Below are 82848 nucleotides of genomic sequence, written 5' to 3'. Positions count from 1 at the left end.
CGGTCAGCGTGCCGGCGGACCCGAGAACCGCTCCGCCGTTGATGTCGACAGTTCCGCTATCGACAAGCGCGCCACCGGTATTCACCGTCACAGCGCCGCCGTCGCTCAGCGTGCCGGTAGCACTGACGGTGAGGGTGCCGCCGTCGTTGACGTTGAGCGCACCGGTCGATCCGACGTCGATGGTGCCGCCGACGGTGGCGCCGCTGTCGACGTTCAGGGTGCCGTTGTCGGCAAGCGTGACGCCCGAATCGATGGTGAATGCACCGCTGTCGGACAACGTCCCACCCGAATTGACCGTCAGCGCACCACTATCAGTAAACACCCCGCTCGAATTGACGGTGACGACGCCACTGTCGGTCAACGTCCCGCCTCCGGCGACGGTGAGGGTTCCGCTATCGGTCACTGCGCCAGAAGAATTGACGGTGACTGCGCCGCCGTCTGTCAACACTCCGCCCGCATTGATCGTGACAGCCCCGCTGTCGGTCAACGCGCCGGTCGGGCCGACGGTGAGTGTGCCGTCGACGGTCACGGCGCCACCGGAGTTGACGGTGACGGCGCCGGTGTCGGTGAACGTCACGCCGGGGCCGACGACCAGCGTTCCGCTATCGGTGCCGCCGGTGCTGACCAGGAGCGTGCCGCCCGTATTGGTCAACGCGCCACCGTCGGACAATGTGCCACCGCCGGTGAGTGTTACGGTGCCGCCGTCGGTCAGGGTGCCACCCGAGTTGATGGTGACCGCGCCGCCATCGCTCAGTGTGCCGCCGAGGTTGATGGCGAGCGTGCCGCCGCTGTTGATGTCCAGCGCGCCGGTGGGGCCCACGTCGATGGCGCTGCCGGTGAGGCTGACAGCGTTGTTGAGGTCCAGGGTGCCGTTGTCGACGACCGTGACACCGAGGCCGGCGGTGAACGTTCCGTTGTCGGTGAACACGCCGCCCGAATCGATGGTGAGCGCACCGAGATCCGTCACGGTTCCACCGTTGGCGACCGTCAGCGTGCCGCCGTCGGTCAGCGTGCCGCCGCTGGCGACCACCATCGTCCCGCCGTCGGTCAGGCTGCCGCCCGGTCCGATGGACACGGTGCCGCTGTCGGTGAAGGTCACGCCGGAGCCGACTGTGAACGTGCCGCTGTCGGCGCCGCCCGTGCTGACGATGACGGTCCCGCCGGTGTTCGTCAGGGAGCCCCCGTCGGTGAGGACGCCGCCGCCTGTGACGGTGACGGTGCCGCCGTCGGTGAGCGTGCCACCCGAGCTGATGGTGAGCGCGCCGCTGTCGGTGACCGCGCCGCCCGAGTTGACGGTCAAGGTGCTGCCAGAGCTGATCGTCAGCGTGCCGCCGTCGGTCAAGGTGCCGCCCGAGCCGACGGTCACGGTGCCGCCGTCGGCGAGCACGCCGCCGGCGCCGACGGTCAGCGTGCCGCTGTCGGTCAGGGATCCGCCCGAGCCGAGCACCCCACCGCTGCCGAGAGTGATAGTGCCACTGTCGGTGAGCACGCCGCCGGAGCTGACGGTCACGCTGCCGCCCGCCCCGACGACGGTGCCGCCGTTGACGGTGACGGAGCCCCCGCTCGCGACGGTCAGGGAGTTGGTGACGGTCAGCGTGCCCCCGTCGGCGAGAAGCGTTCCGCCGTTGACCGTGACGGCTCCACCGTTCGCGACGGTGATGGCACCGCCGTCGATCAGGCTGCCGCCGGAGCCAAGCGTCCCGCCGTCGATGGTCATGGTGCCGTCGATGGTGAGGGTGCTGCCGGAGTCGGCGATCAGGGTTGCGCCTGGGTCGATCGTGACGGTGTTGCCCGCGAGGATGACGTAGCTGTTGCCGGCGGTGAGGTGCGTGGTGCCGGTGACGTCGCCGGACAGCGAAATCGGGTCGACGCCGTCGATGATGACGTGCGTTTCCGTGAGCCCCTGCGAGACCGCCGTCGAGCTCAGCTGTTGGGTCGCGGCCGTCGAGCTCAGCTGCTGCGTCGCGGCCGTCGAGCTCAGCTGTTGGGTCGCGGCCGTCGAGCTGAGCTGTTGGGTCGCGGCCGTCGAGCTCAGCTGCTGCGTGGCGGCGGGCGACGCCGCCTGATAGGCGGACACCGAGGTCGGCTGCGGGGTCACCGCCGTCGACGCGGACTGCGGGGTCACCGCCGTCGACGCGGACTGCTGGGTGACGGCCGTGGCGGTCGACTGCTGCGTCACGGCCGTGGCGGTCGGCTGGTTCGAGGCGGCCGGTGAAGCCGCTTGGTAGGCGGTGGTCGAGGTCGGCTGCGCGGAAACGGCGCTGGGCGTGGACTGTTGAGAGACGCTGGTCGAGCCCAGCTGCTGGGACACCGTCGTCGACACCGCCTGCTGCGACGCGGTGGTCGCGGCCGGTTGCGAGGAGACCGCATTCGACACCGACGGCTGCGATACCGACGTCAACTGCTGCGACGCGGCGGCAGAACTCAACTGCTGCGACACCGCGCTCGAGTCAAGTTGCTGCGACACCGTCGAAGAGCTCACCTGTTCCGACATGGCGGTCGAGCTCAACTGCTGCGAGGCAGCTCCCGACACCGACTGCTCCGACGTCGCCGTCGAACCGGCCTGTTGTGACGACACCGGCGAGGTCAACTGCGCCAGGCTCTGGATGCGGGAGCTGGTCGAATCGCCGGCGGCCCGGGCCAGCGCCTGCGCGTCGGTCACCTGACCGACGGAGTTGGTGGTGCGCGGCGGCTCCCCGAACGGCGTGAGGGCGCTCGCGGCGGTTGACGCGGCCTCATAGCCGTACATGGCGGCGGCGTCTTGAGCCCACATCTCCGCATACAAGGCTTCGGTGGCCATGATCGCCGGAGTGTTCACGCCCAGGAAATTGGTCGCGACCAACGCCGCCAGCTGCGCCCGATTCTCGGCGACCGCGGGCGGAGGCACCGTCGCGATGAAGGCCGCCTCGTAGGCGGCGGCGGCGGCGTACGCCTGGGCGGCCGTCTGTGCGGCCAATGCGCCTGTGCTTGCCAACCACTGGGCGTAGGGAACCGCCGCGGCCAGCATGGCCAACGACGCCGGACCGAACCAGGCTTGACCGGCCAACTCCGCGACGACCGCGGCGTAACCGCTGGCGCTGGACGTCAATGCGGCGGCCAGCGTGTCCCAGGCGGCCGCCGCCGCTAAAAGCGGCCCCGATCCGGGGCCGCTGTACATGCGCGCAGAGTTGACTTCCGGAGGCAGGAAAGCAAAATCCATGGCCTTCTCATCGAGTTCCGTGGGTGGTGACACCCGAAGCCAGATGACCGTTACGCTCCCGTCGAGGGCTGACCTCGATCGCCCCTATTGTGCGTGTGTTGGATTGGCGATGGGTGGTTTTTGTGGAATTAATCTGCCGTTCGGCGCAAGTTTTCGTTTCGCGTACTGCCGCAGCTATCGATAGACGGCCCACACCGCAGCCCAATGGACTGCCGACCACTAACATTCGCCGGCGAAAAAGGCGGTGAGCTTGGCCGTTGTCAGCGTCGGGGCAACCCTCGCAGTGCTAATGGTCGGTCACCATTAATCGAGTTCTCGCGAGTCATTGTATTCAATTCATTTTCGCCGCGTTACGGATGTGAGGTCAATTGGTTCTCGGAAATCCCACCGAACCAATGAAGAGGCCGCCGAACGCGGGCGGCATCCCCACTCAAGAGCGCTCCCTATACACCGTGCGACCGGCTTACGTCAACGAACGCCATTGTTTCCCAAGTTGATTGGGCCTGCAGCGGCATCCGGGATCGGTGGAGGTGATAACGCACATCGACGCGCAAAGCCCGGGTATGGTCGTCGCCATGCAGTTGACCGCAATTCTGTGCAACCACGCAGAGGCGCAGAACAACGTGTTATACGTCGCGGCCGGCGGCATCGACCAGGTTGTCGTCCCGGCGCAGCACACCGGACCCGTCACGGTGTCGCTGGGCGTCGCGATAATCGTCGAAGTAGCGCGCACCGCGACCGACCAGGAACACACGGTCGACATCGAACTGCTGGACGCGGACGGGCAAATGGTCAAGAACCACAACACGGACGAGCGAGAGCCATTCCACACCCAATTTAAATTCAATGTCGGCCCATCTCGGCACGTCGACTCCGGCGAAACTCAATCGGTCGCCTTGGCGGTCAACATTCCGGCGCTGCGGCTACAGAAGCCGGGTTCCTACGTCTTCGCCGTCAGCGTCGACGAGGCAGTCGAGCGCCGCCTCCCGTATCGCGTGGTGCAGCGGGCGGCCTGAGAACGCCTTGCCGACCGCCCGCGGTACCGCGTTACGAAGCTCCGGCTGCAAACACCGCACCCCGGTGGGACGGGCGAGCCCGAAGCGGTCGTTGCGCCGCTGGCGTCACCGGTCGGCGCCCTGGACGTCTGGTTCGGGCGTGCGGACTTCGGGGTTGATGTCGTCGACACTTCGATGCGAGGTGCGCGGGCCCAGCCAGAGAACCGCGACGCCCACGAGTGCCAACGCGGCGGCCACGACGGCGAACATCGCGCCCGCACCGTAGCGGTGCAGGACCGGTAACAGCAGAAACGGCGAGGCGCCGCTGGACAGGCGGGACAACGAGTAGGTCCAGCCGACCGCTGTGGCGCGCACCTCGGTGGGGAAGATCTCCGCCTGGTAGACGTGGTAGACGTTGGAGAACACGTTGCAGGTGGCGGTGGTCAGGAAGCCGAACAGCACGATCAACGGCGTCGACGACTGCGTGGCGAACAGCAGGCCGAAGCCGGCGACCGCCGCGATCGACCCGACGACCAGGAACTTGCGCTCGAATTTCGCGATGAGCGGGATGGCCATCGCCGACCCGATCGGATATCCGAGGAACGACACCGCACTGAACAGCATCGACGAGGCGACAGGGAAGCCGCGGTTCACGAGGACCAGCGTGGCCAGTGTGCCGAAACCGTAGTAACCGAACGTCTGGAACAGATGGAAGATGACCAGCATCGCCAGTCGGCGGCTGTAGGGGGCGCGGCGCAGTATCGGGAAGGCGGGCCTGGCCGGCGTGTGGACCCCATGGTCGAACAGGTCCGCGTCGTGCGTGGCCGCCGACGGTGCGCCCGCGAATCGGGCCAGCACCCGGCGGGCCTCGTCAACGCGCCCGGCGCCGGCCAGCCAGCGCGGTGACTCCGGCAGCCACCGGTTGAGGGCCAGCACGCTCGCGGCACCCACTCCCCCGAAAGCCACGAGCCAGCGCCAGCCCGCGATACCGATGGGTGCGCGGCTGCTCAGCCAGAACGACAGGAACCCGGCCAGTGGCACCGCCAGGTGGGAGCATGTGTACGCGTAGGCGGCCAGCCGGCCACGCTGCTCCTTCGGCAGCACGTCGGCCAGGTAAGAGTCGGCCACCGGGTAGACGGCGCCGATGCCCACGCCCGCCAGGAACCGCGTGGCCAGCAGCAGCGCGGGGGACGGCACGAACGCGCCCAGCAGGGAGAACACCGAGAACCAGGCGAGGCCGATCAGGAAGCCGTTGCGCCGGCCCAACCGGTCGGCGAGCCCGCCGAAGAACGCCGCGCCGAGGAACATCCCCAAGAATGAGGACGCCAGCATCAGTTTGAGAACGATGTCGCCCACGCCGAATTCACGCCGCATGGCGGTGCCGATGGTGGCAGACAGGAAGATCTCGTAGATCTCGAAGAACAATCCGAGACCCACGGCGACGACGATCTTGCGGTGCACCGGTCCCACCGGCATGTCGTCGAGCGCCTCGCCGATCGAACTCCCCGTCACGCTGACGAGCGTAGTGGCGCAAGACCGGCGCCCCTCCCCGGCGACGGCCCGGCCGGTGGGCTACCCGGCCGCCCAGGGCCCCGGTCCACTGGCACGGTTTTGCCCTGGGCGGTGGCCGAGCGGTTGTCCGCCTGATCACGGCGCCGGCGCCGCAGCGGCGCCGGCGCGAACGATGCCCCAGCGCCCGCCGTCGCGCCGGACCAAGCCCGCGAGCTCCAGCATCGCCAGGGGCCCCAGCGCCTGCTCGGGCGCGAGGCCCGACCCGACGGCGATTTGCTCGACCGTCACCGCGCCGCGGCCGGGCAGCGCCTCGTACACCCTGCGTTCGGCGTCGCTGAGTTCGTCGAACACGGTGGCGGGGCCGCATTCCTCGGGCGCCAGCTCGCCGATGCGTCCCATCAGCTCGACCACGTGCTCGGCCCGGGTGACCAGTTGCGCGCCGTCGCGCAGCAACGCGTGACACCCCGCGGACGCCGACGACGTCACGGGGCCGGGCACCGCGGCCACCACCCGTCCCAACGCCCGCGTCCACGCGGCGGTGTTCGCCGCGCCGCTGCGCAACCCGGCTTCGACGACCACGGTGGCGCCGGCGGCTGCGGCCACCAGGCGGTTGCGGGTCAGGAACCGGTGCCGGGCCGGCCGGACGCCGGGCGGATATTCGGTCAACAGCAGGCCGTGCTGGCCGACGCGATGCAGCAGGGCGGTGTGGCCGCTGGGATAGGGGACGTCGATGCCGCCGGCCAGCACGGCCACAGTGACGCCGTCGCTTTCCAGGGCGGCGCGGTGCGCCGCGCCGTCGATGCCGTAGGCGCCACCGGAGACGACGGCGACGTCGCGTTCGACCAGCCCGGCCGTCAGGTCGGCGGCCATGTGTTCGCCGTACGCGGTGCACGCGCGCGTGCCCACGACGGCCGCCGCCCGATCCGTGATCTCGTCGAGGCGGGCGGGCCCCAGCGCCCACAACACGAGCGGCGGCCCGCCGCGCGGGCGGGCTTGAGCCCCGGTGAACGCGGCGAACGCCAGCACGGGCCACTCGTCGTCATCGGGCGTGATCAGCCGACCGCCGCGGCGTGCGAGCGTGTCGAGATCGGTGGCCGCACAGTCCATGTGACGCCGGGCCGCGGTATGGCGCGCCAGGTCGCCCTGGACCAGACCGCGGCGGATCGCCTCCGCCGCGTCGACCGGCCCGACGCGCCGCACCAGGGCGGCGAGTTCGGCGCAGGGTGGCTCGGCCACCCGGGACAGATAGGCCCAGGCGCGCCGGACGGGGTCGTCGATCCACGCGGTCATCGCCGGGCCTCCCGTCCCAAGAATCCGCCAAGAATCCGTTCAGGCCGCCGCGGGAGTGTCTGGGTGTCAGCAGCCCGCCGCCTTGAAGCGGCCGGCAACGAACGGAGCCCGCGATGATGACGATGACGATCGGTCGACCGATGATGTGCGCCGCACCCACCCGCCAGCGCAACCCCTGGGCCATCGCGGCGTTCGCCCTGAGCCTGGTCTGCTGGGTGGGCCTGCCGATCCCCCTGCTGAGCGCCGCGCTCGCGTGGATCGCGCTGCGCGACATGCAACGGCGCGGCGAGAGCGGCCGGGCGATGGCGCAATTCGCGCGCGCGTTCGCCGTCCTGGTGACCGTCGCGATCGTGATGCGCGGCGGGCACACCGACTGGCTGCGGATGCTGCACTGGTGATCGCGCCGCGCTCATCGCTGCGCTCCCCCTTGCCGGAAACTCAGCGCGGTGGCTACCTCGTCGGGACCCGGTGAGACCCGGCCGGCTAGATCGGCCAGGCTCCACGCGACGCGCAGCGTGCGGTCGAGGCCGCGGATGCTGAGCAGCCCGCGGTCCAGCGCCCGCTGCAGCGGCACCATCGTCGCGTGGGCCGGCCGGAACTCGCGCCGCAACAGCGGGCCGCTGACCTCGGCGTTGGTGCTGAAGCCGTGCGGTCGCCAGCGGTCGGCCGCGGCCGCCCGCGCTTGGGCCACCCGCCGGCGCACCTCGGCCGTGGGCTCACCCTCGCCGCCGGAGAAGGCGCCCGCGCGGACCGGGTCCATCTGCACCCGCAGGTCGACCCTGTCGAGCAGCGGCCCGGACAGCTTGCCCAGGTAGCGGCGCTTGGTCGCGGCCGCGCAGATGCAGTCCTGGGGGCGGGCCGGCGCGCACGGACATAGGTTGGCGGCCAGGACCAGCTGGAACCGCGCCGGGTAGCAGGCCACGCCGTCGCGGCGGGCCAGGCGAATCTCGCCGTCCTCCAAGGGAGTTCGCAACGCCTCCAGCGCGCTGACGCGGATCTCCGCGCACTCGTCGAGAAAGAGCACGCCGCGATGCGCGCAGCTGACCGCCCCGGGACGCGCCAGCCCCGAGCCGCCACCGACCAGCGCGGCCACGCTCGAGCTGTGATGCGGCGCCACGAAAGGCGGCCGGGTGATCAGCGGCGTCTCGGCCGACAGGAGCCCGGCCACCGAGTGGATGGCCGTCACCTGAAGCGCCTCACTGTCGGTGAGCGGGGGCAACAGCCCCGGAAGCCGTTGCGCCAGCATCGTTTTGCCGACCCCGGGCGGCCCGGTCAGCATGAGGTGGTGCGCGCCCGCGGCGGCGACCTCCACCGCGAACCGGGCCTGCGTCTGCCCCACCACGTCGGCCAGGTCTGCCAGCGGTTCGGGCGCCGCGGCCTGCGCGTGCACGCCGCTGTCCAGGGGCGCGGCGCCGTTGAGCCACTTCTGCAGCTGCCCCAGCGTGCGCACCCCGTACACGTCGATGCCGTCGACCAGGCTGGCCTCGGCGAGGTTGTCGACGGGGACCACGACCGCCGGCCAGCCGTCGCGTTTGGCGGCCAGCACCGCGGGCAGCACGCCGCGCACCGGCCGGACGCGGCCGTCCAGCGACAGCTCGCCCAGCAGCACCGTCTTTTCGAGGCGATCCCAGGGATTCCTGCGCTGCGCCGACAGCACGGACGCGGCCAGGGCGATGTCGTAGACGGAACCGGTTTTGGGCAGCGTCGCCGGCGACAGGGCCAGCGTGAGACGCGCCAAGGGCCAGCTGTTGCCGCAGTTGGCGACGGCCGCGCGGACCCGGTCGCGGGATTCCTGCAGCGCCGCGTCGGGCAGCCCGACCAGGTGCACACCCGGCAGCCCGGACGTGATGTCGGCCTCGATCTCCACGATGTGCCCGTCCACGCCGCGCACCGCGACCGAGAAGGCGCGTCCCAGCGCCATCAGCCGATCCCTTGCAGGTGGGTGAGCTCGGGGGTGCGCCGCCGCCCGATCCGCACGCCGATCACGTCGATGCGCAGCGCGGCCCACCGGCCGTCCTGGCCGGCAAGCCAGAGGCCGGCCAGCCGGCGCAGCCGCCGGACTTTGCGCGGGGTGACGGCGTGCGCCAGGCCGCCGTATCCGTCGCCGGTGCGGGTCTTCACCTCCACGAACACCACCGTGCGGGTGGTGTCGTCGCAGGCGATCACGTCGAGTTCGCCGTAGCGGCAGCGCCAGTTGCGGTGCAGGATGCGCAGCCCCAGCCGCGTCAGGTGATCCACGGCGAGCGCCTCCCCCAGCGCGCCCAGCTCGATGCGGGTCATCGTCGATTCGGTCGTCATGGGCGCCACCGTGCCCGGTGACCCCGACAGGTCGGCCGGGCGTCGCGGCGGGCGGGCGCCCACGGCGGGTGGTTATCCCCAGTCGGCCGCCCGTCCACAGCCGGCCGGGCGCACTCAGGCGATGCGGTCCGCGCGGGTGTAGACGTTCATCGAGTCCTCCCGCAGGAACGCCACCAGCGTCACGCCGGACTCCTCCGCCAGCGAGACGGCCAGCGAGGACGGCGCGGACACCGCCGCCAGCACCGGGATCCCGGCCATCACGGCCTTCTGCGTCAACTCGAACGACGCCCGGCCGCTGACCAGCAGCACCGTCGCGACCAGCGGCAGCTGCCGATGCTCCAGGGCCCAGCCGAGCACCTTGTCCACGGCGTTGTGCCGGCCGATGTCCTCGCGCACCACCAGCATCTCGCCGCCGGCTCCGACCAGCGCCGCGGCGTGCAGGCCTCCCGTGGTATCGAAAACCTTCTGCGCCGAGCGCAATTGGGCCGGCATCGCCTTCAGGGTGGCCGCGGCGACGGTCACGGGATCCTCGCCCGGCGCGAAGCGGCTGACCAGCCGCACCGCCTCCAGCGACGCCTTGCCGCACACCCCGCACGACGAGGTCGTGTAGAAGTTGCGCGTGACGTCGAGGTCGGGGGCGGCCACGCCGGCGGCCAGCGTCACGTCCAACACGTTGTAGGTGTTGACGCCATCGTCGCCGCGCCCGCCGCAATACCGGATGCTGACCACGTCGTCGCGGCCCGCGATGACGCCCTCGGTGAGCAGAAACCCTTGCGCCAGCTCGAAATCGGACCCGGGTGTGCGCATCGTCACGGTGATCGGTGCGCCGGCGACCCGGATCTCCAGCGGTTCCTCCACGACCAGGGTCTCCGGCCGCGTGACCGAACGGCCCGCGGTCAGATGTTGCGCGCGGCGGCGCGCGGTGACGTTACCCACCGGCGTTCCACCGGTCGCGGCCCACTAGTCGGATCCCCGCGGGCGCCGAATCTCCACCAGCCCAAACTACAGTGGTCGGCGCCGCGGGCGCCGGGCTCACGCCGTCGACGCGAGCGCGGTCAACGTGTCGGCCGAGGAGTGGATAGGCCGCCAGCCCAACTGCGTCCGGGCCTTCGAGGTGTCCATGACCATCGACGTGCGGGCGGTGTGCAGCCACTCCAGCATCGACGGGATGCGGGGCGCGCGGGACAGCGCCGCGGACGCCGCCGTCGCCGCGACGGCGGGCACCCGCACGGGGCGGCCACCCAGCGCCTTGGCCACGTCGCCCACCGTCACCACCCCGTCGCCGGCGATGTTGTACACCCCCGGCGGCGCCGGCGTCGTGGCCGCCAGCGCGATGGCCGTGGCGACGTCGTCGTGGTGGACCAGCTGCAGCGGGATACCGGGGTCGGGCACGACGGGCTTGAGGATGGGCACTGCCTTCACCACGGCGCGCACCGGGGCGGGCAGTTGATTCCACGGCATCGCGTCGGCCAGGGCGGTGGCGTTGGGGCCGGCGACGATGCACGGCCGAAGCACGAAGACCTCCAGCGACGAGTCCGCGGTGATCTCGGCCAGCAACTCCTCGCACGCCGCCTTCTGGGCGGAGTAATAGTGCTCGGCCGAGCCGCGGGTGGGCACATCCTCGGTCAACGGAACGGGATTGTCGGTGTGGTACCCGTAGGCCGCCACCGACGACGTGTAGACCAGGCGGCGGGTTCGCGGGCTGGCCGCCGTCGCCTCGAAGACGTTGCGGGTGCCCTGCAGGTTGATGCGGGCGCTTTCCTCCCGCGAGCCCATGATGATGAACGCCAGGTGGATCACCACGTCCGCCTGCGCGACCAGGGCGTCGACGGCCTCGCGGTCGAGGATGTCGCCCTGCTGGTAGGTGGTCTTGGTCCACCCGCGCGACGACGGGTCGAACGGCCGGCGGGCCATCCCGATGATGGCGTCCACCGCGGGTTCGCGCTCCAGGGCCGTCACCGCGGAGACCCCGATCTCGCCCGTCGGCCCGGTCACCGCCACGGTCACTCCCATCCCTCGATGGTTCCCGCCGCCACCGCGCCGAAACCACACCGTGGGAAACCTCACGCCGCGCGCGGCGCCATCCTTCGGGACGGCCCGGCGCCGGGCATCCGGTGTCGCGATTCGCCAGTGCAACGGGCGCGGTACCCGTATTGTCGTCGGGTGTTTTCTTTGGTCAGCGGCAGTGGCTCGACGACGCGCCCGCGCAGGGGCGACCGCACCGAACAGCACGTGAGGCGCGCGCCGGCGACCGATAATCTACGGCGATGACCGCAGGTCGCGATGCCGACACCGCAGGAAAAGAGGCCCGGCGTGGGAGATGATCCGAAGGCTGGCCCCGCAGCACCACTGCCGGGAGGGGAGAAAGCCGACCCGGGGACGGTTTTCGCGGCGCTGGCCGAGATCATCTACCAAGGCTCCGACGCCAACGAGATGTACGCGGCGATCTGCGTCGCCGCCACCCTGGTGGTCCGCGGGTGTGACCACGCCAGCCTCCTGGTCCGCGACGGCGACCGCTACGTCACCGTCGGCGCCAGCGACCGGATCGCGCAGCACATCGACGAGTTGGAGCGGCGCTCCGGAGACGGCCCGTGCATCGACGCGATCGAGGAGGAAACCCCGCAGATCGAGCCCGACCTCACCCGGCCGTCGCTGTGGCCGCAGCTGGCGAAAGTGCTGATCGCCGACACCCCCGTGCGCGGCGCCATGGGCTTTCGGCTGCTGGTGGACAAGCGCAAGGGTGCCGCGCTCAACCTGTTCAGCGACACCCCCAACACCTTCGACGCCGAGGCCGCCGGCCGGGCCGCCGAGCTGGCCGCGTTCGCCAGCGTGGCCATCAACGCCGTCGCCAAGGGCGAGGATTCGGCGAGCCTGCGGCGCGGGCTGCTCAGCAACCGGGAGATCGGCAAGGCCGTCGGCATGCTGATGCTGCTGCACGAGCTGGGCGAGGACGAGGCGTTCGACCTGCTGCGCCGGCACTCCCAGGCGCTCAACATCAAGCTGGCCGACGTGGCGCGCGAGGTGATCGACCGGCGCGGGCAGCTGCCGTCGGCCGAGCAGCAGGGCTAGGGCCCGCTATTCGGGCAGCCGCAGCTCGGGCTTCTCGACCTCTTCGATGTTGACGTCCTTGAAGGTGACGACCCGCACCTGCTTGACGAACCGTGCCGGCCGGTACATGTCCCACACCCACGCGTCGGACAGGCGCAACTCGAAGTAGACCTCGCCGTCAGCGTTGCGCGGCACCATCTCCACGCTGTTGGCCAGGTAGAAACGCCGCTCGGTTTCCACGACGTAGCTGAACTGACCGACGATGTCCTTGTATTCGCGGTACAGCGAGAGCTCCATCTCGGTTTCGTACTTCTCGAGATCTTCTGCGCTCATCTGCCACTCATCCGCTCGGACGTCCTTCTTAGTGATGCTTCCCGAACCATCTTTCCTCACCGATATCCGTTGCGCTCCAGCGGAGGGTCGGGATCGCACTCGGCGACCACCCGGCCGCCGGAGCCGGCCGGTGCCAGGGCGACCCGCCGGACGTTGATGAACGACCGGCGATGTTCGGGGCACGGGCCCAGCCGCGTCAACGCCGAGCCGTGCGCCGGGGTGCTGTAACCCTTGTGGTCGGCGAAGCCGTACCCGGGGTGGTCGGCGTCCATCGCGACCATCAGCCGGTCGCGGCTGACCTTCGCCAGCACGCTGGCGGCGGCGATGCACGCCGCGACCGCGTCCCCGCCGATCACCGGCAGCGACGGGACGGCCAGGCCGGGCACCCGGAAGCCGTCGCTGAGCACGTAGCCGGGCCGCATCGGTAGGCCGGCGACCGCGCGGCGCATGCCCTCGATGTTCGCCACGTGGACGCCGCGGCGGTCCACCTCGGCCGGCGGGATGAAGACCACGTGGTAGGCCAGCGCGTAGCGGCGGATCACCGGGAACAGCTTCTCCCGCGCCGCCTCTGTCAACTTCTTCGAATCGTCAAGCGCCGCAAGGCTTTCCAGGCGGGTGGGCCCGAGCACGCAGGCCGCCACCACCAGCGGGCCCGCGCAGGCGCCACGACCGACCTCGTCGACGCCGGCCACCGGACCCAGCCCGCTGCGGTACAGCGCCGACTCCAGGGTGCGCAACCCCGACGATTTGCGGATCACCGTCCGCGGCGGCCAAGTGCGGATCATGCGCGGCCCACGGCTAGGAATTCTGCTGCGGGTTCACCGTTTCCACACCACGCCATCGCGTCGGCGGCCACACGATGAACCTGGCCTTGCCGATGACGTTGGCCACCGGCACGGTCCCCGACATGGGGTCGCCGGTACACAACACGCCCTTGAGCGCCTCCGCCGGGACACTGGTGCAGTGCGCCCGCGAGTCCGCGGAGTGCGTGCGGTTGTCCCCCATCACCCACAGCCGCCCGGGCGGGACGGTGACGGGCCCGAACTCGCTGCCCAGGCAGGGGTATACGGCCGGGTCGGCCATCATGGTCGACGGGTCGAGGTAGGGCTCCTTCAGCGGCCGGCCGTTGACGGTCAGGCCGGTGTCCGCGCGGCACTGCACCGTCTGGCCGCCGACCGCGATCACCCGCTTGACCAGGTCGTTCTCGTCGGGCGGGACGAACCCGATGAACGACAGCGCGTCCTGCGCCCAGCGCAGCACGGTGTTGTTGGACCGGATCGACTTGTAGCCCAGGTTCCACGGCGGCGGCCCCTTGAACACGATGACGTCGCCCGGGCTCGGCGGGTGGAACCGGTAGGTGATCTTGTCGACCATGATCCGGTCGCCGACGCAGCCCGTGCAGCCGTGCAGCGTGGGCTCCATCGACTCCGAGGGAATCAGGTAGGGCCGCGCGACGAACGTCAGCATCACGTAGTAGAGCACCACCGCGATGACCGCCAGGATCGCGAACTCCCGCAGCGTCGAACGCTTGCCGCCGTCCTTGGCGTCCGCGTCGGGGTCCGGTTCGGCGGGTTCCGGGATCGCGGGGCCCGCCGCGGCAGCCTCGCCGGCAGGCGGGTCCGCGTCGCGGGTCGAGACCTTGGGCTCCGGCTGTCCGGCGTCGCGCTGGGGCTCGGGGGTATCGGTCACGAGATCAGCGTAGCCAGCCGGCGTCGCGGCTGCGGTGCACCGCCCCCGGACCGATCTGTCCAAACCGCGGCGGCGCCAACGCGTCTGGAGGTCAGCGCTTTTCCTTGATCTTGGCCTTCTTGCCGCGCAGCTCGCGCAGGTAGTACAGCTTGGCGCGGCGCACGTCACCCCGGGTCACGACCTCGAGGTGGTCGATGTTGGGCGAGTGCACGGGGAAGGTCCGCTCGACGCCGACGCCGTAGCTCTCCTTGCGCACCGTGAAGGTCTCGCGGATGCCACCGCCCTGCCGGCGGATCACCACGCCCTTGAACACCTGGATACGCTCCTTGGCGCCCTCGATGACCTTGACGTGCACGTTGATGGTGTCACCCGGGCCGAAAACCGGGATGTCGTCGCGCAGCGACGTCTGATCGACGAAGTCCAGCCGGTTCATCTGAGAAGACACTTCCTTGCGGTCGCGGTCAGCAGCGGCCACCCGGGACGGGCGGCCGCCGAGCCGATGGTTCTAGGCATCTTGCGCGTCTCGCAGCAGGCGGAATGCGGCCGGACCGGCCTGCAACCGCTGGAGACAACTGGTCAATTGTGCCAGATGCGCCCCATCCGGCGAAAATCACAGCGATTCGGCGGTTCGCGGCGAGCCAAACCCGCTGGTGAATGGTACATATGACTGGGGTCAGAACGCGCTCACCCGCACTTTGGCGTGATGGCCGGGTCCGGTGGCGCGCGGCGGCCCGCATCCGTGTCCGTCGGCACGGTGTGTCGGTACGTCGGAGGAATCTCATGCGGGTACGGCCGCTGACCCTGTTCACCGCCACGGCGGCGGTGGCGTTGGTGGTCGCCGCCGGCTCCGAGGCGCGGGTGCAGGCCCGGGCCTACAGCCTGCCCGTCTATGCCGCGCCCGCGCAGGCGTTGATGGCGCCGTCGCCCCGGCCGACGCAGTCGGCCGAACTGCTGCTCGAGGCGGCCCTGCCGCAACAGCAGCCGCCGCTGTCCGACGCCGGGCTCGGGCCACTGCAGGCCCGCGTCCAGCAGGCGATCGACGCGGCCGCGGCCAGCGGCGCCGCGGTGTCGGTCGCCATCCTCGACCGCGTCACCCACCGGCTGGTCAGCAGCGGCAACGGCCAGATCATCGGGACCGCCTCGGTCGCGAAGCTGTTCATCGCCGACGACCTGCTGCTGCACGAGTCCCAGGGCAAGGCCGCGCTGGCCCCGGAGGACCGCCAGGCGTTGGACGCGATGCTGCAATCCTCCGACGACGGCGCCGCCGAGCGGTTCTGGGGCCAGGGCGGCGGGTCGGCCATCATCACCGAGGTCGCGGCCCGGTACGGCCTGGGCTCGACCACCCCGCCGAGCGACGGCCGGTGGTGGAACACGATGAGCTCGGTCACCGACCTGATCCGCTACTACGACATGCTGCTCGACGGGTCGGGCGGGCTGCCGCCCGCGCAGGCCAAGATCATCGAGAACGACCTGGCCCAGTCCACGCCGAACGGGCTCGACGGCTACCCACAGCGGTTCGGCATCCCCGACGGCCTCTACGCGGAGCCGGTCGCCGTCAAGCAGGGCTGGATGTGCTGCATCGGCGCCGACTGGATGCACCTGTCGACGGGCCTGGTGGGCGCCGACCGCCGCTACATCATGGTGGTCCAGTCGCTGCAGCCCTCCGACGAGGCGACCGCGCGGGACACCATCACCCAGGCGGTCAAGACGATGTTCCCCGAGGGCCGTATCGACCCGCCGCGCCGCGGGCTCTAACCCGACGCGTCCGGGCCGTGCGGTTCCAGCAGCTCGGGCCGACGCTCCCGGGTGCGCTGCAGCGACACCTCGCGCCGCCACGCGGCGACCCGCCCGTGGTCGCCGGAGAGCAAGACGTCGGGAACGTCGAGCCCGCGCCAGCTGGGTGGCCGGGTGTAGCTGGGGCCCTCCAGGCGCCGGTCCAGCGCCGGCGCGTGCGAATCCTCGCGGTGCGACGCCGGGTTGCCGAGCACGCCGTCGAGCAGACGCAGCACCGACTCGATCATCACGAGCGCCGCCGACTCGCCGCCCGGCAGCACGTAGTCGCCGATGGAGACCTCTTCCACCCGCATCCGCCGCGCGGCGTCGTCGACGACCCGTTGGTCGATGCCCTCGTAGCGGCCGCAGGCGAACACCAGGTGCGCCTCGGCGCTCCAGCGCTGCGCCGTCGCCTGGGTGAACAGCGCGCCCGCGGGCGTCGGCACGGCCAATAACGTGTCGGCCGAACAGATCTCGTCGAGGGCCGCGCCCCACACCGGCGCCTTCATGACCATGCCCGGGCCGCCGCCGTAGGGGGCGTCGTCGACCGAGCGGTGCACGTCATGGGTCCACCGCCGCAGGTCGTGCACCCGCAGGTCGACGAGTCCGGACTGAATAGCCTTGCCGGGCAACGCCTCTCGCAGCGGGTCCAGGTAGGCCGGGAAGATGGTGACGACGTCGATTCGCATGAGCCGCTACCCCAGGTCCAGCAGGCCCTCGGGCGGATCGATCTCGACGACCCCGTCGCCCAGCGACACGTCGGTGACGATCGCGCCGACGAACGGCACCAACACCTCGGGGCTTTGGCCCGCGACCGCGCCGGCCCCGCGCCGCACCGCCAGCAGTTCACCGGCCGCGGTGTGCAGCACCTCGGCCACCACCCCGATCTCCTCGCCGGCGACCGTGCGGACGCGCAGCCCCTCGAGCTGGTGGTCGTAGTAGGTGTCCGGCTCGTCGATCGGCGGCAGGTCGTCGGAATCGACGACGAACAACGCGCCGCGCAGCGCGTCGGCGGCGTCGCGGTCGGTCACGCCGGCGAACCGCACCAGCAGCCGGCCGCCGTGCTCGCGCACGCCGTCGACCACGCAATCGCGTTCCCAACCGGCACGGGAGTGCTTGGCGCGCAACGTGTTACCCGAGGCGAAGCGGGCCGCGGGGTCGTCGGTGCGGACCTCCACCACCACCTCGCCGCCGATGCCGTGCGCCTTCACCACGCGCCCGACCGTCAACTCCAAGGGAGCTCCTTGAGCGGTTACTGGTCGGTGTCCACCACGTCGACGCGGATCCCGCGACCGCCGATGCCGGCGACCAGGGTGCGCAACGCGGTCGCGGTGCGACCCCCTCGCCCGATCACCTTGCCCAGGTCGTCGGGATGGACGTGGACCTCGACCGTGCGCCCGCGGCGACTGGTCACCATGTCCACGCGGACATCGTCGGGGTTGTCGACGATCCCGCGGACCAGATGCTCGACAGCGTCAACGACGACCGTACTCACCTGCGTCAGCTCTCGGTCGCCGACTCGGCCTGCTCGCCGGCCTCGGCCCGCGCCTCGCCCTCGGGGGCCGCGGACTCGGCGTCGGGGGCTTTCGCGGCCGCCTTCTTGGCCGGGGCCTTCTTCTTCGGCGTGGTGGCCTCGGTGGTGGGTCCGCCCTCGGCGGCGGCCAGCGCGGCGTTGAACAGCTCCAGCTTGCTGGGCTTGGGCGGCGCGACCTTCAGGGTGCCCTCGGCGCCGGGCAGACCCTTGAACTTCTGCCAGTCACCGGTGATCTTCAGCAGCTTGAGCACGGGCTCGGTGGGCTGGGCGCCGACCGACAGCCAGTACTGGGCGCGCTCGGAGTCGATCTCGATCAGGCTCGGCTCTTCCTTCGGGTGGTAACGGCCGATGACCTCGATCGAGCGGCCGTCGCGCCGGTTGCGCGCGTCGGCGACGGCGATGCGGTACTGGGGGTTGCGGATCTTGCCAAGCCGGGTGAGCTTGATCTTGACAGCCATGGTTGAGCGAAATCTCCTGTGGGGTGTCACGCTGCAATTCAGCGATCGGGGCGGGATGCCCGGACCCGGTTTTGCCTCGCGTTTCCGACCGGCGGGCGGGCACTTGCGAGTGGGTCGCGCGCCGGACAGCCGCCTATTGTGCCAGAACGGGGCGCCCGGACAGAAATGCGCGGTCCCCGTGCGGCGAGATTGCCGCCATGGTCGCGATCCGGGCGCCGGCGCAGCCCTGGCGGCAATCTCGGCGCACGAAGCGGGCCGGGCGTCACATCACCTTCTGGAAGACCTTCGTCTCGACGCGCCGGGTCATCCGCCAGCCCCGCGGCGTGCGCACGAATTCGTCGTCGTACCACAGCGCGCAGAACATCACCTGCTCCCCCGCTTTTCCCGCCTCATCGGGGAACACCATCGGGTTGAAGCAGATGACCCGCGACGAGGCGGTGTCCCCGTCGATGTCGACCGAGAAGTTGCCGAGCATGTGGGCGTAGACGGGGAAGTTGGGCAAGACCTCACTGAGCCACTTCTTGACCTCGGGGTAACGGCCCTCGATGCCGCCGAAGGCGGTGTAATCGATGTAGGCGTCTTCGGTGAAGACCTCGTCGAGGTCGTCGAAGCGGCGCTGGTCGATGGCGGTGGAGTAATCCACCATCAGCTGCTGGATCTCGAGGCGGTCGGAGATTTCGGCCAGGCTCAACATGCTTCGAGACAATACTGAACATCGCCGCGAAAATGGGTCGGAAGTTAGACTTTGCGCCCATGCGCAAGCTCATGGCCCTCGTGACCAAGGTGCCCGCCGCGCTGGTCGCGCTCGGCACGTGCACGGCCACCGTCGTGACCGCCACCGCGTGGGCGGACAGCATGCAGCCGGTCGGCTCGATGCCCATCCCCGACGGCCCGGCGCAGACCTGGATCGTCGCCGACCTGGACAGCGGCCAGGTGCTGGCCGGGCGCGACCAGAACGTCGCGCACCCACCGGCCAGCACCATCAAGACGCTGCTCGCGCAGGTCGTCCTGGATTCGGTGAGCCTGGACTCCACCGTCGTCGCCGACGTCGCCGACACCGAGGTCGAGTGCAACTGCGTCGGCATCAAGCCCGGCCGCACCTACACCGCGCGCCAACTCCTGGACGCCCTGCTACTGGTGTCGGGCAACGACGCCGCGAACACCCTGGCGCACATGCTGGGCGGCCCCGAGGTCACGGTCGCCAAGATGAACGCCAAGGCGGCCTCGCTGGGCGCCACCAGCACGCACGCGGCCACGCCGTCCGGCCTGGACGGCGCCGCCGGCTCGGGAGCGTCGACGGCCCACGACCTGGCGGTGATCTTCCGCGCCGCCATGGCCAATCCGGTGTTCGCGCAGATCACGGCCGAGCCCTCGGCGATGTTCCCCGGCGACAACGGCGACCACCCGATCGTCAACCAGGACGAGTTGCTGCAGCGCTACCCCGGCGCCATCGGCGGCAAGACCGGGTTCACCAACGCCGCCCGCAAGACCTTCGTAGGGGCCGCGGCCCGCGGCGGCCGCCGGCTGGTGATCGCCATGATGTACGGGCTGATCCATGAGGGTGGCCCCACCTACTGGGACCAGGCGGCCACGCTGTTCGACTGGGGCTTCGCGCAGAGCCCGCAGTCCAGCATCGGCTCGCTGTAGTCAGTCCGCACCCGGCCGGGCCGCCGCCGCCAGCAGCGCGGCGAGCACGGGAATCCGTTGGGCCGCAATGGTTGGCTGCGGCAACACGCCCTCCACCACGGCGGCCCCGTCGAAGACGTTGGTCATCAGAGCCACCAGCACGGGGAAGGTGTCCTCGGCGAAGCCGTCGGCGCCGGGCAGCGCCCGGGCCGCGTCGTGGATCTTGGCGGCGTACTGGCCCAGCTCGTGGCGCAGGGTGGCCCTGAGCTTGTCGTCGGTGCGGGCGGCGATCAGCAACTCGTAGAGCACCGCGTTGGCCGGGCCCGCGGTCAGGTCGCGCAGGATCACCAGCGCCGCCTCCAGCGCCGGCTGGTCGGCGGGAATCTCCGCGACGCCCTTGGTGAACGACTCCAGCTGCCGGCGCAACACCTCCGAGGCCGTCGCGGCCATAAAGTCGCCCATGGTGTCGAAATGCCGGAACAGGGCCCCCACCGACACCCCGGCACGCTTGGTGATCACCGCGGCCGACGCCCGGGCGTAGCCCACCTCGACGATGGTCGCGATGCAGGCGTCGAGCAGCCGGCCGACGGTCTCCTCGCGGCGCTGCTGCTGGGTGCGGGCCACCTCAGGCCCCGGCGCCCGCCGCGACGCCGCCGCGCTCCCGCGCGCCCGCACGCAGGTACCGGCCCGAACGGCAGGTCCGTCCGTAGCCCTCGCGGAACTTGCCGCGCCCGTAGACGACCACCCCGCCCACGCCGGTCGCCAGCACGGCGTCGTCGTTGCGGTTCACCATGCGGCGCAGGCCGCCGTAGAACGGCACCTCCTCCTCGTGGTAACCGTCCACCGCGTCGTCGAGGCCGGCGGGGTCGATGACGACGAAGTCGGCCCGGTCGCCGCGGCGCAGCGTGCCGGCGTCGATCCCGAACCACTCCCCCAGCTCTCCGGTGAGGCGGTGCACGGCCTGCTCGATCGACATGAAGGGCGCGCCGCCGCGGTGGGCGTCGCGGGTGCGCTTGAGCATCCGCAGGGCGAAGTTGTAGAACGCCATGTTGCGCAGGTGCGCCCCGGCGTCGGAGAAGCCCATGTGCACGCTGGTCTCCGTGGCCAGCGCGTCGAGCAGCTTCGGGCGGTGGTTGGCGACGGTGGTGGTCCACCGCACGTTGCGTTCGCCGTTGTCGACCAGCACGTCGAGGAACGCATCGAGCGGGTGCAGGCCCCGCTCGTCGGCGATCGCCCCGAAGCTCTTGCCGATCAGCGACGCGTCCGGGCATTCGACGATCACCGCGTCGTGAAAGTCGCGGTGCCACAGCGACGGCCCGAGTTTGACGCGGTCGAACTCGCGACGGAATTTCCGGCGATAGTCCCGGTCGGCCAGTAATGCGTTGCGCTGCAACTGGTCTCGCAGATGCAGGGCGGCGGTGCCGGCGCCGAACTCCTCGAAGACCGGCAGGTCGATGCCGTCGGAGTACAGCTCGAACGGCACCGGCAGGTGCTGGAACCGCACCTGCGCGCCCAGCAACCTGTTGAGGAAGCGGGTCGCCGGGCCGAACACGTAGACCGACAGCGGCATGGACTTGGCGTCGGCGGAGACCAGCATGCTCATCCGAACGCCCTTGCCACAGTTCAGGATTCGGCTGCTGGCGAAGAAGAACAGCATCCCGGTTGACGGCTTGGCCACGTTGGGCGCGCTCTGCAGGATCCGCCGCCGCCGGCGCAGCACCTTGAGCAGTCGGCGCCGTTCCCGCCAGGTCGCGAACGTGGACGGCAGGGCGCGCGAACGGAAGCGCTCGCCGTCCAGCTTGTCGATGGCGGCGTCCATGCCGGACATGCCGAGCATCCCGGCGTCGAGCGCCTCGTCGAGCAGGCGCGCCATGGTGGCCAGCTCGTCGTCGGTGGGTCGGACGGCGGCGTCGGTGGCGCGCTCGAGTCCGAGCACCGCCGTGCGCAGGTCCGAATGCCCAAGCAGCGAGCCGACATTGGGCCCCAGCGGCAGGGCGTCGAGCGCCTTGACGTATTCGGCCGCCGTCGACCAGGTGCGGTTGGAGTGCAACGCGCCGAACACGAATTCGCGCGGTACCGCCTCCACCCTGCTGAACAGGTCGGCGGCGTCCTCGGAATCGGCGTACACCGTCGACAGCGAGCAATTGCCCAGCAGCACGGTGGTGACGCCGTGGCGCACCGACTCCCGCAGCCCGGGGTCCAGCAACACCTCGGCGTCGTAATGGGTGTGCACGTCGATGAAGCCGGGCACGATCCACTTGCCGCCCGCGTCGATCACCTCGGGGCAGCCGGTCTCGTCCAGCGGCCCGGTGGAGACCGTGGCGACCACCCCGTCGCGGATGCCTAGGGTGCGCGTCCGCGGCGCGCTGCCGGTGCCGTCGAACCACAGTCCGTCGCGGATGATCACGTCGTAGGCCACGCTGCCCTCCCGGTCGTCGTGCGGCCACCCTAGCGTAGATAGTGAGCACTCGCAATCTTTTCGGCGCGGCGCGCCCGGCCGTGTGCCGATGTGAGTCTGCGTTACCGCTCGCCGTTGGGGCGGTACGGCGACAGCGTCGGCGCGGCGGCGCCCGGGCTCTCGGGCGGCTTCGCGGGATCCGGCACCGCGACGGCCGGCGGCACCTCGCCCCGGCGGCTGGCGACCGCGGGGATCCGGATGACGGCCGACTGCTGACCGCACTCGTTGGTCTGGACGGTCACGGTCTCCTCGCCGACGAAGTCACCCGGCGGCTGCGGTCGCAACGCCAGCACCAGCGTCGTGCTTTGCGTGGCCTGCGACCCGTCCGGGCCGAAGCACGGGAAGTCCAGGTCCACCGGCTGCGACAGCCACTGCCCGTCGGTGAACCGCAGGAAGAACACGCCCCCGCCGGGCGACATCGCCCGCGAATGGTCGTTGTCGTCGAGCTGGGCGGCGGCGGCCGTGCAGGCCTGCGGGCCGCACGACGACCGGAACGCCCACCAGGTCCGGATGTCCGGCGGCTGCGGGTCGGCCACGTCGTTGTAGGTCTGCTTGGTGCGTTCGGTCTCGAGGCGGAAACTGCCGTCGAGCTGGGCGGCGGGCGGCGGCGCGGCGGTCACGGGCCCGGGCACGGCGGTGACCGACGGCGCCGGCCCCGCCACCGGGGCGGGCCGCGACGCGGTGTGCCGCCCGAGCGCGACGCCCGCGGCCAGCGTCCCCGCCGCCAGCAGCGCCGCCGCGCCCGCCAGGGCGAGCTTGCGGGACCGGCGCGGCGGCGGTCCGGCGGCCGCCTGGTCCGCGGCGTCCAGGGTGGCGATGTCGTCGAGCCCGTGCACGGTCGGCCGCTCGGCGGCCGCGCGTCGTTTCCGGCGGGCCTCGTATCCGCGGCCCGCGCCGGCGCCGCCCACCTGCTCGGCGGCCGCCTCGGCGAAGTCCCGGCAGGTGGCGAACCGATCACCGGGGTCGCGGGCCAGCGCCTTGGCGAAGACCTCGTCGAGCCGGGCCAGCTCGGGACGCTGGTCGCTGAGCTTCGGTGGGGCGCCGTCCAGGTGCTGGCGCAGCGCGGCGACCGGATCGAAACGCTCGACGGGCGGCGCGCCGGTCAGCAGGTGGAAGGCGGTGGCCGCCAACGCGTACTGGTCGGCGCGGCCGTCGATGTCGGCGCCGGCCAGCTGCTCGGGCGCGGCGTAGGCGACCGTGCCGACGGGGGGATGCGCCGCCTCCGGCGCCCTGTCGCCCAGCCGGCGGGCGATGCCGAAGTCCGACAGCAGGATGCGCTGCGGGCGTTCGTCGCCGCCGGCCAACAAAATGTTGGCCGGTTTGACGTCGCGGTGGGCCAGGCCGCGGCCGTGCGCATAGTCCAGAGCCCCCGCGACGGCGGCCACGATGCTCAGCACGTGACCCGTCGGCGACACCGCGGGAAAGCGGGTCGCGATCAGCTGCTCGGCGTTGATGCCCTCGACGTACTCCATCGCGACGTACAGCTGCCCCTCGAACTGCCCGCGCTCGTACACCTCGACGATGTGCGGGTGGAACAGGTTGGCCGCGACCGGGGTCTGCACCTGAAAGAGCCGGCGGAACTCATCGTCGGCGGACATCGGCTCGGAGAGGATCTTGAGGGCCTGCCAGCGCGTGCCGCGGGGATCTTGGACGAGGTAGACCTCGCCGGTCACCCCGGCACCCAGCCGGCGCGCCACCGTGTAGCCGGCGAAGCTCGCGCCGCTGGGCAGCACCATGCCCCGATCCTATCCGCCCGCGCCGCGCGTCGCGCGGCTACGTCGTCGCACGAAACACCTTGCCGCGCAGCAGGACAAGCTCGGGGTTGTGCAGCGCGGCGGGACCCGACCGCGGGTCGTCGGCGTAGCACACCAGGTCGGCGGGGGCGCCGTGGTCCAGCCCGGGCCGGCCCAGCCAGCGACGCGCATCCCAGCACGCCGCCCCCAGCGCGGCGGTGGGGTTCATCCCGATGCCCTTGAGCGCCTCGATCTCGTCGGCGAGGCGGCCGTGCGCCACCATGGTGCCCGCGTCGGTCCCGGCGTAGATCGGCACGCCGGCCTCGCGCGCCGCGGCGATCTGGCCGACCCCGCGGGCGTGCAACTCGCGCATGTGCGCGGCGTAAATCGGGTACTTGGCGGCGGCCTCGGCGATGCCGGGAAAATTCTCGATGATGTTGACCAGCGTGGGCACCAGTACCGTGCCGTGCTCGACCATCAGGGCGATGGTGTCGTCACCCAGGCCGGTGCCGTGCTCGATGCAGTCGATGCCCGCGCGGATCAGCCCGGGCAGGGCGTCCTCGCTGAACACGTGCGCGGTGACCCGGGCGCCGTGGGCGTGGGCGGCGTCGATCGCGGCCTTGAGCACGTCGTCGGACCACAGCGGCGCCAGGTCGCCCACGCTGCGGTCGATCCAGTCCCCGACCAGCTTGATCCAGCCGTCGCCGCGGCGCGCCTCCTCGGCGACGGCGGCCGGCAGTTGCGACTCGTCCTCCAGCTCGCGCGCGAAGCCCGGCGAGTAGCGCTTGGGCCGCGCCAAATGTTTGCCGGCGCGGATGATCCGGGGCAGGTCGTCACGCTCGTCGAGGCTGCGGGTGTCGGTCGGCGAGCCGCAGTCGCGCAGCAGCAGCGCGCCGACGTCGCGTTCGGTCTCGGCCTGGGCGATCGCCTCGTCGAGCGGGATCTCGCCGCCGTGGCCCAGGCCGACGTGGCAGTGCGCGTCGACCAGGCCCGGCACGATCCAACCGCCGTCGAAGACGGTGTCCGCCCCGGCGACCGGTTCGGTGCTGATGCGGCCGTCGACGATCCACAGCTCGATTGCGGTCTCGTCCGGCAGCGCCAGACCCCGCACGCGCATCGGCACGGCGCGCTACTTTCCGGGGTTGCCCGGGAACTTGAGCTTGGACAGGTCGAAGTCGGCCAGGCCCGGCGGCAGCTCGTTGAGGCCCTGCGGCATCTGCGACAGGTCCGGGAAGCCCGCCGGCACGCCCGGCATCCCGGGCCCCAGCGGGTTGCGGACCTTGGGCGGGGTCGGGCCCCGGCCGCCCTTCTTGCCCTTCTTGCCCTTCGCGCCCTTGGCTTTTCGCGTCGCCGACTTGCGGCCCAGGCCGGGGATGCCCATGCCGCCGAGCATCGACGACATCATCTTGCGGGCCTCGAAGAAGCGGTCGACCAGTTGGTTGACCTCGGACACCGTGACGCCGGAGCCGTTGGCGATGCGCAGCCGCCGCGAGGCGTTGATGATCTTCGGGTCGGCCCGCTCCTCGGGCGTCATGCCGCGGATAATGGCCTGCAGCCGGTCGAGCTGGCGGTCGTCGACCTGGGCCAGCGCGTCCTTCATCTGGCCGGCGCCGGGCAGCATGCCCAGCAGGTTGCCGATAGGTCCCATCTTGCGGATGGTCAGCATCTGCTCCAGGAAGTCCTCCAGCGTCAGCTCGCCGCTGCCGATCTTGGCGGCGGCGGCCTCGGCCTGCTCGGCGTCGAAGACCTGCTCGGCCTGCTCGATCAGGCTCAGCACGTCGCCCATGCCCAGGATGCGGCTGGCCATCCGGTCGGGGTGGAAGACGTCGAAGTCCTCCTGTTTTTCGCCGGTGGAGGCGAACAGGATGGGCACGCCGGTCACCTCGCGGACCGACAGCGCGGCGCCACCGCGGGCGTCGCCGTCGAGCTTGGTCAGCACCACACCGGTGAACCCGACGCCCTCGCGGAACGCCTCGGCGGTGGTGACGGCGTCCTGGCCGATCATCGCGTCGAGGACGAAGAGGACCTCGTCGGGGTCGACGGCGTCGCGGATGGCCGCGGCCTGGGCCATCAGCTCGTCGTCGATGCCCAGGCGCCCGGCGGTGTCGACGATGACGACGTCGTGGTGCTTCGCGCGGGCCTCCGCCAGGCCGGCGGCCGCCACGGCCACGGGGTCACCCGGTCCCGAGCCCGGCGACTCCCCCGGGTGCGGCGCGAACACCGGCACCCCGGCGCGCTCGCCGACGACCTGCAGCTGGTTGACCGCGGCGGGCCGCTGCAGGTCGCAGGCCACCAGCAGCGGCGTGTGCCCCTGGCCGCGCAGCCAGGCCGCAAGCTTTCCGGCCAGCGAGGTCTTACCGGAACCCTGTAGACCGGCGAGCATGATGACGGTCGGCGGCGTCTTGGCGAACGCCAGCCGGCGGGTCTCGCCGCCCAGGATCCCGATCAGCTCTTCGTTGACGATCTTGACAACCTGTTGCGCCGGGTTGAGGGCGGCGGAGACCTCGGCGCCCTTGGCGCGCTCCTTGATCCGGGCGACGAAGGCCCGCACGACGGGCAGCGAGACGTCGGCTTCCAGCAGCGCCAGCCGGATCTCGCGGGTGGTGGCGTCGATGTCGGCGTCGGTCAGTCGACCCTTGCCGCGTAGGCCCGTCAGGGCACCGGTCAACCGGTCGGACAGCGATTCAAACACCACGCCAGCCTAGTGGTAGTGCGCGTGCGAGCGCCCCCGGCGATCCGTGGGTGGCTCGACGCCCGCGACCGGCTGGCCCCGGCGCGCTAATCGGTTCGAGTCGCTACTGCCCCGAAAAGCGTTGGCGTGCTAGATTTCACGTCCGCCACTTAACCGATCGCGTCGACAAGCAACTACGGGGGGAACTGCGCCGGTGCAATTGGTCAGCCACACGCAGCCACCGGCCGAGCACAGCAGCGCCCAGAGCGGCGGCGCGCTGCGCGGCTGGCAGCGTCGGGCGCTGGTGAAGTACCTGAGCGGCGGGCCGCGCGACTTCCTCGCCGTCGCCACCCCGGGCTCCGGCAAGACCACGTTCGCGTTGCGGGTGGCGGCCGAGTTGCTCAGCCAGAGGACCGTCGAGCAGATCACCGTCGTGGTGCCCACCGAGCACCTCAAGGTGCAGTGGGCCCAGGCCGCGGCCCGGCACGGCATCGCGCTGGACCCGAAGTTCTCCAACTCCCAGGCGCTGAAGTCGGGCGAGTACCACGGCGTGATGGTCACCTACGCGCAGGTCGCCTCGCACCCGACGCTGCACCGGGTGCGCACCGAGAACCGCAAGACGCTGGTGATCTTCGACGAGATCCACCACGGCGGCGACGCCAAGAGCTGGGGCGACGCCATCCGGGAGGCGTTCGGCGACGCCACCCGGCGGCTGGCGCTGACGGGTACGCCGTTCCGCAGCGACGACAGCCCCATCCCGTTCGTCACCTACGAGGCCGGCGCCGACGGGGTGCGGCGCTCCCGCGCCGACCACACCTACGGCTACGCCGAGGCCCTCGCCGACGGGGTGGTGCGCCCGGTGGTGTTCCTCGCCTACTCCGGCGAGGCGCGGTGGCGCGACAGCGCCGGCGAGGAGCACGCCGCCCGGCTGGGCGAGCCGCTGTCGGCCGAGCAGACAGCGCGGGCGTGGCGCACCGCGCTCGATCCCGCCGGCCAGTGGATGCCGGCCGTGATCGCGGCGGCCGACCGCCGGTTGCGCCAGCTGCGCGAGCACGTGCCCGACGCCGGGGGCATGATCATCGCCTCCGACCAGACCGCGGCCCGCGCGTACGCGACGCTGCTGACCACCCTCACCGGCGAGACCCCGACGCTCGTGCTGTCGGACGACCCCGGCTCGTCCGGCCGGATCAGCGAGTTCGCCGCCAGCACCGGCCGCTGGCTGGTCGCGGTGCGGATGGTCTCCGAGGGCGTCGACGTGCCCCGGCTCTCGGTGGGGATCTACGCGACCAGCGCGTCGACGCCGCTGTTCTTCGCCCAGGCCATCGGCCGGTTCGTGCGGTCGCGCCGCCCCGGCGAGACCGCGAGCATCTTCGTGCCCTCGGTGCCCAACCTGCTCCAGCTCGCCAGCGAGCTGGAGGCCCAGCGCAACCACGTGCTCGGCGAACCGCACCGGCCCGAGGGCGATCCCCTGGACGGCGACCCCGCGACGCGGACGCAGGACGAGCAGGGCGACGAGGACAAGAGCTTCACCGCGCTCGGCGCCGACGCGGAGCTGGACCAGGTGATCTTCGACGGATCGTCGTTCGGCACGGCCACCCCGGCGGGCAGTGAGGAGGAGGCGGACTACCTCGGCATCCCGGGGCTGCTGGACGCCGACCAGATGCGCGCCCTGCTGCACCGCCGCCAGGACGAGCAGCTGCAGCGCCGGGCCGCGGCGGGCACGGCGGCGCCGCCCGCGCCGGCCACCGTGCACGGCCAGCTGCGCGACCTGCGGCGCGAACTCAACTCCCTGGTCTCGGTCGCGCATCACCGCACCGGCAAACCGCACGGCTGGATCCACAACGAGCTGCGGCGCCGCTGCGGCGGCCCGCCGATCGCGGCGGCGACCCGCGACCAGCTACGCGCCCGCATCGACGCCGTGCGCCAGCTCAACGCCGAGCACGCGTAGCCGTCAGTCGCCGACGGGTTCCTCGAGCACCTCGACCGACGGCCCGCCCAGGACGCTGAGCAGGCTCTGCTCGACCGCGACCCGCGCCGCGGTGTCGGGGTCCCCGATCTGCCGAGCCGCCGCGGTGTCGACGTGCACCGTCACGCAGAACACGTCGGCGGCCGTCGACCCGAACGTGTTGACCTTGGCCCAGACGATGTCGGCGCCAGCGCGCTCCAGGGCCCGGGTGAGCAGCGCCAGCAACCCCAGCCGGTCCATGGCCCGCACCTCGAGGATCAGGCCGTCGGCGGAGGCCGTATCCACCCACAGGATGCGCGGCGGCGCCGTCGACCGGGTGACGGGCACCCCGACCTGCACCTCGCCGGCCCGCGCCGTCGCGGCGCTCACCGCGTCGGCGTCGCGCTTCTCCAGCGACCCCAGCACGTCGAGGTCGCCGCTGAGCGCTTGCATGAACTGCTGACGCAGCAGCCCGGTGTCCGGGGGCGCGCCGAACAACGGCGACGCGACGAATTCGACGATCGCGGCGCCCTCGTGGGTGGTTGCCGACGCCGAATGGATGCGCACCGAATTGAGCGCCAGCACCGCGGCGGCCTTGGACACCAGGGCCCGCTGGTCGGGCGCCACCATCACCACGTGCACCCGCTCGCTGGCGCCCGGCTCGATCGCGACGTGCACACCGCCGTCGGCGGCCAGCGAAACATATTGCGGCGCACTGGGTTCGGCTTCGGGCAGCGGATCACCGGCCATCACCAACCGGCACCGGCGCACCAGGTCCTCGATGAGCGACGCCTTCCATTCGCTCCACACCCCGGGGCCGGTCGCTTTCGAATCCGCCTCCGCCAGCGCGTGCAGCAGTTCCAGCAGTTGCGGGTCGCCGCCCAGCGCCTCGGCGACGCCCTCGATGGTCTTGGGGTCATTGAGGTCGCTGCGGGTGGCCGTCACGGGCAACAGCAGGTGATGACGGACCATGCCGGCCAGCGTGGCGACGTCCTGGGGCGCCAGCCCCAGCCGCTCCCCGATCGGCACCACCAGCTCCGCCCCGAGCACGCAGTGGTCCACGCCGCGGCCCTTGCCGATGTCATGCAGCAGCGCGCCCAGCGCGAGCAGGTCGGACCGGGCGACGCGGGTGGTCAACGGCGCTGCGTTGACGGCGGTTTCGACGATGTGGCGGTCCACGGTCCACTTGTGCGAGACGTCGCGCGGCGGCAGGTCGCGCACGGCGTCCCACTCCGGCAGCAGCCGGCCCCACAGCCCGGTGCGGTCGAGCGCTTCGACGGTGCCCACCATCGTCGGCCCGGCCAGCAACACGACCAGCAGGTCGTCGAGCGCCTCCCGCGGCCACGGCGTGGGCAGGTCCGGGACGCTGGCGGCCAGGCGGGACAGCGTCGCGGCCCCGATCGGCAGGCCGGTGTCGGCGGACGCGGCGGCCACCCGCAGCACCAGGCCGGGGTCGCTCTCCGGGTGGGCGTCGCGGGCCAGCACGATCTCTCCGGCGTATTCGACGACGCCCTCGTCGAGGGGCCGGCGCTTGGGGCGGCGCACCAGCGCCGAGACGCCGCGGCGGGGCAGCGCGTTCTCGGCGGTCCGCAGCCCCGTCGCGGCGTGGTAGGCGATGGTGCGGCCGGCGTCGGAGATCTTGCGCGCCAGGTCGAAGCGGTCGCCGATGTGCAGGGCGGCGCTGATCTCGTCGGCGTATTGAGCCAGCAGCTGGTCGCGACCGCGGCCCGACACCCGATGCAGCTCGGTGCGCACGTCGAGGATCGTCAGGTGCGCCTCGTCGAGGGAGCCGCCGGGCGTCTCCGGGCGGCCCATGCCGCGCCGGTCGATCAGCTGGGCCACGCCCAGCGCGTCGAGCAGCTGCACGTCGCGCAGGCCGCCGCAGCCGGTCTTCAAATCCGGCTCGGCCCGTTGCGCGATCCGCCCGCAACGCTGCCAGCGGGCCTGCGTCATGTCGACCAGCTCACCCATCCGCGAGCGAATTGCGCTGCGCCACTGGCGTCGTGCGCCGGCGATCAGTTCCTCGGAGAGCCGGGCGTCACCGACGATGTGGCGGGCGTCGAGCATGCCCAGGGCCGCGATCATGTCGGCGTTGGCGACGTCGAGCGCGCCCGAGACGGTGCGCACGCTGTGGTCGAGCCGAACGTTGGCGTCCCACAACGGATACCACATGCGGTCGGCGACCTGGCTCAGTTCCTCCCGAGGTTTGTTGTCGTGCAACAACATCAAGTCCAGATCGGAGTACGGGAGCAACTCGCGGCGGCCCAGGCCGCCCACCCCGACGATGGCCAGGCCACTGTCGTCGTCGATGCCGATCTCGGCGGCCTTGGCGGTGAGCCACGTTTCGTGCAGGTCCAGCCAGGCGTGCCGTAGCTCGGCGGCGTGCAGCGTGACGCAATCGGACAACAGTTGACGCCGGGCGGCAGCCAAATCGACTGCCGTGCCGGCGCTTTCTGTTCCCGTTGGAGTCCCGGACGGGTCGGGAGCGTTGGTGGTCATTCCCTCCCGGCCCGCCCGGGTCGACTCAGCAATGCGCGACGGCCGTCACAGCGCATCGGTTCCGCGCTCGCCGGTGCGCACCCGCACGATGGTCTCCACGGGGCTCACCCAGACCTTGCCGTCACCGATCTTGCCGGTGCGCGCCGCCCGAACGATGCTGTCCACGACCTTGTCGACAATGCTGTCGTCGACCACGACCTCGATGCGCACCTTCGGCACGAAGTCGACCGAATACTCGGCGCCGCGGTAAACCTCGGTGTGACCTTTCTGCCGCCCGTAGCCCTGGATTTCGCTGACCGTCATCCCCAGGACGCCTGCCTCCTCGAGGCTGGTTTTGACGTCATCGAGGGTGAATGGCTTCACGATGGCGGTGACTAGCTTCATGAGTGCTCTGCCTCCACTTTGTCGGCCGCCCGGTCGTCAAGACCGTTACGGTCATCCACGGGGATCCGCGCCGCCGGAAGAACCGACCCCTGCCCGCCGATCACGCCGAAATCGTAGCCGCTCTCCGCGTGCTCGGCCTCGTCGATGCCTGTCGATTCGTCCTCGACGCTCACACGCAGCCCGATCGTGTACTTGAGGATCAAGGCCAAGATTAGCGTGACGATGCCGGAGTAGAAGAGGACGGCGAACGCGCCGACCGCCTGCCGCTCGAGCTGCGACCAGCCGCCGCCGTAGAACAGGCCCTTGGACACGCCGGTCACGCCGTTGATCGCGGGGCTCTCGGGCGCGGCGAGCAGGCCCACCAGCAGGGTGCCCGTCAGACCGCCGATCATGTGCACGCCGACCACGTCGAGGGAGTCGTCGAAGCCGAGCTTGAACTTCAGCCCCACCGCCAGCGCGCAGACCACGCCGGCCACCAGGCCGACCACCAGCGCGCCCAGCACGTTGACCGACGAGCAGGACGGGGTGATGGCGACCAGCCCCGCGACGATGCCCGACGCGGCGCCCAGGGTGGTGGGCTTGCCGTCGCGGATCCGCTCGGTGAGCAGCCAGGCCAGCATGGCCGTGGCCGTGGCGATGGTGGTGGTCATGAAGGTGGTGCCGGCGGAGCCGTTGGAGCTGGTCGCCGACCCGGCGTTGAACCCGAACCAGCCGAACCACAGCAGACCGGCGCCGAGCATCACGAACGGCAGGTTGTGCGGCCGGAACAGTGTCGTGGGCCAGCCTTTGCGCTTGCCCAGGACGATCGCGAGCATCAGGCCCGCGACACCGGAGTTGATGTGGACCGCGGTCCCGCCGGCGAAGTCAATGGCGTGCAGCTTGTTGTTGATCCAGCCGCCGTGCTCGGAGGCGAAGCCGTCGGCCGCGAACACCCAGTGGGCCACCGGGAAGTAGACCAGCGTCGCCCACAGCCCGGCGAACACCAGCCAGGCGGTGAACTTCAGCCGGTCGGCCACGGCGCCGGAGATCAGGGCGACGGTGATGATCGCGAACATCAGCTGGAAGGCCACGAACACGGTGGCGGGCATGGTGCCGGCCAACGGGATGTCGACCTGCGCGACGCCCTTGCTCGCGTCGGCCTTGACGGCGTTGCCGCCGATGAGCTTCGCGAGGCCCCAGTAGTCGGTCGGGTTGCCTACGACGCCACCTTTGCTGTCGCCGAACGACATCGAGTAGCCGTAGAGCACCCACAGCACGGTCACCACACCCATGGCGCTGATGCTCATCATGATCATGTTGAGCACGCTGCGGGTGCGCACCATGCCGCCGTAGAAGAACGCCAGCCCCGGCGTCATCAACAGCACCAAGGCGGAACTAGCCAACATCCAGGCGGTATCGCCTGTATCGGGTTGGCCCAATTGCGGGAAACTCACTCGCTTTCACCTCCGGTCGGCCCTGAAATGGCCGTCAGACACATGCCTGATGGCCTGATCCAGAACCTTGCGCAATGGTTGTTTCTGCAATGAAGCAACCATGTTTCGTGAGGATTAACGTCGCGTGTGCCGTGTAAGGGCTTTCATTCCAGGAGCGCGTCGACGAAGGCGGCCGGCTCGAACGGCGCCAAATCGTCGGGCCCTTCGCCGAGCCCGACGAGTTTCACCGGCACCCCGAGTTCCTGTTGGACGCGAAAGACGATGCCCCCCTTGGCCGTTCCGTCCAACTTGGTGAGCACGACACCGGTGATCTCGACGACGTCGGCGAAAACCCTTGCCTGGGCCAACCCGTTCTGCCCAATGGTGGCGTCGAGCACCAGCAGGACCTCGTCGACGGCGGCGCGACGTGTTACCACGCGCTTAACTTTGTCGAGCTCGTCCATCAGCCCGACCTTGGTGTGCAGCCGCCCGGCGGTGTCGATGAGCACGACGTCGGCGCCGGCGTCGATGCCCTTGTCGACGGCGTCGAACGCGACGGCCGCCGGATCGGCACCCTCGGCGCCGCGCACCACCTCGGCGCCCACGCGGAACGCCCACGTCTGCAGCTGGTCGGCGGCCGCGGCGCGGAAGGTGTCGGCGGCGCCGAGCACCACGCGCCGACCGTCGGCGACCAGCACGCGGGCCAGCTTGCCGACGGTGGTGGTCTTGCCGGTGCCGTTCACACCGACGATCAGCAGCACCGACGGGTGATCGGCGTGCGGCAGCGCGCGAATGGACCTGTCCATGCCCGGCTGCAGCTCCTTGATCAGCACGTCGCGCAGCACGGCCTTGGCGTCGGCCTCGGTGCGCACGTCGCTGCTGGCCAGTCGCTCCCGCAGCGCGCCGATGATCGAGGCGGTGACCACCGGCCCGAGGTCGGCGACCAGCAGCGTGTCCTCGACGTCCTGCCAGGCGTCTTCGTCGAGGTCACCGCCGCCGATCAGCCCCAGCATGCTGCGCCCGAGCGCGTTCTGCGAGCGGGCCAGCCGGCCGCGCAACCGCTCCAACCGGCCCTCGGCCGGCGCGATCTCCTCGATCTCGGGCGCCGGCGGGGCCGCGACGGGCGGGGCCTCCGCGACGGGCGGGGCTTCCGGGACCGGCGGGGCCTCCGGGGCCTCGGGTGCCGGTACGACGGGCGGCTCGGGCAGTTCGACTTCGGAGATGGTGCGCCGTGGCGCGTCCCGCGGAACGGTGGCGTCGTCGCCTACCGCGGGCAGGCCACTGGTGTCGAGCCGGTCCGTCGGGGTCTGGGTGAACGTGATCCCCGACGACGCGGTGTAGCCGCCGGAGCGGTCGAGGGCGCCCGGCTGCGGCCGCTCGGAGAAGCTGATGCGCCGCCGGCGATACCGCAGCAGGCCCAGGACCAGCGCGATGATGACGACCAGGGCGACGACGACCGCGACGGCGATCCAAAGACCTTGGGACACGCTCACATTGTTTCAAGCGGCCCGGTGCCGACTGATCAGGGGGCGACCAGCTGCTCCACCTGCTGGCCGCGCATGCGCTGGGAGATCACCGCGGTGATGCCGTCGCCCTGCATGGTCACCCCGTACAGCGCGTCGGCGACCTCCATCGTCGGCTTCTGGTGGGTGATAATGAGCAGCTGAGAGCGCGCCCGCAGCAGCTCGAACAGGCTGATCAGCCGCCGCAGGTTGGTGTCGTCGAGCGCGGCCTCCACCTCGTCCATGATGTAGAACGGCGACGGCCGGGCGCGGAAGATCGCCACCAGCATGGCCACCGCGGTCAGGGCCTTCTCCCCGCCGGACAGCAGCGAGAGCCGGGTGACCTTCTTGCCCGGGGGCCGCGCCTCCACCTCGATGCCGGTGGTGAGCATGTCGTCGGGGTTGGTCAGCCGCAGCCGGCCCTCGCCGCCGGGGAACAGCACCGTAAAGACTTCCCGGAATTCCCGCTCGACGTCGACGAAGGCGTCGCTGAACACCTGCAGGATGCGGGCGTCGACGTCGGCGACGACGTCGAGCAGGTCCTTGCGGGCGGCCTTGACGTCCTCGAGCTGGGTGGACAGAAAGTTGTAGCGCTCCTCGAGCGCCGCGAACTCCTCGAGCGCCAGCGGGTTGACCCGGCCCAGCTCGCCCAGCTCACGCTCGGCCCGTTTGGCGCGGCGTTCCTGGGCGGCGCGGTCGTACGGCATCGGCGCGGGGGCGACCACCTGCTCGCCGCGCTCGCGGGCCTGCTCGAACTCGGCCAGCTCCAGCTCGGTGGGCGGCAGCGGCACGTGCGGGCCGTATTCGGCGACCAGGTCTGCCGGCGCCATGCCGAACTGCTCCAGCGCCATCTGCTCGAGCTGCTCGATGCGCAGCGCCGCCTGCGCGTTGGCCACCTCGTCGCGGTGCAGCGAGTCGGTGAGCTTGGCCACCCGGGCGGTCAGCGCGTTGACCTCGTCGCGCACCGTTCCCAGGGCCGCGGACCGTTGCTGACGCTGAGCGGTGAGCGCGTCGCGGATCCCGGCGGCCGCGTCGACCACCCGGTTCAGCCGCTGCCCCAGCAGCCGCCCGGCGTCGGCCACCGCCGCCGCCACGGCCGCCGCCCGCAGCCGCGCCTCGCGCGCCTGCTGGGCGCGCAGCCGGGCCTCGCGCTCCGCGACGGCCGCGCGGCGCAGCGAATCCGCCCGGCCGCGCACCGCGTTGGCGCGTTCCTCCGCGGTGCGCACTGCCAGCCGCGCCTCCACCTCCACGCCGCGGGCGGCCTCGGCGGCCGCGGCGATCCGCTGGCGCACCTCGGCGTGGGTCGGCTCCTCGGCCTGGACGTGCTCGGTGTCCTGCGCGTTGCGCAGCCGGGTCTCCAGCGCGGTGACCTCGTCGACGGTCTGGGCGCGGCCGGACTCCAGCTCCTCGCGCTGCCGCAGCAGCGCGTTCCACTCGTCGTGCGACGTGCGGGCCTCCTGCCCGAGCCGGCCGAGCTGCTCGTACATCGCCGAGATCTCGGTGTCGGACTCGTTGAGGGCGGCCAGCGCCTGCTCCGCCGAGTCCTGGCGGGCGGCCTGCTCGGTCAGCGCGCCGGAGAGCGCCGCGCTGAGCTGGGCGACCTGCGCCTCGGCGGCGGCCAACTCGGCGCTGGCCTTGTCGATCGCGGACGCGACCTCCAGCGTGGACAGCTTGCGGTCGGAGCCGCCGCTCACCCAGCCCGCGCCCACCAGGTCGCCGTCGAGGGTGACCGCGCGCAGGCGGGGCTGCGCGCCGATCAGCGCCAGCGCCTGGTCCAGGTCGTCGACGACCGCGACGCCGGACAGCATGGCCGTGACCGCCCCGCGCAGCCGGGCCGGCGCCTCGATCAGGTCCAGCGCCCAGTGCGCGCCGGCGGGCGGCGCACCCTGCGCCGCGGGGTCGTGCACCGGCCAGTCGCCCAGGACCAGCGCCGCGCGGCCGCCGTCGGCCTGCTTCAGGGCGGCGACCGCGGACCGGGCCGCGCCGAACGTCTCGGCGGCCAGCGCGTCGGCCGCCGCGCCCAGCACCGCGGCCAGCGCCGCCTCGTAGCCGGGCCGGACCTTGACCAGCTTGGCGACCGGCCCCAAAAGCCCACCGCCCGAATGATTTTCGGTGAGCCAAGCCGCGCCGTCCTTGCGCTCGAGGCCCATCGACAGCGCCTCGATGCGGGCCCGCAGGGACGCCACCTGGCGTTCGGCGTCGCGCTCGGCGGACTGCAGTTCGGCGACGCGCTGGTCGGCCAACCGCAGCGCCGACACCGTGCGTTCGTGGTGCTCGTCGAGCCCCATCTCGCCCTGGTCGAGCTCCCCGACGCGGCCCTGCACGGTCTCGAATTCCGCGCGTGCCTGTTGGGCACGGGCGGCGGCCCGTTCGATGCGTTCGGACAGGCGGGCGACGCTGTCGTCGATCGACTCGACGCGGGCGCGCATGGTCTCCACCTGGCCGGCCAGCCGCGCCAGACCCTCGCGCCGGTCGGCCTCGGCGCGCACGGCGGCTAAATGCGCGCGGTCGGCCTCGGCGGCCTCGCGCTCGCGCTCGGCCAAGTCGGCGCGGGCGGCCTCCAGGCGGCTGCGGGCGCCGGCCAGCTCCGCCACCAGCTGCTGCTCGGCGACGGCGACGCGCTCGGCCTCGGCCTCCAGGGCGTCCGGGTCGGTGTCGCGGCGAGCCGGCGGTTCCACGTCGAGGTGCTGGGCGCGCTCGTTGGCGATGCGGACCGTGGCGGCCACGCGCTCGGACAGCGCCGATAGCGCGAACCAGGTGTGCTGCACCGACTCCGCCCGCACCGACAGCTCGGCCACCGCCGCCTCGTGTTCGGTCAGTTCCGCGGACGCGACGGCCAGCCGGGCGGCGGCCTGCTCGTGCTCGCGGCGCATGGCGGCCTCGGCCTCGAAGATGGCGTCCCGTTCGGTCTGCCGGTTGACCAGGTCGTCGGCGGCCAGCCGCAGCCGGGCGTCGCGAAGGTCGGCCTGGATGGTCTGCGCGCGACGGGCCACCTCGGCCTGGCGGCCCAACGGCTTGAGCTGGCGGCGCAGTTCGGTGGTGAGGTCGGTCAGGCGGGCCAGGTTCGCCTGCATGGAGTCGAGTTTGCGGAGCGCCTTTTCCTTGCGCTTGCGGTGCTTGAGGACGCCCGCGGCTTCCTCGATGAACGCGCGGCGATCTTCGGGCCGCGACTGCAAGATCTCGTCGAGCTTGCCCTGCCCGACGATCACGTGCATCTCGCGGCCGATGCCGGAGTCGCTCAGCAGTTCCTGCACGTCCATCAAACGGCAACCGCTGCCGTTGATTTCGTATTCGCTGGCGCCGTCGCGGAACATCCGCCTGGTGATCGACACCTCGGAGTATTCGATCGGCAGCGCGTTGTCGGAATTGTCGATGGTCACGGTGACCTCGGCCCGGCCCAGCGGGGCGCGCGAGGAGGTGCCGGCGAAAATGACGTCTTCCATCTTGCCGCCGCGCAGGGTCTTGGCGCCCTGTTCCCCCATCACCCACGCCAGGGCGTCGACCACGTTGGATTTGCCCGACCCGTTGGGCCCGACCACCGCGGTGATGCCCGGTTCGAACCGCAGAGTCGTCGGCGAAGCGAAGGACTTGAAGCCCTTCAGCGTCAGACTCTTGAGGTACATGGCGAGCCAGACTACCGCTGAAATCGCCGGGGCCAGCCGCACTGCGGGGTGTCGAAGCTGTCGAAAACCGGCCGGTGACGGAGGCTCGACGCAGGGGTCACAGCAGCCCCATCAGTCACGGATTCTGGGGTGCTGATGCCTTTCCCGATCCGCTAGCGCCAGCGCTAGCGGATTCGCAATTGATACATCGGGGCCGAAGTTGGTGCCACTGTGACTGGGGTGGCAGCCGATGCGGGCTCAGCGCTCGACGAATCCGTCGAACGGGTCCCCGGGCGGCGACCAGTCCGCGACCACTTTGTCGACGCGGCCCGGCCTCGGCGGCCACGCCTCGCCGCCTTCCAGCAGCGCCAGCAGCTTCTCCCCCGCCTCCCGCGGACCCCGCGCGACGACGAGGACGCGGCCGTCGGCCTGGTTGGCCGCGTAACCGGTGAGGCCCAGCTCGAGCGCGCGGCACCGCGTCCACCAGCGGAAACCCACGCCCTGCACGGCGCCGTGCACCCAGGCGGTGAGGCGGGCGTCAGGACCCGACGCGGGAGCCGACATCGGCGACCTCGAAGCTGACGTCGGTTCCGGAGGTGAGCGTGCGACCCACGGTGCAGACCTGCTCGATTGCCCGATTCACGACGACGAGCAGGCGTTCCCGCTCCTGCGGCGACAGCGCGGAGAGGTCGAGCTCGAGGGTCTCCTCGAGCCGCGGATAGCGTTCCTGCTCACGGTCGGCGGCGCCGGACACCCTGATCACCGCCGGATAGTCCTCGCCGAGCCGGCGCGCCAGCGGCAGGTCGCTCGAGAGCCCGCTGCACGCGGCGAGCGCGATCTTCAGCAGCTCGCCGGGAGTGAACACGCCGTCGACGTCCTCCGAGCCGATGAGCACCTGCGCCCCACGGGAGCTGCGACCCGTATAGCGGCGAGTTCCGGTGCGCTCTACCCACAAATCGGTCATGGGTCATTTCTACCGGGCCGCGCGGCGTCGACGCACTGGGCATACTGCACGTATGGCCACCGTCATCGCGTTTCACGCCCACCCGGATGACGAGGTGGTGCTCACCGGCGGCACGCTGGCCCGGGCCGCGGCGGCCGGGCACCGGGTGGTTGTCGTCGCGGCGACCGACGGCCGCGTCCACGAGGGGGACAATGGCCGTATCGGCGAATTACATTCCAGTGCAAGCATTCTGGGTGCTCAACGAGTGGAATGCCTGGGTTATGCCGACAGCGGATACGGCCCCGCGTTCTACCCCGACCCGCCAGGCCGGGTGCGGTTCGGGCGGGCCGATCTCGAGGAGGCGGCGGGACGGCTCGCCCAGATCCTGCGCGAGGAGGATGCCGATTTGTTGCTGAGCTATCAGCCCAACGGCGGTTACGGTCATCGCGATCACGTCCAGGTGCACCACGTCGGAAAGCGGGCCGCCCAACTCGCGGCGACACCGAGGCTGCTGGAAGCGACCATGCCCCGCGAATTACTGTGCTGGATCAGCGATCTCGCCGGGCTGGTGGGCCTGTCCGGCCCGTATCCCGCCGACATCGTGCGCACGGTCTACGCGCCTCGGGCGACCATCACCCATCGGATCAACGTGTTCCGGTTCGCCCGTCAAAAGCGGGACGCCTTCGGTGCACACCGCTCTCAGATCGGGACGACGGGGGTCGCCGCGCGTGCCTTCGACGTGCTGCTGCGGCTCCCCCCGCAGGTGTTCGGCATGCTATTCGGCCGCGAGTGGTTCGTCGACCCGACTTTACCCGCGGGCGCCACGCGCCGCGACATCTTCGACTGACGCTCAAACACGCGGGCGCAGTTGACATTTCGGGCAGTAGAACGACGACCGATTCATGAACTTCTCCCGACGGATCACGGCGCCGCAGCGGTAGCAGTTCTGGCCCTCGCGGCCGTAGACGTTGAGCGAGCGGTCGAAGTAGCCGGACTCCCCGTTGACGTTGACGTACAACGAGTCGAAGGACGTTCCTCCTTGGGCCAATGCGTCGCTCATCACCTCGACGGCGGCGTCCAGGACCGCCGCCAATTGGCGTCGGCTCAGGGCGGCCGCGATGCGGGCGCCGTTGACCTTGGCCCGCCACAGCGCCTCGTCGGCGTAGATGTTGCCGATGCCCGACACCACCTCCTGGTTGAGCAGCTGCCGCTTGATCTCGGAGTGCTTGGCGCGCAACGCCGTTACCACCGCGTCGCGATCGAAGCGGGGGTCCAGCGGATCGCGGGCGATATGCGCGACCGGCGCCGGAACCACGCTGCCGTCGACGGTCACCAGGTCGGCCAGCAACCACCCGCCGAAGGTGCGCTGGTCGGAGAAGCTCAGCACGGTGCCGTCGTCGAGCAGCGCGGAGATGCGGACGTGGTCGGCGCGGGGCACCTCCCCGAGCAGCATCTGCCCGCTCATCCCGAGGTGCACGACCAGGGCGGTGTCCGATTCCGGTGCCGGCCCCGCCGGCTCGCTGTCGAGCAGCAGCCACAGGTACTTGCCCCTGCGGTCGGTGCCGGTGATGCGTGCGTCGAGCAACCGGGCGGTGAGGTCCGCGGGGCCCGCTTCGTGGCGGCGCACCGCGCGCGGGTGGTGCACCCGCACCGCGGTGATCGTCTTGCCCACCACACGGCCTTGCAAGCCGCGGCGGACCACCTCGACTTCGGGCAGTTCGGGCATCTGGCGCGGGCGACCCTAGACCGACGTCTTGTCCGCGGTGCCGAGCGCTTCCAGCGTCTTCCAGGTGGCGGCCGCGGCCTTTTGCTCGGCCTCCTTCTTGGAGCGGCCGACGCCCGAGCCGTATTCGGCGTCCATGACGACGACCACCGCGGTGAACTCCTTGTCGTGGTCCGGGCCGGTCGACGTGACGATGTAGGAGGGCGCCCCCAACCCGCGCGCAGCGGTGAGCTCCTGCAGGCTGGTCTTCCAGTCGAGGCCGGCGCCCAGCGTCGGGGCCGCGTCCAGCAGCCCGGCGAACAGCCGCAGGATCACCTCGCGGGCGGTGTCGATGCCGTGTTCGAGGTAGATGGCGCCGAGCAGCGACTCCATCCCGTCCGCGAGGATGCTGGATTTGTCGGCGCCGCCGGTGTTCGCCTCCCCGCGGCCCAGCATCAGGTGCACGCCGAGGCCCTCGTCGGAAAGTTTGCGGGCGACGTCGGCCAGGGCCTGGGTGTTGACCACGCTGGCGCGCAGCTTGGCCAGGTCGCCCTCGGTCCGGTCGGGGTGCCGATGGTAGAGCTCGTCGGTGATCGTCAGGCCCAGCACCGCGTCACCGAGAAATTCCAGGCGCTCGTTGGTCGGCAGTCCACCGTGCTCGTAGGCGTAGCTGCGGTGCGTCAACGCCAGCGACAGCAACTCGTCGGACAGTCCCACCCCCAGCGCGTCGAGCAACACCTGGCGCGAGGTCACCGCTCCCCCCGCGGGCCGTCGGCCTCGGGGCTGAACATGTCGGCCAGCTTGGCCCACCGCGGGTCGATGCGCTCGTGCTGATGGCCGGGCTCGGCGGCCAGGGCGACGCCGCACTCGGGGCACAGGCCGGGGCAGTCCGGCGTGCACGTCGGCGAGAACGGCAGCTCGAGGCCCACGGCGTCGATGATCGACTGCTCCAGGTTGATCTTGTCGTCCACGATGTGGCCCACCTCGTCGTCCTCGGTGGTCGCTTCGGTGGTGCTGTTCGGGTAGGCGAACAGTTCGGTGATCGCGACGTGCACGCGGCCGTCGACCGCGGTCAGGCAGCGCGCGCACTCGCCACTGGTCGGGGCGGTCACCGTGCCGGTCACCAGGACGCCCTCCGACACGGATTCCAGGCGCAGGTCCAGCTCCAGGGGGGCGCCCTGCGCGATCGCGATCATGTCCAGCCCGATGCGCGACGGGCTGGGCACGGTGTAGCGCAGGGTGACCATGGCGCCGGGGCGCCGCCCGAGCCGGGTGATGTCGACGATCATCGGCGAGGCCGCAGGGCGCTGCGTGGTGGTGCTGTGCTGCCGCGTCATAAGGCAAATCCTACGGCGCCGACCGCGTAACGCCAGGGCACCGCTGCCGCCCCGGTCCGGAGTCCCTAGCGCACGGCGTAGTCGTGCGTGCCGGCGGCCGTCCGCAGTTGGTGACGGCCGCGGCCCACCGACCGCAGGGTGCCGTTGAGGAACTCCTCGAACTCGGCCAGCTTGTTGTCGACGTAGATGTCGCATTCGCCGCGCAACCGGTCGGCCTCGGCGTGCGCCGTGTCGATCAGGCGGGTGGCCTCGGAGTTCGCGGCCTGCACCACCTCGTTCTGCGACACCAGGCGCTGCTGCTCCTTGATGCCCTCCTGGACGGCCTTCTCGTAGGAGATGTTGCCGTTCTCCAGCAGCCGGTCGGCCTCGGCCTGGGCGCGCCCGACGGCGGCCTCGTACTCCCTTTTGGCCGCCGTGGCGATGCGGATGGACTCCTCGCGCGCCTCGCCGACCATTCGCTCGCTGTGCTGCCGGGCCTCGCTGACCATCCGGTCGGCCTGCGCCTTGGCGTCGGACAGCAACCGGTCCGCCTCCGCGCGGGCGTGGTTGAGCATCGACTCGGACTCGGTGGTGGCCGAGGAAACCATGGAATCGGCATGCGTCTTGGCGTCGGACAGCATGGAGTCGCGCGCGTCCAGCACGTCCTGCGCGTCGTCCAGCTCGCCCGGGATCGCATCCTTGATGTCGTCGATCAGCTCGAGCACGTCGCCGCGCGGGACGACGCAGCCGGCCGTCATCGGAACGCCGCGGGCTTCTTCCACGATGGCGCTCAACTCGTCGAGCGCTTCAAAGACTCGGTACACAGCCATGCCCTCCTGGCGTCTGCGAAGATCTGTTGTTACCAGTGTGCCTGGTGTTATCACTGTGACAGCGGTGGCGACACCGGTGTGTCGGGCTTTTCCCTCCCGCCGGGCAAAGCCGTGCTATCCCGCCATTCTAGAGAGCGCGGCGGCGCAACGGCCTGGCCACGAGCCCGTCGTCCAGCCGGTTGGCCTGCCTCGCATACCCCCACCCGGTATGATCTGAAGGTGGCGCCCCTCGAGCGCGTAGGGAGGATCTGTGACGGTGTTGGCAGCGGTCGGCCACGCTTTGGCGCTCGCCGGATCGATGACCTGGGAGATCCTGTGGGCGTTGATCCTGGGCTTCGCCCTGTCGGCGGTGGTGCAGGCCGTGGTGCGACGGTCGACGGTGGTGGCCCTGCTCGGTGACGATCGCCCCCGGACGCTGGCGATCTCGGCCGGTCTGGGCGCGGCGTCGTCATCGTGTTCCTACGCCGCGGTGGCGCTGGCGCGGTCCCTGTTTCGCAAGGGCGCCAACTTCACCGCCGCCATGGCCTTCGAGATCGGCTCGACGAACCTCGTGGTGGAGCTGGGGATCATCCTGGCGCTGCTGATGGGTTGGCAGTTCACGGCCGCCGAGTTCGTCGGAGGGCCGCTGATGATCGTGGTGCTGGCCGTGCTGTTCCGGTTATTCGTGCGGTCGCGATTGGTCGACGCGGCCCGCGAGCAGGCCGACCGGGGCATCGCCGGGTCGATGGAAGGTCATGCGGCGATGGACATGTCGATCCAGAAGGACGGCCCCTTCTGGCGAAGGCTGTTCTCGGCGGAGGGCTTCACGTCGGTGTCACACGTGTTCGTCATGGAGTGGCTGGCGATCCTGCGCGACCTGGTGCTGGGCTTGCTCATCGCCGGCGCGATCGCAGCTTGGGTGCCCGAAAGCTTCTGGCAGAGCTTCTTTTTGGCCGATCATCCCGGATGGTCGGCGCTGTGGGGTCCGATCGTCGGACCGCTGGTGGCGATCGTGTCCTTCGTCTGCTCGATAGGCAATGTGCCGCTGGCGGCAGTGCTGTGGAACGGTGGCATCAGCTTCGGCGGGGTCATCTCGTTCATCTACGCCGACCTGCTGATTCTGCCGATTCTGAACATCTACCGGAAGTACTACGGCACCAGGATGGCGCTGACGTTGCTGGGCACCTTCTACACCGCCATGGTGTGCGCGGGTTACCTCGTCGAATTACTGTTCGGCACAACGGGTCTCATTCCGAGGCAACGCAATGCCACGGTCATGGAAGCGTCCGTGTCGTGGAATTACACCACCTGGTTGAACATCGCGTTTCTTCTCCTCGCGGCAGTGTTGATCGTCCGCTTCGTCACCTCGGGCGCAGCGCCGATGCTGCGGATGATGGGCGGCTCCCCCGATCCCGGGCACGAGCACGGGTGCCACTGACGGGCGCTTTGTGCGCCGGGGTTGCGGAGCTCCTCCACACCATCGACGGCGCGGCGTGCGGCGGTTACGGTTGCGGAAGCCGCACGTCGAGCACCGTGCAGCGCCCGGCGACGGCCTCGGCGAGCGCCCACGCGACGGCCTCGGCCATGTCGTCAGCTGACGGCACCACGCGGCCGCTGCCGCCGCAGGCCGCCGCCAGGGCGGCGTAATCGGTGTCCGGCGCCAGCTGGGTCTCGGGAAAATCGTTCTCGTGCACGGAGATTCCGTCGGGATAGAGGTCCATGACGGGACGCTTGGACGCCCAGTAGGAATGGTTGTTCAGCACCACCGTGACGAATGGCGCGCGATAACGGTGCGCCGACCACAACGCCGCGGTGGGCACGCTGAAGTTGAAGGAGCCGTCACCGCAGATCGCGACGACCGGCGCGTCGGGGGCAGCCAGCTTCACACCGAACGCGCCGCCCAACACCCATCCGAGTGCGGGTGCGCCAGTGTCGAAGAAGCGTCCCGGCGGCCGGAGCACCTGCCGGCCCACGGCGGGCCGATTGGTCACCGCCTCCTCGACCACGATCGCGTCCTCGGGCAGCGCGCGGTTCAGCGCGGCGAGCATGGCGTCGGGGGCGTCGGCGTCCGCGTCGGACGCGGCGCGTCGCGCATGCTCCACGCGGCGTTGTGCGATGTCGGCTTCGGCGTCCCGCCGGCGCGCCGCCCACCGCTCGCGCGAATCGTCGGTGCTCAACCGCCGCAAGGCCTGCTCCAGCAAGGGCAGCGCCGCCCGGGTGTCGGCGGTCAGCGCCACCTCCACCGGATACGTCCACAGCGGCATGCCGGCCTTGACGGGATCGGCGTCGATCTGCACCACCCGGGCGTGCTCGGGCGGGGCGAGTTGTGTTGGCACCCAGGGCACTTCGGAGTCGAGGAGCAACACCGCGTCCGCGGTCCGCAACGGGGACGGGTCACCCATCAGGTGCAGCGGGTGCCCCAGCGGCAGATTCGCGCGATCGCCCTGATCGAGCACCGGCGCACCCAGCAACTCGGCAATGCGGGCCAGCACCGTGGCGTTCGCCGGATCCGCGGCGGTTCGCGACGTGACGATGACGACCCGGTCCGCCTCGGCCAGGATGCCCGCCAGCCGCTCCAGGCCGCCGGGATCCGGTCCGGGCGGCACGGCCGGCGGCAGCCGGCGCGGCAGCTCGCCGGCGCCCGGCTCCATGAGGGACTCCCGGGGCAGCATCACGTACGCGGGGCCCGTCGGGCTGGATTGCGTCACCTGGAAGGCGCGACGCACGATCGGGGCCAGCTCGCGGCCGCGCGGAACCTCCATGTGCCACTTGACGTAGTTGCGCACGACGGCGGCCTGGTCGAGTTGCTCCTGCTGCCAATGGATGAACGTGTCGCGATGGCCCCGCACCTCGGGCGCCGCGCTGTAGGGCGTGCGCCCGGCGAACATGACGACGGGTGTCCCGTTGCGCTGGGCGTTGTGCAGCTGGCAGCCGAGGTTCAGCGTGCCCGCATCCACGTGCACCATCACGGCCTGCGGCCGCCCGCTGACCAGGTGATGGCCGATGGCGGCCGCTAGCGCGATGCTCTCGTGCACGCACAACACCGCCCGCGGGCTGGGCGAACCGGCGGCGCGCGCGGCGGCCAACGCCTCCTGCAGCGGCGCGGAATCGGTCCCGGGGTTGATGAAGAAGTGCGACACCCCCTCGTCGGCGAGGAGCGCGACCAGGTCGGCGGCGGCCTCCGAATCGCCGGTCATATCTTGAGGATTCGCTCGGCGTTGCCGTGCGCGATCTTCTCCCGGTCATCGGGTTGCAGCGTCGCGCGCTCGAACCCGTCGACCGCCTCCCGCGAGGACTCGTAGGGGTAGTCGACCGAGAACATGATGGCGTCGGCGCCCACTTCCAGCACCGCGCCCAACAAGGCGGCCGGCGAGAACACGCCGCTGGTGGTGAACACGACGTTGGTGCCCAGATACGCCGACGGCGGACGTTGCAGCCGGTAGTCGGTGTTGATGGTGGCGTACCGCGAGTCCAGGCGGCTGCGTTGGTAGGGCAGGAATTCGCCCATGTGCCCCAGAATCAGTGTCGCCGAGGGATGCCGGTCGAACACGCCGCTGCACAGCACCCGCAACGCGTGCCCGGACACCTCGGCGGCCCAACTCCACATGGCGCCGTAGAGCTCCGGGTGACCGTTCAGCACGTGCCAGTCGTCGGCGGGCGGCGCGCCCGGATGCAAATACAGTGGCACGTCAAGGGATTCCAGGGCTTCCCATACCGGCTCGAACAGCGGCTCGTCGAGGTAATGACCGCCGAGGTGATCGTTGATCAGCGCCCCGCAGAAGCCCAACTCGTTGACGCAGCGCTCCAGCTCGGCGACCGCCGCGGCGGGGTCCTGCAACGGAAGAGCGGCGAAACCGCGGAACCGGCTCGGGTGCTCGGCAACCACTTGCGCCAGATAGTCGTTGGCGCGCCTGGCGTTGTCCCGCGCGGTGCCCGGATCCAGGTCGGCCTGCAGGCCCGGGACGGTCAGCGACAGCACCTGGATGTCGATGCCGGCCGCGTCCATCTCCGGTAACCGGTACTCGGTGAAGTCGGGCAGCTTGCGCAGCCAGTCCTGGACATAGGGCGTCACCCGCGACGACAACCGGGCCATGGGGTCGGCGATCCCCGGTATCGAGAAAGCCTCCTCGAGCGCGATGTATTTCACCAGCCGTGCCCCTTCCGCCGACTCCCACTTGACAGCGGCGGGTACCCGCTGGGCGCCGGGATACTCCGGGTCGCCGTCGGCCTCGTCAACCAGCTTGCCGCAGAACGCTTTCCGCGTCGAACGGCCGGCCGGCCGTCAAGACCGCTCGGAGCGCCTCTGGCGGATCCGTCGATTCACGGGTTCGGGCAGCAGCTGGGACACGTCGCCACCGAGCATCGCCACCTCTTTGGCCAGCGACGACGACACGAACGAATACTGCGGGGCCGTGGCGACGAAGAAGGTGTCGACGCCGGCGATGTGCTTGTTCATCTGGGCCATCTGCAACTCGTATTCGAAGTCGGTGCCGGTGCGCAGGCCCTTGACGATGGCGGTCATGCCGCGGGAGGTCACGAAGTCGACCACCAGCCCCTGACCGGCTTCCACCCGCAGATTGTCCAGGTGCGTCGTCGACTCGTTGATCATGGCGATCCGCTCGTCGAGGTCGAACATGCCCTTCTTGGCGGGGTTGACCAGGATCGCGACCACAACCTCGTCGAACTGGGCGGACGCCCGTTCGAAGACGTCGATGTGGCCCAACGTGACCGGGTCGAACGACCCCGGGCAGACCGCGCCGGTCACGGCGCGCACCGATGCCGGTACGGAGCTGCGGCTGAACGCATGACAGACGACGTTACACGGCCCTCAGAGCCGCTCGGCGAGCTCCAATCGGGTGTCGCCGTAGACCCGCTGCGGCCATTGCGACCAGTCGGAAGGCCAGGTCAGCGGCGGGCTTGAGGTCGCCCGTTCGACCACCGCGACGGTCCCCGCCCGCGTCCAGCCGTGATCCCGCAGCCCGGCGAGCACGGCCTCGACGTCGGCGGCGGCCAGCTCGTACGGCGGGTCGGCCAGCACCAGGTCGACGGCGGCGCCGGCGCCGGCCGCCACGACCGCGGCGACCGCGGCCCGGCGCAGCGTCGCCCCGGGCAGCCCGACGGTGTCGATGTTGCGGGCGAGCACCGCGGCGCTGCGCGCGTCCGACTCGACGAACACCGCGGTGGCGGCCCCGCGCGACAACGCCTCCAACCCCAGGGCACCCGACCCGGCGTACAGGTCCAGGACCGCGAGCCCGTCCAGATCCAGCCGGGCGGAAAGGATGTTGAACAGCGATTCGCGCACGCGATCGGTGGTCGGCCGGGTGCCCCGGGCCGGCACGGCGAGGCGTCGGCCGCCGGCTACACCGCCGATGATGCGGGTCACCGGCGCACCCCTACAGCAGCGTGGACCAATAGTCCCAGAACCGCGCCATGATCAGCAGAAACACCGCGGTGAACCACAGCGCGGCGATCGACCAGCGCCACTGGTAGAGCAGGGCCACCGGGCCGCTCTGCGGCAGCACCGGCCGGGCCGCGATCGACGCGACCACCACGAGCAGCGAGATGGTCACCACCCACACCACCATGCAGTACGGGCACAGCGCGTTGATGCGGTACAGGCTCTGAAAGATCAGCCAGTGCACGAAGGCGGCGCCGATCAGCAATCCGACCGTCAGGCCTACCCAATACCAGTGCGGCAGCGGCACTTTCGTCACCGCCAGGAGACCGGTGACGACCACCACGGCGAAGGCGACCAGCCCCAGCAGCGGGTTCGGGAATCCCAGCAGCGACGCCTGCGGCGTGACCATCACCGAGCCGCACGACAGGATCGGGTTGATGTTGCAGGACGGTACGTACGCCGGGTTGAGCAGAATGTCGATCTTCTCCACCGTCAGCGTCATCGACGCGGCCAGCCCGACCGCCCCGGCGATCAGCACCCACCAGGCGCTCGGCGCGGGAACGCGGGGAGTCAGGTCGCCGGCGGACGCGGCGGTGGGCGCCGACACCGCACCGGTCACGCAGCCGCGGGGGCGGCGGCGCCGTCGATGCCGGGCACGTCACCCACGATCTGCTTGATCTTGCTGACCAGCGCGTCGGGCGTGGACGGCTCGTAGTCGTCGCCGTTGATCTTGATGGTGGGCGTCGCGGTGATCTTCGCGGCGGCCGCCTCACCGGTGACCTTCGACAGGTACTTGCCGCTGTTGATGCATTCCGGCACCTTGCCGACGACACCGGCTTCGCGCGCCAGCTCGATCAGGCGGGCGTTGTCCGGGAACGTCTTGCCGGTCTCGCTGGGCTGGATGTCGCTGCTGTACAGCGCGGAGTGGAACCGGCGGAACGCATCGAGATTCTCGTCGGCCACGCACAACGCGGCGGCGCCGGCCCGCGACGAGTAGTTCTGATTCCTGGCGCTGTCCAGGATCGACACCATGTTGTAGTCGGCGGCGATGGCGCCGATGTCGATGAGCTTGCCCACGGTCGGCCCGAAGGTGCGCTCGAAGTTGCCGCAGGCGGGGCACAGGAAGTCCTCGTAGAAGGCGACGGTGGCCTTCGGGTTGGACGTGCCCGGCTGGGTCACCAGCTTGCTCGACGTCACCCGCACCGAGTCGCCCGGACCGGCGGCGGCGGTCTTCTTGTGGTGCGACGTGACGATGTAGAAGACCAGCGCGACCGCGAAGATCACGACGAACGCGGTGCCGCCGATCTGCACCAGCCGGCCGGACTTCCCGTTGGAGGCCGACTTCATGTCGAATCGCGGTGGACGCTTGGATTTGTCGGCCACGGGTTCTCCAGCTCCTTGCTCGGGGTGTCGGCGCGCCGGTGACGGGGGCGATCCGACGAGGCGCCTTCAGATTACCGGCGCCCGGGTCAGGCCCGGCTCAGGTGGGCGCGCAGCGCGGAGATCAGTTCACTCGTGGCCACGGCGCTGTCGCCGCCCAGCTTGAACAGGTTGGCGAAGCCGTGCGTCAACGTGCCCAGGTAGCGCAGGTCTACCTCGGTGCCCGCGGCTCGCAGCGCCGCCGCGTAGGCCTCGCCCTCGTCACGCAGGGGGTCGAAACCCGCGACGGCGATCAGCGCGGGCGGCAGTCCGGCCAGCGACTCGGCCAGCGCAGGCGACACCCGCGGGTCGGTGGCGTCGATGCCGCTGCCCCGCAGGTACTGGGAGGTGAACCAGTCGATGTCGCGCTTGGTCAGCAGGAAGCCGCGTGAGAACAGCGTCAGCGAGCGGCCCTGCGCGGTGAAGTCGGTGCGCGGGTAGAGCAGCCACTGCAGCACCGGGGCCGGGCCGGCCTCGTCCCGGGCCCGCTGACTCACCACGGCGGCCAGGTTGCCGCCGGCGCTGTCCCCGCCGACCGCCACCCGTCCGGGTACCGCGCCTAGCTCGGCGCCGTGCTCGTAAGCCCAGGTGAACGCCGCGTAGGCGTCCTCCAGCGCGGCCGGGGCGGGGTGCTCGGGCGCCAGGCGGTAGTCGATCGACAGCACGTGGATCCCGGCGTCGCGGCAGATCAGCCGGCACAGTGCGTCGTAGGTGTCCAGGTCGCCCAGCGTCCAGCCGCCGCCGTGATAGAAGACCAGCAGGGGCGCGGCGTCCCCGCCGGGCGGGCGGTAGTGGCGCGCGGGGATCTCCCCGGCCGGACCGGGCAGGGACAGGTCCCCGACGCCGACGTGGATCTGCGGGCCCGGCATGCTCACGCTCGTTTCGCGCAGCGAATCCCGTGACACCCGGGGGTCGTCGTCGACGACCAGCCCGTCGATGCCGACGGCGCGCAGCCCGGACAGCATCACCTGCAGGGTGGGGTCGAGCGTGTTGCCGTCGATGATGACCGACCGGCCGCGCACCAAGCCCCGCCGCAGCGCGGTCGGGACCCACGGAATGACCTTCACGCCGACCGTGGTGGCCGTGCGCTGCAGGCGGCTGGTCAACCGCAGCGGCGGCTGCTTGGTCCCCGGGGCCGGCGCGGCAGAAACGCTTGCGGACGAGCTCGCAGTCATGGACGACCCCCTTGAACACAGGTATTGAGCAGCAACGGCGGTCGATTATTCGGTCCCGCCGTCGTCTCGATCCGTCGCGGCCTCCCGAACGGCCGGCGACCACGCGGGAACTGGCGGGGCAGCGCCGCCCGACCAACGCTACTGCAGTGCCACAGGCGCGGCGCGCACGCGGTAAGCGAAGCCGCCCCGGACGACCGCCAGGAAAATGTGCGGCCGCGTCAGGTGTCGATCACCGCGAATTACCCCCTGGGTAATATCGTGGACCGCAAGTCGGTGAACCCCTCCACGCGATTGCGAGCGACTCGATGTGCTCGATGCCGGTCGCGGCGCCAAGCGGCGCTGATCGGCAGGCGCCGGGTTCGCCGCACGACGACGGGCTTCGACTTGGTCGCAAGACCCGACCTTCAAAATGCATAGGCAGGTGAATGACGATGACTGGCGAGTCGGGCACCGCCATACCGTCCATAGCTCTTAACGACGAGAACACGATCCCGGCGCTCGGCCTGGGGGTCGCGGACCTCTCCGACGATGAGACCGAACGCGCCGTCTCGGCGGCGCTCGAGCTGGGTTGCCGGCTCATCGACACCGCGTCGGCCTACGGCAACGAGGCCGCCGTCGGCCGCGCGATCGCCGCCTCCGGGATCCCGCGCGCCGAAGTGTTCGTCACCACCAAGCTGGCCACGGCCGATCACGGTTTCAAGCGGTCCGAGGAGGCCTTCCAGGAAAGCCTCGAACGGCTCGGCCTGGACTACGTCGACCTCTACCTGGTCCACTGGCCGGCGCCGGCCAAGGGCGAGTACGTCAACTCCTTCGGCGGCCTGATCCAGGTCCGGGGCAACGGGCTGGCGCGGTCCATCGGTGTCTCGAACTTCACCGAGGAGCACCTGACGGACGTCATCGACCTGACCTTCGTCACCCCCGCGGTCAACCAGGTGGAGCTGCACCCGCTGCTCAATCAGGAGGCGCTGCGCAAGACCAACGCCGAGCACAACGTGGTCACCCAGTCCTACACCCCGCTCGTGCTGGGCAAGCTGAACGACAACCCGACGGTGACGTCGGTCGCCGGCGAGTACGGCAAGACGCCGTCGCAGGTGCTGCTGCGGTGGAACCTGCAGTTGGGCAACTCCGTGATCTTCCGCTCGGCCAACCCCGAGCACATCGCCGCCAACCTCGACGTGTTCGACTTCGAGCTGGCCGCGGAGCACGTCGAGGCGATCAACGGCCTGAACGACGGCACCCGGCTGCGCCCGGACCCCAACACCTTCGAGGGCTAGGGAGCCGGCCGGGACTCACGCCGCCGGGCAGGTGGCGGCGGCCCGGCGCAGGGGGTCCACCGAAGGCTGGTCCACCGGCAGCGCGTAGCCGCGCAGCACGGCGATGAACTGCATGGCGTACTGGCAGGCGAACGCGGCGTTGGGCGGCATCCACAACGCCGGCGGCGAATCCCCCTTGTCCTGGTTGGCCTGACCGTCGACGGCCAGCAGGTTGGCGGGGTCGTTGGCGAAGCGCAGCCGCTCGGCGGCGGGCCAGCCGGCGGCGCCCATGTCCCACGCGTAGGCCAGCGGGACGATGTGGTCGATCTGCACGGCCTCGCCGACCTTCGGGCCGCGGGCGAAGGCGATCGTCTTGTTGGTGTACGGGTCGTGCAGGACGCCGGTGGCCACCGCGTCGGGGCAGCGCTTGACCGGCACGTAGGTCTTGTCGACCAGGTCGCGGTTGAGGATGTCGTCGCGGGTGTCGCAGCCGTTGTGGCCCAGGGGGGCGTCGTTGTCGTCGTCCCAGGCGTCGCCGAACGCCGCCCGCCGATAGTCGTAGCGGTGCACCCGCAGCGGGACCACCGGGATGCCGGCGAGAACGTCCGCGCCCGGCTGCACGGTCGGGACGTCGGCACGCGCGGAGTACTCCCGCGCGTGCCGGGCCGCCGTCGAACCCACCGTCTGATAGGCCACCACCACCGCCAGCAGCGCGGCCGCCGACAACCACAGCAGCACCCTGCGGTGGGCGGTCACGACTTGTCCAGGTATTCGATGCGGTCGGTGTTGGTGAACGGCGCCGCCAGCAGCGCCAGCCCCGCGTCACCGGGGTCGCGCTCGTAGGCCTGCACGCAGTGAGCGCGGGCGGCCTCAATGATGTCGAGGTGGTCGGCCAGCGAGAGCAGCCGCAGGGTGATCGCCCGCCCCGATTGGATGTTGCCCAGCACGTCGCCCTCACGCCGTTCCTTCAAATCCAGGTCGGCGAGCGCGAAGCCGTCGAGCGTCTCGGCGACGGCGCGCAACCGCCGACCCGCCGGCGACTGCGCCGAGGACCAGGTGGCCAACAGGCAGAGGCTGGGATGTTGGCCGCGGCCGATGCGCCCGCGCAGCTGATGCAGCTGGCTGATGCCGAACCGGTCGGCGTCCATCACCACCATGACGGTGGCGTTGGGCACGTCGACACCCACCTCGATCACGGTGGTGCACACCAGGACGTCGGTCTCCCCGGCGCGGAACGCCGCCATCGCCGCATCCTTCTCCTCGGCCGGCAGCCGGCCGTGCATCAGCCCGAGCCGCACCGCGGCCAACTCGTGCGCGCGCAGCCGCGCGTACAGGCCCTCCGCGGTCTCCGACGGCCGCGCGCCCTGCTCGCCCTTGTCCGCGTCGTCGGTCTCGTCGATCCGCGGGGCCACCACATACGCCTGCCGGCCCGCCGCGACCTCCTCGGTGATGCGCCGCCAGGCGCGGTCCAGCCAGGCGGGCTTGTCCTTGACGAAGATCACGTTGCTCGTGATCGGCTGGCGTCCGCGCGGAAGTTCGCGCAGCGTCGAAGTTTCCAGGTCGCCGTACACGGTCAGCGCCACGGTGCGCGGGATCGGTGTCGCCGTCATGACCAGCAGATGCGGCGTGATGCCCGGACGGGCCTTGGCGCGCAACTGATCTCGCTGCTCGACGCCGAACCGGTGCTGTTCGTCGACCACCACGATGCCCAGGTTGTCGAATTGGACCGCGTCCTGCAGCAGCGCGTGGGTGCCCACGACGATCCCGACCTGGCCGCCGGCGATCTCGGCGCGGACCTGTTTCTTCTGCGCCGCGGTCATCGAGCCGGTGAGCAGCGCGACCCGGGTGGCCGCCCCGCCGTCGCTATCGGCGCCACCCAGCTGACCCGCCATCGCCAACGGGCCCAGCACGTCGGTGATCGACCGAAGGTGTTGGGCGGCAAGGACTTCCGTCGGCGCCAGCAGGGCGCACTGGTAGCCGGCGTCCACCATCTGCAGCATGGCCAAAACGGCGAGGATCGTCTTGCCGGAGCCCACCTCACCCTGCAGCAGGCGATTCATGGGGCGGGTCGCCGCGAGCCCGTCGGACAGCACCGCGAGCACCTCGCGCTGCCCCGCCGTCAGCTCGAAGGGCAGCCGGCCCAACAGCTCGTTGACCAGGCCGTCGGGCCGCGGCGGCGCCGGCGGGCCCGACTCGGACAACTCGCCGTGGCGGCGCGCCACCAGCGCCCATTGCAGCCCCACCGCCTCGTCGAATGTCAGCCGCTGACGCGCCCGCTGGCGCTGCGCGCCGTCCTCGGCGAGGTGCACGGCCCGCAGCGCCTCGTCCTCGGAGATCAGGCCGAGCCCGTCGCGCAGGTCCGCGGGCAGCGGGTCGGGCACCGGATCGAGCACGTCGAGCACCTGGCGGATGCTGGCGAAGATGGTCCAGCTCTGCAGCTTCGCGCTGGCGGCGTAGATGGGAAAGAAGTGGCCCTCGTAGGCCTCGGCGATGTCCTCGCCGCTGGTGGCGTGGGAGGTGTCGGCGATGCTGCGCAGCGAGGCGGTACCCCGGTTGCGCCCGTCCGGGGTTTCCAGCAGCAGAAACGCCGGGTGTGTCAGCTGCATGACGTTGCGGAAGAAGCCGACCTCGCCGGAGAGCATCACCTTGGTGCCCGCGGTGAGCTCCTTCTTGATGTAGTTCGCGTTGAAGAACGTGGCGGTCACCTTCGCGCGGCCCGAGCCGAGGGTGATGCGGTGGCACAGCCTCTTCGGGTTCTTCTTCATCGGGAACGTCTCGGTGTCCGAGATGGTGTCGATGATCGTGATGTGCTCGCCCGCCGGCGGCCGCTCGGAGTCGACGCCGTCCGCGCCCCACCGGCTCGCGCCCTCGACGTAGCTGCGCGGGTAGTGGCGCAGCAGGTCGTTGACGGTGCGGATGCCGAACACCTCGTCGAGCAGGTCGGCGACCTTGGCGCCCACGACGAAATCCAGCCGATCGCTCAGCGACACCACGGCTACTCGACCCCGATCAGCAGCGCGTCGCCGTGGTGGCCGGTGCGGTAGGTGACCAGCTCGGTGCCGGGGTGGTGGTCGTGCATGTGCTCTTCGAGGATGTCGCCCACGGCGGCGGCGTCCTCGTCGGTGTCGACGCCCGCGCCCAGCAGCACCGTCACCAGGTCCCCGCCGGACGCCAGCAGCAGGTCGAGCAGGCCGATCGCCGCGCCGGTCACGTCCGGGGCCACGATCAGCACCTCGTCGCCCGCGATGCCCAGGCCGTCGCCCGGCCGGCAGCGCCCCGCCCAGGTCAGCGCGCTCTCGGTCGCGGTACGCACCGACCCGTGCCGCGCCGCCCCGGCGGCCCGCGCCATGGTGTAGCCGTCGTCGACGGCCTGCCGGCCGGTCTCGTGCACCGCCAGCGCGGCCAGGCCCTGCACCATCGACCCCGTCGGGATCGGCACCACGTCGATCCCCCACCCGATGGCCGCGGTGCACCCGGCGACCAGCTCCTCGGCGGCGACGTAGCCGTTGGGCAGCACCATCACCTGCGCGGCGCCCGTGTCGACGACCGCCCGCATCAGCTGGTGCGCGCTGATGGTGGCGACCGCCGTTTCGCGCTGCAAGACGGCGGCGCCCTCGCCGGCGAACAACTCGGCGGCCCCGTCGCCGTCCACCACCGCCAGCACCGCCCGCTCCCGGGTCCAGCCGCCCGCGGGCAGGCCGTTGCTGCCGGAGTTCAGCGCCGAGATCACGATGCGGCTGAGCCGGCCGGCCGTCAGCCCGGCCTCGACGGCGGCGCCCGCGTCGTCGGTGTGCACGTGCACGGAGTAGGTGCGCTGCGCCGACGACGGCGCGGCCGCGATGCCCACGGAATCGCCCAGTTCCCCGAGCCGGTCGCGCAGGGCGTCGGCCGCGTCGGCCGCGCAGCCGTCCAGCAGGTACATCACCTCGAACTGCGGGGTGGGGCGCTCGGCGGTGGCGGGCTGGGGCTCCCGCGGCGACGGCTCGTAGACCGTGCGGACCGGCGCCGGCCCCGCGACCGTCGACCGCAGCGCGTCCAGCAGCACCAGCAGACCGCGGCCCCCCGCGTCCACCGCGCCGGCGTCGGCCAGCACCTCGAGCTGCTCGGGTGTCTTCTCCAGCGCGACCACCGCGGCGTCGCCCGCGGCGACGAGCGCAGCGGGCAGCCCGTCCCCGCCCCGCGCGCAGTCCTGCACGGCGCGGGCGGCCGCCCGCAGCACCGACACGATGGTCCCCGGGATCTCCTCGCCGCCCATCGAGGCGATCACCAGTTCCACCCCGCGCTGCAGCGCGGCCCCCAGGACGTCGGCGTCGATGTGGGTCAGTCGCCCGCCGGCGTCGGCCGCGACGGTGGCGGTGACGTCGGCGATGCCGCGCAGGATCTGCGACAGGATGACCCCGGAGTTGCCGCGGGCGCCGTTGAGGGCGCCGGTCGACAGCGCCGCCGCCGCGCGGGCGGCGCACCGCGGGCCGGCCTCGGACCCGGGCTTGACCTCGGCTTGCACCTCGGCCAGGGCCGAGCGCATGGTGAACAGCATGTTCGCGCCGGTGTCGGAGTCGGCGATCGGGAAGACGTTCAGGCGGTTGATCTCGTCGATGTGGGTGATCAGGTCGGAGACGGCGGTGTGCGCCCAGTCACGCAGCGTGACCGCGTCCAGCAGGCGGCCCTGCGCGGCAGACGCCGTCGCGCGCGAAGTGCCCACCCGACCCACCTCCTCAAGCCTCCCGACGCGGCCCCCGGTGCGCGCCAGCGTAGCCCGGCGCCACCCGGTCCGGCCCACCTCGACCACCACCCTTCCGGCGCGGCGCGCCGCCCATTGAGCCTAGCCAGCGGCGGCGACGGGGGCGGTGACCGTTTTGGTGGTTGCCGCGACAGTCGGTATCCTGATTGGGCCCGGGCGAACCCGGGCCGTCCCGGCCGCTAGATGTGTCCCGCGCGCCGGACCCCCGAGATTTGAGGAGCTTGAACCATGGCCGCTGTGTGCGACATCTGCGGGAAGGGCCCCGGCTTCGGTAAGTCGGTGTCGCACTCCCACCGCCGCACCAGCCGCCGGTGGGACCCGAACGTCCAGACCGTGCACGTCGTGACGCGGCCGGGCGGCAACAAGCAGCGCCTCAACGCGTGCACGTCCTGCATCAAGGCCGGCAAGGTCGTCCGCGGCTAGTCCCGACCCGTCACATGACGACGTGGCCGGCGTCCACCGGCAGCGACACCCCGGTCACGTAGCGCGAACGCGGGCCGGCCAGCCACAGCACCGCCTCGGTGACGTCCTGGGCCTCGACCAGCGGCACGTCGGGCAGCAGCATCTGCGAGACGGCCGGATTCGGGTTCTCCAGCATCCGATTTACCACGAAGTCGTTGAGGATCATCGGCGTCGCCACGCCGCTGGGGTGCACCGAGTTCACCCGAATCTTGTGCGGCGCATAGGCGTTGGCCGCCGAGCGCATCAAGCCGACGACGCCGTGCTTGGACGCGGCGTAGGCGAACATCGCGGCGCTGCCGTCGCCGCCGCGGCCGGTGAGGCCCTGCGACGAGCTGACCAGCACCACCGATCCGCCGCGGCCCTTGGCGACGATCGAGGGCACCGTGGCCAGCAGCGTGTGCCACACGCCCTTGAGGTTGGTGTCGACGATCGTGTTGAACACCGGCTCGGAACCGGCGTCCGGGTCGCCGATCGCCACCACCCCGGCGTTGGCGACCACGATGTCGACGTCGCCCAGTGCGTCGATGCCCGCCCGCACCCCCGCCGTCAGCTGCGCCAGGTCCCGGACGTCGGCGACGACGGGGACCGCCGTGCGGCCCGCCGCGGCGACGAGGCGCACGGTCTCGTCGAGGTCGGCCCTGGTGCCCAGCGCGTACGGGATCGCCGCCACGTCGGAACAGATGTCGACCGCGATGATGTCGGCACCCTGCTCGGCCAGCGCGACGGCGTGGCTGCGGCCCTGGCCGCGCGCCGCGCCGGTGATGACGGCGACCGTGTTGTCGAACTCACCCACGGCTACACCTGCACCTTCGTGCCGGTCTCGCGCTCGGCGAAGTCCACCAGGCGCGCGGCCGTCTCGTAGTCGCAGGCCACCACCGAGCGCCCGATCAGCACCGGCCCGCCACGCAGGCCGAACCTGCCGGTCACGCCGACGAACGCGCCGGGCGACACCGGCTCGCTGATGCAGTACAGGGTGGGTGCCGCGCCCTCGTCGATGTCGTTGGCCAACCGGTCGGCCACCACCTTGACGCCCCGATGCGCCAGCGACTGCAGGCGTGAATCGCCCACGTTCGACAGGTTGGAGGCCACCCAGCCGGGATGGGTGAGCTGGGTGACCAGCGGCGACCGGGCCTCGCGCAGCCGGCGGTCCAGGTCCAGCCCCCACAGCATGACCGTGAGCTTGGACTGCGCGTAGGCGCCCAGCCGGGTCCACTTGTGCCGGCGCAGGTGCAGATCGTCGAGCCGCAGCGTCGCCGACTTGTGCGCGTCGGAGCCGACGTTGATGATCTGGCGGCGCACCTTGGGCAGCAACAGGTTGGTGAGCGCGAACGGCCCCAGCAGGTTGGTGCCCAGGGTCATCTCGAACCCGTCGACCGTTTCCGTGCGCCGGTCGGTGAGCGCCCCGGCGTTGTTGATCAGGATGTCCACCGGCTCGTCGATCTGGGCGGGGAAGGCACGCACCGACTCCAGGTCGGCGAGGTCGAGCTTGGCCACCGACGGGGCGGCGCCGCCGATCGCGGCGATCTCCGCCGCACGTTGCCGGCCCAGCTCGGTGTTGCGCACCGCCATGATCACGTGGGCCCCCGCCTTGGCCAGGGCTCGGGCGGTGCCGAGGCCGACGCCGTTCGTCGCCCCGGTCACGATGACTCGTTTGCCGGTCAAGTTGCCGAGCCGGCTCGGCGTCCAAGGTAACGTCACGGCGACTAAGAGTAATGGGCGGTTCTATGTAAGTTGGGGCTGTTCTGCCAACATGGTCTGCACACCGCACCGCAGCGGGCAGAGGAGATGGCTTGGGCATGAGTGACAGCGCGCGCGAAATCACCAACCTGATCTACCGCTACGCCGAACGACTCGACGGCGGTGACCTCGACGGAGTGGCCGCACTGTTCACGCACGGCCGCATCTGCGGCGTGGCGGACGGGCCGCCCGAGACGGTGTTCGCCGGCCCGGCGCGGGTGCGCGAGATGTACGACATGGCCACCCGCCTCTACGAGGACGGCACCCCGAAGACCAAGCACAACACCACCAACGTGCAGCTGGACATCGACGAGGCGGCGGGCACCGCGCGCAGCACGTCGTACTACTGCGTCACCCAAGCCACCCCGACGCTGCCGCTGCAGATCATCGTCACCGGGCATTACCACGACACCTTCCACCGGGTGGACGGCGCCTGGTGGTTCGACAGCCGCACCATGTTCGTCGACCAGGTCGGCGACGTCAGTCAGCATCTGAAGTTTTAGACGCGCGTGGCCCCCGCGAGCGCCGCCGAGGCGGCCTTCGAACCCGCCGCCGTGCTGGCCGACGCCCAGCGCAAGGAGGGCTTGACCGATTGGGGCCCAGGCGATTTCGAGGGCCCGCTGCGGGTTCTGCTGGACGACTACGCGCGCGCCGACCTCAGCGGCCTCAATGCCCAAGGCGTGCACATCTTGCGCTCGGGGCTGGTGCACAGCCTGCGCATGCGGCTGCGCGCGCAGGAGTGGATCCGTCGGCACCCCGAGATCCTCGACGAGCGGATCACCGCGCCGATCGTCGTCGTCGGGATGATGCGCAGCGGCACCACGCTGCTACAACGGCTGCTGGCCGCCGACGCCCGCCTGGTGTGCACGTACGGCTGGGAGGTCGTCGAGGTCGCGCCGCGCCTGGACTATCGATTCACCGACGCCCCCGACCCGCGCATCGCCATCAGCGAAGCGCGGGAAGCCAAGTCGCGCGAGCTGGCCCCGGAGTTGTTCGCCATCCACCCGATGTACGCGCGAGAGGCCGAGGAGGAGATCGTCTTCCTCGCCGACGCATTCTTGTCGCACGTGCCCGAATCCGGCGCGCACCTGCCCCGCTACCGCGCCTGGCTCGACGCGCAGGACTTCTCCCCCGCCTACGCCTACCTGCACCGGATGCTGCAGTTCCTGCAGTGGCAGAAGCGGCAACGCGGCGCGCCAATCGGCCGCTGGGTCCTGAAATCGCCGGCCCACCTGGGCTATTTGGACCTGCTGCGCGCGCAGTTCCCCGACCTGCACCTGGTGCACATGCACCGCGACCCGCGCACCACCATCGCCTCCGGGGCGAGCCTGAACGCCACGCTGCACGCCATGAACGCCGATTCGGTGGACCGGCATCGGGTGGGCGCGCAATGGCTGGCGCGGATGGGCTGGACCAACGACCGGGCGATGGCCGTGCGCGACGCCTGGGCAGACGACGAAACCCGGGTCACCGACCTCGGTTTCGACGAGGCGGTGGCCGACCCCCTCGGGCAGGTGGCCCGGGTCTACGCCGCGGTCGGGCTGGCCCTGACCGAACAGGCGGAGGCCGCGATGCGGCGCTGGCTGCGCGAGCGGCCCCGCGAGGCGCCCCGCCCGCCCTACGACCTGGCGCACCACGGCCTGCGGCCCGAGCAGGTCGACGAACGATTCTCGTTGTACAACAAGCGTTTCGAACGATACATCGGAGGAACAGCGCATGCCTGACGACCCGGTCGCGACGGCGTCCCAGCACGAGCAGGAACTGGCCGCCCTCGATCTGATCGAGCATCCCACCGTCAAGGCGGCGTACCGCGATGTGGCGGAACGGTGGCTGGGCCGCGCGAAGGCTTCCGACGCCATGCGCGAGCGGTTCGACGACGCATTCGCCGAGGTGATGTTCTCGGCGGCGATCTGGTCGTCCAACCAGGACAAGTTGCGACCGAAGGTGAGCTGCATCACCCGGCTGGCGCACCCGGTGAACGGCCGGCGCATCCCCGGATCACGTTGGGGCATCGACAATCCCGACAGCGTCTACCGGGTGATCCCGATTTCGGGCGACGAACGCTACGAGATCCACGGCCGCGTCGGCGAGCATCGCATGACCGAGAACTACTTCACGCTCTGGGACGCGCACATGGGCACCGTCGCCGTGCTCAACGGGCGCACCATGGCGGTGGACTCCGACGGCGGTTACACGATCACCGTCGACGCCGATCCCGCCAACGGCCGGCCCAACCACGTACAGACCACGGCTCAGGCCCACGAGTTCTACATCCGCGACGTCCTGCTGGACTGGGGCCGTGACGACGCCAATCACATCGAGGTACGGCGGCTCGGCGGGGCGCCGGCGACCCCCGCCCGCACCCGCGACGAGCAGGCCGAGGCGACCGCGGCCATGATGGCGTACTTCGCGGACTTCACCGGCAAACTCAGCCACGGCGTCTACAAGATGCCGGCCAACCATTTCGACCTCGCCTGGTCGGCGGACAAGGTCGGCGCCATGCGCAACCAGGTGTACGTGTTGGGGCGCGTCGACCTCGAACCCGACGAGGCGTTCGTGGTGGACCTCGACGACGGGGGCGCCGAATACTTCACCGTCCCGCTGAGCAACGTCTGGGGCACCACGCTGGACATCGTCGACCGCACCGGCAGCCTCAACAAGGCGCAATCGGTGCGGGGCGACGACGGCACCTACACCTACGTGATCTCGCCGACCGATCCCGGCGTCGCGAATTGGATCGACTCCGACGGCCTGCGGGAAGCCATCTTGACGCTGCGAATGGCCGAGTTCGGCGAGGCGGGCCCGCGCGAGGGCCTGGGCGCGCGCGGCCGGGTGGTCAAGCTGGACCGGCTCGACGCCGAGGTCCCGCACCTGCCGCGGGTGACCGCGCAGCAACGGGCGACCGAACTGGCCGAGCGCCGAGCGGCGTATCTGCGGCGCCTGCCGGAAGGGACGGCCTGAGATGTCGCGATGGCTCATCACCGGCTGCTCGACCGGCTTCGGCCGCGAACTCGCCCGCGCCGCATTGCAAGCCGGGCACAGCGTGGTGGTCACCGCGCGGCGGGCCGAGGCGGTACGCGACTTCGTCGACGAGTTCGGTGACCGGGCGGTCGCGGTGGCGCTCGACGTCACCGATGCCGGCCAGATCGCCGGCGCCGTCGCGGCGGCCGAGCAGGCGTACGGCGGCATCGACGTCCTGGTCAACAACGCCGGCCACGGCTACCTGTCGGCCGTCGAGGAAGGCGAAGACGCCGAGGTTCGAAAGCTGTTCGACGTCAACTACTTCGGTGCCGTCGACATGATCAAGGCGGTGCTGCCCGCCATGCGCGCCCGCGGCTCGGGGCACATCGTCAACATCTCGTCGATGACGGGACTGGTGGCCAACCCGCCCAACGCGTACTACTCCTCGACCAAGTTCGCGCTGGAGGCGGTGTCCGAGGCGCTGGCCGCCGAGGTGCGCCCGCTGGGCATCAAGGTCACCGCGATCGAGCCGGGCGCCTTTCGCACCGATTGGGCCAGCAGGTCCATGAAGGAGTCCGGCACCCCGATCGCCGACTACGCCGACGTCAAGGCGCGCAAGGACCTGATCAAGCAGTTCGCCGACCACCTGCCCGGCGACCCGCGCAAGGTGGCCGAGGCGGTGCTGCTGGTGACCACTCTCGACGAGCCGCCGCTGCGGCTGCTGCTGGGACGCGACGTGCTCAAGGCGATGCGCGACAAGATCGCCGCGCTCTCGGCGTCCATCGACGAATGGGAAACCGTCACCAAGAACGTGAACTTCGAGGGCGGCTAGCCGTCAGGGCAGCCGCCAATCGATCGGCTCCGCGCCCAGCTCGGTCAGCAACTGGTTGGCCCGGCTGAACGGGCGCGACCCGAAGAACCCGCGCGACGCCGACAGCGGCGACGGGTGGGGTGACTCGATCGCCACGCAATTCCCCTCGGCCAGAATCGGTTTCAGGGTGGACGCGTCGCGGCCCCACAGGATCGCCACCAGCGGCTGCGAGCGGGCGGTCAGGGCGCGGATGGCGCACTCGGTGACCGCCTCCCAGCCCTTGCCGCGGTGCGAGGCGGGCGCGCTCGGCCGCACCGTGAGCACCCTGTTGAGCAGCAGCACGCCGCGCTGCGCCCAGGGCGTCAGGTCGCCGCTCGACGGCGTCGGGTGACCCAGGTCGGCGGTGTACTCGGTGAAGATGTTGGCCAGGCTGCGGGGCACGGGCCGCACCTCCGGCGCCACCGAGAAACTCAGCCCCACCGCGTGTCCCGGCGTGGGGTACGGGTCCTGGCCCACGATCAACACCCGGACCTCGTCGAAGGGAAAGGTGAACGCGCGCAACACGTTCGGGCCCGCCGGCAGGTAGCGGCGCCCGGCCGCGACCTCGGCGCGCAGAAACTGTCCCAGCTGGGCCACCTGGTCGGCCACCGGCGCCAGCGCCGCCGCCCAGCCCCGCTCGACGAGTTCGTCCAGCGGCCGGGCCGTCACCGCGGCCCCGCCTCGATCGGGGTGACAATCACCGCGCCACCCTACTGGTAGGACTGCCAGCCGGCGTATCCGTCCCACTCCCGGTCGTCGACCAGCACGCCCGCCGGCCCGTCGACGACCCGCCCGATCTCGCGCCAGCCGGGCGGCGCGGCGCCGGCGAAACACGCCACCAGCGCGTGGTCCTCGCCGCCGCCCAGCACCCACGCCCACGGGTCGGCGCCGGTCGCGGCCGCGGCCGCGGCAACGGCCTCCCGGTCGGCGGCCAGCGCCGCCGTCGACAGGTGCAGCGCCACGCCGGACGCCTCGGCGACGTGCCGCAGGTCGGCGACCAGGCCGTCGGAGACGTCGATCATCGCCTGCGCGCCCGCGGCCGCCGCCACCGCGCCCTGACCGTAGGGCGGCTCGGGCACCAGGTGCCGGCGGCGTAACTCCTCGAAGCCATCGATACCCTCGATACCATCGATACCGTTGTCCCACAACGCGAATCCGGCCGCCGAGCGGCCCAGCTCGCCGGCGACGGCGAGCACAGAACCGTCCGTCGCGCCCGAGCGCGGCACCGGCGCGCGGCCGTCCAGCTCGCCGAGCACCGTCACCGCGACCACCCACTGCGGGCAGCCGACCAGGTCCCCGCCGGCGATGCCGGCGCCCACCCGCTGCGCCTCGTCCCACATGCCGTCGACCAGGGCGTCGACGTCGGCCACCGCCGTGTCGCCGGGCGCGCCGAAGCCGACCACGAAGGCCGTTGGGCGCCCGCCCATCGCCTCGATGTCAGCGGCGTTCTGGGCGATGGCCTTGCGGCCGACGTCGTGGGGCGCCGACCAGTCCAGCCGGAAATGCCGGTCCTGCACCAGCATGTCGGTCGACACCAGGACCCGGCCGGCACCGGCGGACACCAGCGCCGCGTCGTCGCCCGGCCCGAGCAGCACGGCGGGCGGCTGGCGGCGGCCCCGCACCAGCCCCTCGATGACGCCGAACTCGCCGGCCTGCCGCAGGGTCGGCGCGTCGCCCGAGTCGTCCTGCACGCCACCTCCTTCGAGCCCGTCGAGCCCGTCGCGGGGCGCGGCCGCCCGCCCGGCCTGCGGTACGTTGGACCCCTGCCGATACGGGCGGACCGCGCCAGTCTAGAAGACGGTCGCGCGAACGGGAGGGCGGTGATGGGCGATTCGGACGCCGACGCGGGGCCGCCCCGCGCGGCCATCATCGCCGCGGTGGTGCTGGCCCTCGTCGCCGTCGGTGTCGTGCTGGCCGTCGCGGCGACCCGGGAGGCGCCCCCGCAGCCGGTCGCCGTGGCCGACGTCCCGGCGCCGCAGGCCGACGACGCCGCCTGCCAGGCGCTGACCGGGGCGCTGCCGCAACGGCTCGGCGACTACCAGCGCGCGGCCGTCGCCCAGCCCGCGCCGCACGGCGTGGCCGCCTGGCGGGCGGGCCAGGACCGTGACCCCGTGGTGCTGCGCTGCGGGCTCGAGCGCCCGGCCGAATTTGTGGTCGGCTCCCCGATCCAGGTCGTCGACCGGGTGCAGTGGTTCCAGGTGCGTTCCGAACAGCAATCCGCCGGTGACGTCGGCAGGGCCACCTGGTACACGGTGGATCGCCCGGTGTACGTGGCGCTCACCCTGCCGTCGGGCTCGGGCCCCACGCCCATTCAGCAGCTCTCCGAGGTGATCGACCACAGCATCGCCGCCGTGCCGATCAACCCGGCCCCGGCGCGCTGAGCGGCTAGCTAGCGCAGCCCCACCCCGCGCGCCAGCGCCGTCTCCACCATGGTCGCCAGCAGCGTGGGATAGTCGACACCGCTGGCCGCCCACATGCGGGGGTACATCGAGATCGTGGTGAAGCCGGGCATCGTGTTGATCTCGTTGAGGACGGGCCCGTCCTCGGTGAGGAAGAAGTCGACGCGGGCCAGCCCCTGGCAGTCGACCGCCGTGAACGCGCGGATCGCGAGTTGCCGCACGCTGGCGGCTATATCGTCGTCCACCTTGGCCGGGACGTCCAATTCGGCTGCGTCGTCGAGGTATTTGGTCGCGAAGTCGTAGAACGAGTCCTCGCGGCCGCGGACGCCGGCCACCCGGATTTCCCCCACCGTGCTGGCTTCGATTGCGCCGTCGGGCATTTCGAGGACGCCGCACTCCAGCTCGCGGCCGACGATCGCCGCCTCGACGATGACCTTGGGGTCGTGCCGCCGCGCGTGGGTGATGGCATCGTCGAGCTGGTCCCAGCCGGTGACCCGGCTGACGCCGATCGACGAGCCGCCGCGGGCCGGCTTAACGAAGACCGGCAATCCCAGCCGCTCGCGCTCCTCGGCCCGCAGCGTGGCCCGCGTCGGGCGCAGCACCGCGTACGGGCCCACGGGCAACCCCTCGGCGGCGAACAGCTTCTTGGTGAACTCCTTGTCCATGCCGGCGGCGCTGGCCAGCACGCCGGCGCCGACGTAGGGCACCCCGGCCAGTTCGAGCAGGCCCTGCACGGTGCCGTCCTCCCCATAGGGGCCGTGCAGCACCGGGAACACCACGTCGACCGACGCCAGCACCTCGCCGGCGCCGCCGCTCAGCGAGACCAGTTGGCCGCTGCGCCGCGGGTCGGCGGGCAACGCCAGCTCGGTGCCCGAGTCGGAACTCACCTCGGGCAGCCGCCGATCGGTGATCGCCAGCGCCGCCGGGTCACCGTCGGTGAGCACCCACGACCCCTGCGGGGTGATGCCGATCGGGACCACGTCGAACCGCTCCGGATCGAGGTTGCGCAGGATGCTGCCCGCGGACACACACGAGATGGCGTGCTCGTTGCTGCGGCCCCCGAAGACGACGGCGACGCGCACCCGCTCACCCGGGGTCCCCGGGCGCGGCGTCGGCCGGTCGCTGGCAGTCACAATGTCAAGAGGCTACCGGGTCAGTCATTCCGGCTTGGTGCTGCGGCCCAGCAGCAGCGCCATCGCCTCGTCCACCGACAACCCCTTGTGGCAGACCCGGTGCACGGCGTCGGTGAGCGGCATCTCGACGTCGTAACTGGACGCCAGCGCCAGCACCGACTCGCACGACGTCACGCCCTCGACGACGTGCCCGTCGCCGCCGTCGGGGCTGCCCCGCAGGATCGAGCCGACGGTCTCGCCCCGCCCGAGCCGCTCACCGAACGAGCGGTTGCGCGAGTGCGGCGACGTGCAGGTGGCCACCAGGTCCCCCACGCCGGCCAGCCCGGCCAGGGTCGCGCCCTTGGCGCCCAGCGCGATCCCCAGCCGCATGATCTCCGCGAGGCCGCGGGTGATGATCGCCGCGGCGGTGTTCTCGCCGAGGCCCACCCCCACCGCCATGCCGCAGGCCAGCGCGATGACGTTCTTGCACGCCCCGCCGATCTCGGTGCCCACGACGTCGCTGTTGGTGTACGGGCGGAAGTAACCGCTGTTGAGCATCCGCTGCAGGGCAACCGCCCGCCCGGAGTCGTTGGACGCCACCACCGTCGCCGCCGGCTGGCACAGGGCGATCTCGCTGGCCAGGTTGGGCCCCGAGATCACCGCCACGTGCCCGGGGTCGACGCCGGTCACCGATACGATGACCTGGCTCATCCGCATCAGGGTGCCCAGCTCGATGCCCTTGGCCAGGCTCACCAGCGTCGCGCCGTCGCGCAGTAGCGGTGCCCAGCCCTCCAGGTTGCCCCGCAGCGTCTGCGCCGGCACGCCCAACAACACGGTGGTGGCGCCGGCCAGGGCCTCCTCGGGGTCGGCGGTGGCGCGGATGCCCGCCGGCAGCGGCGTGCCCGGCAGATAGTCCGGGTTGTATCGGGTCTCGTTGATGCGCTCGGCGATGTCGGCGCGGCGTGCCCACAGCTTCACCCCGGTCTCTGGGCCGCCCGCGTCGGCGAGCACCTTGGCCAGCGCCGTGCCCCACGCCCCGGCACCCATGACCGCGACGGCGCCTCGCGAACTCGTCATCCAGCACCCCCGGTCGTCGGCCGAAATCCGCACGCGGCACGTGCGGCCGCTACACCCTAGATCAGCGCCGACGGGGCCGTCACGCGAGTGCGCGGGGCGCGGTTCGCGCGCGCGGCGCCGCTGGCAGGATGACGTGCATGAGCGGCACGCGCACCGACGGCGCGGGACACGGCCCCGAAGCGGGCACCCGAGATGTCGCCCTCGTCATCGCCGTCAAGCGGTTGTCCGCGGCCAAGACCCGGCTGGCCCCGGTGTTCCCGGCACCCGCCCGCGAGGCTGTCGTGCTGGCCATGCTGATCGACACCGTCACCGCCGCGCGGGGCGCGCGCGGGGTCGGCTCGATCACCGTCATCACCCCCGACGACGCCGCGGCCGCCGCGGCCACCGAGCTGGGCGCCGCGGTGCTGGCCGACCCGACGCCCGCCGGGCATCCCGACCCGCTGAACAACGCGCTCACCAGTGCGGAGAGCGCGCTGCGCGGCTCTTATGCCAATATCGTTGCGCTGCAAGGGGATTTACCCGCGTTGCAGTCCCAGGAGCTGGGCGAGGCGATCGCCGCCGCGCGCCACCACCGGCGCAGCTTCGTCGCCGACCGGACGGCCACGGGAACCGCGGCGCTGTTCGCGTTCGGCGGCCCGCTGGATCCCCGGTTCGGCGCGGATTCGGCGGCACGGCACCGCCGTTCGGGCGCCATCGAGCTGACCGGCGCCTGGCCCGGGCTGCGCTGCGACGTCGACACCTCGGCCGACCTGGCGGCCGCGCGCCGCCTGGGCGTGGGCGCGGCGACCGCGCGGGCCGTCGCGCGGCACTGAGCGCGGCGACGCGAGGCAAGCTGTCTTGCCGGTGAACGTCGGCCCAACGGCGAATGGATGTCCGCCGTGAGCTAGCAGGGCCGCCGCGTCATCTGCAACGATCGCAGGGTGACTGAAACCGAAGCGCAGGCGCGACCCGAAGAGAACGTGTGGCATGCAGGCGACTCGGCCGTCGGCGCACCACCGGCCGCCACCCCGGCCGCGCTCACCGACCTGCCGGAAGACCGTTACCTGAACCGGGAATTGAGCTGGCTGGACTTCAACGCCCGCGTGCTGGCGCTCGCCGACGACAACTCGCTGCCGCTGCTGGAGCGGGCCAAGTTCTTGGCGATCTTCGCCTCCAATCTCGACGAGTTCTACATGGTGCGCGTCGCCGGGCTCAAGCGCCGCGACGAGATGGGGTTGTCGGTGCGGTCCGCCGACGGCCTGACCCCGCGCGAGCAGCTGGCCCTCATCGGTGAGCAGACACAGCACATCGCCACGCGGCACGGCCGGGTGTTCCTCGACTCCGTCCGTCCGGCGCTGGCCGAAGAGGGCATCCACATCGTCACGTGGACCGACCTCAACGACGACGAGCGCGACGAACTCTCCCGGTACTTCATCGAACAGGTCTTCCCGGTGTTGACGCCGCTGGCCGTCGACCCCGCGCACCCCTTCCCGTTCGTCAGCGGCTTGAGCCTCAACCTCGCCGTGACGGTGCGGCAGCCCGAGGACGGCAGCCAGCACTTCGCCCGGGTGAAGGTGCCCAACAACGTCGATCGTTTCGTCGAGCTCACGAACCAGTCCGAGGACGGTGAAGGGCCGACCATCATCCGGTACCTGCCGATGGAGGAGCTCATCGCGGCGTTCCTGCCGGATCTGTTCCCGGGCATGGAGGTCGTCGAGCACCACGCGTTCCGCATCACCCGCAACGCCGACTACGAGGTCGAAGAGGACCGCGACGAGGACCTGTTGCAGGCGCTGGAAAGGGAGTTGGCGCGCAGGCGATTCGGCTCGCCGGTGCGGCTCGAGATCGCCGACGACATGACCGAGAACATGCTCGAGTTGCTGCTGCGCGAACTCGACGTGCACCCCGGCGACGTCATCGAGGTGCCGGGGTTGTTGGACCTGTCGTCGCTGTGGCAGATCTACGGCGTCGACCGGCCCGCGCTGAAGGACCCGGCCTTCGTCCCGGCGACCAGTCCCGCGTTCGTCGACCGGGAGACTCCGCGGAGCATCTTCGCGACGCTGCGCGAAGGCGATGTGCTACTGCATCATCCGTACGAATCGTTCTCCACCAGCGTGCAGCGCTTCATCGAGCTGGCCGCCGCCGATCCCAACGTGCTGGCGATCAAGCAGACGCTGTACCGCACGTCCGGTGATTCGCCGATCGTGCGGGCGCTCATTGCCGCCGCCGAGGCGGGCAAGCAGGTCGTGGCCCTGGTGGAGATCAAGGCGCGCTTCGACGAGCAGGCCAACATCCGGTGGGCCCGCACGCTGGAGCAGGCGGGCGTGCACGTCGTTTACGGCTATGTCGGCCTCAAGACGCACTGCAAGACCTGCCTCGTAGTGCGCCGCGAAGGGTCGGCCATCCGGCGCTACTGCCACATCGGGACGGGTAACTACAACGGCAAGACGGCGCGGCTTTACGAGGACGTCGGCCTGCTCACCGCCTCGCCCGAGATCGGTGCGGACCTGACGGACCTGTTCAATTCGCTGACCGGCTATTCGCGCAAGGTGGCGTACCGGAATCTGTTGGTGGCGCCGCACGGCATCCGCACCGGCATCATCGAACGCGTCGAGCGTGAGATCGCCGCCCACGGCGAGCACGGCGGCGGACGGATCCGGATGAAGATGAACGCCCTCGTCGACGAGCAGGTGATCGACGCGCTGTACCGCGCCTCGCGCGCCGGCGTGCGGGTCGAGGTGGTGGTCCGCGGCATCTGCGCGCTGCGCCCCGGCGCGGAAGGCTTCTCGGAGAACATCGCGGTCCGCTCGATTCTCGGCCGCTTCCTGGAACACTCGCGGATCATGCATTTCACATGCCAGAACGAATTCTGGATCGGTAGCGCCGACATGATGCACCGCAACCTCGACCGTCGCGTCGAGGCGCTGGTTCAGGTCAAGGATCCGCGGCTGACGCCCTACCTGAACGACTTGTTCGAGTCCGCCCTCGATCCCTCGACGCGGTGCTGGGAGCTCGGTCCCGACGGCCAGTGGATCGCGTCGCCGCAGGCGGGTCATTCGGTGCGGGATCACCAAGTATCTTTGATGGAGCGGCACCGCACTCCCTAGCGCTGCGTGGTGTTTTCGGGAGGCCTTTTGGCCGCACCACGATTGTGCGTGCGGCCGGAACCGAATTGATCTGCAGGAGTTGAGGTGCCGTCTCAGAACTCGTCCGCCGCGCGGCGCTCGGGAAGCCGGATCGTCTACGCCGCGGGCGCGGTGTTGTGGCGGCCGGCCGGTGACGCGACGACCGAAGCCGACCTCGAGTTCGCCGTGATCCACCGGCCGCGCTACGACGACTGGTCGCTGCCCAAGGGCAAGGTGGACCCGGGCGAGACCGCCCCGGTGGCCGCGGTGCGCGAGGTGCTGGAAGAGACCGGCCAGCACGCCATCCTGGGCCGGCGCCTGGACAAGGTGAGCTACCCGATCGATCAGGGCGTCAAGAAGGTCTATTACTGGGCGGCGCGCAGCGCCGGCGGAGAGTTCACGCCGAACAAGGAAGTCGACGAGTTGGTCTGGCTGCCGGTCGACGACGCGCTGGGCAAACTGACCTATTCGCACGACCGAAAGTTGTTGCGGCAGTTCGGCAAAAAGCCCGCCGACACGCGCACCGTGCTGGTGGTCCGGCACGCGACGGCCGGCCGCAAGTCACGCTTTTCCGGCGACGACGCCAAGCGACCGCTGGACAAGCGGGGGCGCGCGCAGGCCGAGGCGCTGGTGGCGCAACTGCTGTCGTTCGGCGCCAGCGAGGTCTACGCGGCGGACCGGGTCCGCTGCCACCAGACCGTGGAGCCGCTCGCGGAGGAGCTGGGCGTGACGGTGCACAACGAGCCCGCCCTCACCGAGGAGGCGTACGCGAAAAGCCCGAAACGCGCGCGACACCGGATGCTGGAAATCGCTGAGACAGCAGGCACGCCGGTGGTCTGCTCGCAGGGCAAGGTGATCCCAAACCTTATCGAGTGGTGGTGCGAACGCGACGGCGTGCGCCCCGACAAGGCCCGCAACCACAAGGGCAGCACCTGGGTGCTGTCGCTGTCCGGCGGCCGCCTGGTGGCGGCGGACCACATCGGCGGGGCGCTGGCCGCCAACGTGCGGGCTTAGGGCCCGGCTTCACCTCGGCGGCGCATCGGCCGCCAACGTGCTGGCTGCACACACGAATACCCTTCGGGGGCACCACTGCCGCCCGAAGGGTATTCGCGTCTGGTTATTCGCCCGCGCTACTTGCGGCCACGACGCGTGGTCGTGGCGGCGGTCTTCTTGGCGGGAGCCTTCTTGGCCGGAGCCTTGGTTGCAGCCTTGGTCGCCGTCTTCTTCGCCGGGGCCTTGGTCGCGGTCTTCTTGGCCGGGGCGGCCTTGGTCGCCGTCTTCTTGGCCGGGGTGGCCTTGGTCACGGTCTTCTTGGCCGGGGTGGCCTTGGTCGCCGTCTTCTTGGCCGGAGCCTTGGTTGCGGCCTTCTTGGCCGGAGCCTTGGTCGCGGTCTTCTTGGCGGCGGCGGTGCTGGTGGTCTTCTTCGCCGGCGCCTTCTTGGCGGCGGTCTTCTTGGCCGCGCCGGTCGCCACCACGCCACGCTTGACGGCGGGGCCTTCCGACGGGAGGCGCTGTGCGCCAGAGACAACCGCTTTGAATTGCGCGCCGGGACGGAACGCCGGGACGGACGTCGGCCTTACCTTCACCGTTTCACCGGTCCGCGGATTCCGGGCGACGCGCGCCGCGCGGCGCCGCTGCTCGAACACACCGAAGCCGGTAATGGTGACGCTGTCGCCCTTGTGTACCGCACGCACAATGGTGTCGACAACGTTCTCGACCGCAGCGGTCGCCTGCCGACGGTCCGTGTTCAACTTCTGTGTGAGCACATCAATGAGCTCTGCCTTATTCATCAATCCCTCCGACGCTAGTGGTCCTCGATTTTGAACCGACTAGTGGACACGGTAAACCCTCACCCAGCAAATTTCCAAGAGCCACGCGCAATTTCAGAGCAATGCGGGCTTCGTTTTCGCAATCCGGTTGCCGCCCTTGACCGGTGGAGGGACCCGAAAAGCGCGTCGGTTAGTCAGGCGAGGCAACCGATATTTTTGCCCCCGCCGGGCGGTTAGGCGCTGGGCACGGTGCGCGGTTTCCAGTCCGGATACGCCGCTTCGAACGACTCGATTTTGTCGAGTTTCCGCAGCGTAAGGCCGATATCGTCGAGTCCTTCCAGCAGCCGCCAGGCGGTGTGGTCGTCAATCGTGAACGGCAGCACCGTCGTTCCCGCGGTGATAATTCGATCTTGAAGATTGGCAGTGATTTCCAGGCCCGGGCTCTGTTCGATCAGCTTCCAGAGAAGTTCGACACCATCTTGAGAAACTTCGGCGGCCAACAGCCCCGCCTTGCCGGCGTTGCCCCGGAAAATGTCACCGAACCGAGACGAGATGACCACCCGGAAGCCGTAGTCCATCAGCGCCCACACCGCGTGCTCGCGCGACGAGCCGGTCCCGAAATCGGGCCCCGCCACCAGCACTGACCCCCGGTCAAAGGGACTGAGGTTGAGGATGAATGACGGGTCGGACCGCCAGCTGGCGAACAGCCCGTCCTCAAATCCGGTTCGGGTCACCCGTTTCAGGTAGACCGCCGGAATGATCTGATCGGTATCCACATTGGACCGGCGCAGCGGCACACCGATACCGGTGTGGGTCACAAATGCTTCCATGCTCATTCCTTCCGTGACGATCCGTCAGCTCAAATCAGCGGGAGCGGAAAGCGTGCCGCGAACCGCCGTGGCGGCGGCCACCGCCGGAGAAACCAGGTGCGTGCGGCCGCCCTTGCCCTGGCGCCCTTCGAAGTTGCGGTTCGACGTGGCCGCGCACCGCTCCCCCGGCGCGAGCTGATCGGGATTCATTCCCAAGCACATCGAGCAGCCGGCCTGGCGCCATTCGGCGCCGGCGGCGGTGAAAACCTCGCCCAGACCTTCGGCTTCGGCCTCAGCGCGCACCCGCATGGAGCCGGGCACGACGAGCATCCGCACGCCCGGCGCGATTTTGCGGCCGCGCAGCACGTCGGCGACCACCCGCAGATCCTCGATGCGGCCGTTGGTGCACGAGCCCACGAATACGGTGTCGACCGCAATGTCTCGCATCGGCATACCCGGTTGAAGGCCCATGTATGCCAAGGCTTTCTCGGCGGCCTGCCGCTCGCCGTCGTCGGCCATCAGCTCCGGATCCGGCACGGCCGCGGACAGCGGCACGCCCTGGCCGGGGTTGGTGCCCCACGTCACGAAGGGGCTCAGCGAGGCGGCGTCCAGATACACCTCGGTGTCGAAAACGGCGCCGGCATCGGTATGCAACTGCTGCCAGTACGCCATGGCCGCGTCCCACTGCGCGCCCGTCGGCGCGTGCGGCCGGCCGCGCAGGAACGCGTAGGTGGTCTCGTCCGGGGCCACCATGCCCGCGCGGGCGCCGGCCTCGATGCTCATGTTGCAGACCGTCATGCGGCCCTCCATCGACAGCGATTCGATGGCGCTGCCGCGATATTCGATGACGTGGCCCTGACCGCCGCCCGTGCCGATCTTGGCGATCAGCGCCAAGATGATGTCCTTGGCCGTCGCGCCGGCGGGCAGTTCCCCGTCGACGTTGACCGCCATCGTCTTGAAACGGCGCAGCGGCAGCGTCTGGGTCGCCAAGACGTGCTCGACCTCCGAGGTGCCGATACCCATCGCCAGCGCCCCGAAGGCGCCGTGCGTGGACGTGTGGCTGTCGCCACAGACGACGGTCATGCCCGGTTGCGTCAGGCCCAATTGCGGCCCGACGACGTGCACGATGCCCTGCTCGATGTTGCCCATAGGGTAGAGGCGCACGCCGAACTCGGCGCAGTTCCGCCGCAGGGTGTCGACCTGGGTGCGCGACACCGGGTCCGCGATGGGTTTGTCGATGTCCAGGGTGGGAACGTTGTGGTCCTCGGTGGCCAGCGTCAGGTCCGGGCGCCGCACCGGGCGCCCGGCCAACCGCAGCCCGTCGAACGCCTGCGGGCTGGTGACCTCGTGCACCAGGTGCAGGTCGATGTAGATCAGGTCGGGCTCGGCGTCCCCGCCCGCCGCCACAACGTGGTCCTCCCAGACTTTTTCGGCCAGGGTGCGCGGCCCGCGGGCCGAGCTGCCGTCAGAATTCATCGCAACCGCCTCTATTCACCTCGCCAGCGGCTCGCCAGACCGAATGGGCTGTTGATCTCAGAATGCGAGACGCTAGTATCTCCTTGTGAGACAGCATAGCGGCATCGGCGTCTTGGACAAAGCGGTCGGTGTTCTGCACACCGTCGCCCAATCACCCTGCGGGTTGGCGGAACTGTGCGAACGGACCGCGCTGCCGAGGGCCACCGCCTACCGGCTGGCCGCGGCGCTGGAGGTGCATCGCCTGCTGGCGCGCGACGACGAGGGGCGCTGGCGGTTGGGACCCGCGGTCACCGAACTGGCGGCGCACGTCAACGACCCCCTGCTGGCCGCCAGCGCGTCGGTGTTGCCGCTGCTGCGCGAGACCACCGGGGAAAGCGTGCAGCTCTATCGCCGGGAGGGCACCGACCGGGTCTGCGTGGCGGCCCTGGAACCCGCTGCGGGGCTTCGCGATACGGTTCCGGTCGGTGCGCGCCTGCCGATGACGGCGGGGTCGGGGGCCAAAGTGCTTCTGGCCCATAGCGACGCCGCCACCCAGAAGGCCGTTCTGCCCGCGGCGAAATTCACTGAGCGAACGCTGGCCGAGGTGCGCCGCCGCGGCTGGGCGCAGAGCGTGGCAGAACGCGAGCCCGGGGTGGCCAGCGTGTCGGCGCCGGTGCGCGACGGTCGCGGCACCGTCATCGCCGCCATCTCGGTGTCCGGCCCCGTCGACCGAATCGGCCGGCGACCAGGAGCGCGCTGGGCCGCCGACCTGTTGTCGGCGGCCGAGGCGCTCACCCGCCGCCTCTAGCCGCGACGCGCCGGATTTTCCTCGCCCGCTGGTCAACCGCGTCGCCGGGGCTGACAGACTGACCGCCATGGGAACCAATCAGCGCGCGAGCATCGTGATGTCCTCCGACGAGGTCGCCGATTTCGTCGAGAAGAGCCGCACCGGAACGCTGGCCACCGTCGGCCCCGACGGTCAGCCGCACCTTACGGCGATGTGGTACGCCGTCGTCGACGGTGAGATCTGGCTCGAGACCAAGGCGAAGTCGCAGAAGGCGGTCAACCTCGGCCGCGACCCGCGGGTGAGCTTCCTCATCGAGGACGGCGACACCTACGACACGTTGCGCGGGGTGTCCTTCGAGGGCGTCGCCGAGATCGTCGACGACCCCGACGTGGCGCACCGGGTCGGCGTCAGCGTGTGGGAGCGCTACACGGGGCCCTACACCGACGACATGAAGCCGTTCGTCGAGCAGATGATGAACAAGCGGGTCTGTGTGCGGATCGTGGCGCGGCGGGCGCGTTCGTGGGATCACCGCAAACTCGGTTTGCAGCCCATGCCGGTGGGCGGATCCACCGCCCCGGCGGCGAAGGGGACCGGGCAGTAAGCGCCGGTCCGCGCGATTGCTTTGTAGCCCCGATGGGATTCGAACCCACGCTACCGCCGTGAGAGGGCGGCGTCCTAGGCCGCTAGACGACGGGGCCAGACACGATCCATAGACGATCCGGAGAGCCAGCATAGCTCACGCCCCGAAGTGCACCTAATCGCTTGCGCAGAAGCGATTTTGCTGGGGTACCAGGACTCGAACCTAGAATGGCTGAACCAGAATCAGCTGTGTTGCCAATTACACCATACCCCATCGGCTGCCTAAAACCGCTGGTCAGAGCCCCCGCCGCCCCCTGATGGGGGTCCGTCGGGCCGCGCCGCAGCCGTCGTCGGCCTTTCTCGAGCCGCAGAGCAGACTATCAAAGACTCCGACGACCTCGCGCATGCCCGGTCCCGGCTCGGTCATCCGATGGTGTCGCGTGCGGCTCGAAGCCGCCGCAGGCTGCGGTCGCGGCCCAGCAGCTCCAGCGACTCGAACAACGGCGGGCTGATCGTGGTACCCGTGGCGGCGACCCGGATCGGGCCGAATGCCTTGCGAGGTTTGAGGCCCAGCGTGTCGATCAGGGCCGCCTTGAGTACGGCCTCGATGCCCGCCGCCGCCCACTCGCCCACGCCGTCCAGCGCGGCCAGCGCGGCGTCGAGCACCGCAGCGCCGTCGGGCCCCAGCTCCTTGCCGGCGGCCTTCGGGTCGATCGAGTACTCGTCGTCGTTGAGGAACTTCAGCAGGTCCCAGGCGTCGCCGAGCACCACGATGCGGGTCTGCACCAGTTCGGCGGCGACGGCGAAATCGGCCTCGTCGAGACCCACCCGGTGGCCGTGCGCCGCAAAGTAATCGCGGAGCCGGGCGGTGAAGTCGTCGACCGCCAGCATCCGGATGTGCTCGCCGTTGAGGGCGTCCGCCTTCTTCTGGTCGAACCGCGCCGGGTTGGAGTTGACGTCGACCACGTCGAAGGCGGCCACCATCTCGTCGAGGCTGAACAGGTCGTGATCATCGGCGATCGCCCAGCCCAGCAGCGCAAGGTAATTGAGCAACCCCTCGGGGATGAAGCCGCGGTCGCGGTGGGCGAACAGGTTCGACTGGGGATCCCGCTTGGACAGCTTCTTGGTGCCCTCCCCCAATACCGTTGGCAGGTGCGCGAACTGCGGGACGCGCTCGGCGATCCCGATGCGGATCAGCGCCTCGTACAGCGCGATCTGGCGAGGCGTCGAGGGCAGCAGATCCTCGCCCCGCAGGACGTGTGTGATCTTCATCAACGCGTCGTCGACCGGGTTGACCAAGGTGTACAACGGTTCCCCGGTCCCGCGGGTCAACGCGAAATCGGGCACGCTGCCGCCGGCGAACGTGGTGGTGCCGCGCACCAGGTCGTCCCAGGAGATGTCCGCGTCGGGCATCCGCAGCCGCACCACGGGCTGCCGGCCCTCGGCCAGGAAGGCGGCGCGCTGCGAATCGGTGAGCTGCCGGTCGAAATTGTCGTAGCCCAGCTTCGGGTTGCGGCCGGCCGCGATGTGGCGCGCCTCGACCTCCTCCGGCGTGGAGAACGCGTAGTACGCCTCCCCCGCCTCGACCAGCCTCGCCACCACGTCGCGGTAAACGTCGGTGCGCAGCGACTGCCGGTACGGCCCGTAGGGCCCGCCGACCTCCGGCCCCTCGTCCCAGTCCAGCCCGAGCCAGCGCAGCGCGTCGAGCAGCGCCAGGTAGCTCTCCTCGCTGTCGCGCTGCGCGTCGGTGTCCTCTATCCGAAATACGAAGGTGCCGCCCGTGTGTCGGGCATACGCCCAGTTGAACAGGGCGGTGCGGACCATCCCGACGTGCGGCGTGCCGGTCGGCGACGGGCAGAACCGCACCCGCACCGCGTCGGGGTGCGCCGCCGTCATGAGTTGCCTTTGCGGACCACGGGATTGGACAGCGTCCCGATTCCCTCGATGGTGATGGAGACGGTGTCGCCGTCCTCGATGGGACCCACCCCGGCCGGGGTGCCGGTGAGGATGAGGTCACCGGGCAGCAGGGTCATGACGGCCGAAATCCATTCGACGATCGCGCCGATGTCGTGGATCAGCAGCGACGTGCGGCTGTCCTGCTTGACCTCTCCGTTGACCTCGGTGCGCAGCGCGAGGTCGCCCGGGTCCAGCGGCGCCAGGTCGGTGACGATCCACGGGCCGACCGGGCAGAAGGTGTCGTGCCCCTTGGCCCGGGTCCATTGCCCATCGGACTTCTGCTGATCGCGCGCCGACACGTCGTTGCCGATGGTGTAGCCCAGGATGTTGTCGGCGGCCTGGGCGGCCGAGACGTCCTTGCAGGGCTTGCCGATCACCACGGCCAGCTCGCCCTCGTAGTGCACGGGTGATGCGTTGGCCGGCAACCGGATCGGCACGTTGGGCCCGACGATGGCGGTGTTGGGTTTGAGGAAGATCACCGGGTCCGCGGGTGCGGGGCCGGTGAGCTCGCTCATCTCCGCGATGTGGTCGGCGTAGTTCTTGCCGACGCACACCACCTTGCTGGCGAGGATGGGGGCCAGCAGCCGGACATCGGCCAACGGCCAGGAGCGGCCGGTGAAGTTCGGCGTGCCGAACGGGTGCTCGGCGATCTCGCGGGCGATCATCGCGGTGGGGTCGTCGAGTTCGCCGTCGATGCTGACGAAGGCGACACCGTCGGGACTGGCGATTCGACCAAGGCGCATTTGGGTGAGCCTACTAACAAGGGCTGGCCGGCGGCGCAGCCGGTCGCCGGCCCGGCCGCCACCGCAGCGGTCTCACCAGCGTCTTTATCGGCATATGCCAGCATGGGGAATGCAGACGGACACGACGGCCAAGCGTGAACTCGGCGCGGCGGCGCGCTGGTCGATTCTGGCCGTCTCGTTGCTGGCGACGGCCAGCTCCTTCCTTTTCATCAACGGGATCGCTTTTCTGATCCCCTCGCTGCAGAGCACCCGCGGCATCCGCCTCGACGAGGCCGGCCTGCTGTCCTCCATGCCCAGCTGGGGCATGGTGGTCACGCTCGTGGCGTGGGGCTACATCCTGGACCGGGTGGGCGAGCGGGTGGTGCTGGCCGTCGGTTCGGCGCTGACCGCGGCGGCCGCCTACGCCGCGTCGTCGGCGCACTCGATGGTGCTGATCGCCGTGTACCTGTTCCTCGGCGGCATGGCCGCCGCCAGCTGCAACACGGCGGGCGGGCGGCTGGTGTCGGCGTGGTTCCCGCCGGAGCGGCGCGGCCTGGCGATGGGAATCCGCCAGACCGCCCAGCCGCTGGGAATCGCATTGGGCGCGTTGGTCATTCCGGAGCTCGCCGAGCATGAGGCGGGCGCGGGGCTGCAATTCGTGGCGTTGGCGTGCGGGCTGGGGGCGGTGGCCAGCGCCATCGGCGTCGTCGACCCGCCGCGCAAACCCCGGGAGAAGGCCAGCGATACCGAGCTCGCCAGCCCCTATCGAGGGTCGTTGACCCTGTGGCGGATTCACGCCGTGGCGGGGCTGATGATGGTGCCGCAGACCGTGACCGTCACCTTCATGCTGGTCTGGCTCATTCGCAACCTGCACTGGTCGGTCGCGGCGGCCGGGGGCCTGGTGACGCTGTCGCAGCTGCTGGGGGCGCTCGGGCGAATTGCGGTGGGGCGGTGGTCGGATCGGATCGGCTCGCGGATGCAGCCCGTCCGCCTCATCGCCTTGTTGGCGGCCGTCACCCTGTTGCTGCTGGCGTGGGCGGACTTCCTGGATTCGCGGTATCAGGCTCCGCTGATGGTGGCGATCACGGTGATCGCGGCACTGGACAACGGGTTGGAGGCCACGGCGATCACCGAATTCGCCGGACCGTTCTGGAGCGGGCGCGCGTTGGGCTTTCAGAACACCACGCAACGGGTCATGGCCGCGAGCGGCCCCCCGCTGTTCGGCGCGCTGATCACCGCGGCGAAATACCCGACGGCGTGGATATTGTGCGCCGTCTTTCCGTTGGCGGCGGCGCCGCTGGTGCCGACGCGGCTGCTGCCGCCCGGCCTGGAGACTAGAGCGCGGCGGCAATCCGTTCGCCGACTTCGCTGGTGGCGAGCCGTGCGTTCCCACGCGCTGCCAGATAGGTCTCGACGGCCCGATCCACCCGCGCCGCGGCGGCGTCCTCGCCCAGATGAGCGAGCAGCAGCGCCACCGACATGATCGCCGCGGTGGGATCCGCGACGCCCTGACCCGCAATGTCGGGCGCGCTGCCGTGCACCGGCTCGAACATCGACGGGTTGGTGCGGGTGGCGTCGATGTTGCCGCTGGCGGCCAACCCGATTCCGCCGCTGACCGCCGCGGCCAGGTCGGTGATGATGTCGCCGAACAGGTTGTCGGTGACGATCACGTCGAACCGGCCTGGGTCGGTGACGAGGAAAATCGTTGCGGCGTCAATGTGTTGATACGCCACCTCGACATCGGGGTAATCCTGGCCCACCTCGGCGACCACCCGCGCCCACAGCTTGCCGGCGAACGTCAGCACATTGGTCTTGTGCACCAGGGTCAGGTGCTTGCGCCGGCGCCGGGCCCGCTCGAACGCGTCGGCGACCACGCGACGCACCCCGAACGCGGTGTTCAGGCTGACCTCCGTGGCCACCTCGTGCGGCGTCCCGGCGCGGATCGCGCCGCCGGTCCCGGTGTAGGGGCCCTCGGTGCCCTCGCGCACCACGACGAAATCGATGGCGGGGTCACCGGCCAGCGGGCTGCGCACCCCGGGGTAGAGCCGGGCGGGCCGCAGGTTGACGTGGTGGTCCAGCTCGAACCGCAAGCGCAGCAACAGGCCTCGCTCCAGCACGCCGCTGGGCACCGACGGGTCGCCGATCGCCCCCAGCAGGATGGCGTCGTGCTCGCGCAGCTCGGCCACCACCGAGTCCGGCAGCAGCTCGCCGGTGGCGTGGTAGCGCCGGGCGCCCAGGTCGTATTCGGTCTTGTGCACACCGGGCAGCACCGCGTCGAGGATGTCGAGCGCCTGCGCCGTGACTTCCGGACCGATGCCGTCGCCGCCGATCACCGCGAGTTTCACGTCAGGTCAACCACTTCCAGCTTGTTGGCGCCGACCGCCGAGGAGATCTCGGCGCGCACGTCGGCGGGGACGTCGCGGTCGAGCCGCAACAGGATCGTCGCGCCGGGCCCCTCGGCGTCCTCGGACAGCTGCGCGGCCTGGATGTTGACCCCGGCCGCGCCCAGCAGCGTGCCGATCTTGCCCAGCGCGCCCGGCTGGTCGACGTAGTTGATCACCAGGTTGGTGCCGCGGGCGCGCAGGTCGAAGTTGCGGCCGTTGATCTGGACGATCTTCTCGACGAGCTGTGGGCCGGACAGGGCGCCGGCGACGTTGACGGCGGTGCCGTTGTGCGCCACCGCGCGAACGTCGACGACGCTGCGGTGGTTGGGGCTCTCGGAGGCCTTGGTGAGTTCCGCGGTGACGCCGCGCTCCTCGGCCAGCGACGGCGCGTTGACGAATGTGACCGGGCCCTCCACGACGGCCGAGAACAGGCCGCGCAGCGCCGAAAGTTTAAGCACTTCAACGTCTTCGGAAGCCAGCTCGCCACGCACCTGTACGGTGACCGACACCGGGGGCCCGTCGGACAGGGTGGCGGCCAGGACGCCGAGCTTGCGCACCAGATCCAGCCACGGCGCGACCTCCTCGTTGACCACGCCACCGCCGACGTTGACCGCGTCCGGCACGAATTCCCCGGCCAGGGCCAGCTTCACGCTCGCGGCGACGTCGGTGCCCGCCCGATCCTGCGCCTCGGAGGTCGACGCGCCCAGGTGCGGGGTCACCACCACCTGCGGCAGGTCGAACAGGGGGCTGTCGGTGCACGGTTCCTTGGCGTAGACGTCGATGCCGGCGGCGCGCACGTGGCCGCTGGTGACCGCCTCGGCCAATGCCTCCTCGTTCACCAGCCCACCCCGGGCGGCGTTGACGATGATGACGCCGGGCTTGGTCTTGGCCAGGGCGTCTTTGTCGATCAGCCCGGCGGTCTCCGGCGTCTTGGGCAGGTGCACGGAGATGAAGTCGGCGCGGGCGAGCAACTCGTCGAGCGACAGCAGCTCGATGCCCAGCTGCGCGGCGCGGGCCGGCGACACGTAGGGGTCGTACGCGACGAGGTGGGTGCCGAACGCGGTCAACCGCTGGGCGACGAGTTGCCCGATGCGGCCCAGCCCCACCACGCCAACGGTCTTGCCGAAGATCTCGGTGCCGTTGAACGACGACCGCTTCCAGGTGTGCTCGCGCAGCGAGGCGTCGGCGGCCGGGATCTGACGGGCCGCGGCCAGCAGCAGCGCCAGGGCGTGCTCGGCGGCGCTGTGGATGTTCGACGTCGGGGCGTTGACCACCAACACACCGCGTTCGGTGGCGGCGGCCACGTCGACGTTGTCCAGCCCCACTCCGGCGCGGGCGACGATCTTGAGTTTGGTGGCGGCGGCCAGCACCTCGGCGTCCACGGTGGTGGCCGAGCGGACCAGCAGCGCGTCCGCCTCCGGCACCGCGGCCAGCAGCTTCTCGCGGTCGGGTCCGTCCACCCACCGGACCTCCACCTGGTCTCCCAGCGCGGCGACGGTCGATTGTGCGAGCTTGTCGGCGATCAATACAACAGGCAGGGTCACCCGGCCAGCCTATCGGCTGGCGTTGACGGCTCGACGGCAGCGGGGGGCACGGGCGGACCGCCCGGCGCCCGCGGGGCCCACCACAGGCGCCCCACGCGTCCCGTTCCTGAGGTAACCGGGTAAGTGCCCGCCTCACAGCGACAACGGCTCGGCCGCGCGCCGATGGGAGGCCGAACGCGGCGGTGGCTCGGCGCGGGCGGCGCGGCGCGGCGGCGATGGCTCGGCGCGGGCGGCGCCATCGTAGGGCCGGGGAGGTCGCGGGCGTAGTGGACCGGTCGGGAAGTGGTTGGCGAAGTGCCCGCCTCGTAGCGACAAACCCCCGCCCGCCGCCCGCGCCGCCCCCCTCGGGCCGCCCCCGCCGCCTCGCCCGCGCCGACCGTCGCCGCCCGCGCCGAGGTGCGGGTGCGCCCCGTCGCCGAAACCC

General features: G+C 70.9%; 74 protein-coding genes, 2 tRNA genes and 3 pseudogenes. 21 read left to right on the top strand and 58 right to left on the bottom strand.

Annotation, left to right across the window (positions count from 1 at the left end; all coding sequences use genetic code 11):
* Nucleotides 1-3199, bottom strand: a 3199-nt coding sequence (locus tag A5700_RS27300) for a PPE family protein (protein ID WP_304440513.1), incomplete at its 3' end; no start/stop codon positions are given.
* A 575-nt stretch (nt 3200-3774) separates the two neighbouring features.
* On the opposite strand from A5700_RS27300, the gene A5700_RS15905 reads away from it, so the two are divergent.
* A complete protein-coding gene (locus A5700_RS15905) occupies nt 3775-4215 on the top strand; it encodes a hypothetical protein (protein ID WP_068068215.1) in 441 nt (146 codons plus the stop codon).
* A gap of 105 nt (nt 4216-4320) precedes the next feature.
* Here the strand turns inward: A5700_RS15905 and A5700_RS15900 are convergent, their stop codons facing one another.
* On the bottom strand, nt 4321-5706 hold the full coding sequence (locus tag A5700_RS15900) for an MFS transporter (RefSeq protein WP_231973746.1): 1386 nt from the start codon (nt 5704-5706) through the stop codon (nt 4321-4323).
* Between the two features lie 135 nt (nt 5707-5841).
* Nucleotides 5842-6984 carry a DNA-processing protein DprA gene (gene dprA, locus A5700_RS15895; protein WP_156671243.1) on the bottom strand — a complete coding sequence of 381 codons (1143 nt, stop codon included), beginning with the start codon at nt 6982-6984 and terminating at the stop codon, nt 5842-5844.
* Nucleotides 6985-7118: 134 nt separating this feature from the next.
* On the opposite strand from dprA, the gene A5700_RS15890 reads away from it, so the two are divergent.
* Nucleotides 7119-7394, top strand: a complete 276-nt coding sequence (locus A5700_RS15890) for a DUF4190 domain-containing protein (RefSeq protein WP_068068224.1) — start codon at nt 7119-7121, stop codon at nt 7392-7394.
* 11 nt (nt 7395-7405) lie between these two features.
* On the opposite strand, the gene A5700_RS15885 is transcribed toward A5700_RS15890, so the two are convergent.
* The 4 genes from A5700_RS15885 to A5700_RS15870 form a co-directional block, all read right to left on the bottom strand.
* Nucleotides 7406-8917 (bottom strand): YifB family Mg chelatase-like AAA ATPase, encoded by a 1512-nt coding sequence (locus A5700_RS15885; RefSeq protein WP_068068160.1) that lies wholly within the window; start codon nt 8915-8917, stop codon nt 7406-7408.
* Nucleotides 8917-9294, bottom strand: coding sequence for a YraN family protein (locus A5700_RS15880; protein ID WP_068068164.1), 378 nt, complete (start codon nt 9292-9294; stop codon nt 8917-8919). The genes A5700_RS15885 and A5700_RS15880 overlap by 1 nt, the downstream gene beginning before the upstream one ends.
* Nucleotides 9295-9408: 114 nt before the next feature.
* A complete protein-coding gene (fdhD, locus tag A5700_RS15875) occupies nt 9409-10230 on the bottom strand; it encodes a formate dehydrogenase accessory sulfurtransferase FdhD (RefSeq protein ID WP_068068167.1) in 822 nt (273 codons plus the stop codon).
* 96 nt (nt 10231-10326) lie between these two features.
* Nucleotides 10327-11307: an NAD-dependent epimerase/dehydratase family protein gene (locus A5700_RS15870; RefSeq protein ID WP_068068170.1), complete on the bottom strand. Its 981-nt coding sequence runs from the start codon at nt 11305-11307 to the stop codon at nt 10327-10329.
* A 300-nt stretch (nt 11308-11607) separates the two neighbouring features.
* Here A5700_RS15870 and A5700_RS15865 point away from each other — a divergent pair, with 300 nt between their 5' ends.
* Entirely contained in the window at nt 11608-12363 is a 756-nt protein-coding gene (locus tag A5700_RS15865) for an ANTAR domain-containing protein (RefSeq protein WP_068204839.1), read from the top strand.
* A 6-nt stretch (nt 12364-12369) separates the two neighbouring features.
* On the opposite strand, the gene A5700_RS15860 is transcribed toward A5700_RS15865, so the two are convergent.
* The 4 genes and pseudogenes from A5700_RS15860 to rplS all read right to left on the bottom strand — a co-directional run bounded on the left by A5700_RS15860 (nt 12370) and on the right by rplS (nt 14797).
* Complete coding sequence (locus A5700_RS15860) at nt 12370-12675, bottom strand: DUF2469 domain-containing protein (RefSeq protein ID WP_007171389.1); 306 nt, start codon at nt 12673-12675, stop codon at nt 12370-12372.
* Between the two features lie 28 nt (nt 12676-12703).
* Nucleotides 12704-13460 (bottom strand): annotated as a pseudogene (locus A5700_RS15855) (ribonuclease HII).
* 13 nt (nt 13461-13473) lie between these two features.
* A complete protein-coding gene (gene lepB / locus A5700_RS15850) occupies nt 13474-14364 on the bottom strand; it encodes a signal peptidase I (protein ID WP_068068178.1) in 891 nt (296 codons plus the stop codon).
* Nucleotides 14365-14455: 91 nt separating this feature from the next.
* Nucleotides 14456-14797 carry a 50S ribosomal protein L19 gene (rplS, locus tag A5700_RS15845; protein ID WP_068068181.1) on the bottom strand — a complete coding sequence of 114 codons (342 nt, stop codon included), beginning with the start codon at nt 14795-14797 and terminating at the stop codon, nt 14456-14458.
* A gap of 347 nt (nt 14798-15144) precedes the next feature.
* On the opposite strand from rplS, the gene A5700_RS15840 reads away from it, so the two are divergent.
* On the top strand, nt 15145-16119 hold the full coding sequence (locus tag A5700_RS15840; protein WP_068204836.1) for a hypothetical protein: 975 nt from the start codon (nt 15145-15147) through the stop codon (nt 16117-16119).
* Here A5700_RS15840 and trmD read toward each other — a convergent pair.
* The 5 genes from trmD to A5700_RS15815 form a co-directional block, all read right to left on the bottom strand.
* Nucleotides 16116-16826, bottom strand: coding sequence for a tRNA (guanosine(37)-N1)-methyltransferase TrmD (gene trmD / locus A5700_RS15835; RefSeq protein WP_068068186.1), 711 nt, complete (start codon nt 16824-16826; stop codon nt 16116-16118). The genes A5700_RS15840 and trmD overlap by 4 nt on opposite strands.
* Before the next feature lie 6 nt (nt 16827-16832).
* The gene (gene rimM / locus A5700_RS15830; protein WP_068068188.1) at nt 16833-17372 is read right to left on the bottom strand and encodes a ribosome maturation factor RimM; all 540 of its coding nucleotides are present in this window, start codon (nt 17370-17372) and stop codon (nt 16833-16835) included.
* Nucleotides 17373-17389: 17 nt separating this feature from the next.
* Nucleotides 17390-17632 (bottom strand): RNA-binding protein, encoded by a 243-nt coding sequence (locus A5700_RS15825; RefSeq protein WP_003878715.1) that lies wholly within the window; start codon nt 17630-17632, stop codon nt 17390-17392.
* Between the two features lie 5 nt (nt 17633-17637).
* A complete protein-coding gene (rpsP, locus tag A5700_RS15820) occupies nt 17638-18129 on the bottom strand; it encodes a 30S ribosomal protein S16 (RefSeq protein WP_068068191.1) in 492 nt (163 codons plus the stop codon).
* A 262-nt stretch (nt 18130-18391) separates the two neighbouring features.
* The gene (locus A5700_RS15815) at nt 18392-18823 is read right to left on the bottom strand and encodes a nuclear transport factor 2 family protein (protein ID WP_068068194.1); all 432 of its coding nucleotides are present in this window, start codon (nt 18821-18823) and stop codon (nt 18392-18394) included.
* Nucleotides 18824-18882: 59 nt separating this feature from the next.
* Between A5700_RS15815 and A5700_RS15810 the strand changes: the two genes are divergently transcribed.
* A complete protein-coding gene (locus A5700_RS15810) occupies nt 18883-19776 on the top strand; it encodes a D-alanyl-D-alanine carboxypeptidase family protein (protein ID WP_068068196.1) in 894 nt (297 codons plus the stop codon).
* Here A5700_RS15810 and A5700_RS15805 read toward each other — a convergent pair whose 3' ends face one another.
* From A5700_RS15805 to ffh, 5 genes are all read right to left on the bottom strand, one after another.
* Nucleotides 19777-20379, bottom strand: a complete 603-nt coding sequence (locus A5700_RS15805) for a TetR/AcrR family transcriptional regulator (RefSeq protein WP_068068230.1) — start codon at nt 20377-20379, stop codon at nt 19777-19779. It abuts the gene before it with no gap.
* 1 nt (nt 20380) lies between these two features.
* Complete coding sequence (locus A5700_RS15800; protein WP_068068198.1) at nt 20381-22174, bottom strand: amidohydrolase family protein; 1794 nt, start codon at nt 22172-22174, stop codon at nt 20381-20383.
* 101 nt (nt 22175-22275) lie between these two features.
* Nucleotides 22276-23949: a serine/threonine-protein kinase gene (locus A5700_RS15795; RefSeq protein WP_068068201.1), complete on the bottom strand. Its 1674-nt coding sequence runs from the start codon at nt 23947-23949 to the stop codon at nt 22276-22278.
* 37 nt (nt 23950-23986) lie between these two features.
* On the bottom strand, nt 23987-25063 hold the full coding sequence (locus A5700_RS15790; protein WP_156671242.1) for an amidohydrolase family protein: 1077 nt from the start codon (nt 25061-25063) through the stop codon (nt 23987-23989).
* 12 nt (nt 25064-25075) lie between these two features.
* Complete coding sequence (gene ffh, locus A5700_RS15785) at nt 25076-26638, bottom strand: signal recognition particle protein (RefSeq protein WP_068068232.1); 1563 nt, start codon at nt 26636-26638, stop codon at nt 25076-25078.
* Nucleotides 26639-26831: 193 nt separating this feature from the next.
* On the opposite strand from ffh, the gene A5700_RS15780 reads away from it, so the two are divergent.
* Complete coding sequence (locus A5700_RS15780; protein WP_082960404.1) at nt 26832-28565, top strand: DEAD/DEAH box helicase; 1734 nt, start codon at nt 26832-26834, stop codon at nt 28563-28565.
* A gap of 3 nt (nt 28566-28568) precedes the next feature.
* Here A5700_RS15780 and A5700_RS15775 read toward each other — a convergent pair whose 3' ends face one another.
* The 7 genes from A5700_RS15775 to A5700_RS15745 all read right to left on the bottom strand — a co-directional run bounded on the left by A5700_RS15775 (nt 28569) and on the right by A5700_RS15745 (nt 38925).
* A complete protein-coding gene (locus A5700_RS15775; protein WP_082960405.1) occupies nt 28569-31061 on the bottom strand; it encodes a [protein-PII] uridylyltransferase in 2493 nt (830 codons plus the stop codon).
* A 45-nt stretch (nt 31062-31106) separates the two neighbouring features.
* Nucleotides 31107-31445 (bottom strand): nitrogen regulatory protein P-II, encoded by a 339-nt coding sequence (gene glnB / locus A5700_RS15770; RefSeq protein WP_066909426.1) that lies wholly within the window; start codon nt 31443-31445, stop codon nt 31107-31109.
* Nucleotides 31442-32830, bottom strand: coding sequence for an ammonium transporter (locus A5700_RS15765; protein WP_068068212.1), 1389 nt, complete (start codon nt 32828-32830; stop codon nt 31442-31444). The genes glnB and A5700_RS15765 overlap by 4 nt, the downstream gene beginning before the upstream one ends.
* A gap of 191 nt (nt 32831-33021) precedes the next feature.
* On the bottom strand, nt 33022-34344 hold the full coding sequence (gene ftsY, locus A5700_RS15760; RefSeq protein ID WP_068068238.1) for a signal recognition particle-docking protein FtsY: 1323 nt from the start codon (nt 34342-34344) through the stop codon (nt 33022-33024).
* A 35-nt stretch (nt 34345-34379) separates the two neighbouring features.
* Nucleotides 34380-37982 (bottom strand): chromosome segregation protein SMC, encoded by a 3603-nt coding sequence (gene smc, locus A5700_RS15755; protein ID WP_068204835.1) that lies wholly within the window; start codon nt 37980-37982, stop codon nt 34380-34382.
* A 237-nt stretch (nt 37983-38219) separates the two neighbouring features.
* Complete coding sequence (locus tag A5700_RS15750; protein ID WP_068072001.1) at nt 38220-38525, bottom strand: acylphosphatase; 306 nt, start codon at nt 38523-38525, stop codon at nt 38220-38222.
* Complete coding sequence (locus tag A5700_RS15745) at nt 38500-38925, bottom strand: OsmC family protein (protein ID WP_068072002.1); 426 nt, start codon at nt 38923-38925, stop codon at nt 38500-38502. Before A5700_RS15745 ends, A5700_RS15750 begins: the two co-directional genes overlap by 26 nt.
* Nucleotides 38926-38977: 52 nt before the next feature.
* Between A5700_RS15745 and A5700_RS15740 the strand changes: the two genes are divergently transcribed.
* On the top strand, nt 38978-39751 hold the full coding sequence (locus A5700_RS15740; RefSeq protein WP_068072004.1) for a PIG-L deacetylase family protein: 774 nt from the start codon (nt 38978-38980) through the stop codon (nt 39749-39751).
* A gap of 3 nt (nt 39752-39754) precedes the next feature.
* Here the strand turns inward: A5700_RS15740 and mutM are convergent, their stop codons facing one another.
* The 4 genes from mutM to sepIVA all read right to left on the bottom strand — a co-directional run bounded on the left by mutM (nt 39755) and on the right by sepIVA (nt 42746).
* Complete coding sequence (gene mutM / locus A5700_RS15735; RefSeq protein WP_068072006.1) at nt 39755-40630, bottom strand: DNA-formamidopyrimidine glycosylase; 876 nt, start codon at nt 40628-40630, stop codon at nt 39755-39757.
* A gap of 15 nt (nt 40631-40645) precedes the next feature.
* The gene (gene rnc, locus A5700_RS15730; protein ID WP_068072007.1) at nt 40646-41359 is read right to left on the bottom strand and encodes a ribonuclease III; all 714 of its coding nucleotides are present in this window, start codon (nt 41357-41359) and stop codon (nt 40646-40648) included.
* Nucleotides 41356-41943: a DUF177 domain-containing protein gene (locus A5700_RS15725; protein ID WP_197502889.1), complete on the bottom strand. Its 588-nt coding sequence runs from the start codon at nt 41941-41943 to the stop codon at nt 41356-41358. Before A5700_RS15725 ends, rnc begins: the two co-directional genes overlap by 4 nt.
* Before the next feature lie 65 nt (nt 41944-42008).
* Nucleotides 42009-42746: a cell division protein SepIVA gene (sepIVA, locus tag A5700_RS15720; protein ID WP_068072009.1), complete on the bottom strand. Its 738-nt coding sequence runs from the start codon at nt 42744-42746 to the stop codon at nt 42009-42011.
* Between the two features lie 256 nt (nt 42747-43002).
* Here sepIVA and A5700_RS15715 point away from each other — a divergent pair, with 256 nt between their 5' ends.
* Entirely contained in the window at nt 43003-44169 is a 1167-nt protein-coding gene (locus A5700_RS15715; protein ID WP_082960575.1) for a permease, read from the top strand.
* A gap of 64 nt (nt 44170-44233) precedes the next feature.
* Here A5700_RS15715 and A5700_RS15710 read toward each other — a convergent pair whose 3' ends face one another.
* The 7 genes from A5700_RS15710 to A5700_RS15680 all read right to left on the bottom strand — a co-directional run bounded on the left by A5700_RS15710 (nt 44234) and on the right by A5700_RS15680 (nt 50723).
* A complete protein-coding gene (locus A5700_RS15710; protein ID WP_068072012.1) occupies nt 44234-45928 on the bottom strand; it encodes a thiamine pyrophosphate-requiring protein in 1695 nt (564 codons plus the stop codon).
* On the bottom strand, nt 45925-46878 hold the full coding sequence (locus A5700_RS15705) for an amidohydrolase family protein (RefSeq protein WP_068072014.1): 954 nt from the start codon (nt 46876-46878) through the stop codon (nt 45925-45927). Before A5700_RS15705 ends, A5700_RS15710 begins: the two co-directional genes overlap by 4 nt.
* Before the next feature lie 135 nt (nt 46879-47013).
* On the bottom strand, nt 47014-47496 hold the full coding sequence (gene coaD / locus A5700_RS15700; protein WP_068072076.1) for a pantetheine-phosphate adenylyltransferase: 483 nt from the start codon (nt 47494-47496) through the stop codon (nt 47014-47016).
* A gap of 63 nt (nt 47497-47559) precedes the next feature.
* Nucleotides 47560-48114, bottom strand: coding sequence for a 16S rRNA (guanine(966)-N(2))-methyltransferase RsmD (gene rsmD, locus A5700_RS15695; protein ID WP_068072015.1), 555 nt, complete (start codon nt 48112-48114; stop codon nt 47560-47562).
* 10 nt (nt 48115-48124) lie between these two features.
* Nucleotides 48125-48748 carry a vitamin K epoxide reductase family protein gene (locus A5700_RS15690; RefSeq protein WP_068072017.1) on the bottom strand — a complete coding sequence of 208 codons (624 nt, stop codon included), beginning with the start codon at nt 48746-48748 and terminating at the stop codon, nt 48125-48127.
* Entirely contained in the window at nt 48745-49512 is a 768-nt protein-coding gene (locus tag A5700_RS15685) for a DsbA family protein (protein WP_068072020.1), read from the bottom strand. The genes A5700_RS15690 and A5700_RS15685 overlap by 4 nt, the downstream gene beginning before the upstream one ends.
* Before the next feature lie 86 nt (nt 49513-49598).
* Nucleotides 49599-50723 (bottom strand): alpha/beta hydrolase, encoded by a 1125-nt coding sequence (locus tag A5700_RS15680; RefSeq protein ID WP_068072022.1) that lies wholly within the window; start codon nt 50721-50723, stop codon nt 49599-49601.
* A gap of 431 nt (nt 50724-51154) precedes the next feature.
* On the opposite strand from A5700_RS15680, the gene A5700_RS15675 reads away from it, so the two are divergent.
* Complete coding sequence (locus A5700_RS15675) at nt 51155-51997, top strand: aldo/keto reductase (RefSeq protein ID WP_068072024.1); 843 nt, start codon at nt 51155-51157, stop codon at nt 51995-51997.
* Nucleotides 51998-52012: 15 nt separating this feature from the next.
* Here the strand turns inward: A5700_RS15675 and A5700_RS15670 are convergent, their stop codons facing one another.
* Genes A5700_RS15670 through A5700_RS15660 form a run of 3 tightly spaced genes read right to left on the bottom strand, consistent with a single transcriptional unit; the run spans nt 52013 to nt 56633 of the window.
* Complete coding sequence (locus A5700_RS15670; RefSeq protein ID WP_068072026.1) at nt 52013-52732, bottom strand: HNH endonuclease family protein; 720 nt, start codon at nt 52730-52732, stop codon at nt 52013-52015.
* Nucleotides 52729-54969, bottom strand: a complete 2241-nt coding sequence (recG, locus tag A5700_RS15665) for an ATP-dependent DNA helicase RecG (RefSeq protein WP_068072028.1) — start codon at nt 54967-54969, stop codon at nt 52729-52731. The genes A5700_RS15670 and recG overlap by 4 nt, the downstream gene beginning before the upstream one ends.
* A 2-nt stretch (nt 54970-54971) precedes the next feature.
* Nucleotides 54972-56633, bottom strand: coding sequence for a DAK2 domain-containing protein (locus tag A5700_RS15660; protein WP_068072078.1), 1662 nt, complete (start codon nt 56631-56633; stop codon nt 54972-54974).
* A gap of 312 nt (nt 56634-56945) precedes the next feature.
* On the opposite strand from A5700_RS15660, the gene rpmB reads away from it, so the two are divergent.
* Nucleotides 56946-57140 carry a 50S ribosomal protein L28 gene (rpmB, locus tag A5700_RS15655; protein ID WP_067749870.1) on the top strand — a complete coding sequence of 65 codons (195 nt, stop codon included), beginning with the start codon at nt 56946-56948 and terminating at the stop codon, nt 57138-57140.
* A 10-nt stretch (nt 57141-57150) separates the two neighbouring features.
* Here rpmB and A5700_RS15650 read toward each other — a convergent pair whose 3' ends face one another.
* Nucleotides 57151-57972, bottom strand: coding sequence for a mycofactocin-coupled SDR family oxidoreductase (locus tag A5700_RS15650; protein ID WP_068072031.1), 822 nt, complete (start codon nt 57970-57972; stop codon nt 57151-57153).
* A gap of 2 nt (nt 57973-57974) precedes the next feature.
* Nucleotides 57975-58877: an SDR family NAD(P)-dependent oxidoreductase gene (locus A5700_RS15645; RefSeq protein ID WP_068072034.1), complete on the bottom strand. Its 903-nt coding sequence runs from the start codon at nt 58875-58877 to the stop codon at nt 57975-57977.
* Nucleotides 58878-58975: 98 nt separating this feature from the next.
* On the opposite strand from A5700_RS15645, the gene A5700_RS15640 reads away from it, so the two are divergent.
* Genes A5700_RS15640 through A5700_RS15625 form a run of 4 tightly spaced genes read left to right on the top strand, consistent with a single transcriptional unit; the run spans nt 58976 to nt 62709 of the window.
* A complete protein-coding gene (locus A5700_RS15640; protein ID WP_068072036.1) occupies nt 58976-59419 on the top strand; it encodes a nuclear transport factor 2 family protein in 444 nt (147 codons plus the stop codon).
* A 6-nt stretch (nt 59420-59425) separates the two neighbouring features.
* Nucleotides 59426-60640, top strand: coding sequence for a sulfotransferase (locus A5700_RS15635; protein ID WP_068072039.1), 1215 nt, complete (start codon nt 59426-59428; stop codon nt 60638-60640).
* Nucleotides 60633-61877 carry a hypothetical protein gene (locus A5700_RS15630; RefSeq protein ID WP_068072043.1) on the top strand — a complete coding sequence of 415 codons (1245 nt, stop codon included), beginning with the start codon at nt 60633-60635 and terminating at the stop codon, nt 61875-61877. Before A5700_RS15635 ends, A5700_RS15630 begins: the two co-directional genes overlap by 8 nt.
* 1 nt (nt 61878) lies before the next feature.
* Nucleotides 61879-62709, top strand: a complete 831-nt coding sequence (locus A5700_RS15625; RefSeq protein WP_068072045.1) for an oxidoreductase — start codon at nt 61879-61881, stop codon at nt 62707-62709.
* Between the two features lie 3 nt (nt 62710-62712).
* On the opposite strand, the gene A5700_RS15620 is transcribed toward A5700_RS15625, so the two are convergent.
* Nucleotides 62713-63396, bottom strand: coding sequence for a uracil-DNA glycosylase (locus A5700_RS15620; protein ID WP_068072050.1), 684 nt, complete (start codon nt 63394-63396; stop codon nt 62713-62715).
* Between the two features lie 41 nt (nt 63397-63437).
* A complete protein-coding gene (locus tag A5700_RS15615; protein ID WP_068204832.1) occupies nt 63438-64418 on the bottom strand; it encodes a thiamine-phosphate kinase in 981 nt (326 codons plus the stop codon).
* Between the two features lie 132 nt (nt 64419-64550).
* On the opposite strand from A5700_RS15615, the gene A5700_RS15610 reads away from it, so the two are divergent.
* Nucleotides 64551-65108 (top strand): DUF3515 domain-containing protein, encoded by a 558-nt coding sequence (locus tag A5700_RS15610; protein ID WP_068072054.1) that lies wholly within the window; start codon nt 64551-64553, stop codon nt 65106-65108.
* Nucleotides 65109-65116: 8 nt separating this feature from the next.
* Here the strand turns inward: A5700_RS15610 and A5700_RS15605 are convergent, their stop codons facing one another.
* Together A5700_RS15605 and A5700_RS15600 are read right to left on the bottom strand one after the other, a co-directional pair.
* Entirely contained in the window at nt 65117-66259 is a 1143-nt protein-coding gene (locus A5700_RS15605) for a D-alanine--D-alanine ligase family protein (protein ID WP_068072055.1), read from the bottom strand.
* A gap of 24 nt (nt 66260-66283) precedes the next feature.
* Nucleotides 66284-67315 carry an NAD(P)H-dependent glycerol-3-phosphate dehydrogenase gene (locus A5700_RS15600; RefSeq protein ID WP_068072080.1) on the bottom strand — a complete coding sequence of 344 codons (1032 nt, stop codon included), beginning with the start codon at nt 67313-67315 and terminating at the stop codon, nt 66284-66286.
* A gap of 137 nt (nt 67316-67452) precedes the next feature.
* On the opposite strand from A5700_RS15600, the gene cofC reads away from it, so the two are divergent.
* The 3 genes from cofC to A5700_RS15585 all read left to right on the top strand — a co-directional run bounded on the left by cofC (nt 67453) and on the right by A5700_RS15585 (nt 71433).
* Nucleotides 67453-68127 carry a 2-phospho-L-lactate guanylyltransferase gene (gene cofC, locus A5700_RS15595; protein ID WP_068072056.1) on the top strand — a complete coding sequence of 225 codons (675 nt, stop codon included), beginning with the start codon at nt 67453-67455 and terminating at the stop codon, nt 68125-68127.
* A gap of 90 nt (nt 68128-68217) precedes the next feature.
* The gene (locus tag A5700_RS15590; protein WP_068072058.1) at nt 68218-70401 is read left to right on the top strand and encodes an RNA degradosome polyphosphate kinase; all 2184 of its coding nucleotides are present in this window, start codon (nt 68218-68220) and stop codon (nt 70399-70401) included.
* A gap of 84 nt (nt 70402-70485) precedes the next feature.
* Entirely contained in the window at nt 70486-71433 is a 948-nt protein-coding gene (locus tag A5700_RS15585) for an NUDIX hydrolase (RefSeq protein ID WP_068072060.1), read from the top strand.
* Nucleotides 71434-71549: 116 nt separating this feature from the next.
* Here the strand turns inward: A5700_RS15585 and A5700_RS15580 are convergent, their stop codons facing one another.
* From A5700_RS15580 to leuC, 3 genes are all read right to left on the bottom strand, one after another.
* The gene (locus A5700_RS15580) at nt 71550-72209 is read right to left on the bottom strand and encodes an HU family DNA-binding protein (protein WP_068072062.1); all 660 of its coding nucleotides are present in this window, start codon (nt 72207-72209) and stop codon (nt 71550-71552) included.
* Nucleotides 72210-72421: 212 nt separating this feature from the next.
* A complete protein-coding gene (gene leuD / locus A5700_RS15575) occupies nt 72422-73018 on the bottom strand; it encodes a 3-isopropylmalate dehydratase small subunit (RefSeq protein ID WP_068072064.1) in 597 nt (198 codons plus the stop codon).
* Between the two features lie 24 nt (nt 73019-73042).
* Nucleotides 73043-74473: a 3-isopropylmalate dehydratase large subunit gene (gene leuC / locus A5700_RS15570; protein ID WP_068072066.1), complete on the bottom strand. Its 1431-nt coding sequence runs from the start codon at nt 74471-74473 to the stop codon at nt 73043-73045.
* A gap of 85 nt (nt 74474-74558) precedes the next feature.
* Between leuC and A5700_RS15565 the strand changes: the two genes are divergently transcribed.
* Together A5700_RS15565 and A5700_RS15560 are read left to right on the top strand one after the other, a co-directional pair.
* Complete coding sequence (locus A5700_RS15565; RefSeq protein ID WP_068072067.1) at nt 74559-75260, top strand: IclR family transcriptional regulator; 702 nt, start codon at nt 74559-74561, stop codon at nt 75258-75260.
* A gap of 67 nt (nt 75261-75327) precedes the next feature.
* Complete coding sequence (locus tag A5700_RS15560; protein WP_068072069.1) at nt 75328-75840, top strand: pyridoxamine 5'-phosphate oxidase family protein; 513 nt, start codon at nt 75328-75330, stop codon at nt 75838-75840.
* Nucleotides 75841-75864: 24 nt separating this feature from the next.
* Here the strand turns inward: A5700_RS15560 and A5700_RS15555 are convergent.
* The 4 genes from A5700_RS15555 to A5700_RS15540 form a co-directional block, all read right to left on the bottom strand.
* Nucleotides 75865-75937, bottom strand: a tRNA-Glu gene (locus tag A5700_RS15555).
* Nucleotides 75938-76020: 83 nt separating this feature from the next.
* Nucleotides 76021-76092 (bottom strand) — tRNA-Gln (locus A5700_RS15550).
* Between the two features lie 149 nt (nt 76093-76241).
* Nucleotides 76242-77714 carry a glutamate--tRNA ligase gene (gene gltX / locus A5700_RS15545; protein WP_082960576.1) on the bottom strand — a complete coding sequence of 491 codons (1473 nt, stop codon included), beginning with the start codon at nt 77712-77714 and terminating at the stop codon, nt 76242-76244.
* On the bottom strand, nt 77711-78517 hold the full coding sequence (locus tag A5700_RS15540; RefSeq protein ID WP_068072071.1) for a fumarylacetoacetate hydrolase family protein: 807 nt from the start codon (nt 78515-78517) through the stop codon (nt 77711-77713). Before A5700_RS15540 ends, gltX begins: the two co-directional genes overlap by 4 nt.
* Between A5700_RS15540 and A5700_RS25425 the strand changes: the two are divergent.
* Nucleotides 78468-79697 (top strand): annotated as a pseudogene (locus A5700_RS25425) (MFS transporter); the annotation flags it as partial. The gene A5700_RS15540 and the pseudogene A5700_RS25425 sit on opposite strands and share 50 nt — an antisense overlap.
* A gap of 133 nt (nt 79698-79830) precedes the next feature.
* Here A5700_RS25425 and A5700_RS15520 read toward each other — a convergent pair.
* The 3 genes and pseudogenes from A5700_RS15520 to A5700_RS27020 all read right to left on the bottom strand — a co-directional run.
* Nucleotides 79831-80841 carry a 3-isopropylmalate dehydrogenase gene (locus A5700_RS15520; protein WP_068070381.1) on the bottom strand — a complete coding sequence of 337 codons (1011 nt, stop codon included), beginning with the start codon at nt 80839-80841 and terminating at the stop codon, nt 79831-79833.
* On the bottom strand, nt 80838-82424 hold the full coding sequence (gene serA / locus A5700_RS15515; protein WP_068070380.1) for a phosphoglycerate dehydrogenase: 1587 nt from the start codon (nt 82422-82424) through the stop codon (nt 80838-80840). Before serA ends, A5700_RS15520 begins: the two co-directional genes overlap by 4 nt.
* 132 nt (nt 82425-82556) lie before the next feature.
* Nucleotides 82557-82848 (bottom strand): annotated as a pseudogene (locus tag A5700_RS27020) (hypothetical protein); the annotation flags it as partial.

It is taken from the genome of Mycobacterium sp. E1214 (genome assembly GCF_001666755.1).
In the GTDB taxonomy this organism is placed as follows: Bacteria; Actinomycetota; Actinomycetes; order Mycobacteriales; family Mycobacteriaceae; genus Mycobacterium.
Note: the sequence above shows the minus strand (reverse complement) of the source record. Positions and strands in the feature narration are given on the sequence as shown.

Excerpts from the sequence above, each read along its gene's own strand:
- A5700_RS15905 (WP_068068215.1), top strand. The coding sequence starts at position 3,775 with ATGCAGTTGACCGCAATTCTGTGCAACCACGCAGAGGCGCAGAACAAC.
- A5700_RS15890 (WP_068068224.1), top strand. The coding sequence starts at position 7,119 with ATGACGATCGGTCGACCGATGATGTGCGCCGCACCCACCCGCCAGCGC.
- A5700_RS15885 (WP_068068160.1), bottom strand. The coding sequence starts at position 8,917 with ATGGCGCTGGGACGCGCCTTCTCGGTCGCGGTGCGCGGCGTGGACGGG.
- A5700_RS15880 (WP_068068164.1), bottom strand. The coding sequence starts at position 9,294 with ATGACGACCGAATCGACGATGACCCGCATCGAGCTGGGCGCGCTGGGG.
- A5700_RS15870 (WP_068068170.1), bottom strand. The coding sequence starts at position 11,307 with ATGGGAGTGACCGTGGCGGTGACCGGGCCGACGGGCGAGATCGGGGTC.
- A5700_RS15860 (WP_007171389.1), bottom strand. The coding sequence starts at position 12,675 with ATGAGCGCAGAAGATCTCGAGAAGTACGAAACCGAGATGGAGCTCTCG.
- rplS (WP_068068181.1), bottom strand. The coding sequence starts at position 14,797 with ATGAACCGGCTGGACTTCGTCGATCAGACGTCGCTGCGCGACGACATC.
- A5700_RS15840 (WP_068204836.1), top strand. The coding sequence starts at position 15,145 with ATGCGGGTACGGCCGCTGACCCTGTTCACCGCCACGGCGGCGGTGGCG.
- trmD (WP_068068186.1), bottom strand. The coding sequence starts at position 16,826 with ATGCGAATCGACGTCGTCACCATCTTCCCGGCCTACCTGGACCCGCTG.
- rpsP (WP_068068191.1), bottom strand. The coding sequence starts at position 18,129 with ATGGCTGTCAAGATCAAGCTCACCCGGCTTGGCAAGATCCGCAACCCC.
- A5700_RS15815 (WP_068068194.1), bottom strand. The coding sequence starts at position 18,823 with ATGTTGAGCCTGGCCGAAATCTCCGACCGCCTCGAGATCCAGCAGCTG.
- A5700_RS15810 (WP_068068196.1), top strand. The coding sequence starts at position 18,883 with ATGCGCAAGCTCATGGCCCTCGTGACCAAGGTGCCCGCCGCGCTGGTC.
- A5700_RS15795 (WP_068068201.1), bottom strand. The coding sequence starts at position 23,949 with ATGGTGCTGCCCAGCGGCGCGAGCTTCGCCGGCTACACGGTGGCGCGC.
- A5700_RS15790 (WP_156671242.1), bottom strand. The coding sequence starts at position 25,063 with ATGCGCGTGCGGGGTCTGGCGCTGCCGGACGAGACCGCAATCGAGCTG.
- A5700_RS15775 (WP_082960405.1), bottom strand. The coding sequence starts at position 31,061 with ATGACCACCAACGCTCCCGACCCGTCCGGGACTCCAACGGGAACAGAA.
- glnB (WP_066909426.1), bottom strand. The coding sequence starts at position 31,445 with ATGAAGCTAGTCACCGCCATCGTGAAGCCATTCACCCTCGATGACGTC.
- A5700_RS15765 (WP_068068212.1), bottom strand. The coding sequence starts at position 32,830 with ATGTTGGCTAGTTCCGCCTTGGTGCTGTTGATGACGCCGGGGCTGGCG.
- smc (WP_068204835.1), bottom strand. The coding sequence starts at position 37,982 with ATGTACCTCAAGAGTCTGACGCTGAAGGGCTTCAAGTCCTTCGCTTCG.
- A5700_RS15750 (WP_068072001.1), bottom strand. The coding sequence starts at position 38,525 with ATGTCGGCTCCCGCGTCGGGTCCTGACGCCCGCCTCACCGCCTGGGTG.
- A5700_RS15745 (WP_068072002.1), bottom strand. The coding sequence starts at position 38,925 with ATGACCGATTTGTGGGTAGAGCGCACCGGAACTCGCCGCTATACGGGT.
- A5700_RS15740 (WP_068072004.1), top strand. The coding sequence starts at position 38,978 with ATGGCCACCGTCATCGCGTTTCACGCCCACCCGGATGACGAGGTGGTG.
- mutM (WP_068072006.1), bottom strand. The coding sequence starts at position 40,630 with ATGCCCGAACTGCCCGAAGTCGAGGTGGTCCGCCGCGGCTTGCAAGGC.
- A5700_RS15725 (WP_197502889.1), bottom strand. The coding sequence starts at position 41,943 with ATGACGCGGCAGCACAGCACCACCACGCAGCGCCCTGCGGCCTCGCCG.
- A5700_RS15710 (WP_068072012.1), bottom strand. The coding sequence starts at position 45,928 with ATGACCGGCGATTCGGAGGCCGCCGCCGACCTGGTCGCGCTCCTCGCC.
- A5700_RS15680 (WP_068072022.1), bottom strand. The coding sequence starts at position 50,723 with ATGACTGCGAGCTCGTCCGCAAGCGTTTCTGCCGCGCCGGCCCCGGGG.
- A5700_RS15675 (WP_068072024.1), top strand. The coding sequence starts at position 51,155 with ATGACTGGCGAGTCGGGCACCGCCATACCGTCCATAGCTCTTAACGAC.
- rpmB (WP_067749870.1), top strand. The coding sequence starts at position 56,946 with ATGGCCGCTGTGTGCGACATCTGCGGGAAGGGCCCCGGCTTCGGTAAG.
- A5700_RS15640 (WP_068072036.1), top strand. The coding sequence starts at position 58,976 with ATGAGTGACAGCGCGCGCGAAATCACCAACCTGATCTACCGCTACGCC.
- A5700_RS15630 (WP_068072043.1), top strand. The coding sequence starts at position 60,633 with ATGCCTGACGACCCGGTCGCGACGGCGTCCCAGCACGAGCAGGAACTG.
- A5700_RS15625 (WP_068072045.1), top strand. The coding sequence starts at position 61,879 with ATGTCGCGATGGCTCATCACCGGCTGCTCGACCGGCTTCGGCCGCGAA.
- A5700_RS15610 (WP_068072054.1), top strand. The coding sequence starts at position 64,551 with ATGGGCGATTCGGACGCCGACGCGGGGCCGCCCCGCGCGGCCATCATC.
- A5700_RS15600 (WP_068072080.1), bottom strand. The coding sequence starts at position 67,315 with ATGACGAGTTCGCGAGGCGCCGTCGCGGTCATGGGTGCCGGGGCGTGG.
- cofC (WP_068072056.1), top strand. The coding sequence starts at position 67,453 with ATGAGCGGCACGCGCACCGACGGCGCGGGACACGGCCCCGAAGCGGGC.
- A5700_RS15580 (WP_068072062.1), bottom strand. The coding sequence starts at position 72,209 with ATGAATAAGGCAGAGCTCATTGATGTGCTCACACAGAAGTTGAACACG.
- leuD (WP_068072064.1), bottom strand. The coding sequence starts at position 73,018 with ATGGAAGCATTTGTGACCCACACCGGTATCGGTGTGCCGCTGCGCCGG.
- leuC (WP_068072066.1), bottom strand. The coding sequence starts at position 74,473 with ATGAATTCTGACGGCAGCTCGGCCCGCGGGCCGCGCACCCTGGCCGAA.
- A5700_RS15560 (WP_068072069.1), top strand. The coding sequence starts at position 75,328 with ATGGGAACCAATCAGCGCGCGAGCATCGTGATGTCCTCCGACGAGGTC.
- gltX (WP_082960576.1), bottom strand. The coding sequence starts at position 77,714 with ATGACGGCGGCGCACCCCGACGCGGTGCGGGTGCGGTTCTGCCCGTCG.
- A5700_RS15540 (WP_068072071.1), bottom strand. The coding sequence starts at position 78,517 with ATGCGCCTTGGTCGAATCGCCAGTCCCGACGGTGTCGCCTTCGTCAGC.